This is a genomic window from Kitasatospora dryopteridis, assembly GCF_050749075.1.
Classification (GTDB): domain Bacteria; phylum Actinomycetota; class Actinomycetes; order Streptomycetales; family Streptomycetaceae; genus Kitasatospora.
This window is the reverse complement of the sequence record NZ_CP192749.1, coordinates 7,628,891-7,736,380: the sequence shown is the minus strand read 5'-3', so window position 1 is coordinate 7,736,380 and position 107,490 is coordinate 7,628,891. Positions and strand designations below refer to the sequence as shown.

Below are 107,490 nucleotides of genomic sequence, written 5' to 3'. Positions count from 1 at the left end.
GGTGAAAACGAGAGATCCGGCGGGGGCGAGGACGGCCAGTACCAGTGCGAGGTCCTGGTAGGAGGACCGGCTGTAGGCCTGGGGCAGCAGGAGGAAGACCGCGCCCGTCACCGTCGACAGCAGACACGCCCCGGCGAGGCGGCGCACCGTCGTACCGCGCGAGACCACCCATCCGCAGGCGGGCACGGCCGCGACCAGCAGGACCAGGGCGGCCGCCGTCCACGCGTTCACCGGCGCTCCCCCGGGTCGGCCGGCGGGCATTCCACCAGCAGGCGTTCCATCGGCCCCGGGCGGTCGCCGAGGGTGTGCACCAGGGCGTCGTCGCCGTGCGGCATGTCGATCACGCAGGTGTCCGGCGAGGCGGCCAGCGCCGCACCGGCCCAGCCCGGATCGCTGCCCTCGCGGATGACGACGTGGTGCAGCCGTGCCCCGCCCTCGTTGCGGCGTGCCAGGGCCGACAGCAGGGCCGCACAGCCGCGCAGGACGGACCAGGGCAGCCGGATCGCGGCCCGCCCCGCCCGGCGGGCACCGTGCCACTCGGTGCCGGCGGCGAGGCGCATGGCCCGCGCGGCGAAGGCCGCGCCGAGTGCGGCCAGGGTGGCGACCAGCAGTTCGACGGGCGAGACGGTGCTGATCAACACCACCGTCAGACCCGTCAGTACGCACCACCACACGGCGATCTCGACCATGCGTCCCTCTCCTCCGACGACGTTCTCGGGCAGCACCACCGGCGGGCGGCGGGTGTCAGTCGGGGGGCTCGGGTGGCTTTTCGGGGTCGGGCGGGCCGGGTTCCGTTTCCTTGTCCGGGGGTTCCGGCAGGGGCGGGTCCGGTGGCGGGGTGGGGGTGCCGGGCGGCGCGGGCGGGTCGGGAGGGACGGGGGGTTCCGTACCCTCGGCGGGCTCGTACCGGCGTTCCGGGGCAGCGGTCTGGTTGCGGTGCACGGTCACACACTCCTCTCCGGTTCCTGCGGTGCCTGCGGGCCGGGCATCCGTGATGCGAACCCGGGCAGGGCCGCCCGCAAACCCGGTATCACCCGTCCGGCCGCACGCCGGACGCCGTCGGCGAGCGCACCCAGGCCGTGGGCGGCCTGCTGCTGGCGGCTGCGGGCGCGGGCGCGGTCGTCGAAGCGGCCGTGCGATCCGTGGTCCTCGGCCGTGTCGACGGGGCGGAACAGGTTGTCGGGCGCGTCGGCCCGCCGGGGCTCGCCGCTCTGCTGCGAGGCGAAGCCCGTCCGGGCCAGGTAGCGGTCCAGCAGGCCCGGCGCGACGGCGTTCGCCAGCAGGGTGGCGACGGTGCTGCCGCCGACCCAGTACTCGCGCCGTTGCGGGTGGTCGGCGGCGTGGAGCACCGCGCGGGCGGCGACCTCGGGCTGGTAGATCGGCGGCACCGGCTGCGCCTGCTCGGGCAGCCGCGAGCGCACCCAGTCGAACTGCGGCGTGTTGACCGCGGGCATCTGCACCATCGTCGTCCGCACCCGGGTGCCGGAGGCCAGGAGTTCGCAGCACAGCGCCTCGTGCCAGCCCTGCAGGGCGTGCTTGGCACCGCTGTAGGCGCTCTGCAGCGGGATGCCGCGGTAGGCGATGGCCGATCCCACCTGTACGACCGTCCCGTGGTTGCGGGGCAGCATCCGGCTCAGGGCCGATCCGGTGCCGTACACGTACCCGAGGTAGGCGACCTCGGTGACCCGGCGGAACTCCTCGGGGTCGATCTCCGTGAAGGGCGCGAAGATCGAGGCGAACGCGTCGTTGACCCACACGTCGATCGGGCCGAGCTCGTCCTCGGCCCGCTGGGCGGCGGCTTCGACGGCGTCCGGGTCGGCGACGTCCGCCTCGATCGCGATCGCCTTCGCGGCCCCGGCCTGTTCGGCCTCGCGGACGGCGCCGTCCAGCCCGGCACGGCCACGGGCGATCAGGGCGAGCCGGTCCCCGCGTTCGGCGAAGGCGACGGCACAGGCGCGGCCGATGCCCCCGCTCGCGCCGGTGATCACGACAGTGCGGGCGTCGGAGGGACGGTCTCTCATACCGTGCGGCTTTCCGGTCCGCCGGACGGCAAACGGGGGCAGTCGGGGTGCGGGCGTCGGGACGGCCTTCGTCAAGCCGTGATCTGGACGGCGGCCCGCATCCGGATTGCGCAGTTCCCGCGCCCCTGATGGGGCACCCGCGTGGGCAGTGGAGACACGTCCATGGGTACACCGGCTCAGTCCCGGGAGAGCAGGGGGCCGAGGGGCCCGAGGTCGATGTTGAGGTCTTCGGGGGTCAGGCCGAAGTGGTCGCGCAGTTCGGCCATCCGTTCCTCCAGGGCCATCAGCGTGCGGCCGAGGGCCTCGATCCGGTCGTCGGAGAGGTCGCCCTGGTCGATCCGGCGCAGGGCCTGGCGTTCCATCAACTGACGGATCAGCTCGACCAGGGTGAGTACGAGCGCGGCCAGGTCGCGGCCGACGGACTCCGGGTCCAGTTCGATCCGGCGGCCGGGCTGTCGGCCGTCGTGCGGGGCGGTCACGGGAGCTCCCGGTGCGGCCGGCCGCCGTCGGGCGGGCCGGGGTCCCAGAGGTCCGGGTCGGTCTCGGCGGCGAGGGTGCTGACCGAGGCGACCAGCGCCCGGAGGCTGATCCGGACCAGGTCGACGTCCGCGATGCCGAGGGTGATCTCACCGACGACGACCACTCCCCCGGCGAGCAGCCGGTCCAGCAGGTCGACCAGCGCGATGCGGCGGTCGTCCACGGGGTACGGGACGGTCCGGGCCACCTCTCCGGCGCCGGTCACGGCGGATCACCCGCCCTCGGCCGGCGCGGAACCGGTCACCGGTTCGGCCGGTTCGGCCGGTTCGGCGGGTTCGGTGTCGATCTCGACGAAGGAGTACGGCGGCCAGGGCCCGGTGAGCTCCATGCGGACACCGGTGAACCGGCGGCCGAGCTCGGTGACGGCGGCGCCGAACCCGGCGGCCCGCGCGTGCTCCACCAGGTAGGCGCCGTTGAGGAGCATCGGGGCGGCCCGTCCGCTCGCCTCGGCGGACTGCAGCGGGTGCTCCGTAGCCTCGTCCGCAAGGGCGGCCAGGGCCGCGTGGATCTGCCGGGCACGCTCGTGGGCCTGCTCGAACCGGTGGGCCCGGTCGTCGCGCTGGGCGCGACGGCGCAGCAGGTACGCGGTGCCGGGGCGGTCGTCGGCCACGGCGGCGCCGTCCGGCGGGTCGGCGGTGGGGGCGTCCGGGGCGGGTGCGTCCAGGTAGGCCTTGACGCCCCATTCGTCGCGGTCGGCGACCCGGTCCAGGGCAGCCTGCAGGCGTTCTCCGGCGCCGCGGAGGAAGGAGACGGCACCGCGGTCGTCCCGGTAGAGGGTGGCGAAGCGCAGGGGCAGGGTGCGCCGGGTACGGGCGAGTTCGGCGATCACCCGGTGGTGGGACCGGACGGCGGCCTCCAGCCAGCGCAGGTCCGCCAGGTGCTGCTGCAGGGCCCGCTCGTCGAAGTCCTCCCGCGGCACGGAGCCGACCACCAGGGCGAGGCCCGGTGCGGTGAGGGGGCGCAGCGGCTCGCCGGCCACACCGGTCAGGCCGTCGAGGATTCCGTCCGCGACGTCGGGGACCACGGCGTAGACCCAGGTGAGGCCGGAGACGGTCATGGCTCGCTCCTGGTGCTGCGGCGGCGCCGGACGGGCGGCGCCTCGTCGGCCTGATCGCCGTCGGCGGCCGCGCGGTCCGTGCGGTCGCGGTCGGCGGTGCGGGCGGCCTCGAGTTCGCCGATGCGCTCGCGCAGGCGGCGGTTCTCGAGGGAGAGGTCGTGTTTGCCGGAGGAGAGCGAGGGGTCGTGCTCCCACCAGTCGATGCCCATCTCCCGGGCGCGGTCCACGGAGGCGATCAGCAGCCGGATCTTGACGGTGAGCAGTTCGATGTCGAGCAGGTTCACCCGGATGTCGCCCGCGATGACGATGCCCTTGTCGAGGACGCGTTCCAACAGGTCCGCCAGGTTGGCGGAGGGGGCTGGCGCCATGGCGCCGCGGGACTGCGGCGCGTAGCTCCGGTCGGGCGTCCAGGGGGTCGGCTGGGTCATGAGTCCTCCTCGGTCCGACCGCGGAGGTAGCGGCGTTCGCGGCGGAAGGAAACAAGGTCGCCGTCGTCGTCGAGGACGATCCGGTAGACGGCCAGGATGTCGTTCGAGTCGGGGACGCGGCGGGCCTCCAGTACTTCGACGCCGACCTCCCAGCCCTCCTCTCCGCGGTCCAGTGAAGTGATGCCCTCCGGTGTGCGGCCGGTGAGGTCGCCGACCTGGGCCGCGGCCCGGGCCGCGGCCCGACGGGCCGTCAACCCGGTCGTCCCGCTGCGCGGAGCCGGCCGCCGGGCAGGCCGGGCGTCGACACGATCAGGCGCCTCGGCGGTGCGGCGGCGCCGCGGAGGGCCGTCCGGCGGCTCGGCCGGGGGTGCCCGCCGCGGACGGCGGTCGGCCGGCCGGTCCGGGCGGTCGTCGGCCGCAGGACGGGGGTCGCGTACGGACACGGCTCACACCTCCGGGTACCTGCCGGGCATCGCGGGCGGCGGGGTGGGCAGTCCGGTGACGAGGCCCATGGCTACCGGTTCCCTTCCGCCGTCCCGGCGATCTCGGCTGCGAAGTCGTACGGTGCGATCGGCCCGAGCAGGCGGACGCGCAGGCGTCCGGCCCAGCGGCGGGCCAGGTCCTCCGCGGCCTGCTCGAAGTCGGTGCGCGCGCCGTCGCGGACGAGGAAGGCCGCGCTGAAGCCCTGCTCGGCCACGTCGGGCTCGGCGGGGGCGAAGGCTGCGGCGTGCGGGGCGAGGCTGTCGGCCAGGACGGCGGCGTCCTCGTCCCGGTGGGCCGCGACCTCCCCGGCGACGAGCTCGCCGAGGCGTATCCGGTGGTAGTGGCCGGCCTCCTCGGACAGTGCGGCGACGTCCTGGCGGAGCCGGGCGATGTCCGCGCGGTCCGCCAGGATCTCGCGGAGGAGCTCGTCCTGCCGGTAGTCGCAGCGCACGGTGAACTGTGCGTGCCCCTCGATCTCCTGGAGTGCGTCGTGGAACTCCTCCTCGTACGGGTCGAGGAGGTCCGCCGCGACGGTCTCGGTGTCCCGGACGACGGCGCCGAAGCGCATCGGCAGGACGGCGTTGCGGGCGGCCGCCAGGGTGTCCAGCACGTCGGCGTGGGCGCGCAGGTCCGCGGCTGTGCCGAGCGGCCGGTCCACGGGGACGGTGCTGACCACGGCGGCCACCCGACCGCGGCCGACCAGTTCGACCGGCGCCGACGGGTCGGTGACGCCCTGCAGCCGGTCCGGCAGCGGGGTGCCCGCGGGCACGATGCCGTAGACGTAGCAGGCCTGCGGGTCCGCGCCGCCATTGCCGGTGGCAGTGGGGGCGGCCCGGGTCCGGTGCTGTGCGGCCATCACTCCTGCTCCCGTCGCCGTGCGGCCGGACGGGCGCGGTTGCGCGGCCGCTCCTCCGGCTGCTCCCCGTCCTCGTCCTCGTCGCCGCCGCGCCGACCGCCGGCCGCATCGACGGTGTTCTCCTCGGCGCCCTCCAGTGCACCCTTGGTCCTGTGCTCGGCGCCCTGCTGCCCGTCGTGCACCGGCTCGGGCAGTCCGCGGCTGTCGTCGGCGGCGAGGCCGAGCCGGTTGACTGCCTCGGCGAAGCGGAGGTACGTGTCGATACTGGCCACCACCACGCGGGCGTCGACCGTGAGCAGTTCGACGCCGATCAGGGAGACCCGGACATAGGCGTCGATGACCAGGCCCTTGTCCAGGATCACATCGACGACGTCGGCGAAACTGCTCGACGTGGGGCGGTCGAGGTAGGGGTCGGCCCGGGTGGCTGTCGCCATGGTCCGTCACCTGCTTCCGGCAGGCACCCTGGGGCGGGAGCGGGGAGCGGGCTCCTCGTCCTCGGCACGGCCGGAGGAGGAGCGCAGGGACTCGGTCCGGCGCTGGAGCGAGTCGGTCAGCACGTCGACACGGTTGCCGGCCGCCGCGACGGCGGCCTTGCGGCCGGCGCCGGCCAGTTCGCCGCGCACGTTGCCGGCCGGCTGCCGGAGCTGCGGCGAGGACTCGAGCAGGCCACCGAGGAGCGCTGCCGGATCGGCGGTCAGGCGTTTGCCCGCAGCCATCCCGGCGAGGGCCATCGCCCATCGGGCCTTGTGCCGGCGCCCGAGAAGGTAGCCCGCACCGACGGCTGCGACAGGCTTCGCATTCTTCATTGTCCGTCCTACGGGATGGTCTGTCCTACGGGATGGAAGTCAACGTCGTCGATCCGTCGGGCATCGAGGATCCGTCCAACGAAGACTCTGCCCCGCCTACCCGGCTACCTTCATCACAAACGGTGAGGAATTCAGCGCCAAGGAAGCGGCGTACCGGACATATCGCCCTCGCGCGTCACTCTCGGTTGCGATCTGGCGCTGTCCGGCCGGGCGCGGCGCGGCACCGTGTACCGTGCGTGCCCGATCGCCGCCGGCGCAGGCCCGGTCAGCCCTGCAGGACCGGCAGGACGAGTTCGCGGTAGGCGTCGAAGAACATCGCCTGGTCGGGCCCGATCTGACCGACGTACACCTCGTCGAACCCGGCCCGGGCATAGGCACGCACCGTGTCGATGTGCTCCTGCACGTCGTCACCGCAGGTCACCGACTCCTCCACCATTTCCGGGGTGACCAGTTCCGCGGCCTGCTCGAAATGCGCGGGCGTGGGCAGGATCTGGGCGAGTTCACCGGGCAGCAGCTCGCTCGGCCACAGGCGGTGGACGGTGTCGACGGCCTTGTCGCGGTTGCTGCTCCAGCAGACCTTCACCCCGCCGACCACCGGCTTGCCCGCGCCGCCGCCCTCCCGGAACGTGCCGACCAGGTCGGCGTCCGGGGTCATGGTGACGAACCCGTCGCCGATCCGGCCCGCCAGCTCTGCCGCGTTCGGCCCGAACCCCGAGACGTGGACGGGCAGCGGCCCGTCCGGCGCGGTGTACAGACGCGCGTTGTCGACCGTGTAGTGGCGGCCGCGGTGGCTGACCTGGCGGCCGGTGAACAGCTCCCGCATCACCGCCACCGCCTCCTCCAGCATGGCGGCCCGGTCGTCGAACGACGGCCACAGGTCGCCGTGGATGTGCTCGTTCAGCGCCTCGCCGGTGCCGACGCCGAGCGTGAACCGCCCGCCGAGCAGCACGCTGGAGGTCGCCGCGGCCTGCGCGGTGACCGCCGGGTGCAGCCGCACGGTGGGGCAGGTCACCAGCGTGGTCACCGGCAGGTCCACCGTCTGCGACAGGGCTCCGATCACCGACCACACGAACGGGCTGTTGCCCTGCGCGTCGTTCCACGGGTGGAAGTGGTCGGAGATCGCCAGCCGCGTGAAGCCCGCCTGCTGCGCCCGCTTCGCCTGGTCGATCAGTTCGGCGGGGGTGAACTCCTCGCACGACAGGAAGTAGCCGTACTCGGTCATGGCGTACCGGTCCTCTCTGCGTCTCCCCCTCTGCCTGCGCCTGTGCCTCCCCTGTGCGGCGGCTACCCCGGCCGGCACGGCGGACACCACACCCAGAGCCGCAGCCGCACGGCCCGCGCCGCCCCGCCCGCCGCCGCGTCAGACCACCCCGGCGAGGCGGACGGAGGTCTCGAGCAGCAGCGCGTGGACGAACGCCTGCGGCAGGTTCCCGCGCAGCTGGCGCTGGGCGACGTCGAACTCCTCGGCGTAGAGCCCGGCGGGCCCGCAGGCGGCCCGGTTGCGTTCGAACCAGCGGACGGCCTCGACGGTGTTGCCCTGCTGGTGCTCGGCCAGCGCCATGGCGAAGCCGCACAGCAGGAAGGCGCCCTCGGCGTCCTCCAGCGGGCGCTCGTCGTGGCGGAAGCGGTACACGTAGTGGTCCTGGACGAGGTCGGCCCGTACGGCGCGCAGGGTGGCCGCGGTCCGCGGGTCGCCGGCCGGCAGGGCGCCGCGCACGGCGGGCAGCAGCAGTGCGGCGTCCACCCCGGGGTCGGTCGGGGCGCGCTGCCAGCGGCCGGAGGGGTGCAGGCTGTCGGCCGCGGTGTCGGCGACGATCCGGTCCGCGAGCGCCTCCCGGTGCCCGGCGCGGCCGCTGTCGGCGGCGGGCGCCTCTGCCGCCACGGCGCGCAGCCCGGCGGCACAGATCAGCCGGCTGTGGGCCCACCGGTCGTCGTGGAGTTCCCAGATGCCCGCGTCGGGATCGTGGCGGCGGACGGCAATGGCGTCCGCCGCCACGAGGGCGGCCTGCCGTCCGTCGGGCCGAGCCGGTCGCGGCGGGCCGCGGCCGCGAACAGCAGCAGGCACTCCCCCAGGGCGTCCAGCTGGAACTGCCGGTTGACGTGGTTGCCGACGACGTCGAAGCCGCCCGGGTAGCCGGGCAGGTCGAGGGTGCGCAGGTCGGGCACGGCCGCCCCGGCCGCCGTGTAGGCGGGGGCGAGGGCCGGGCCGTCGGCCAGCAGGCGGGCGGTGACGAACCGCACCGAGTCGTCGAGGAGCGGGTGTACGCCTGCGAGGGCCGCGGCCTGGCCGATGAAGCACTGGTCGCGGATCCACACGTAGCGGTAGTCGTAGTTGCGGCCCTGCTCGGCCCGCTCCGGGAGGCTGGTGGTGGCGGCCGCGACCGCGCCGCCACCGGACGTCGTCAGGCCGCGCAGCACGGCGACGGCGTGCCGGGCGTCCCGGCTGCCGAGGACGTGCGGCAGGCCGGGCACGCAGGCGGCCCAGGAGTCCTCGGTGGCGCGCCACAGCCGGCCGGCGGGCTCGGGTGCGGGCAGCGGCCGGTCGGAGACCTCGAGGACGAGGTCGTGGTGCGCGCCGGGCTCCAGCCGTACGGCCGTGCGGAGCGCAGCCTGCCCCGGCCCGTCCGCCCGCGCATCGGGCGCCCCCGTCCAGCGCAGGTGCAGGTTTCCGGTCCGTCCCGTCCAGCGGCCCGACCCGTCCCGATGGGCGTCGCGCAGCGGCTGTGCGCCGAAGCCCGCTGCCGGGTGCAGCCGCACGTCCACCTGCGCCTCGCCGTCGACGGCCATGATCCGGCGCAGCAGCACGGCGCGGTGCGGGTCGCCCGGGCGGGCGAGGGCCTCGCGGCATTCGGCGATGCCGGAGGTGGTGGTCCAGCGGCTGCGCCAGATCAGGCTGCCGCTCTCGTAAACGGCCGGTCGGCGGCGAGTGCCTGACGCCACACCGGTTCCACGTCCTCCGGCTGCTCGACCCGTACGCCGTACAGGCCCATCAGGACGGCGATGTCGGCGTACCGCAGGTCGGGCAGGCTCTGCGAGGTCTCGAACGGCGGGACGCCCTCCATCGCGCGCATCTCCCAGGTGACCTGGTTGAGGTCGTGGTTGTTGAGGACGGCGACGACCAGCCGCGGGTCGGACCACTCCTGGTAGTACTTGGCCGCGGTGATCAGCTCGGCGAGGCCGTTCATCTGCATGGCGCCGTCGCCGACGATCGCGATGGCCGGCCGGTCGGGGTGGGCGAACTTCGCGCCGATCGCGTACGGCACGCCCGCTCCCATGGTGGCCAGGGTGCCCGAGAGGGAGCCGCGCATGGTGCCGCGCATCCGCAGGTGCCGGGCGTACCAGTTCGCGGCGGAACCGGAGTCGGCGGCGATGATCGCGTCCTCGGGCAGCAGGGCGTCCAGGGCGTGCACCACGTGTTCGGGGTTGAGCGGGTCCGCGGCCACCTCGGCGCGGCGCTCCATGACCTCCCACCAGCGGGCCGTGTTCTCCTCGACCGTCCTGCGCCAGGTGCGGTCGTCCTTGCGTTCCAGCAGCGGGATCAGGCGGCGCAGCGTCTCGGCGGCGTCGCCGACGAGGTTGGCCTCGAACGGGTATCGCAGCCCCACCATGGACGGGTCCAGGTCGATCTGGACGGCGCGGGCCCGGTCGAACTCGGGCAGGAACTGCGTGTACGGGAAGCTGAAGCCCGCCACCAGGAGGGTGTCGCAGTCCCGCATCAGCTCGTAGGACGGGCGGGTGCCCAGCAGGCCGATCGACCCCGTCACGTACGCGAGGGTGTCCGGCAGGACGTCCTTGCCCAGCAGTGCCTTCGCCACTCCGGCGCCGAGCAGGTCGGCGACCTCCTCGACCTGGGGCCGGGCGTGCCGGGCGCCCTGCCCGACCAGCATCGCGACCTTCTCGCCGGAGTCGAGGATCTCCGCCGCGCGGGCGAGGCCTCCTCGGCGGGAATCGGGGCGTAGCGGCCGACCCCGAGGCTGGAGGGGACCTGTTTGAAGGCGTGGGCCGGGGGCTCGTACTCCAGTTCCTGCACGTCGGCGGGGACGATCACCGCGGTGACGGTGCGTCGGGTCGCGGCCACCCGCATGGCCCGGTCCAGGACGTTCGGCAGCTGCTGGGGGACGGTGACCATCTCGCAGAACTCCGAGGCCACGTCCTTGTAGAGGGTGAGCAGGTCGACCTCCTGCTGGTAGCAGCCGCCCATGGCGCTGCGGTCGGTCTGGCCGACGATCGCGACCACCGGGACGTGGTCGAGCTTGGCGTCGTACAGGCCGTTCAGCAGATGGATGGCGCCGGGGCCGGACGTCGCCGCGCAGACCCCGGTCCGTCCGGAGAACTTGGCGTAGCCGACGGCCTGGAAGGCGGCCATCTCCTCGTGGCGGGCCTGGACGAACCGCGGCCTGTCCTCCGCCCTCCCCCATGCGGCGAGCAGCCCGTTGATGCCGTCGCCCGGGTAGGCGAAGACGTGTTCGACGTCCCATTCCCTGAGGCGCTGCAGTATCCGGTCGGAGACCTTCATCGGCCGACTCTTCCTCTTCCCACCGTTGCGTCGGGGGCGGCGCAGCCCGTGTCCGGGCGGGCGGCCCTGGAGGGCGCGTAACCGCTGGGACGGTGGGAAAATCCCCGGATCGGAGGAGTCACAGGGCGGGCGCCGTCGGCTCAGCGGCCTCGTGACGCCCAGTACCGGTGGATCTCGTCGAGCCGGTCCAACAACTCCTCCTCGTGCTGCTCGAAGGTCTCTTCGTCGATGCGTCCGGCGATGAGGTCCTGCTCCAGGGCCTTGAGTGCTTCCTCCACCGGCGCCGGGTCGTAGAACTTCTGCTCGGCGGCCTCCGCGACCCGTTCCACCACCCACACCACCCCGCGGACGGGGGCCAGCGGAAGGGTCACCAGTCCGGTGATGAGACCCATGGCGCACCCCCCTCAGACGAAGCTGTAGGGCGGGAGCGGTCCGTGCACCCGGAAGGTGTAGTCCTCGCCCCAGAGCCGGGCCAGCTCCGACGCCGCACTGCGGAAGTCGTCCTGGCGGGTCTTCTCGACCAGGAACGAGCCGCTGACGAAGTCGTTCCCGGCCGGCTCGTTCTCGTAGACCTCACGCGCCAGGGGGCGCAGCGCCTCGATGGCCGCGGCCGCGGCGGACCGGTTGCGGGCCTGGATCTCGCCGGCCAGCAGCTCGCCCAGCCGCATCTTCGGCGCGGGGTCGCTGCTCTGTCTCGATTCCTCGTTGAGGCGTCGGGCCTCGGCGGAGTCGCGGAGGATCTGCCGCAGCAGGGCCTCCTCCTCGCACGCGGCCTTGACGAGGTACTCGGCGCAGCCGTCGAGCGCGGCCAGCCGCTCCCGGTAGGAGTCGACCTGTTCCCGGAGGACACCGAGGACCTCCTGCTCGTCGGAGGCGACGGCGCCGAAACGCAGCGGGAGGACGGCTCCCTCGTCCATCAACTGTTCCAGCACGGCCTGATGAGCCATCAGGTCGCGCCGGCGTGCCCGGAGCCCTTCCGGTGCTTCGCTGACGACGGCCTTGAGGCCCGATTCGGCGAGAACGCGCAGTTCCTCGGGAGGGGAGCCGACCCCGGTCATCTCCTGCAGCTGTGCGGGATGGGTGTCGGCGGTGATGGCGTAGACGTAGACGGCCACGGCTCTCACTCGTCCTTCGACCGGGTGGACCGCCGGGCGGGGCGCCGCCTCTCCCGCGGCTCGGGCTCGGGCTCGTCGCGCTCCTCGAAGCGTTCGCGGATGCTGTCCGTCACCGCTTCGACCGCTCCGGTGATCGCCCCTTTGCTCTTGCCACGGGCTCCGCCTTCGGTCATCTCGCCGACCAGCTCGGGGAGTTTGGTGGGGGCCTTGCGCCCGGACTCCAGATCCAGCCGGTTGCAGGCCTCGGCGAATCGCAGGTAGGTGTCGACGCTGGCCACCACCACACGGGCGTCGACCTTCAGGATCTCGATCCCGACCAGCGACACCCGGACGAACACGTCGATGACCAGTCCGCGGTCGAGGATCAGTTCGATGACGTCGTACAGCGTGCCGGTGCTCCCACCTCCTGCCACGGCACTGGTTCCACCGCTCTGCGGCACCACGGTCATGGGGACTCCTTTCCACAGGCGCGCCCCGCATCGCGGCGGCTCCGCCCGGCCTGCGCCGGCCCCACCGGTGCATCTGCTGCACCCGGTGTCAGCTACGGCGCCGGTCGACCTCGGCCCGCGTGTAGCGACGCGTCCTCTCGTACCCGATCAACTCCCCCTCGGCGTCGAGCAGCACCCGGTAGCTCGCCATCACGCTGCTCGTCTCCGGAATGCGTTCGAGTTCCACCACCTCCACTTCGGCCTGCCAGCCCTCGTCGGTGCGCCGGATTCCGGAGACCGACTCCGGTGCCCGGCCGAGGAGCTCCGCCAACTGTGCTGCCGCGGTCCGCATCGCGCGGGCGGCCGACACCGGCCGACGGTCCGAGGATGTTGCACGGGCAGCCCGGTCGCTGTCTGCCTCGCGCGCAGAACCGCCGCGCGCAGAATCACCGCTACGGGTCGGCCGTTGCGGCCGACGTCCGGTATCCCGGGCTTCGTGGGGCATACGCGTGTCCCTCCTCTGCAAGCAATAGGCCGCTCCTACCCGGATCGACCACTTCAAACAGGAGTCCGGTGGCTGCCGACCGGTCGGCGGAACGGGGTTTGCCGGGCGGATGTGCGGTCACCCGCCAGGAGGGGATGCCCGAACGCGGACGGAGGGAACGGCAACGTGAACACGAGCGTGAACACCGGACGGCCCGCACCGGCGCAGCGGCCGCACGGCACGGTCGACGGCAGCAGCCCGCACATCGGTCGCGGCCCGAAGGCCGGAAGCACCAGGACGGTGAACGAACTGGTGCACGAAGTGACCGGCCTGGCGTCGCAGCTGGTGCGGCAGGAGGTCCAGCTCGCCAAGGCGGAGTTCACCGAGAAGGGCCGGCGGACCGGCAAGGGCGGCGGGCTCCTCGGCGGCGCCGGGCTGCTCGCGGTCATCGGTCTGCAGGCCTTCGTCGCGGCCTCGATCGCCGCGCTGGCCATGGTGATACCGCTGTGGGCCGCGGCCCTGGTCGCGGGCGGCGCCCTGATGCTGATCGCGGCCGTGCTCGCGCTGGCCGGCCGCCGGCAGCTGGGGAAGGCGGGATCGCCCGTACCCGAGCAGGCCGTCGCGACCACCAGGACCGACATCGACATGATCAAGGAGCGTGTGCACCGATGACCGGGAAGAACCGCACCGACGGGGCCGGCCCCACCACGGCGGACCTCGCCTCGCAGATCGCCGACACCCGCGACCGGCTCGCCGACACCGTCGAGGAACTCGCGGCGAAGGCCGACGTCGGCGCACGGGTGCGCGACGCCGCCGAGCAGGTCAGGGAGCGCGCCGGCCGCGCCGCCGGGCATGCCAGGGAACGGGCGGGCCGAACGGCCGACCATACCCGGCACGCCCTCGAGGAACGGATCGACAGTGCCGGCCACACCCTGCGCGCGAGCGGATCGCGGATGAAGGAGCAGGCCTCGGCCCTCACCGGGACGGCCGGAGCAGCGGTCGGCCGGCACTCGGAGAGCTCCGCCCGCGAACTCGCCCTCCAGACCGCCCGGTACGGCGGTCCGGTGCTCGCCGCGGTCGGCGGTGCCATGCTCGGCACGGCCGCAGTCCTGGCCCTGGCCCGCCGCCGCTGCTGACCCGGGGCGGGGGCCGCTCCCGGCGGTCGGCGGTGCGGTCAGCTGTGGTTGACGATGACGGAGATGCCCCAGCCGATCGCGGCGAGTACCACCGCGAAGCAGACGCCCGCGACGGTGCGGCCGAGCGGGCCTGCGGAGGAGCGCCCGGCGGTGGCACTGCCGGCGCGGGCCGCGGGTTGAGGGCCCGCACGCCGATCGCGAACAGGGCGGGCAGGCCGGCTCCGGCGAGCAGCCCCACCACGATGATCCTCCAGAGCGCCTCCAGGTTGATCCAGGAGTTCACGGCGTCACCTTCTCCATGCGCGACGCGGGACGACCGAGCCCGTCCACGCGGCGTTGACGTTCTCCGGGGTGACGGCCGGGCGGCGGGACGCCACGAAGAAGGCGATGGAGGCCAGCACCAGCACGACGGCGATCACCACCACTCCGGTGGTGCCCCCGATCCCGTTCGCGACCCAGTAGGCCAGCGCGCCGACGATCGCCGAGGCCGGGAGCGTGAGCAGCCAGGCCGCCACCATCCGGTGGGCGATGTGCCAGCGCACCACCGCGCCCTTCTTGCCCACCCCCGCACCGAGGATCGACCCGGTGGCCACATGGGTGGTGGAGAGCGAGTAGCCGAAGTCCGTGGAGGAGAGGATGACCGCGGCGGAGGCCGATTCGGCGGCCATCCCCTGCGGTGCCTCGATCTCCACGAGGCCCTTGCCCAGTGCCCGGATGACCCGCCAGCCGCCGATGTAGGTCCCCAGGGCGATCGCCACGGCGCAGGAGGCGATCACCCAGGTCGGAGCGCTCGCTCCGCTGTGCAGGGTGCCGTTGGCGATCAGCGCCAGGGTGATGACGCCCATGGTCTTCTGCGCGTCGTTGGTGCCGTGGGCGAGCGACACCATGCAGGCCGAACCGACCTGGCCCAGTCTGAAGCCGTGCCGGCGCGGTCTCTCGGCCACGTCGCGGGTGAGGCGGTAGACGAGATAGGTGCCGAGTGCGGCGACCGACCCGGCGATGAACGGCGACAGCGCGGCGGGCACGATCACCTTGGCGACCAGGCCCTGCCACTTGACGGCGTCGGCTCCGGCCGCCGCGATGGTGGCCCCGACCACGCCGCCGATCAGGGCGTGCGAGGAACTGGACGGGATCCCGAAGAACCAGGTGGTCAGATTCCACAGGATGCTGCCGGCCAGGCCCGCCATGACCACGGCCAGCGTCACATCGGCATTGTCGACCAGGCCGCTGGCGATGGTCGCGGCGACCGCGGTCGACAGGAACGCGCCGACCAGGTTCAGCAACGCCGACACCGCGACCGCGACACGCGGCCGGAGAGCCCCGGTGACGATCGAGGTCGCCATGGCATTGCCGGTGTCGTGGAACCCGTTGGTGAAGTCGAAGCCCAGGGCGGTGGCAACCACCAGTGCCAGGACGACGTCGTTGCCGGTCACGAGAACGAACCTAGCCGCCGCCGCACCGACGCCGGTCCGCGACACTCGGGCGGCCCGGGTGCCGTCGGGCACCGGCCGAGCGGGTTGTTCTCCAGGCGACGGTGGCGGCTGGTGTCGACGTCCGGTGCGTGCATGGCGGATCCTGTGGAGGCCGGGGCGGAAGTCCGGCCGTGACGCCTACCCGGCCGCTCCCCGCCCACACCGGGCTGTGGAGACAGCCGTCCCTGCGGGCGCGAAATCGGTTGTGTCCCGTTCCACGATCGACTTGGCTGCGTACCGTGACCGCCATGGATGATCTTGTACGTCCGGACCGCTACCCGCGCTCGTCCCGCTACGACCCCGCCTGGTTGCTCGACCTGGACATGGGGCCGAACCCGCTGTGGCTGCTGGAGGACCTGGCCCGGGACCTCGACCTGCGCCCCGGGATGCGAATCCTCGACCTCGGCTCCGGCAAGGGCGCCACATCCGTCTTCCTCGCCCGGGAGTACGGGGCTCAGGTCGTCGCGGCAGACTGGTGGATCGCCCCGGAGGAGGCGCAGGCCGTGTTCGACGAGGCGGGTGTCGGCGACCGGGTGACGGCCGTTCGCGCGGAGGCGCACGCCCTGCCCTTCGAGGACGAGGGCTTCGACGCAGTGGTGAGCGTGGACGCGTTCGAGTACTTCGGCACGGCGGACGGCTACCTGCCCTACCTGCTGCGCTTCCTCCGCCCCGACGGACAACTGGGCGTGGCGACCCCGGCCCTGACCCGGGAGGTCCGAGAGCTGGGCGCGATCCCGCCCCACATCAAGGCCGTGGTCGGTTGGGAGGCGATCGCCTGGCACACGGCGGAGTGGTGGCGCTTCCAGTGGGAGATCACCGAACTGGTCGAGGTCACGTCCGCACGGCTGCAGGACGACACCTGGCAGGACTGGCTGCTGTGGGCCCGCGCCGGGGCCGAGCACCGACCCGGAAGCGGGGAAGCGAACCAAGCGGTCGTCGACATGCTCACCACGGATGCCGGGAAGCATCTCTCCTTCGCCCTGGTGACCGCACGGAAGACCTGACCGGACTCCACCGAGCCGACGGGCCGGCGGCCCGACGTCACGCCGGAGTCGACCAGGGGGCGGAGCGCAGGTCGGCGACGCTGCGGCGGACGCGGTGGTCACCCGGCTCTGCGGCGGCCCTTCCGAGCGCGATCATGGAGACGATCGCCCATCCGGGGCTCGGGCGCAGTTCCCGGGTGAGGCCGTCCAGGTCGAAGGCCCGGAACTGCCGGGCGGCCAGCCCCATCGCCTGGGCCTGCAGGGTGAGGTGGGCGACGGCCTGGCCCAGGTCGTAGTCCGCGAACTCGGAGTAGGGCAGCCGGGTGTCGTCGACATGGCGGCGCGTCAGCGTGACGACGAGCAGGCCCGCGTCCGGCGCCCATCGGGCGGAGCTGGGTGCGAGATGGCGCACGATGCGCCCGTGCTCCGGTTCGCCGGGCCGGCCTGTGAAGAACCCCCACGGCTGGGAGTTGCCGGCCGAGGGCGCCCATCGGGCGGCTTCCAGCAGCAGGCCGAGGGCGTGGTCGTCGACGGCGGCGGTCGGGTCGAACGCCAAGGGGCTGAAGCGCCCCGCCAGCAGGGGGTGGATGCCGCCGGAGCGTGCCGGATCACGGTGCATGATCCGCTCAACGGGGCACCCCGCACGGGTATTCCGCCGGGCAGACCTCGGCGGTCAGCCGGTCGTGGGGCGGCTGAGGGCGGCGAGGAGGGGGCCGACGAAGTCGCGTTCGAGCTGTCCGGGCGGGAGCTGGTCGGGTTCGACGTAGCTCTGGGCCAGGCCGCCCTCCCGGAGGGCGATCAGCAGGCGGCTCACCTGCTCGGCGTCGACGGTCAGTTCGCGTCCGGCGGCGGCGAGGAAGGCGGTGACGGCGCCGGTGAGTTCGGCGCGCAGCCGGGCGTCGTGGCGGGCGAGGAGCCAGGCGGCCTGGGGGTCGCGGATGGCGTGCAGGGTGAACTCGGTGGTGACCAGGTACCAGTCGCGTTCGGAGGGGTCGATCCGGGAGACCAGTTCGGCGAGGTCGTCGAGGGTGAGCCCGTCCTTGCCCAGGCCGTCGATCCGCTCGCGGAGCCGGGTGAGGACGGCGTCGCTGTGGGCGTCGAAGAGGGCGAGGAAGAGCTCTTCCTTGCTGCTGAAGTTCGAGTAGAAGGCGCCGCGGGTGTAGCCGGCGCGGTCGCAGATCTGCTCGATGGTGGCGGACTGGAAGCCCAGCTCCGCGAAGACCTCCAGTGCGGCCGAGAGCAGCGCCGCCCGGGTCTGCGGGCGCCGCTTGGTGGGGCCCTTCGGCATGGTCTACCTCCGCTCGTGGGCCGCTCGACCCTGCGGTGAAGGGTACCGATCCAAAACGATGCATTGGCGCATCGGATACACGGATGTATCTTCTGGGTGCGCAAGGACGCGCCACCACCGTGGAGGTACGCACGCATGGACACCGCCCCTTCCCTGGCGGCACCGGCAGAGCTCGCCTCGGCCGTCGGCCCGATGCCCGAGGGCGTCACGTTCCCGATGCCGCCCGTGTTCGACTCCGTCGAGGAGGAGCGCCGGTACCGCAAGGAGCAGCTGGCCGCCGGGTTCCGGCTGTTCGGCAGGTTCGGTTTCTCCGAGGGCGTCGCCGGCCACATCACCGTCCGCGACCCGGAGAACCCGCAGTGGTTCTGGGTCAACCCGTTCGGCATGAGCTTCAACCAGATCAGGGCCTCGGACCTCGTCCTGGTCGACCACGAGGGCAACCTGCTGCGGGGCTCCCGGCCGGTCAACCGCGCTGCCTTCGTGATCCACTCGCAGGTGCACGCCGCCCGTCCGGACGCCGTCGCCGCCGCGCACGCGCACTCCCTGCACGGCAAGGCGTTCTCCAGCCTGGGCATCCTGCTGGACCCGATCACCCAGGACGCCTGTGCCTTCTTCGAGGACCACGGCCTGTACAGCGACTACCGGGGTGTGGTCAACGACGTGGAGGAGGGCCGCCGGATCGGCGCGGCCCTCGGGCCCCACAAGGCCGTCATCCTGCAGAACCACGGCCTGCTGACGGTGGGCCACTCCGTCGCCGAGGCGGTCTGGTGGTTCGTCACGATGGAGCGGTCCTGCCAGACCCAGCTGCTCGCGATGGCCGCGGGCACGCCCAGGCTGATCGACCGGGAGACCGCGCTGATCACCCGCGAGCAGGTGGGCAGCCACCTGGCGGGCTGGTTCCAGGCCCGCCCGTTGTGGGACCAGATCACCGCGTCCGACCCCGACCTGTTCGACTGACCCGCCGCAGGGAAAGGCCCGGCCCCGCCGTGGACACGGAAGGGGCCGGGCCGCCGGAGCGGGGTCAGGAGCGGGTGTTCGGCCGCGTCCAGGCCTCCAGTTCGCCGAACGCGGCGACGAAGGACGGCAGCATCGGCCGGTACGCCTCCTTGTCGATCGCGACCAGCCCGTCGGTGTGGGTGCCGCCGGGGACGTGGATGTAGCGGTGCAGGGCGGCGCGCCCTGCGTCGGTGACCATCCGGTCGTACACGTCGCCGAAGGCGGCCGGCGGGGTCAGCGCGTCGAGGGTGCCCTGGATGCTGATCAGCGGGCGCCGGATCTCCCCGGTCAGCGAGATCCGCTCGACCGTCCGGTGCACCGCCTCGGGGCGCGAGGCGAAGTCGTAGTCCGTGTCGCAGCCGGGACCGGCTCCCGCCGGGCAGAACGGGGTGCCTGCCTGCCGGGCGCCGTCGTAGCCGGGGTCGACCTCCTCGCGGACCGTGCGCTGCAGGAGGTCCCACTGGTTGCGGTAGTGGAAGGCCCACTGCTTCTCGGAGTCCTTCGGATAGCCTGCCGCGACGATCTCGTCGCGCGCGGCCGGGTCGCCCTGGGCGAGGCGGGGGAAGGCGCGCAGCGCCGGCGGGAGGGTGGTGAGCAGGCTGCCCTCCTTGGTGAAGGTGAGGGCGTTCCAGTCGATGCCGCCCGTGTAGAGCCCGGGGTGGTGCTCGAGCTGCCAGCGGACGAGGTATCCGCCCGCGGAGAGCCCGGCGGCGTACGTGACGCGCGGTGTGCGTCCGTAGTGCCGGTGGGTGACCTTCTTCGCCGCCACGGTGAGCTCCGCCACCCGGCGGTGCCATTCCATGATCGCGTCGCCGGGGCGGTCGCCGTCCCTGTAGAGCTCGTCGCCGGTGTTGCCCTTGTCGGTCGCGGCGTAGGCGTAGCCCCTGGCGAGCACCTGGTCGCTGATGATCGGGTCGTTGGCATACTGCTCGCGGGTCCCGGGCGGGCCGGCCACGACGAGCCCGCCGTTCCAGTTCTCGGGCAGCCGGATGACGAACTGGCTGTCGTGGTTCCAGCCGTGGTTGGTGTTGGTGGTGGAGGTGTCGGGGAAGTAGCCGTCGATCTGGACGCCGGGGACCCCGGACGGTGTGACGGTGTTCTCCGCCACCAGCCCCTTCCAGTCCTGCTGGTCGGTGTGCCCGGTCCGGGTGGTTCCGGTGGTCGTCAGGTCGGTCAGGCAGCTGGAGACCGAGTGCTCGGCTCCCGGGACCCGGACGCCGGAGCAGCGGTCCCCCTGGGTGGCGGACGCCGGAACGGTCAGGACGGACGCGAGCAGCAGGGGTGCGATGGCGAGACGGCGAAGCACGACGCCCTCTTCTCGATCGGGAATGTGACGCCTCGAAATCTAGGAACCGCAGGTCATCGTGGATAAGTGAGACGGCCCGATCCGTTGCGGCCGGAGGTCACATGACCTTCGGCCAGACCCTGCGCCCGTTCCCCGAGCGGATGCCGGATCGCGGCACCGGCCGCGTACGCTGCAGCGGGAGAGCTTTCGAGCCCTCATGAGCCCTTGAGGAGGCCCGATGTCGCGGCCCGTGCCCTGGATACCCGCCGTTCTGTACGGTGCCGTACTGCTCGGGGGTGTCTACTACGCCGCGATCGGCCCGGGCCTCGGGGCCCGGACCGCCGGATACGCGGCCCTGCTCTGCGCCCTGATCGCGCTGGACGGGCGTGAACGGCACGAGTGGCGCGGGCGGCGGATCGCGCCGGGCGCGGTGTTCGCCCTCAGGGTGCTGCTGCTCTGCGCGGTCGCGGCCGTCGACGAGTCCGGGCTGTCGCGTGTGCTGTTCGTCCTCGTGCCCTTCCTGGCGTTCTTCGCGTACGGATCCGCCGTCGCCGTCGGCCTCGGCGTCGGCTGCGTGGCGGCGCTGGCGGGCGCGTTCACCCTGTGGGTCCCGCACTGGCAGGTGCGGGCCGAGTACATCTCGGACCTGCTGATGTTCGCGCTGGGGGTCGTCCTGGCCCTCGCGACGGCCGCCGTGGCCGCCCGCGAGCAGCAGGCCCGCGCCCGGCTGGAGGGCACCCTCGCCCAGGTCGCCGAGCTGTCCGCGGCCCGCGAACGCAACCGGCTGGCCCGTGAGATCCACGACAGCCTCGGCCACCATCTGACCGCGATCGGGATCCAGTTGGAGAAGGCCGAGGCGTTCACCTCGCTCGATCCGCAGGGTTCTGCGCAGGCGGTGTCGCACGCCCGCTGGTCGGCGAACCGCGCCCTGGACGAGGTGCGGGCATCCGTGCGCACCCTGGGACCCGGGTCGGAGTCCGAGCCGGTCGGCCTCTCCCGGGCGCTGACCGACCTCGTCCACCACCTGGACGGCGGGAGCCGCCGCATCACCCTCGAGATGTCGGGCTGCGAACGCAGGCCGCTGCTGGTGCTCTACCGGGCCGCGCAGGAGGGGCTGACCAACGCCTGCCGGCATTCGGGCGCCACCGAGATCGGGGTGAACATCGCCTACGACGAGCGCGGAGCCCGCCTCCGGGTGGTCGACAACGGCACCGGCTTCGATCCGGCCGACGAGGGGTTCGGACTGGCGGGACTGCGCGAAAGGGTCCGCCTCGCCGAGGGAACCATGGCCGTCGACAGTTCGGCCGGCGGCACGGTCCTCACGATCGGAGTCCCCTGGTGACCGAGCACGTGAGCGGGAACACGGACCGGGACGTACGGGTCTTCGTCGTCGACGACCAGGGCCTGGTGAGGGAGGGCATCACCGCGCTCCTCGGCATCCAGCCGGGCATCGTGGTGGCGGGCAGTGCACGCGACGGCGCCGAGGCGGCCGAAACGGCGCCGGCCTGCCGCCCCGACGTGGTGCTGATGGACGTCCGGATGCCCGGGACCGACGGCGTGGCAGCCACGGCCCTGCTCCGCCGCAGCCTGCCCGCCTGCAGGATCGTGATGCTGACGACGTTCGACGACGACGAGTACGTCACCCGGGCGCTGAAGGCCGGCGCGGTGGGTTACCTCCTCAAGAACCTCCCCGCCGCCGAGCTGGCGCGGGCCGTACGGCTCGCCCACGCGGGGGTCGCCCAGTTCGACCAGACGGTCATCGCCAACCTGGCGGCCGGGCTCCCGGCCCCCGAGCTGCTCACGCCCCGGGAGACGGAAGTCCTCCGCCTCGTCTCGGCCGGTGCCACCAACAAGGAGATCGCCTCCCGCCTCTACCTCAGCGAAGGCACCGTCAAGAACCACATCTCCCGCGTCCTGAGCCGGCTCGGTCTGCGCGACCGCACCCAGGCCGCCCTCTACGCCAGGGACAACGGCCTCGTCTGACTGCCCGCCTTTCAGGGTCCCGGTCGGCTCGGCCGGGAGGCGGCAGCCGTCCGAGTCGCCCCGTCGCGCGGATTCGGGTGCGACGGGGCCTCGGGGCGGGCGGAGCGTCAGGACGTCGGCGCCGGCTTCTCCGGGGCCAGCGAGTTGCCCGCGGGGATGCGGCCGCAGTCGGACGGGGCGGTCCGGCCCGCGAACCGGTCGGCGAGCCAGCTCATCGCGGACGGTGCCCAGGCCACGGCCGCGCCCACGTGGCTGAGCAGGTCGTACTGCTGGTACGCGATCGAGCCGTTGCCGGTGGCGCAGTACTGCCGGGCGAGCGCCCGCACGTCCCCGGCGACCATGACCCCGTCGCCGGTGCCGACGCCCGGCGGGTTGCCGAAGGTGCCCTCCAGGACGCCGCCGTTGCCCTGGGCGATGTACCCCGGGACGGTCGGGGTGGGCGCCGAGCCGAGGTTGATCCTGTTGACCGCCTCGAGGAAGGCCGGCACCGAGTTCGGGTCGGCGTACTGCGGCTTCGCCATCTTCTTCCAGGTCAGCCCGGGGTAGTGGCCCAGTGCATCGACGATCGACCCCTGCTGCAGCTCCCGGTACACCTTCAGGCCGTAGTCGCTCAGGTAGGGCTCGAGGTCGATGCCGTAGGAGCGGGAGACCCCGATGAGCGCCATGGGGATGACACCGCTCCACACCAGGGAGCCGTCGGCGTACTTGAGGTTGTGGGCCGGGTCCACGAGCAGCCCGCCCTCGGCGAAGCCGACCAGCTTCCGGTTGACCTCGGGCGCGTAGCCCGGCGCGAGTGCGGCCGCCCAGTTGGTGGCGATGGAGCCGCCGGAGTAGCCCATCAGGCCGAACCTCGTGTCGGCGTTCATCCCGGTGGCCGCCGAGGCGGTCGCTGCCCGGATCGAGTCCAGCGTGTTGGCCGCGTACTCCGGGCCGGCCGCGAAGTCGGCGTTCTGCCCCTCGGTGTCCGGGATGACGACGTTGTAGCCCTGCAGCAGCAGCGGCGCCAGGAAGACGGCCTCGACGTTCGCGATGACGCCGCCCAGGCTGAGGTTGCCCGCGATTGCCCGGGACGGGCCGTCCTGCGGGTCGAGGGAGTCGTAGAACGACTGGTAGGACACCGCCTTGCTGCCGTCGCCCGTCAGGCTGCGCACCACCGTGGTCACGTTGGCGGCCGGGCGGCCCTGGGCGTCGACGGTGCGGTAGAGCAGCTGGATCGCCTTCACCGGCGTGGGCAGGCCGACGACGTGGTACTGCAGCGTCCGCGTCTTCAGCACGGCACCCGGCGCGAACGAGGACAGCGGCTCGCTGCCTCCGTAGGTGTAGAACGGGTCGCTCGCCGTGGCGGCCGCCGGCGTGGCCGCGGCGGCCGTGGCCGCCGGAGCGACGGTGAGGGCCATCGCGGTGACGACAGCGGCGACCAGTGTCCGGGCGGTGTTTCTGTGCATGACTCCCCCAGTTCGTGGAACGGCATGGCTGGGCCTGCCGGGGACGGAGGTCGCCGACAGGCTGCAGTGGTACGTGTTCTGACGCGTGGTCGGCTGTCCGACCGGTGGAAGGCGAGCGGTGGCGGTCCGGCGGCAGGAAGGCTCCGGCCGGGACGCGTGACCGCGGCGGAGGTTCAGCCGGTGGCGGTCCCGGCAGGGAGGCGGCGCGGTCGGGTGGGGGCCACGGCGGCCTTTCGCGTGGGCAAGGCGGTCCTCCGGTCTGTGGGGTGTGGGGGTCCGGTGGACGGTGCGGTCGGGGTCCGCACATGTCTGGTGATCCACCGTCAGGCGTGTTACCAACTGGTAGGTAACATCCCGGAAACCATGATGGAGGCGGTACGGCGCCGTGCACCTGGGCCGCACAACAGAGATTCGCGAGGTGGATTGTGACCGCATCCAACACGGCGGAGGACGACTCGACACCTCGGTTCGGCGGCACCCCGGTCCACCGGCTGCTCCGGGCCGCTGCGGCGGCCCTGGCACCTGCGGTGACGGCCCGGCTCGTCGAACAGCTGCCCGCCTACGGGGCGCTCCCGTCGGAACAGCTCCGCGGCGAGGTCACCAAGGAGGTGGACCGCGGCATCCGGGCCTTCATCGAGGTCCTGCGCGTCGGCGAACTGCCGGGCGAGGCCGAGCTGGCCAGGATCAGCGAGTCCTCCGCCCGGCGGGCGGACGAGGGCGTGCCGCTGGAGGCCGTGGTCGGCGCCTACCACTTCGGTGCGGAGGAGTGCGCGGCCCAGGTCCTGGCGGCCGCCGAACCGGGTGACCTGCCGGACGTGCTGCTGGTGCAGCGCCGACTGCTCGGCTACCTGCGGCTGGTGAGCTGCGCCGTCGCGGCCGGATACGTCCAGGAGCGACAGGCGGCACTCGGCGACGAGCAGGTCGCCCGGCAGGCGCTGATGTCGCGGCTGCTGGAGGGCGGCGACCCGCAGGCCGCGGCCGACCGCGCCGGCATCCGGCTGCCGCCCTGCTACCTGGTCCTCGGCATCACCCTGGGACCGCACCCGGACGAACTGCGGCCCGGCGTGAACCACTCCGTCGCTGCTCGCCGCAAACTCCGACGGCTCCGCAACGAGTTGCAGCGCCAGACGCCGGGTGTCCCCCTCTCCGTGCTGTCCGGCGACGGCGGGCTGGTGCTGATCCCGTACGAGACGCCGGCCGCAGACTTCTCCCGTGCGGACCGGGACCGGCTCTCCAGGCTGGTCGAACAGCTGGCGCTGATGTGCGGCGCCGAACTGCTGGTGGCTGCGGCCGCCGCCGCACCGGACGGCGTCGCGGACGCCGCCCGGCTGGTCGGCGAGGTCCGGGAGGTGGCGGAGGCATCCGGCCGAGGGCCCGGACTCTACCTGCTGGGCGATGTGCTGCTGGAGTACCAGCTGAGCCGCCCGAGCCCGGCCAGGGACGGGCTCGCCGCACTGCTCGACCCGCTGGCCGGACGCCCGGAACTGCTCGACACGCTGCGCACCTTCCTCGCCGGCGGCCTCGACCGGCGCCGCGCGGCCGCCCGGCTCCAGGTCCACCCCAACACGGTGGACTACCGCCTGCGCAAGGCCACCGAGTTCACCGGCCTGGACGTGGCCCGCGGCGCCGACCAGCTCACCCTGCGCGCCGCGCTGGCCGCCCACGACGCCGTCCGGCGGTGCGAGCCCGCCGCCGGGTGAGCAGGCAGCCCACCGGGCCGGCGGGCGGGCGCTGATGGTGCTCAGGAAGCGGCGTCGACTGGCCGCCCGTCCGGTCCGGCGGCGGCGGTGGCGGTGGCGGCACGGGCGGACTGCTCCGGTGCAGGTGCCGTGAACCCCCTGACCAGCAGCCGGAGGGCCAGCGCCATCTCGTTCAGTGCCAGCGGGACGACCAGGGCCGCGCGGACCGCCGGCGGCAGCGCGGAGGGGCCGAGTGCGGCGAGGAGTGCGTCGGCCAGATACGGCAGCACCGCGGCGAGGGCCCAGACGGCGATCCAGCGCGGGACGAGCCGTGACCGGTAGAGCCGGTGGTTGAGCAGGACGACGCTCAGGCAGAAGAAGACCGAGCTGCAGGTCGGCCCCCACAGGTCGTACGTCCGGGTCAGTGCCAGGACGGGGCCGACGGCGCCCGGCTCCCTGCTGCTCGCCGCGACGAGCGCCAGGGGGCCGACGGCGGCCGGGAGGACGAGGACGACCTCGATCGTCCTGGCGACGAGGTAGCCCAGCGCCTGCGCCTCGCCGCGCTCCTTGAGGACCGGGTGGAGCGTCGGCGGGATCATCGCGATCGCCACTGCCATGAGCAGGATCAGGAGGGCGCCCGCGGCGAGGGCGGGCGACCGGTCGGCAACGGCCCGGGCCGAGTCCAGGGTGTCGAGGCTTCCGAGGAGGCCCGCTCCGAGCGCGCCCGCCGCCGTTGCGGTGAGGAAGAGAATGCCCGTGACCCGCGCGGTTGTCCGCCTGTGCATGCGTTCGCCCCGTCCTTGTCGTTCCTGTCGTCGCGGCCGTGGTGGCCGTGGTGGCCGCTGCGCCGATCGTCGGCGACGCCGGTGTGCGGCCGGTGGGGTACGGGTGTGCGGGCAGTCGGGGGAAGGCTTGTCCCTGGTCGGGGCCTGTGGCACGCTCGGCGATGGTCGAAGCCTGGGAGGCGGCACCGTGGTGCGGATCGGTCTGCTCGGGGGTGTCCGCGCCGCCACCGACGACGGCAGGCCGCTCGTCGTCGGTCCGGCGAAGTCGCAGACGGTGCTCGCGGCGCTGGCGCTGGCGCCCGGCACACCGCTCCCGGTCTCCCGCCTGATCGAACTCGTCTGGGGCGATGCACCGCCGCGGACGGCGGACAAGACCCTGCAGTGGCACGTCGCACAGCTGCGCAGGGCCCTCGGCGCCGGCACGATCGCCCGGGTCGGCGCCGCGTACCGCCTGGACGTCCCGCCGGACGCGGTCGATGTGACGCGCTTCCAACGCCGCCTTCGGGACGGCGATCCCGCCGGGGCCCTCGCAGAGTGGGGCGGTACGCCGCTGGCCGGCCTGGACGCACCCGGCCTGGCGGCGGCCGCGGCCGGACTGACCGAGCAGTGGCTGGGAGCCGTCGAGGCCGACCTCGAACGCCGGGTCGAGGCCGACCCGCGCGGGGCCGTCGGTCCGCTGGCGGAGCTGGCGGAACGCCATCCGCTCCGCGAGGGCCTCTGCGCCCTGCTGATGACCGCCCTGTACCGGACGGGACGGCAGGCCGACGCCCTCGCCGCCTTCCGGCGGGCCCGCGCGCGTCTCGTCACCGAACTCGGCGTCGAACCCGGGTCGGCACTGCGCGAGCTCGAAGCACGCATCCTGGCCCAGGACGAGCGGCTGCACCGCCCGAGCGCGACCGTCGCCACGGCAGGGGCGGCGCACACGGGAGACACCGGCGCAGTGGATGACCTCGGCCGACCTCTTGTCTCCCCACTCGTCGGTGGCCTGCCCGTTCCCCCCGGCAACCTCGTCGGCCGTGCGGACGAGCTGCGCGAGGTGACCGGGGCGCTCGGGCACTCCCCCGTGGTGACCCTGGTCGGGCCTGGCGGGATCGGCAAGACCCGCCTCGCCCTGGCCGCCGCACACACGACCGCATCCGAGCACGGCCGGGACGGGTGGCTGGTCGAGCTGGCGGAGATCACATCGCCTGCCGACGTACCCCGTGCGGTCGCCGACGTGCTGGCCGACGGACTGCGGGTGGCGCAGCGCCCGGGGCAGACCCTCACGCAGTCATTGGTCGCGGGCCTTCGCACACGCCGGGCCCTGCTGGTTCTCGACAACTGCGAGCATGTCCTGGACGGCGCCGCCGCGTTGGCGCAGGCCGTCGCGGAGGGCTGCCCGGAGGTGCGCGTCCTGGCCACCGCACGCGAGCGGCTGGCCGTCCCCGGCGAACAGGTACTGCCGGTAGGGCCGTTGGCCCCGGCCGCCGCAGTCGAGCTGTTCCACACCCGTGCACTCGCCGCGGACCCTGACTACGACCCGCGTGAGCATGGCTGTCACGTCGAAGAGATCTGCCGGCGGCTCGACGGCATCCCGCTGGCCGTCGAACTGGCCGCCGCACGGATGGCGAGCCACCGGCCGGTCGACCTCGCGGCCCGGCTCGACGACGCCCTGCGGACGGCCGGCGCACGCAGGACGGGCGCCGCCCGGCACCGCACGCTGCGGGCGGCCGTCCGGTGGTCGTACGACCTGCTCACGCCGGCCGAGCAGACGTTGTTCGCCCAACTGTCGGTTTTCGCAGCACCGTTCGAGCTGGGTGCGGCCGGGGCCGTCGCGGCGGGACGCTCCGCCGACGGGGAGGAGGTCGACGACCTGCTGGGTTCCCTGGTCGAACGCTCGATGGTCGCCGTCGCCTTCGGCCCCACGGGTCGGCGTTTCCGGCTGCTGGAGCCCGTACGCCAGTTCGCCGCGGAGCAGTTGCGCGAGCGCGGGCAGACGGATGCGATCGCCGAACGGCAGGCACGCTGGTGCCTGGTCGAGGTCGCCCGTGTCCGCCGTCTGCTCACCGGGCCGGACGAGAGCGAGGGGGTCGCCCGTCTCGGCGAGCTCTGGGCGCATCTGCGGTCGGCCGTGGCCTGGGCGTGCGCGGCCGCCGACCCGCACCTGGCCGACGCGCTCGCCCGGCCGGTCGTCACCGAACTCCCCCTGCGGGGCCGCCAGGAGATCGGTGCCTGGGCCGAACGCATCCTGGCCGCAACCGCACCCGACGACCGGGACCTGCGCGCCTTCTGGCTCGTCTGGGCCGCCGAGCGCCACACCCAGAACGCCAACCCGGCGGCGTACCACCGGGTTGCGGAGCGGTACGCCGCTTCGGAACATCCCCTGGCCCGCTACGCGCTCGCGTACGCGTCCGGCGACGGCGAGGCACTGCGGCGGGTCCTGCCCGACGCGGTCGCCGGCCTGCGCCGCCGGGACGACGACCACCTCGCGTCGTTCCTGGAACTGACCTCGGCGGGGCCCCTGTTGGGCATCGGACGGTTCGAGCAGGTCGACGCCTCGGTCGCAGCCCTGGCCGACCGGTACCGCACCGTCGGCCCGCCGACCCTCCTGCACTGGGCACTGCAGACCCTCGGCTACAGCGCCTCGTTCCAGGGCCGACGTGACGACGCCGACCGGTACTTCGACGAAGCGGCCCTCGTCGACGTCCCCGCGGGCACGCTCTCGGCCGACGAACTCACCCGGGCACGCTCCGCGTTCCGGCGGGGCGACCGGGGCCGGGCCTTCCGGCTGCTCCACTCCTACGTCGACCGGCTGATCGAGACCGACAACGTGGTCGCCGCGAGCGTCGCCGGCATCGAGTTCGTCACCATGATGGCGGCCACCGGCCGGACCGCCGAAGCCGCCCACATCCGCGCGTACCTCGCCGCAGCCAACGAGTTCGGCGCTCTGGCCGCCCGCACCCTCGTCCCCGGCACGGCGGACGCAGCCCCCGCCGCCGTCCGGATCGACGACCGCACCGCCCTCGCCTACATGCGCGACGTCCTCTCGGCAGCGTCCCGGCACAGCCCCGCAGGGTGAGGCCGAACAAGTGCCGTCTCCCGCATTCTCACAGCCGCGTGGGACCAGGGATGCCAGTGCCGTTGGCGCCTGCGACTTCGAGGACCAGCTGCCCGAACCCGGCGGCTGACCTCGCTCCCGGGCCTGCCTGGAGTCCGTTCAGGCGGGTGCGCGTTCCGCGAGTACGTTCCTCAGTTCCGCGATCGAGGCCCGGAGGATGCCCGGCAGGTCCGGTCGGTCCGGCTCGCTGATCCAGCGCGCGAAAGCGACCTTGAACACGGCGATCCCCGTCTCGGCGGCCAGGGTCGCGGCCGGCTCGGGAGTACCGCGGTCGCGCAGCGCGTCGGCCATCGTCTCGGCAAGCCCCGCGAGCTTGATCAGTTCGCGTTCCCGGAGTTCCCCGTGTGCCGACACGACGGCGTCCCGCAGTCTGACGCGTTCGGCGTTCTCCTGGAACTCGGCGCCCAGGGCCTCGAGAGCGGCACTCACCGCGTCCATCGCCGATGCGTCGGCCGGTACGCCGGCGACGGTTCGCGCCAGCAGGTCCTGCACCATCTCCGTACCGAAGAACAGCACTTCACGCTTGTCGGCGAAGTGCCGGTAGAAGGTGCGCTCGGTCAGCCCGGCCCGTGCGGTGATCTCCACAACGGTGGTCCGCTCGTACCCCTGCTCGGCATAGAGCTCCAGTGCCGCCTGTGCCAGCCGGCCGCGTGCGTTCGGCTCCCATCGACCCATGCCGCGATCCTACGCGATGACAGGGCCTGTCATCACCTGTACTGTGATGACAGAACCTGTCATCACTTTTCGGAAGGCACCGCCATGCGGATATTTGTCACGGGCGCGTCCGGCTGGGTCGGCTCGGCCGTCGTCCCCGAGCTCATCGGAGCAGGTCACCAGGTCCTCGGGCTCGCCAGGTCCGACTCCTCGGCCACCGCCGTCGCTGCCGCCGGAGCCGAGGTGCTCCGAGGCGACCTGGACGACCTCGACGCCCTGAGGGCCGGGGCTGCCGAATGCGACGGGGTCATCCACCTCGCGTTCATCCACGACTTCACCCGGTTCGAGGCCTCCGTGCAGGCCGACGCCCACGCCATCGAGACGCTGGGCGCCACGCTGGAAGACACCGGCAAACCCCTGGTCGTCACCGCCGGCACCGCCGCGGTGCCCGGACGCGTCGCGACCGAGCACGACACCTCCGCCCCGGGCTCACCCGCGGCCGGCCGGGACGCGAACGCCAAGGCGGCGCTCGACTCGGCGGCACGCGGCGTCCGCCCGTCCGTCGTGCGGCTGCCCCGGACCGTGCACGGCGACGGTGACCACGGCTTCATCGCCCAACTGGTCACCACCGCCCGGGAGAGGGGAATCTCCGGCTACGTCGGCGACGGAACCGGCCGCTGGCCCGCCGTGCACGTACGGGACGCCGCACGTCTGTACCGCCTCGCACTCGAGCAGGCCCCGGCCGCCTCCGTGCTGCACGCCGTCGCCGACGAGGGCGTACCGGTCCGCGAGATCGCCGAGGTGATCGGCCGCCACCTCGACCTGCCGACCGCCTCCGTCCCCGCCGAGAACTTCGGCTTCCTCGGCCGGATCCTGGCCGTCGACCAGCCGGCCTCCAGCGCTCTGACCCGCGAACTGCTCGGCTGGCGCCCCTCCGAGCCGGGCCTCGTCGAGGACCTGGACAAGGGCCACTACTTCGCCTGAACACACCCGCCGCCCCCGCGCAATCGGCGCGCATCGCCGGACAGGGGTGAACCGCGGCTGGACGAACCGGAACGACCGCTGGAAATGATCGCCGGGCGAAAGGCCCGGGCCCGTCGCGTGCACCGCACCGGGCCCGGGCACCCGCCGGCTCCTGCTCGGCCGACCGGCAGCAGCGGCTGCGTCAGGTCGCCCAAGCGAAGCAGGACGACAACCGGACAGCGGCGATCAAGACGTGCGACGTCGCGTGGGGTGACTACGCGGGGTCCGGCCTCGAGTGTGACGAGTACCCCTTCCCATCCGCCCACGAGGGTGCTGCGGCGGGTGGCGATTCGCCGACCAGGCGGCACTCGTCCCGGCTGATCGATGCCGCCGACAACGGCGCGGGTGGCAACATGATCCTCGCCGTGTACACGCAGAACCGGATTCTGGACGGCGACCCGTTCTATGTGACGATCACCCCGTGACGCGGGGACAGGAGAACCCATGGCTGCGGCGCTTGAGTTCCGAACCGAGGCGAAGCCGGACCACGGTCTGATCTTCGTGCATGACGCGGACGCCTACCTTCCGGACGGGGCCGCTGTGCGTCAGAGCAGCCGGACGATCGTGGCAGGCACAGGAACCCAGCTCTACCTCTGCAGCCTGCAGGGCACCTCGCCCGCCGAGATCGTCCTGCGGGTGTGGGACGGGCCGGTGGCCGGCGGCAGCCTGGGGGAGTGCGACGCCTTCTGCCCCGCCGTACTGGACTGCCCCACCGGGACAGTGGTCATTCGGGCGTTCTCCCCGGAGATCGCCGGAGACATCGAACTGCCCCGGCCCGGCGTGTACGCCGCCCTGGTTTCGTGGCGCGGCAGGGAGGCCGCTGCCGCCCAGGAGGCGTCCCTGCATCGCAGCCTCAGAGATCCGGAAGGTCCCGCCGATTCCGACGAGGTCTTCGCCGCCCACGCCGAAGTGCTCGAGTCCTACCGGATCGACCTGTGGTGGCAGTACGAGTCGGACATCGAAGTCGACTGAACCCGGGGAGTCCGCGACGCGCCGACTCCGGGTCAACCCGGCCGGCCACGAGTGTCGGACTACTCAGGGAAGGTGAGTACGTGGACTCTGCCCCGGGCCGGCGCCAACAGGGAGGCTGGGGACCATGCGCCGGATGATGCCGAGACTCGTTCCCTTCCTCCTGCTGGTTCTCGTACCGATTGGAGCATGGGCCGCCTGGCTGGGCTGGGACCAGCACCAGGACGTGCACCCCGACGGCTCGGTGTCCGGCCCGTACGAGGCCTGGCAGGTGATCGGGCTGGTGCTGACCCTGCTGGCGCCGGTGTACTGGGCCGCGTCCCGGAACCGCGTCGCGGCTGCCGTGCTGGGCACCACGGCCGGTCTGGCCGCTGCTGCCTGGTACGACTGGTCGGACGATGCCAGCGGCCTCTTCGTGATCGGCGTGGGCACGGTGATGGTGGGGAGCCTCGTGGCGACCTCCCTCGCCGCCGCCCTGGTCGCCTCCCTGGCCCGTCGGGGAGGGCGCGCCACTCCGCGGCCGACCGGGGTGTGACCACGGCACCCACCGCGACCAACCCGGAGACGGAGTTCGGAGCAAGCACGGTCGAGCCACCCGGCCTGTCCGCCCCGGCCTGCACGGGGCGGGGCGGACAGGCCGGCGCTGTCACATCAGGAAGACCACGTCGATCTGGCCGTCGGTACGGGTGGTGAGAGTCGCCTCACCCGGCCCCTGGGCGGGATTGGTGTTGAGGAAGGCCGCCGCGGCCTCCGCGTCCGGCTTCACGGTGTGGCGCCACGTCTTGGTGCCGTCCGCCGCGTTCCTCGTCATCGACCTCTTGAGCTCGACATCGGACTCGTTGAGCTGAGTCATGGACAACTCCTTTCGAACAATCGGCTGATGGAAAACGCCTCTCTGACGAAGCGTCAGAAATCGGATTCCACCAGCACCGGCCCGATACTCAGAGTGACGACATGCTTCGTCGATACGGCGGCACACCACTCCGCCAGATGGGCGTACGCCTCCGCCTCACGAAGCCTGCTCGGCCCCGGCTCACGCCGCCCGCCCGTATGACGATCTTTCCGGGATTCTCCCGGTGCTCCAGTGGGACTACTGCCGACCTGAGGCCGGCTCCGCGAGGGCGAGTTCGGTCCACCGCGCCAATTGCCCGGCGTGGCTGCCGGCCTCCGTCGCCCGGGCGACCGCCGCGATCTCCTCGGGTGCGGGCTCGCCTCCGCGGGAGAGCAGATCCAGTGGCCAGGCCGGGGTGCCGGGCTGCTCACCGTCGAGGGGGTGCCACTCCCAGGCCGCGTCGAACCGCCAGGCACGGCCGGTCCGGTCGGCGACCTCGTCGCCCGGTTCGAGGAAGGCGTAGGGACGGAAGAGCAGGCCGATGCGGATCGGTTCACCACCTGAGGGTTCGAGAGCGTAGGCCTGGTCCTCGAGCTCGGGGTCATAGGTCTCGCCCTGCGGCAGGACGTCCAGGCAGGAGTCGGTCCGCGGCAGCATGCCGGTCACCAGAGGCGGATCGAAGTCCTCGACCGACTGGACGTGCACCACGGTCGAAGGGATTCCCACCAGGCACGTGTCGCCCGGCTTCAGTGCGGTCTCGACCGGTTCCGTTCGGAAGGTCTCCCACTCGTCGGCCTCGGGCAGTGGGAGCGCCCGCTGGCCGTTCCACCTGTACTTCTCGGCCTTCGGGTCCACCTCCAGCCACGGCCACTCCACGGAGACGTGGTAGCGGGAGACCTCGGTGACCGTGGTCTCGGTGAACGGGCACTCCACCGTCAGCACGTCACCCGGCCGGAACCGGATGCGACCGCCGTCCGCACCCCGCCGGTCCGCCTCGGGCCCGTCTGTCGGTCTGTCCATCGCGTCCTCCGCGAAGTTCGGAGCGATCATCACAGACACGACAGACACGGCTCGCCCCCAGGGTCCGGACGGCCGAAGCCGCTCGGCAATCGACCGGGGTCGCTCGACAGAGCACGCCGAGGCCGCCGACCGGGCCCTACCCGGTCGGCGGCTTACGAGGGACCGCGCGTCAGTCCGCGGTGCGGTGGCGGCCCGGGCGCTCGTCGGGCGGGCAGTCGTAGGAGGTGAGGTAGTCGGCGGTCGGAGTGCCGACGCCGGTGACGGGGTCGTAGCCGCGGTCGGCGACGAGCGAGGTGTCGTGGCCCATGGTGCGCAGGGAGGTGGTGGTGCCGTCGCTCGCGTCCACGCTGTTGTTGAAGTCCACGCGGACCTGGGCGAGTTCGGTGCCGGGCCCGAAGGGGTGGTCCACCACGTCGTGGTAGGCGGAGGTGCCGTAGCGGGCGTAGATCGCGGGGTTGGCGAAGCCGATCGGGGAGCCCTGGGCCTGCTGGGCGAGTGCCTGCAGGGCGGCGACGACGGGGCAGGCGAGGCTGGTGCCGCCGATCCGGTACTCGCTGTACCGGACGCTCCCGTCGGGGAAGGTCTGGGACTGGCCGACGAGGAAGCCGGTGTTGGGGTCGGCGACGGCGCCGATGTCGGGGACGACCCGGTTGCGGCCGCCGTTCGCATCGGACAGCGACGGCGGGACGACGCCGCGCTGGTAGTGGGGCTGGGCGAAGCGGGCGCTGGTGCCGCCGCCCGCGCCGCCGTTGAACGTGCCGGGGAGGCCGGTCCAGCCGGTGCCGTCCGCGGAGAGGACGGACTTCAGCGTGCCCCAGCCCGTTTCGAAGCGGTACGCGTCGGAGGCGTCCAGCGCCAGGGAGGTGCCGCCGACGGCGGTCGCCCAGGGCAGTGAGGCCGGCATGTCGGTCTGCTTGGTGCCGGTGTTCTCGAGTTCGTCTCCGGAGTCGCCGCTGGAGAAGTAGAACCCGATGCCGGTGACCGCGCCGCGCTTGAACAGGTGCTGGTAGACCCGGTCGAAGGCGGGGTCGCCGGCGTTCTCCGGCTCGCCCCACGAGTTGGAGACGATGTCGCCCAGGTGCTGGTCGACGACGCGGTCGAGGGCGTCGACGAGGTCCTGGTCGTAGCAGGAGGACGCGCCGACGTAGGAGATGTCCGCGTCGGGGGCCACCGCGTGCACGGCCTCGATGTCGAGAGTCTGCTCGCCGTACCAGCCGGCCGCGTCGCAGCCTTCCGGGTCCACCTCCGGCGGGGCCGTGTGCGTCCACACCGCCGGGTCGTAGCGCAGCAGTTGGTTCTTGCCGTAGGGGGCGTCGCCGTGCTCGGCGGCGTAGCGGGTGACGTCGTCGCCGATGGTCGGGGAGTCGTAGGCGTCGACGACGGCCACCGTGACGCCGCGGCCGGTGAGGCCGGTCGCGCTCGCGCCGTACGCGGTGCGCAGCCGGCTGCCGTTGAGGCCCTGGATCACGTAGGGCCGGACGGCACCGTACGCCGCGGGGGTGCCGGTGGCCGGGTCGGAGCCGAAGTAGGCCGAGAACGGGGGCGAGTTGACGAAGGCGCCGCCCGGGCCCGGCAGGGTGTCCCGGTGCTGCTGCCGGCCGGGCCGGACCTTGCTGGGGGCGGTGTTGAGTCCGGTGACGCTCAGCACGTCGTCGGTCAGGTCGGCGGGCACGGTGACCTCGCCGGCCGGTGCCCGGTAGGTGCGGGTGCCCTTGCGGTAGGTGTGCAGTTCGGTGCCGAAGGCCCGCTCGGCGTCGGCGGCATCGCCCTCGGCGGTGAGGTAGTGGTTGTTGGAGGAGGTGACGTGCATGCCGGAGGAGTGCAGCCAGCGGCCGACCTTGGCGCTCTGTGCCTCGCTGCTGCCGAACCGCTCGGCCAGCTGCTGCGGTGTCAGGAAGCGGCCGTACCGGTCGGAGGCGGGGTCGGAGACCTCGCGGGCGAGGGCGTCCAGTCCCTTCTGGTCGCGTCCGGCGAGGTAGACCCGTACGGCGACGGGCGCGTCGGCGCGTTCCCTGCCCTGGTCGGCGGCGGTACGGGTCCAGTTCGGCGCTGTTCCGGGGACGACCGCGCGTCCCCGCGGTGCCGGGGTGTCCGCGAGCGCCGGGGTACCGGCCGCGGTGGCGGCCAGGAGCGGCAGCAGGGCTGCGGCGACCAGTCCGGTTCTGGTGCACGACGGGCGGATGCGCATGCAGGGACAGCCTTCCGGTCGGGGCGGGGCCGCGGGTCCGGGTGCTCGGCCGCACCGGCCACGCCGGCCGCCCTCGACGCTAGGCCGCTGCGCTGTCCGACCCGGACAGCCCGGATGCGACGCACCGTCGGCTTCACCCGCCCGGTGGCCGGGGCGCCTTCCGCAGGCACGCGTGAACGCCTGGGCCGGCTTCGATGCACGGGAATCGGAAGTAGAGGTGAAGGGATTGTTCGAGGCTGTGTTTACAACGTTATACAGGCGTCGCGCTCGGGCAGGCAAGAGCATTCCCACGCTTCATTCCGGGCGGACGCCCCTTCGTCGCGCCACTTCTGACGCCGCCTCGGCAGCCGCCGCACACGATGGCCGGCGGCGTACACTCCCCCGCCGCTTCCGCCGGGCAGTCCGGACATCCGCCCAGGCCGACGGCATGCCCGGAGTGACCGGCGGGCCGGCGGTCCGCCTGGGGCACAGCAGCCGGGGAAGCCGACTTGGCGATACATCGACACATCGTCATGTCCTGCTGCCGCAGGTCGACATCGCGCGAAGTGGGCACGCGGAGGACTTTCCCGCAACGCATCGCTCCGAAGGGGTGGACACGGCCTCGGGGTCGTGCTGTCATGCTGGCTGCCCCGATTTTCCAACGTTGGAACGGAACTCCACCCACCCCTCGCGACACCGGTCCGCCGCCGGTGCCGGGCGCTGCGGCATGCCGTCGCATCATGGCGCACCGCCGCGGTCGAGCAGCCCGGCCGACATAGTCGGCGGTCGCCCGGCCCCTGCCCCGTTCCGAGCCGCCCCCGTCCGTTCTCCGCCACAACTCCCACCCGCCCCTCCGCCAGGAAGGCACCCGGCCGGGAAGGGCGGTCCACCCCCCGTGAGGAGCATCCGCATGAGACGACAGCCAGCCCGCCGACCGTGGCGCGGGATGTGGTCGCTGCTGCTGGCAGCGACGCTCTCGCTGCCCGTGGCCGGCCTGGTCCCCGCCGCTTCGGCGGCCGAACCGGCCGACCGGGCGACCGCCTTCGCCGCAGCCGACCCGGACGCCCAGGTGCACGGCCTGAAGGGCGAGTACTACCGGATGTCGGCCCCCGGTGCCCGCGACTTCGCCGAGCTCGGCGGCACCGCACTCGACCCCAGCATCGATCTTCCCGGGCTGGCCGGCACGTTCCAGGAGATGACGGGACGCCAGGAGAACACCACGGCCCGGTGGACCGGGCGGATCGAGGCCCCGGCGACCGGCGACTACACGTTCTACGCCATCGGCGACAACGGCTTCCGCCTCTTCGTCGACGGTGCGCCGGTCATCGACCACTGGGTGCCGGACTGGGACCGCGAACAGACCAGCGCCGCCGTGCACCTCAACGCCGGCGAGCGGCACGACTTCCGGCTGGAGATGTTCCAGGACGTCGGCGGCGCCAACATGTTCCTGCGCTGGTCCGGCCCGGGGCTGGCGAAGCAGCTCGTGCCGGAGTCCGCCTTCACCCCGCCGGACGGCTTCAGCGTCTACCCGGTCGCACTGAACGTCGCCCGGGACGGGCTTCGCCTGCAGGCCACGTTCAAGGGCAAGGTCGCCGGCACCGCAGGCCTCGCGGACCACCTGAGGATCGAGGCGGACACCACGCCGATGCCGGTGAAGTCCGTCTCGGCCGCCTCCGACGACAGGCGGTCGCTGATCGTCAGGCTCGCCGAACCGGTGCAGAAGGGCCAGCAGGTCCGCTTCCGGTACGACGGCGCCGGCACGCTCACCTCCGGCGGCGAGGCCGTTCCGCAGATCCTCCGGACCTCGGCCAACGCCTCCACCCACCGCCTCACCACCCCGTTCGGCGACAAGGTCGACCCGAACCACCCGCTGCCCGAGTACCCGCGCCCGCAGCTTGTCCGCGACAACTGGGTGAACCTCAACGGACCATGGCAGTTCGCCGCCGCCCGCGCCGGTGAGCAGCCGGTGTTCGGCAAGGACCTCGGCGAGAAGATCATCGTGCCGTACCCGGTCGAGTCCCTGCTGTCCGGCCTGGAGCGCCACGAGGACCACATGTTCTACCGGCGCACGGTCACCGTGCCGAAGGGCTGGAGGATCGGCAAGGACAACCGGCTGAAGCTGAACTTCGGTGCGGTGGACTACCGGGCGACGGTGTGGGTCAACGGCGTGAAGGTGGCCGAGCACACCGGTGGGTACACCGGCTTCAGTGCCGACATCACGGACGCGCTTCTGGGCACCGGCCCGCAGGAGATCGTGGTCGCGGTCACCGACACCGCCGGGGCGAACCAGCCGATCGGCAAGCAGTCCAACTCCCCCGGCGGCATCGTCTACACGCAGTCCTCGGGCATCTGGCAGACCGTGTGGATGGAGCCGGTCACCGCCGCCTCGGTGGAGAGCCTGACCGCCACCCCCGACATCGACACCGGCACCCTCGCGCTGACCGTCAACTCCCCCGGCGCGCCCGCCGGAACGCTGGTGAAGGCGGTCGCCAAGGACGCCAATGGCAACACCGTCGGCTCGATCAGCGGCCCCGCCAACACCCTCCTCCACCTTCCGGTGGGCAACCAGCACCTGTGGACGCCCGACGACCCCTACCTCTACGACCTCAAGGTCATCCTGAACAGCGGCAGTTCGAACGACACCGTCAAGAGCTACTTCGGCATGCGGAAGATCGCCCTCGCCGACGTCGGCGGGTACCAAAAGATCGTCCTCAACGGGAAGCCGGTCTTCTCGCTCGCCCAGCTCGACCAGGGCTTCTGGCCGGACGGCCTCTACACGGCGCCGAGCGACGCCGCCATCGCCTTCGACCTCAAGACGCAGAAGGACCTCGGCTTCAACGCCGTCCGCAAGCACATCAAGGTCGAATCACCGCGCTGGTACTACCAGGCGGACAAGCTGGGACTGATGGTCTGGCAGGACTTCGTCTCCGGCGACTACAGCACCGCCGCAGGACGCCAGGCGTTCACCGACGAGGGCGCGGCCGGGATGAAGCTGCTGCACAACTCCCCCTCGGTGATCGGCTGGATCGTCTTCAACGAGGGCTGGGGCGAGTGGGACAGGACGGAGACCGGCAAGCTGACCGAGGCGGTCAAGGCGGCCGACCCGTCCCGCCTGGTCAATGCGCATAGCGGCGTCAACTGCTGCGCCTCCAAGGGTGATTCCGGCAAGGGCGACATCATCGACCATCACGACTACGGCAACACAGACCCGGCCTTCCCCGACGCCACCCGGGCCGCGATGGACGGTGAGCACGGCGGCTTCACCCTCCGCTCCCCCGGCCACATGTGGCCCGGCGCCCCGACCGTGATCTACAGCGGCGTGGCCGACAAGGCGGCACTCACCCAGAAGTACGTGCAGAACACCGAGACGTTCTACCTGGCGGCGGCCGGCGCCGAGCTCTCCGGCTCGGTCTACACGCAGGTCACCGACCTGGAGAACGAGCTCAACGGCCTCTGGACGTACGACCGGAGGCAGATCAAGGTCGACGCCGCCCAGGTTCGCGCGGTCAACCTCAAGGTCATCGCGGCCGGTGGTGCCGCGGGCGCCCGCTCCGAGCTGCACGGCGGCGGTTCCTGGACGCTCGACGAGGGCACCGGCAGCACCGCCGCCGACCAGGGCCCCAACCACGCCGCCCTCACGCTGACCGGCGGCGCCTCCTGGGCGCCGGGCGTCAGCGGCAGCGCCCTGAAGGTCAACGGCCAGGGCCAGTACGCGCAGACCGCCGGCCCGGTGCTCGACACCACCAGGAGCTACTCGGTGGCGGCCTGGGTGACCCTGGACGCCCTGCCCGGCAACTACGCCTCCGCCCTCAGCCAGGACGGCCGGCGCATCGAGAACCCGTTCTATCTGCAGTACGGCCAGGGGGCGTTCGCCTTCAGCCTGCCCGGCGGCAACCGGGCCCGGCTGCCGATCACCCCGCAACTCGGCCGGTGGTACCACCTGGTCGGCGTGCACGACGCGGCGAGCTCCACGATCCGGCTGTACGTCGACGGCGTCCTCGCCGCATCCGTGCCCGCCGGCCCGGCCGACGTCAGCACCGGCCCGCTCGCGGTCGGCCGCGCCAAGTACAACGGCCAGAACACCGACTTCTGGAACGGTTCGGTCGACCAGGTCCACGCCTACGACCGGGCCCTGACCGCAGCGGAGGCGAGTGCGCTGCACAGCGCGGAGGCCCCCGCGTAGCGGCGGCACGGCGCTCGGCCCCGGCAGCGGACGTCCGTTGCCGGGGCCGAGCGCCGTGCACATGGCGCAGCAGTCACGGCGACTCGGGTTCGAGGGCGCTGCGGGCGGCGGCGAAGAGGCGTTCGCAGCGCTGCGCCATCGCGTCCGCAGACTCCTCGGGGTGCTTGATCCACCAGCGGACCAGGGCGGTGGCCAGGCCGCGCCAGGCGTGGGCGAGCGCGTCCGCGTCGAGCGGGTCCGCCTCGGGTGCATCGGCTTCGGGCGCATCGGCTTCGGGCGCGTCCGCGGAGCCCGTCCGGTGGAGGACGTCGAGGGTGCCGATCGCCGCAAGGTCGTCGACGGCGGCCCGGTAGCGGGCGGCGAGCCGGGCGGGTTCGCTGTCGGGCGGCAGCGAGGTGTCGTAGAGGACGAACCAGGCCTCGCGCTGCCCCTCGAGGGCGGTGAAGAGGTTGTGCAGCACGCGCACGGGCGTCGGCGGGCGGGCGTCGCCGCCGGCGTCCATGGCGGTGCGGATGGCCTCCAGCAGCCGGTCGCCGACGGGGGTGAGGCAGGCGAGGTAGAGGTCCTGCTTGGGGCCGAAGTACTGGTGCAGCAGGGTCTTGGTGACGCCGACGCGCGCGGCGACGGCCGCGAGGGAGGTCGCCTCGTAGCCGCGGCGGCCGAACTCCTCGGTGGCGGCCGCGAGGATCTGCCGTTCGCGGTCGGCCCTCGGGACGCCCTTGGTACCGGCCCGGGAAAGGGGGATTGCCATGCCCTTGATCTTACCCTGCGGTAATTTACCTCTTGGTAAGTTTCTCTTCCCGCCGCCCGAGGGAGCCCCATGGCCGAGGCCGCCGCACCCCGTACGCACCGCACCCGCTCCTGGTGGGGCTGGGGCTGGGCCGACGCCCACCCCGACGACGCCGAATGCATCGCCATGGGCGCCCTCGTCCCCGGCACCCTGGCCCGCCCGCTGCCCCTGCCGGAGATCGCCGACCTGCGGATCGGCCCGCCGACCGTCACCCCGCCGATCACGCTGGCCCCCCTGGTCACCGCCGACCCGGCGGCACGCGCCTCGCACGCCATGGGCAAGGCCTTCCGCGACGTGGCCCGCGCCCTGCGCGGCCGCCCGGGGCGCATCCCCGACCTCGTCGCCCACCCGCGCTGCGACCAGGACGTCGCGGACCTGCTGGAGTGGGCCGGCGAGCACCGCGTGGCCGTCGTCCCCTATGGCGGCGGGTCCTCGGTCGTCGGCGGCGTGGAGTACCGGGGCGAGGAGCACCGCGGCGTGCTCTCCCTCGACCTCACCGCCATGGACCGCGTCCTGGAGATCGACACCGCCGGACGCTCCGCCCTCGTCCAGGCCGGCATCCTCGGCCCGGCCCTGGAGGACCGGCTGCGGCCGCACGGCCTGACCCTGCGCCACTTCCCGCAGAGCTTCGAGTTCTCCACCCTCGGCGGCTGGCTCGCCACCCGGGCCGGCGGCCACTATGCCACCGGCCGCACCCGCATCGACGACTTCGCCCAGTCCCTCCGGGTGGTCACCCCCGCCGGCACCGGCACCTCCTGGCGGCTCCCCTCCTCCGGTGCAGGCCCCTCCCCCGACCGGTTCTTCCTCGGCTCGGAGGGCGCCCTCGGCGTCATCACCCAGGCCTGGATGCGGCTGCAGGACCGCCCCACCCACAGGGCCTCGGCAGCCGTGGCCTTCGCCGACCTCCAGGCCGCGCTGCAGGCCGTACGCACCATCGCGCAGTCCGACCTCATGCCGGCGAACTGCCGCCTGCTCGACGCCGGCGAGGCCGCCCTCTCCGGCGCGTCCCAGGACGGGTCCGCCGTCCTGGTGCTCGGCTTCGAATCCTCCACCGCCCCCGTCGAGGACCGCCTCGCCCTGGCCGTCGGACTGGCCCGCGCCCACGGCGGCACCACCGGGAGGACCGGGGCCGACGCACCGCCGGACGCCGCGGTCGGGGCCTGGCGCAGCGCCTTCCTGCGCATGCCCTACCTGCGCGACGGCCTCGCCCGGATGGGCGCCGTCGTCGAGACCTTCGAGACGGCCGCCACCTGGGACCGCATCCCGGCCCTGATCGACGACATCCGCAACGGGGTCGGCGCCGCCGCCCGCAAGGCCACCGGCTTCCCCGCCCTCGTCAACTGCCGCCTCACCCACGTCTACCCCGACGGCGCCGCCCCCTACTTCACCGTCATCGCCGGCGGCCGGCCCGGCGACGAGGCCGCCGTCTGGGGCGAGCTCAAGGCCGTCGCGGAGGACGTCCTGCACCGCCACCGCGCCACCATCACCCACCACCACGCCGTCGGCCGCGACCACCGCCGGGCCTACGACCGCCAGCGCCCCGAACCCTTCGCCCTCGCCCTCCACGCCGCCAAGCACGCCCTCGACCCGCACGGCATCCTCAACCCGGGTGTCCTCGTGGGCAGTTGACGGCTCACTGCTCCGGTGCCACCGCGCGCACCGGAGCAGCCCGGCGGGGCCGACCAGACCGGACGGCGGCCGGGTACGTCTCCCGGCACGTCCGACGGCAGCGGACAGGATTCCTCGCTGCCGGCCCGGCGCGGCTCGCTCCCGCCGGTTGGGCATCACGGGGACTTTCTCCCCTGGTTCGCCGGGAACATCACAGACCCCTGTCGCGGCGGGGCTCCACCGGCGGCTCATCGACGACGTGGTCGCGGATCACGTAGCGGTCCCGGTACCGCAGGCCGAGGAAGAGCAGAATTCCCAGCGCTCCGACCGCCATGAGGATGATTCCCACCGTATCGAGGTCGACTTCCGAGACATCCCAGTTCACGGCAAAGGCGAGAATGGCGCCGGCCGCGAGCAGGAATATGGAGACTCCCAGTCCCATTGCTTGTTCCTCCTGATCTACCGTCGGGCGCGCGAGCGTTGCCACAGTGGTGCCGCGAGTGCGACGACCACTACGGCGAAGCCCACCTGGAGCAGGTGCCGGATCCAGTCCACGCCGCCCGTGTGCTCGACGCCGAGCCAGCCGGCGGTCGCGTTGCCGAGCCAGGCGCCGGCCGCTCCGAGGAGCATCGTCAGCCACCACGGGATCGCCTGCCGCCCCGGCAGGATCAGTCTGGCGAGCAGCCCGATCACGAGTCCGATGAGAAGAATCCACAGAATCTGGAACATCCGTCCCACCTCGCGATCATGGGCCCGCCGATCGAACTGAACAAGGTCCTGCAGAATCCGTCTTTCCGGACGCGCGGTTCTCATACCTCTTGTCGATCAGCGACGGGAAGAATCTTCACAGGTGGAATCCGCCCGAGTCCCGGGGAGGACGCTGCGCGGGAGCCGGAGATCACTCGCCCGCCGTCCGCGACACCGTCGGAGAGGCAGAGCCGCCGCGCTGGTGTACGGACCGGCTCTCCTCGCCCAGCCGGCTTTGGCGTGCCCCACCCTGCCCCTGCCCTTCGGTCCGTCCGGGCCGGGAACCGTGTCGCGCCGCGCACCTGACGTGCCGTAGGGTCGCCGCGCCGACGCGGGGTGGAGCAGCTCGGCAGCTCGCTGGGCTCATAACCCAGAGGTCGCAGGTTCAAATCCTGTCCCCGCTACCACCAGGCCGGGCCCGGTACGCCTCGACGTACCGGGCCCGGCCCATTTCGCGTTCACACACGGACATCCCGCTGGGGCGTTCCCTAGCGGGTGACCACGGTGTGCACGGGGTAGATCTTCGGTTCTACGTGCGGGGCGCCGAGCTCGTGCAGGATCGGGACGATGATCTCGCCGAACCGCTGGAAGGCCTCCTCGGACTCCCAGACGTCGACGACGAGCCAGCCGCCCGGAGTGGGCATGGAGGTGTGGGAGATGAGGCCGGGCACGGGCCAGTCTGAGGCCTTCGTGACGGCCCCTTTCCCACCGGTCACCCTGTCCGCACTCTGCTCGTACTGGGCCTGGGTCATGCCCGGGACATCGAAGACTGCAGCGATCGCCATCATGGACTCCGTCTCGGATGGGCATGGTCCACCCCAGTCGATCACCGCAGCGGGCGACACACGCGCCGGCCTGCGCCGAACGGACGCCCCGGGGCACGTACAGCCGTCGCCCTGCGCCGCGCGACCGCCTTCATCGGGGACAGCGCCCATCGGCCCCCCGGCTCCAGGACTTCCAGCCGTAGCACCCCCACCGCCGAGCCTTCCCCGTCGGGGCGCTGGTCACGTCCGGTGGACGGCGTGCACCGGAAGCCCGACCCGCTTCCCCTCGACCTCGTTGTGCTGCGCCGACAGTCCTGGACGACAGATCGGCGGACGTGGCGGAGGATGTCGAGAACGGCCCGGCGGCTCCGTCCCAGGGGCGGATGCGGCCACCGTGGCCGTACCTCACCGAGGAGACCCGGCATGACGATCCAGCGGATGGACAACGTCCTCATCGTTGTCGAAGACCTTGACGCTGTCGTTTCGTTCTTCGTCGAACTCGGCATGGAGCTGGAGGGCAGGGCGCCGATCGAGGGGCGCTGGGTGGAGCGTGTCATCGGGCTGGACGACGTCCGGCAGGAGATCGCGATGCTGCGGACCCCGGACGGCCACGGCCGGATCGAGCTGGCGATGTTCCACTCGCCGAAGGCGGTCGGCGCCGGGCCGAGGGACGCACCGACGAACACGCTGGGCATCCGCCGCATCATGTTCGCCGTCGACGACATCGAGGACGTCGTTGCCCGCCTGCGCACCCACGGCGCCGAACTCGTCGGCGAGCTGGCGCAGTACGAGGACGTCTATCGGCTCTGCTACGTCCGCGGTCCCGAGGGCATCATCGTCGGACTGGCCGAGCAGCTCAGCTGAAGACGGCCGGCTCCGCGAGTCGGGCACCCGCCACGGCCTCGGCCCCGAAGGACTCGGCCGGAGCGCGGCCGAACGGCGTCCCCGCCGCCACCCGCCGGGCGTTCGGTGACGGCTGAGAAGCCGCTGCCCATGACATCCCGGCCGGCGCGGCCCTCGCCCACGTGGTGGTGGCCGCCGGGGGCGGGCCGGTCGAGGTGGCGCCCGGTCCGGTCGCCGGACTCCTCGGCCGGGCCCTCGCCGCACTGCTGCCCTCCGGGGAGGGCGCGAAGCGCCTGGACCTGGCGGGGCCGGGCGTCGGCGAGCCGGCCGCCGACCTGGTGCTCGTGCCGGTCCATCCGCAGACCGGGAAGGTGTGGCAGCCGAGCGGCGGCGCAGTGGCCGTTCCCGTCGAGGCCGCACTCTGGGCCGAGTTGGCCTTCCCGCCCCACCGGACCCGGCTGCCGGTGATCGGCGGGCTGCCGGCGGGCGTCGAGCGGGACGATCCGCTGCCGCCGCACCCGCGGGTGCCGTTACGGCCGTCCGACGCTGCGTTCCGGTACACGCCGGCGCGGATGCCCGCCGTCCGGGAACCCTGGCTGCGGGAGATCCGCGGTCGCAGGTACTGACCCGCCAGGGATCCCGGCACACCCGTACGGTCGGCCCGGACGGCACGGACGGCGTGGTCGTGGACCGGGCCACCGCGTCTTGTCACCGGGCCCAGTCGGGCCTGGGCAGGAAGGCGGGGTAGCCCGGGTGCTCGGCCCACGTCTGGGCGGTCTTGGTCAGCGCCTCCCAGCAGACCGCGACAGTACGGGCGTTGGGCTCGGAGGCCTGGGTCAGCTCGTACAGCGCGGTGCCGCCGAGGTGCACGGTGGCGATGTGGAGGCCGGCCTCGGTCCGGCGGATGCCCTCGGCGGCCTCGCCGCCGACCTCCTCGACGGCGAAGACCCGGTCGCGGGCCTCGCGGGCGCAGCGGTCGATGAAGGCGACCACGGTGTTGATCTGTTCGGGTGTGGGGGTGGTGGGCATCGAGCTCCTCGGCTCTCTCATCGGCGCGCTTCCCTGCGCGGCGGTGTCCGGTCCTGCGGGAGTTCCCCGACCTGATCACCAGCCGCACGGCAGAGATCAGCATGCCCCGCGTACCCGAGGGGGATGCCGCCCGACGTCCCCGAGTGAACCGGGCCGTCGGGCCGCCCGGGGTCAGTTGCAGGAGTGCCGGGGAGCGATGTGGTCGACGACCGCCGGTGCCACCGCTGAGGGTCGGGACGGTCTTGGTGTGGACCAGGTTCGCCGCCACCCCTTCCCGGGTGCAGCCGTACGCGTCGGCCTCCGCGGCGGGTGCGGTGGCGAGCATGGTGGCACCGACGGCTGCCGCGAGGGCCGGCGCGGTGACGGTGTTGCGCATGCGCGTAAGAGTGTTGCCGCTCCTTCGAACTGATGGGCCGTCGCAGCCCAGCAAGTGGTCCACCGATCTGCAGAGCCGCCCCGAGCCGGCGGGGAGCCTGCGGCGACTTGCCCGGTCCGCTACGGCGTGCTGGTGAAGGCGCGCCGGTAGGAGCGGGGAGGCACTCCGCGGCGCCGCACGAACTGCTCGCGCAGCACCGCCGCGCTCTGGTAGCCGACCCGGCGGGCGATCTCCTCGATGGGGAGGTCCGTGGTCTCCAGGAGTTCCTCGGCTCTGCTCAGGCGGAGGCTGCGCAGCCAGGCATGCGGGGTGGTGCCGGTCGCGGCGGTGAAGCGGCGGGCGAAGGAACGTTTGCTCATCATGGCGCGGCGGGCCAGTTCCGTGACCGGCAGCGGCTCGTGGAGGTGCTCGCGGGCCCAGCCCAGGACCTCGGCGAGCCGCTCGTCCCGGCCGTCCTCGGGCACGGGCGCGGCGAGGTACTGGGCCTGCCCGCCGTCGCGGTGGGAGGGCAGCACCACGTCCCGGGCGACGGCGTTGGCCAGCGCGGCGCCGTGCTCCCGCCTCAACAGGTGGAGGCACAGGTCGAAGCCTGCGGCCGCTCCCGCGCCCGTGACGATGCTCCCTTCGTCGATGTAGAGCGCGTCGGCGTCCACGGTGACCTCCGGGTGGCGGTCGGCGAGCAGTGCGGCGAACCGCCAGTGGGTGGTCGCCCGTCGGCCGTCGAGCAGTCCTGCGGCGGCGAGCGCGAAGGTGCCCACGCAGTGGGCGGCGACCACGGCGCCGCGTTGGTGCGCGGACCGCAGTGCGTCGAGCACGGCGGGGGCCGGCGGTGTCCGGAATCCGGCCCCGGGCAGGGCGATGAGCAGGTCGGCGTCGGCGAGCCGGTCCAGTCCGTGCGCGACGGACAGCGGCACGCCGTGGTCGGTGGGCACAGGCCCGGGCCGATCGGCGCACAGGGCGAGGTCGAAGCCGGGCAGTGCCGCGCCGTGGGGGCCGAACACCTCGGTGACGATGCCGAGGGCGAGCATGCCGACACCGGGAGGGGCGTACGCGGCGACGGTCCTGAAAGGCATGGTCGGAGTGTGGCACACGGTTGGCACAAATCCTGCGATCAGAGGCAGCACTGCCACTCGCATGCCACCCCCGTGCCCGGAACGATGGAGGCCATGACAGACGCACCGCTCGGCCGCAGCGCCACCTTCAAGGTCCTGACCACCGGCTACGTGGGTTCCACCGGCCCCGGGGTCGCCGCCACCGTCTCGTACGTCTTCGACGCGGGCCGGCACGTGATCTTCGACCCGGGCATGGTGGCGAGTCCCGACCACATCCTCGCCCCGCTCGCGGAGCTGGGCCTCGGCCCCGAGGACATCACCGACGTGGTGCTCAGCCACCACCACCCCGACAACACCATGAACGCGGGTCTCTTCACCCGGGCCCGGGTGCACGACCACAAGGTGGAGTACCGCGGTGACCAGTGGACGAACCGGGACGCGGAGGGCCACGAACTCACCCCGTCGCTGCGGCTGATCCGCACCCCGGGCCACAGCCCCGAGGACATCACGCTGCTGGCGGGCACGGACTCGGGCGTGGTCGCCTTCGCCGGCGACCTGTGGTGGCACGCGAACGGGCCGGCGGACGATCCGGTGGCCCCGGACCGCGAGGTGCTGCGCGCCTCCCGGCTGCGGGTGCTGGCCGCGGCGGACCTGATCGTGCCCGGCCACGGCGGCCCGTTCAGGGCCGACGAGACCACCCCGCGCTAGTCTCCTGACCGCGAGGGTGCGTGACGGGGTTCGGTCAGGAACGACAGCACCGTTCGTCCCCGTCACCGCCGCGGCCCTCCGGCACCGCGGCCACCGGCCGGGCGGGAGGCGAGGTCCGGGCCTGCTGTCGGGTTCCTAGGGTCCGTCTTCAAAGATGATCAAGCGATGAGAGATCATGTCGGGCGTGATGCGCCGTCATGGGCTTTCGGATGCCGGGTGGGCCGTGCTCTCGCGGTTCCTGCCCAGCTCTGGAACCGCGGGCCGGCCACGCGGTGATGACCGGGTGGTACTGAACGGGATCGTGTGGAAGCTGCGTACGGGTTCGGCCTGGCGCGATGTGCCGGAGCGGTACGGCTCCTGGCAGACCCTGTACACGCGTTTCCGCAGGTGGGCGCTGGACGGCACGTTCTCGCGCATGTTGCGGCAGGTTCAGGCGGAGAAGGACGCGGCCGGGGACATCGACTGGCTCGTGTCGGTGGACTCGACGATCGTGCGGGCCCACCGGCACGCCGCCGGCGGGAAAAGGGGGCCCTCGACCGGGACGAAGCGGGTGATCGCGCCCTCGGCCGATCCCGTGGCGGACTGAGCACCGAGGTCCACCTGGCCTGCGACGGACGCGGACGCCCGCTCGGCTTCGTCCTGACCGGCGGCAACCGCAACGACTGCACCCGCTTCGAGGCCGTCATGGCCGACATCCGTGTCCCCCGGGTCGGACCGGGGCGAGCACGCACACGGCCCGACCACGTCGTCGCCGACAAGGGCTACGGCTCCCGCAGGATCCGCGCGTACCCACGCGGACGCGGCATCCGGCACACCGTCCCCGAGCGCGCCGACCAGGCGCTGAACCGCCTGAACCGGGGCACACCCGGCGGGCGGCCACCCGGCTTCGACCGGCGGATCTACCGGCTCCGCAACGTCGTGGAGCGGTGGTTCAACCGGCTCGAGCAGTGGCGCGGCCCGGCCACCCGCTACGACAAGACCCGCGAGTCCTACCGGGCCGCCGTCACCATCGCCTCGATCCTGCTCTGGATCTGATCCTTGAAGACGATCTCTATGCGAGCGTCGCCGAACTCGCCGCGCAGCAGAGTCGCGAGTCCGGGGTCCCCGGGTGCGGCGCGGCCCGGCCGAATGTCTGGTAGCCCAGCGTCTCGCGGAAGTCGGTCATGGTGTCCGGTCTCCCCCGGACGGTGGGCCCGGCCTTTCGGCCGGCGAGTGTGTTCGCCGCCTGTCGGGCTCCACGGCGCATCGTCGGAGAGGCGGAGGGGAGAAGCTTCACAAGGAATCCACAAAATCGGTCCGTACGGTGCGGGAAGGAAGTGGGGACCGTTCACGCGCCGACGCGTGTCCCGGTCGCGGGGCACGAGGCGCCCGGGTGGGTCCACACGTTCGATCCCGAGGGGGGATCTTGACCGCACCGTACCGCGGACGCCTGAGGGTCCTGGCCGCCGGGGGCGTCCTCGCCCTGGCTGCCGGCGCTCTCGCCACCGCCCCGAGCTCGGCCGCCCCGCAGCACCGCGCGGCCGACCCCGTCGTCGCGCAGCCGGTGACCGACGCCGCACCGGTGTCGGACCCCGATGCCGCGCCGCCCGGCGCCGGCGGGTATCCGACCGTCGTCATGCCCGCCCTGTCCGCGCCGTCCGAGCAGGCGACCGTCGTTGCCAAGCCGCGGCACGACGTCGACGGCGACGGCCGCAGTGACCTGATCTCCATGGAGTACGACCAGTCCACGGCCGTCTACCTGACGTCGCTCCGGGAGTGGAGCGACTACGCGATCTCCAAGACCGACCCCGACGCCTCGTTCAAGGACCTGCTGCCGGTGGGTGACGTGGGCGGCACGAGCAAGCCCGAACTGCTCTCCCTCTCCTTCGACGGCGTCCTCACGCTCTACGAGGCCGGCCCGACCTCCACCTCGGCGCCCCTGTGGTCGGGCACCGGCTGGCAGAAGTACAACCGCCTCATCGCCACCGGGGACATCACGGGAGACCGTCACCCCGACCTGCTGGCCCGTGACTTCGCCGGTGACCTGTGGCTCTACACGGGGACCGGTACGGTCACCAAGCCCTTCGACGCGCGGGTCAAGGTCGGCTCCGGCTGGGGGATCTACGACCAGATCGTCGGGGCCAGCGACGTCGACGGCGACGGCCTCGGCGACGTCCTCACCCGCACCCTGACCGGCGACCTGTGGTTCCACAAGGGGGCCGGCAGCGCCACCGCCCCGCTCAAGGCCCCGGTCAAGGTCGGCACCGGCTGGAACGCCTACAACGTGATCACCGGCCCGGACGACTGGGACGGCGACGGCCTGAGCGACCTGCTCGCCCGCGACCGTGACGGCGTGCAGTACTGGTTCAAGTCGACCGGCGGCGGGCACTTCGCCGCGCCGGAGTACTTCGGCGACGGCTACGAGTTCAACAGGTTCATCGTCGGTGCCGGCACCACGCAGCTCTACGGCAAGTCCCAGAACGTCATGACCCAGACCGACGGCACCCTGGTCAAGTACGAGGCGCTGGCCGACGGTACCTACCGGACGCCGCCGACCGGGGTCGGCACGGAGCCGCGCGGTTCCCGCAACACGTACGCCACCGGGCTCAACAGCCACAACCACGCCATCTATGTGCAGAACATCGGCAGCGACCTGTACATCCGGGGCAAGAAGGTCAGCTCGACCTGGAACTACAACCTGATGGTCGGCCCCGGCGACCTCACCGGCGACGGCAAGGGCGACCTGCTCAGCCGCGACGCGGCCGGAGTCCTGTGGCTGCACCCCGGCGACGGGGCGGTGTACCCCAGGCTCGGCACGCCGATCAAGGTCAGCAGCGGCTGGAACGCGTACAACGCGCTGGTCGGCGCCGGCGACTACTCCGGCGACGGACGGCCCGACCTGCTCGCCCGGGACACCTCCGGCCGGCTGTTCCTCTTCAAGGGCACGGGGACGTCCACCGCGCCGTTCGCCGCCCGGGAACAGATCGCCACCGGCTGGGACGTCTACGACATGCTGCTCGCGCCGGGTGACATCGACGGGGACAGCAAGGGCGACGTGCTCGCCCGGGTCAAGAACGGCGACATGTACCGGTACTCCTCGACCGGCAAGGCCGGCACCGCGACCTTCGCCGCCCGGGTGAAGTTCGGCGCCGGCTGGAACATCTACACGAACATGCTCTGATCCCGTCCTTCGGACCCCAGCGGCGGGCCCCAGCCGCGACCAATGAGCCGTACACGGTCACCCAGCCGGGCGTCCGTGTACGGCTCATGACGGCGCATCACGCCCGACATGATCTCTCATCGCTTGATCATCTTTGAAGACGGACCCTAGGCCGTTGCCCGCCGGACCCGGTAGGCCCAGTGTGTGAGCGACCTGACGACGGTTTCGGCGCCGATGGGGTTGGCGCTGTGAACGTAGACCGTTCCGATCCGGAAGGGCCGTCCGCTGAAGGCGGCTTCTTCCATGAGGGTCACCACGGGCATGATGCTGTCGTCGCCGCCGAGATCGTGGTCGAGCCACAGCTCGTCGATGAAGCTGTCCCGGTGCTCCTCCAGGAGCTGGATGCCTTCGCGGCTGGTGCGCGCGATCCGCGTGGCTCCGGGGAGTGCCCGAAGGTCGTCTATGCCGAGGATGACGGGTGCCGGTGCGGCCTGACCCTCTTTCATCTGATCATCATCGCAGACGGGGCGGCCCCGATTCATTTGGAATTCAGGACGAGAACTGACCTGAACGATCCCTAACGTGGTACCTGACCGACGGAGCAAAAAACCCGGAAGGCAGACACCTTGAACGAGACCCGGACGATCGACGAGCCCACCACTGCACCCGCACCCACCGGCGAGCGCGCCGACCTGCTGGTGGCGCTGGCCAAGCAGCGCAGGTTCCTGCGCTTCACCACCCGCGACCTCACCGACGAGCAGGCCGGCCGGCGGACCACGGACAGCGAACTGTGTCTGGGCGGCCTGATCAAGCACGTCGCCTCGGTCGAGCGGACCTGGGCGGCCTTCATCCAGGAGGGGCCGTCGGCGATGCCCGACTTCACCTCCTGGACCGAGGCCGACTTCGCCCGCCGGGCCGACGAGTTCCGGATGCTGCCCGGCGAGACGCTCGCCGGCGTGCTGGCCGACTACGAGGAGGTCGCCCGCCGCACCGACGACCTGGTCGCCGTGCTCCCGGACCTGGACGCCGGCTGGCCTCTGCCGAAGGCCCCGTGGTTCGCGGCCGACGAGGAGTGGTCGGCCCGCCGCGTCCTGCTGCACATCGTCGCCGAGACCGCCCAGCACGCCGGCCACGCCGACATCATCCGCGAGTCCCTGGACGGCGCGAAGAGCATGGGCTGACCGCGGCCGCCACCGTGCGCGGCCCCGACCGCAAGAAGCGGGACGGGGTCGTGCACGGTGGCGGCACGGCCGCGGCTCGCGCGGAGCCACAGCCGAATCAGGTAGGACGAACTGAGCGGGGCTCAGAGGTGTCCCCTCCCATGACGGACTTCGGGCAGAGGGGATGCGGACGTGACGACGACCGATGGACACGCGAGTCGCCGGGCGGTCCTGGGCATGGGCGCCGGGACGGTTCTGGCCGCCGTGACGTCGATGGGTGGGCCGGCCCGTGCGGCGAGCAGGACGCCCCGGCGCGGGGACGACGTCACCCGGGCGCTGGCCGACCTCGAGCGTGAGCACGGTGCCCGGCTGGGCGTTTTCGCGCGGAACACGGTCACGGGCGCGCAGGTCCTGCACCGTGCGCACGAGCTGTTCCCGATCTGTTCCGTGCACAAGATCGTGACGGTCGCCGCCGTGCTGCGGGACCTCGACCGGGACGGGGAGTTCCTCGCCCGGCGCATCCGCTACACCGGCAAGGACGTCGCCGATGCGGGCTACGCGCCGGTCACGGGCACTCCCGAGCACCTGGCGGCCGGCATGACGATCGCCGAACTGTGCGCCGCGGCGCTCGACCACAGCGACAACGCCGCCGACAACCTCCTGATGCGCGAGTTGGGCGGCCCCTCGGCGATCACCCGCTTCTGCAGGTCACTCGGTGACAGGGTGACCCGCCTGGACCGCTGGGAGCCCGCGCTGAACTCCGCCGAACCGGGGCGTCCGACCGACACGACCACTCCGGTCGCCATCGCGCGGACACTCGCGCACCTCGCCCTCGGCACGGCACTCGCCCCGAGGGACCGGCGACAGCTGACCGAGTGGCTGCTCGCCAACACCACCGGCGCTGCCCGCCTGCGCGCCGGCCTGCCCGGGCACTGGGCCCTCGCGGACAAGACCGGCACCGGGAACTACGGAACCACCAACGACGTGGGCATCGCCTGGACCGCCGACGGCACCCCCTTGGTGCTGTCCGTCCTGTCCACCGGGACGGACCCGGACGCCACCGCCGACGAACCCCTGATCGCCCGCACAGCCGCCCTGCTCGCGCCGGCGCTCCGCTGACATCCCGCGGGCCGCCCGGCCGGCGCGGCCCGCAGGCGGCGGACGTCCGGGTCTCCGGTAGAAGGCTCCCGGGAGCCGACAGCGCCCCGCCGGGTCCGTGACCGGATCGCGGTTCTCACTCACAGCATGACGAGCAGCTTGGTGCCCGGCACCAGCTTCCGGTTGACGGAGGTCGACTGGACGAACACGGTGTACGACGGGTTCTCGCCCGGCTTCACCGAGACCTCCGACGCCGGCAGGCCGAGGAGCCGGCGGGCCGCCGGGCCCGAGAACACCCTGCCCGTCATCCGGCCGGTGGCCGGGTCCTTCTCCGCCACGGCGAGCTGCTTGCTGCCCTGGATCTTCTCGCGCTTGGACAGCTCGTAGAAGGCGCAGCCGGTCTTGTACGGGTGCCCGGCGCTGGTGACGAAGTCGCGGATCGGTGTCTGCTCGTCGACCGGGACCAGGATGTACTTGCCGGTGTCCAGGGCATCGAGATTGGCCTTCACGTCGGCCGTGCTCAGGTCCTGGCCCATGGCGAACAGGTTCCTGGTGCCGCGCACGCCCTGCTCGCGGCCCCGCAGGAAGCTCGTGGCAGCCGACTTGACGGTGCTGATGGCCTCCTCGACGCCCTTGCTGGAGTCCGCGTCCCAGATCGCGATGTTGCCCGCCGGGAAGCCGTACTCCTGAGCGGTGCGCTTGGCCAGGGAGTTCGGGACCAGGATCGCCGAGGTCCAGTGGTCGGGGAGCTCGTCCATGGCGCTCTGGATGCGGCCTATCCAACTCTTCAGGACGGCGGCACCCCGGCCGGCGGCCATGCGGGTGTGCATCTGGCCGGACTCCGAGCAGCCGGAGGCGTTCTCCTCGCCGTCGGTGACGACGACCTGGAGGAAGGAGTGCTCCCCGTACCCCTCCCAGATGTTCTTCAGGTCGTCGACGGACTTCACGGCCGCCTCGATCAGTGCCGTCGCACCGTTGTTGACCTCGTAGAGGCCCCGCAGGGACGGCAGGTGCTTGACGTCCATGTCCCAGACGAGGTTCTGCACCTCGTGGTCGAAGGCGTAGAGGCTGATGCGCGTCTCGTGGCCGAGCCGGTCGGACTCCTCCTGGAGGCCCTTCACGAACTCGTCCACCACCCGGACGAGCTGTGCCTCGTGCTGACGCATCGAGCCGGACTTGTCGACCACGAGCGAGACGTGGTTGACCTTGTGCTTGATCCTCTTCGCGGACATGGCTCTACCCCTTTTCCAACGCTCTTTTCGACGCCTTTTCCGGCGCCCCCTCCGACGTTGTTCCCACACTACGGGTGAGCACTGACAAGCCTTCTGACCTGGGGTTATGAGGGCATCGATTTCCTGCTCCCCAAGAGAACGGGTACTGACCGACAGGCGGAACATGCCGTCGGACGGGATCCCGCTCCTCGAATTCCTTGAAAAGGGGTGCACGCGGCCGGGACGTCAGTGGAGTTGGCCGGTGGGGCGGACGACCACGGTGTTGACGTCCACGCCCTTCGGCCGGCCGAGGGCCCCGACGACGGCATCGGCGATGTGCTCCACGGTGAGGACCGGGCCGGGTGCGACGGTGTGGTCGGGGTGGGTGCTCCAGAAGGGGGTGTCCACGCGGCCGGGAGCGACCGGGGTGACGCCGGCCCCGGTGACCAGCACCCTGGTGTTCTCGGCGAGCGCCGTCAGCGCGGTCCTGGAGATCGAGTACGTGTTGCCTGGGGTGTTCTTGATGCCCGCGGTGCTGCCGATCAGGACGATCCGGCCGCCGCTCTCCTTGAGTGCGGGCAGCGCGGCCTTGACGAGCAGTGCCGGGCCGAGGACGTTGACCAGCAGCATCTCGCGCCACTTGTCCGGGTCGCCGTCGGCCAGGTTGTCGTGGGTGGAGAAGCCGGCGTTGGCGATGACGTGGTCGAGCCGGCCGAAGTGCTCGGCCGTCGCCTTGACCGCGACCGAGACGGCCTCGTAGTCGGTGATGTCCGCAGCGACGGGCAGAACGGCGTCGCCGGCGCCGAGTTCGGCGGCGAAGCGGGCGAGGCGGGCCCGGTCGCGGCCGTTCACGGCGACCCGGTGCCCGGCGGCCAGCAGGCGCCGGGTGGTCGCGGCGCCGATTCCGGTGGCTCCGCCGGTGATCAGCGTGACGGGCGCTGCGGCGTCTCGTCCGGTGCTCACGAGTCCCCCGATGACGGTGTGAGTTGTCGTCATGACGGCCCGGGCGGCGCTCCGACCGGCAGGGATGCCGATCGGAGCGCGGCGGTGTGCGGACCGGGGGTTGTCAGCCGAGGTGGCGGGTGAAGAACCGGATGTTGCCGTCGAGTTCGAAGGCCGGGACCTCGGCGTGCTTGCCGGGGTTGGCGTGCAGGGTCTTCTCGGTGGAGGCGATGGCGTCGAACAGGGCCAGGCCGGCGGCACGCGGCACGCGCTCGTCGTCCCACTGCAGGAGGAACTCCACCGGGACGGTGATCCTCGCGGCGTCCTCGGCCGAGGCCGTCGCCCCGCCCAGGCCCAGCACGGCGGCACGGATGCGGGGTTCGGCGGCGACGAACGGGACGCCGAGCCCGCAGCCCAGCGAGATCCCCCAGTATCCGACCGGGCCGGCGCCCACGTGTTCGAGCTGCTGGACCGCGTCCAGGACCGACTGCCACTCCGGGACGGTCCGGCCTGCCACGAGGGCCTGGAACTCGGCAATCAGCAGGGCCAGGTCCTCGCCGGCCTCGACGCGGGCCCGGTTCTCGGTCGCGATCCGGTCGAACTCCTCGTCCACCGGCCGGTCGCCGTGGCCGGGCACGTCGACCGCGACCACGGCGAAGCCGCACTCGGCGGCGAAGCGGCGCGCACGGGCCTCGATGTCGGGGTCCTTCTTGTGCCGACCGCCGCCGTGCCCCATCACGATCAGGGGGCGGGTGCCGGTGGCGTCTTCCGGGGTCCACAGCACACCGGGTACGTCACCCAGGTCGAAGAGCTGTTCGCGGACACCGCGGGACGACGATTCGGAGGTGAAGCGCATGGCGTTCCAAGCCTTTCGGGATGCCTTGTGCGGGCACTCCCCAGGCCATGCGAGGGAGGGAGGCCCGACCTGTGACAGCGTTGATCGGTCTCACCTCCTCGGGTTCGCAGTGGCGCACGGCGGCACAGAAAGTATCACGAAGCACTTCGGCCGCGTACCACCGAATGCCGGTGATCCCCGTCGATCTGATGATGCATCCGGCCGGTGGCGGGGCGGCGCCGACGGTGCGTCAGCGTGCGGGGCTCGCCGCGGAGGTGTCGACGGTCTCCAGAACGGTCTTGAGGTTGGTGAGCCCCGACTTCAGCGTCGCGGCACTCGCCGTGACCGCAGCGGGAACGTTTCCGCTGGTGGACGTCGCGTCCTTGCACGCCGCTGCGCCCTGACCCAGCTGGCCGACGGCGGCCGCCCACGAGTACTGGATCTTCTCGTCCGGCACGGGGGCGTAGGCCTCCGCCTTCTGGACATCACCGACCAGCGCACCGCACCAGGTGTTCAGGCGGGTGAGGCCGACCTGCGTGTAGCCGCCCGAGTTCATCGTCTCGATGCCGTCGAGGACGTGGCCCGTGCTGGTCACCAGGGTGGTGATCCTGTCCTTCCCACCCGATGCGTACCACTTCGCCGTGCTCTGCCCGGCATTGTCGGCAGAGGGCGACTGGCTACCGCTACAGGCCGTGAGCAGCGCAGCGGCGGAGACGACGGCCAGTGCGACGGCGCGAACACGCATGGGACCCCCAAGGTCGAAGGAGGACCACACTGCCAGGTGCCGACCCGTCTGGGAAATCCCGTAGTTCCGTCGCCCCTCGCGACGCCCTGTCGGGGACGCCCGCGCTGCAAATGCTTTGAAAGCGTTCACGAAACTTTCTGAAAGGCGTTGCCCTCCCGGGGTGGCGTTGCTAGCTTCTGCGCACCCGGCTGCTCCCGCCGGCCACCCACCCCCACGAACCTGGAGCAAACGCGTGCGCAGACATCTCGCACTCCTCGCCGCCACGATCTGCCTGTCCCTCGGCCTGACCGCCTGCGGCTCGGGCTCGTCCTTCGGTTCGGCGTCCGAGGACGCCCCGAACGGGACGCTGGTGATCTGGGCCGACGAGAAGCGCGCCGAGGCGCTCAGGCCGTTCGCGGACGCCTTCGCCGCCAAGCACGGCGCCAAGGCGGAGATCGTCGCCGTAACGGAGAACCAGCAGGAGACGTTCATCAGGGCCTCCCGGGCGGGCACGGGCCCGGACGTCATGATCGGCGCCCACGACTGGATCGGCAACCTCGTACTGAACGGCTTCATAGACCCCATCCTGGTGCTCGACAACAAGATGGAGGACTACGTGGACGTCGCCCGCAGGGCGGTGATGTACAACGGCCAGTTCTACGGCATTCCGTACGCGGTGGAGAGCCTGGTGCTGTTCCGCAACACCGAACTCGCTCCCGGCACCCCCGGGACCTTCGACGAGCTGGTGGCGACCGGGGAGGCGCTCCGGAAGGCCGGCAAGGTGTCCCAGGCGCTCGGGTACACCGTCAGCCAGTCGGACGGGAAGTCCGGTGACACGTACCACATGTACCCGCTGTTCAGCTCCGGCGGCGGCTACCTGTTCGGCGACGACGGGCGGGGCAACGCCAATCCGTCCGACCTCGGCGTCGGGAGCCCCGCGTCGGTCGCCGCGATCGAGAAGATCGCGGCGCTGGGAGAGAAGGGGAAGGGGGTCCTGCGCCGCTCCTACACCTCCGAGAACACGGCGGCCGCCTTCACCTCGGGGAAGACCCCCTTCCTGGTGTCCGGCCCGTGGCGCCTGGCGGACGTGCGGGCCGCAGGGACCAAGTACGCCGTCTCCCCCGTGCCCGGATTCGCGGGCGAGGACCCGGCCCGGTCGTTCGTCGGCGTCCAGTCGTTCTTCGTCGCCAGCAAGGGTGCGCACAAGGCGCTCGCCCACAAGTTCGTCCTCTCGACGCTCGGCTCCGTCGAGCTCGCCGACGCCCTGTACAAGACCGAACCCAGGATGCCGGCCCTGAAGGAGGCCCTCGCCCACGCGCGTGCCACCGACCCCGACCTCGCGGCTTTCGAGCAGGCCGCGCAGGCCGGCGTGCCGCTGCCGTCGCTCCCTCAGATGGGCGCCGTCTGGGGACCGTTCAACGCGCTGATCTACTCGGCGGTCAAGGGCGATCCGGTGGCGCCGGCAGTCGCCGCCGCGGACCAGGCCATCAAGGCCCAGCTTCCCAAGTGACCCGGAAGGCCTGAACCGGGAACCTCCGGGGATCACACGTCACGCGATCCACCACCCGTGACGATTCTCCCGCACAGGCGGGAGCCGGCGTTCTGCGTGTTCTTCCCGCCGTACGGTCCACGGTGCGGGACGATATGGGTGAAAGGGTACAAATAGACCGATCGAGGAAGAAGGGGCGGACGTGTCCGGCAGCGAGAGCGAGAACCCAGCAATTCCCTCCCCCACCCCCACGTCGACCCGCCCCAGGACGAACCGGGACTGGTGGCCCGCCCAGCTGGACCTCCAGGTGCTGCGCCAGAGCTCACCCGGTTCCGATCCGATGGGCGAGGACTTCGACTACGCGGCGGAGTTCGCCACCCTGGACGTGGACGCGCTGAAGCGGGACGTCATCGAGCTGATGACGGAATCGCAGGACTGGTGGCCCGCCGACTACGGCCACTACGGACCGCTGTTCATCCGGATGAGCTGGCACGCCGCCGGCACGTACCGCATCGCGGACGGCCGGGGCGGCGGCGGCAGCGGCGCCCAGCGCTTCGCGCCGCTCAACAGCTGGCCGGACAACGCCAGCCTGGACAAGGCGCGGCGGCTCCTGTGGCCGGTCAAGCAGAAGTACGGCCGGAAGATCTCCTGGGCCGACCTTCTCGTGTTCGCCGGCAACTGCGCCATGGAATCCATGGGATTCAGGACGTTCGGCTTCGGCTTCGGGCGCGAGGACATCTGGGAGCCCGAGGAGATCTTCTGGGGCTCCGAGGACACCTGGCTCGGCGACGAGCGCTACAGCGGCGACCGCGAACTCGCCAATCCGTTCGGCGCCGTGCAGATGGGGCTGATCTACGTCAATCCGGAGGGCCCCAACAGCAACCCGGACCCGCTGGCCGCCGCCCGCGACATCCGGGAGACCTTCGGGCGCATGGCCATGAACGACGAGGAGACCGTCGCACTCATCGTCGGCGGCCACACCTTCGGCAAGTGCCACGGCGCCGTCGACCCGTCGTACCTCGGCCCGGAACCCGAGGCCGCTCCCCTCGAGCAGCAGGGCCTGGGCTGGCACAACACGTACGGCAGCGGCAAGGGCGCCGACACGCTCACCAGCGGGCTCGAGGGCGCGTGGACCAACGAGCCGACGACGTGGGACAACGGCTACCTGGACAACCTGTTCCGGTACGACTGGGAGCTGACGACCAGCCCCGCCGGGGCCCACCAGTGGAAGCCCACCGACCCGGCGGCGCAGGGCACCGTGCCGGACGCGCACGACCCGTCGAAGCGGCACGCCCCCATGATGCTGACGACCGACCTCGCGCTGCGGGAGGACCCGGTCTACGCGCCGATCTGCAGGCGCTTCCACGAGAACCCCGACCAGCTCGCCGAGGCGTTCGCCAAGGCCTGGTACAAGCTGCTGCACCGCGACATGGGCCCGGTGTCCCGTTACCTCGGGCCGTGGGTTCCCGAACCGCAGCTGTGGCAGGACCCGGTCCCCGAAGTCGACCACGAACTGGTCGCGGACGAGGACATCGCCGCCCTCAAGGACCGGATCGTCGACTCCGGCATGGGCATTCCGCAGCTGGTCACCACGGCGTGGGCGGCGGCGGCGAGCTTCCGCGGCACCGACAAGCGCGGCGGGGCCAACGGGGCGCGGATCCGGCTGGCGCCGCAGAAGGACTGGGAGAGCAACGACCTGCCCGAGGTGGTCGAGACGGTAAGGCGGCTGGAGGAGATCCAGCGGGACTTCAACGGCGCCCAGACCGGCGGCAAGAGGATCTCGCTCGCCGACCTGATCGTCCTGGGCGGCTGCGCCGCGGTCGAGCGGGCCGCGCGGAACGCCGGGCACGCCGTCACGGTCCCGTTCGCGCCGGGGCGCACGGACGCCTCGCAGGAGCAGACCGACGTGGAGCCGTTCGCCGTGCTCGAACCCCGGGCGGACGGGTTCCGCAACTACCTGCGGGACGACGAGAAACTGTCGCCGGAGACCCTGCTGCTCGACCGGGCCAGCCTGCTGACGCTGACCGCGCCCGAGATGACCGTCCTGGTCGGCGGCATGCGGGCGCTGAACGCGGGCTTCCGGGGTTCCCCGCACGGCGTCCTCACGCAGCGTCCGGAGACGCTGACCACGGACTTCTTCGTCAACGTGCTCGGCATGGGCACGGAGTGGAAGGCGTCGGAGTCGGACGCGAACGTCTTCGAGGGGCGGGACCGTGCGACGGGCGAGCTGAAGTGGACGGCCACCGCCGTCGACCTCGTCTTCGGCTCGCACTCCCAGCTGCGCGCCGTCGCCGAGGTCTACGCCTCCGCGGACGCGGACGAGAAGTTCGTGCGCGACTTCGTGGCGGCGTGGAACAAGGTGATGAACCTCGACCGGTTCGACCTGCGCTGAGCAGCTGAGCCGCGGTGTCCGGCCGGCCCCGGTGGGCCGGCCGGACACCGTCGTGCACGAGCCCCGGGGCGGGCGTGGCGCTGACGGGGGTGGACCGTGTTCCGGCTCCCGTCCACGTCCCCCGGCCGGCCTCTGTGGGACCGGGGGACGATGGCCGGCCGGACGGATACTCCTGCGGGCGGAGGGCGGCCCGTCCTGCGGTTCGATGGCGCGCGGGCGGGCGCGCCGTATCGTCGGCGCCATGAGCCGAGGACTGCATCTGGCCGCCTACCTGCTGGCCTTCGACACCCGCGCCCAGACCCTGCAGGACCGCACCCGCGCCGGCTACCTGCTGCGCGCCGCCGCCCTGGCCGAGCTCGCCCACCGGGGTTCCGCAGCCGAGAACAGGGCGGGCCGGGTCCAGGTCGTCTCCGCCGACCCCACCGGGGACCGCGTCCTGGACACGCTGCTCGCCGAACTCGGCGACCGTCCCCGCACCTGGAAGTCGTGGATCAGGCGCAGCCGCGACGACACCCTGGAGGCCGTCGAGGAGCAGCTCGCGACGCTCGGCGTCATGGCCATGGCGGACCGCAACCCCTACGGCCCCGTCGCGCCGCACCGGACGGTGGCGATGGACGACCCGCGCGAGGCCCTGGACCTCCAGGCGCGGGTGGCCGAGCTCGTCCGCGGCAGCTCCCCCGTCGCCGAGGCGCCGTTCGCCGACGCGGTCCTCGCGGCACTGGCCGCCCACGGCCATCTGCGGCTGGTGCTCTCACGCCACGACCGGAAGGCCCACGCCGGGCGGATCACCGCACTCACCGACCGCCTCGCCGACCGGACCCCGGGCCTGGCCGGGGCGGTGAGCGGGTTGAACCTGACCATGGTCGCCGGCCGGGGAGGGATGGGCGGCACCTGACCGGGGCGCAGCACGTAGGCTGCCGCCATGACCGGTGATCGAATGACTGTCCACGTTGCCCTGGAGACACTGCTGGCCGGCAACCGGCGTTTCACCACGGGTACCCCCGAGCACCCGAACCAGGACGCCGCGCGCCGTGCCGCCACCGCCCCGGCCCAGAGCCCCTTCGCGGTCCTGTTCGGCTGCTCCGACTCCCGCCTCGCAGCGGAGATCATCTTCGACCGGGGCCTGGGCGACCTGTTCGTGGTCCGCACCGCCGGCCACGTCATGGGCCCGGAGGTGCTCGGCAGCATCGAGTACGGCGTGAGCGTGCTGGGCAGCCCGCTGGTCGTGGTCCTCGGCCACGACTCCTGCGGGGCGGTGGCCGCCACGCGGGCCGCCGTCCAGGACGGCACCACCGTCAATGGCTACGTGCGCGACGTGATCGAGCGCGTCACGCCGAGCGTCCTGGCCGCCCGGGCCGCCGGCCACACCGACGATGCCGACTTCATCGACACCCACATACGGCACACCGTCGACCTGTTGCTGGAGCGCTCGCGCACCCTCGCCGACGCCGTCGACGCCGGCACCACCGCCGTGGTCGGCCTGTCCTACCGCCTCGCCGACGGCACCGCCCACCTCGTCACCGCCCGCGGCCTGGAAGTGCCCGCCGGCTCCCCCGGCCGCTGAGCCGCGCGCCGGTGCCGTCGCCGCCGCGCCGTCCGGACCGAAGAGCGGCCGGCGGCTCGGCGCCGGTCCGGGGAATGGTTCGGCGCCGGTCGGCGTCAGTTCGCGGCCTGCTCGGGGCGGGTCAGGTTGGCGCCGGTCGCGGGGTCGAAGACGTGAATGCTGGCGGTGTCGATCCACAGCTCCAGCGGGCTGCCCTCGGCGGCCCGGGTGGCGGTGTTCAGCCTGGCGACCACCCGCTGCTCCTGCATGCCCGTGTCCGCCCGTCCCGAGTCGGCGGCGAGTTCGGCGAGCTCCTCGGTACGGGCGGGCCCGCCCTCCTCCGCGAAGTGCACGTACACGTCGGATCCCACGGACTCCCGGACCTCCACGGTGACGGTGCAGGTGATGCCGCCCGCGTGCTCGTCGATCAGCGAGGCGTCCTCGAACGCCTCGGGACGGATGCCCACGATGAGGTCGCGCGGCGCGTCCGCACGCTCCAGGGCGCGTCGGATCCGGTCGTCCAGCGGGATGTCGCCCAGCGAGGTGCGCAGCGTGCTCTGTTCGAGCGTTGCGCCGAGGAAGTTCATGCCGGGCGAGCCGATGAAGCCCGCCACGAACAGGTTCACCGGTGCGTCGTACAGGTGCTGGGGTGAGCCGACCTGCTGCACGACGCCGGCGCGCATGACGACCACCCGGTCGCCGAGGGTCATGGCCTCGACCTGGTCGTGCGTGACGTAGACGGTGGTGGTGCCCAGGCGCCGTTGGAGGGCGGCGATCTGGGTGCGCATCTGGACCCGGAGCTTGGCGTCGAGGTTCGACAGCGGCTCGTCCATGAGGAACACCTTCGGGTCCCGGACGATGGCGCGGCCCATCGCGACGCGCTGGCGCTGTCCGCCGGAGAGGTTGGCGGGTCTGCGGTCGAGGTGCTGGGTCAGGTCGAGGATGCGGGCGGCCTCCTCGACCTTGGCGGCGATGGCGGCCTTGTCGACCTTGGCCAGGCGCAGGGCGAAGCCCATGTTGTCGCGGACGGTCATGTGCGGGTAGAGGGCGTAGCTCTGGAAGACCATGGCGATGTCGCGGTCCTTGGGGGCGCGGTCGTTGACGATCTGCCCGCCGATGCTCAGTGTGCCCTCGGTGATGTCCTCCAGCCCGGCGATCATGTTGAGGGTGGTGGACTTGCCGCAGCCGGACGGGCCGACGAGGATCACGAACTCTCCGTCGGCGATGGTGAGGTTGAAGTCTCGGACGGCGAGTGCGCCGTCGGGGTAGCGCTTGGTGATGCCGTCGAGGACGATCTCGGCCACGGTTCGCCTTCCTGGTCCGCCCGGTGGGCGGTCTCATCCCTTGACTGCGCCGGCGGTCAGGCCGGCGACGATGCGGCGCTGGAACAGCAGAACGAAGATCACGATCGGAATGGTGATGACCACCGCGGCGGCCGCGATGGATCCGGTCGGCTGCTGGAACTGGGAGCTGCCGGTGAAGAAGGCGATCGCCGCCGGGACCGTCCTGGCCCGGGTGGTGGAGGTCAGCGAGATGGCGAACAGGAAGTCGTTCCAGCAGAAGATGAAGACGAGGATGCCGGTGGTGAACACCCCTGGCGCGGCCAGCGGGGCGATGACCAGGCGGAAGGCCTGCCACGGTGTTGCGCCGTCCACCTTGGCCGCCTTCTCCAGGTCCCAGGGGATCTCGCGGAAGAACGCCGACAGGGTGTAGATCGCCAGCGGCAGCGAGAACGTCATGTACGGGATGATCAGCCCCAGCCAGGTGTCGAAGATCCCGAGCGCGCGCTCGATGTTGAACAGCGGTGACACCAGCGAGATCGGCGGGAACATCGCGATCAGCAGGGAGACCCCGATCAGCAGCCGCTTGCCGGGAAAGCGCAGCCGGGCCACCGCGTAGGCCGCCATGGTGCCGAGGACGACGGCGACGGTGGTGGCGATCACCGAGATGCCGATCGAGTTGACCAGGGCGCGGGTGAACTCCGAGGTCTCGAAGATCCCCTGGTAGTTCTCCCAGGTCCACTCGCGGGGGATGAAGTCGCCGTCGGTGAGGGTGCTCGGGTCCTTGAAGGACAGCGCGACGATCCACCAGACCGGGAAGAGCGCGTAGAGGACGACGATCAGGTTGGCGACGCCCCAACCGGTCAGAGTGCGGGTGCGGTTGTTCATCGGCGCTCCGGTTCGCCACCCGGCGCCGCGGCGCCGAAGATCTTGATGAAGACGAAGGCGATGATCGCCACGCAGAGGAAGATCAGCACCGAGATCGCCGACCCGATGCCGAGGTTGAGGGCGGTGAAGAGGTTGTCGTAGCCGAGGATCGAGACGGAGCCGGTGTCGTTGGAGCCGCCGGTCAGGACGTAGATGTTGTCGAAGATGCGGAAGGCGTCCAGGGTGCGGAAGAGCAGGGCGACCAGGATTGCCGGCTTCATCAGCGGAATGATCACCAGTCGCAGGCGCTGTCCGAAGGTCGCGCCGTCCACCATCGCCGCCCGGACGGTCTCGTCGGGGACGAGAGCCAGGCCGGCCAGCAGCAGCAGGGCCATGAACGGCGTGGTCTTCCACACCTCGGCGAGGATGATCAGGCCGATCGCCTGCCAGTGGTCGGTGAGCGGGGCACTGCCCTCCGGCAGCAGCGCCGCGAGGTACCCGATGCCGGGTGTCCAGGCGTACTGCCACGAGTACGCGGCGACCACGGTCACGATGCCGTAGGGGACCAGCACCGCGGTGCGGACGGTGCCGCGCCCGAACACCGCCCGGTGCATGACCAGCGCGAGCACCATGCCGAGCACCAGCTCGATCGCCACCGAGACCACGGTGATCAGCACGGTGACCCACAGCGCCTGCCACCAGAACGGGGAGCTCAGCACCGCGCCGTAGTTGGACAGGCCCACCCAGTGGGCCTGGCTCGGGAACCGGAGGTCGTAGCGCTGCAGTGACAGGTAGACCGCGTACACGATCGGGTAGGCGGTGACCGCCAGCATCACGATCGCGGCGGGCGCGCACAGCAGCAGGCCCAGCCGGCGCTCCTGACGGGCGCCCTCGGACTCCGCGGTCCTCTTGCCGGCCCGGTCGCCGGATACGGTGGCAGGTGTCACGGGATCAGCCCCTTGGAACCGAGGGCATCCTCGATCTGCCCGCGGAGATCGGCGACGGTGCTCTCCGGATGGATGTCGGCGGGCGGCGACAGGGTGTGCGAGATGGCGATCGACACGTTCTGGTAGGCCGGTGTCTGCGGCCGCACACTCGCAGTCTCCAGTGCTGCCAGCACGTCCGCCGCGAACGGGTAGCTCTGGGTGAGCTCGGCTGCCTGGTACAGGCTGCGCAGCGACGGTGGCAGGCCGCCCTTCAGCGCGTTGGTGAGCTGGTTCTCGCGGTCCCGCAGGCACAGGGTGGCCTCGTACGCGAGATCCGGGTGCCGGCCGTACGCGCCGACGGCCAGGTCGATCCCGCCGATCGTCACACTGGCCGGCCGGTCGGGCAGCACGGCCGGGTACGGCGCCCAGCGGAAGTGCTCGAACAGCTCGGGCTGGTTGGCCTTCATCGACGGGTAGACGAAGGGGTAGTTGAGCTCGAAGGCCGCCGTTCCGGACTCCATCGCCAGCCGGTTCTGGTCCTCCATCTGGTTGGGCAGTGAGGGGTCGGCGGCCGCCGACGTGGCGGTGTCGTGCATCACCCCGGCGGCGACGACCGCGGGAGGACCGAGCGAGGGCGCCTGCGCGTCCGGGGTGAGGATCGAGCCGCCGGCGCTGGTGATCAGGGTGTTGAACCACACCGTCAGGCCCTCGTACTGCGCGCCCTGGATCTCCACGTAGTGCGGCTTGCCCTGCTTCGCCAGCGCGTCCGCCTGGGCCAGCATCTCCGCCCAGGTCTTCGGCGGGTTCGGCACCAGATCGTCCCGGTACCACAGCAGCTGCGTGTTGGAGTTGTACGGCACCGCGAACAGGCGGCCCTTCCAGGTCGCGGTCTGCACGGCCGCCTCAAGGGTGTCCGCGGTGGCCTGCTCCTTCATCGCACCGGTCCACTCCCGGATCCACCCCGCCTCCGCGAACTCGGCCGGCCAGGTGACGTCCAGGCCGAGGATGTCCACGCCCGTGTCGTGCGCGGCCATCCGGCGCACCAGCTGCTGGCGCTGACCGTCGGCGCCACGCGGCAGCTTGTTGTACTTGATGGTGTACCGACCGCCCGACTGCTGACCGCAGCGGTCCGCCGCCTGCTGGAGAGCGCCCGAGTCGTCGGGGAAGTTGTACCAGTTCAACGTCACCGGCCCGCCCTGCCCGCTGCTCCCGCAGCCGGCCAGGACCGACGCGGCGACGCAGAGCCCCGCAGCCGCGTTCAGCCACCGTGAGCGGAAGGTGCGCATTCCCGGCCTCTCTCCCGATACGGGGTGTCTGATCATCAGACGCTAGCTCGGAGCGGCACTCCCCTCAGGACGCGCCGCGCGGGCGGAGCACCCGAACGGAGCATCACGACACGCCTCGGGCCGGGCGGCGGTACGTGCCGGGGTCACCGGCCGGGGACGGCGGCAGTCCCGTTCGGCCGTCCCGGCGACACACCGAGGCCGGCCTCCGTGGCGATCGCCGCGGATTCGCGACGGTGCCAGTACGGTGACCCGATGAACCCGCCGATCATCGACTCGAAGCCGGTTCTCCGGCAGGCCGATCTGCTCGCGGCCGGCCTCCGGGCCGCGGCGGCCGCCCGTATCGCCGAACTCCGCCGAGCCCTCGGCCCGGTACCCGCCGCGGCGGCCGACCGGTGCCGGTGGCAGCTGCTCCTCTCCGACGATCGCCGGCGCGCCCTTGCCGAGCACGACGACCTGGTCCGGCTCCGGAAGGCTGCCGGGCACGCCTGGTCGGAGGACCGGTTGGTCGACCTGGTCCGGCTGGCCGTCCCCTACCGCGAGCACCTGCGGCTCGGTGACGACCTCGTCGCCGCGATCCGGCAGATCGATGCCTTCGCGGACACCCACCCCGGGCTGTCCGTGAACTCGTCGAGGTGCTCGGGCGGTTACCGATGAGTGCGCCCGGCTCGGTCCGGCGCCGGCCCCGGTAGGACGGGGCGACGGCTGCGATCACCGCCCGCACGGCCTGCGACGCGTGCGGGAGTGATCTGTCCGGTGCCCCGATCCGGTGCCGAGCCCGTGGTCTCCGTCGAAGCCGACGGCCTGCACTGTCTGCCGGTCTGTTGCGGCCGGTGTTGATGCGTACCGACAGCCCGGGCATGGCCGGCATCCGCGGCCGGTGCTACGGGATCCGGACGACGCTCTTCCCGCGGGTGGCACCGCTCGCCAGATGGTCGATCGCCGTCTCCACGTCCGCGAGTTCGTACTCGGCGGTGATGTCGATGCGTACCGAGCCGTCGGCCACCAGCGCCAGGGCGCGGGCGGCGCCGGCGGCCAGCCGGACGGGGTCGGTGCGGCTCAGCAGGTGGCTGTTGTAGGTGATCAGCGACTGCCCGTTCATCAGCAGGTCGTTCACCGGGACGTCGACGGGCTCGAAGGTGGCGAGGTTGCCGTAGACGGCGAGCCGGCCGTGCGGCGCCAGGTGTGCCAGGTTCGCGATGCGGGTCGCACCGCCGACGGGGTCGAGGATCGCGTCGAAGGCCTCCCCGGCAAGGGCGTCCGGGAACTCCGCCCGGGTCAGCACCCGGTGGTAGCCGAAGCGGCGGGCGTAGTCGGCCCGGTCGGCGTTGCCGGCCACGCCGACGATGCGCCCTGCGCCCGCCGCGGCGGCGAACTGTGCAGCCAGGGTGCCGACTGCGCCGGATGCCGCGTGGATCAGAACACTGTCCCCGGGCCCGATCCCCGCGACGGTGTTGATCAGGTCGTAGGCGGTCGGGGCGGTCCAGCCGAACCCCGCCGCGGTGCGCACGTCGACGCTCTCCGCGGGAACGGCCAGTGCGGCGGGTGCGAGTGCGACCTGTGCGTAGCCGCCTCCGCCGATCAGCGCGAGGACCTGTTCCCCGAGGCGGCCCTCGTCCACTCCGTCGCCGACCGCGACGATGTGGCCTGCGGCCTCGAAGCCGGGCACGAACGGCCGCGGGATCGGGAAGTGCCCCCGGCGCGCCAGCACATCACCCCACTGGACCCCCGCACAGGCGACCCGTACCGCCACTTCGCCCGGCCCGGGGACCGGTTCTGCGGTCTCGGTCAGACGGAACCGGTCGTCTGCGCTTAAGACAACAGCCTTCATCGAGTTTCACAACCTTCTGTGTCGACTCAGTAACCTGACACTGGCAACGCTAATGAGTCTCAGATAGTTGAGTCAAGTAAGGAAGTTGAGAGAGATGGCCGAGGCGCCCGTCGAGGAACACCTCTGCACCCGCATCCGCCGCGCCGAGCAGGCACTGATGGCCCACCACGAAGCAGTGCTGCGCACCTACGGGCTGACCATGACCCAGTACACGGTGCTGCTCGCCCTCTCCCGGGACGACGGCCGGTCCGGCGCCCAACTCGCCCGCGCCTGCGGCGTCTCCCAGCAGAGCATGGCGACCGTCCTGAACGGCATGCAGACCAAGGACCTCATCGACCGCACAGCCTCCCCCGCCCACGCCAAGGTCATGATCGCCACCCTCACCGACGCAGGACGGGACCTGCTCGACCGTGCCTATCAGGAGGTCATCGTGCTCGAACGCGCCCTGACCGACCGCTTCAGCACCGACGAACACCGCCGCTTCTGCGAGTTCCTCGACCGCGCCACCGCCACCCTCGTCGAACAGACACCCACGACCCCGGCACGCTGACGGCAGAACGGCAGACCGGGGACAGCACCCTGCCGCTGTATTGGTTCCGGTCGGGTAGCTTGACCGGCATGGATCAGGGGCGGGTGGTCGAGGCGTTCGGTGTCGAGGCCGGGCGACTTGTGCAGGAGATGACCGGGGTGTCGCAGGCCGAGTGGCGGCTGCCGACACGGTGCGCACCGTGGACGGTGGCCGAGCTGCTGGGGCACGTCCAGGTGGTGATTGCCTGGCTGCCCGGCATGCTGGCCGCGCCGGCACCGGCCTGCGCCGAGGTGTCGGCATCGGAGTACTACCGGGCCGACGGCCGTTTCGCCCCGGACACCAACGCGGCTCGGATCGCGCTGGCCCGGGACCGTGCGGCACGGCAGGCCGGCGGAGCCGGCCTGGTCGAGGGTTTCGACGCCACCTGGCGGGAGGCGGACCGCCTGTGCCGTGCCGAGGCGGACGGGCGTGTCGTCCGTACCCGGCACGGCGATCCGATGCTGCTGTCGGAGTTCCTGGTGACGCGGGTGGTCGAGGTCGCCGTACACGGTCTGGATCTGGCCGACGCCCTGGGACGCAAGCCGTGGCTGACTCCGCAGGCCGCGGACGTGCTGCAGGATCTACTGCTCGGCCCGGACGGTGGAGCAGCGCTGGAGGAGCTGGACTGGGGCCGGCTTCGCTTCCTGCGCAAGGCGACGGGACGCGATCCCCTCACCGGGGAGGAAGAGGCCGAGGTCGACCGCCTGGGCATCCGGTGGCTCACGCTGGGTTGAGCCCGTCCCTGCAGTGCTCCGGCCGATGCGGCACAACGCCCGGCTCACTGCAGGTCGAGATCCACGATGCCCTGCAGCACCGTCCCGGTGGCCCGGGCCTCCTCCAGGCGGTCCTCGAAGGCCTCGGCGCGGCGGTCGGGCGGGAGGCCGGCGAGGCCGGGCGGCCAGGTGCCGGGACGCACCACGGTCACCAGGACGCCACCGGCCTCGGCCGCGGCCGACAGCCACGTCGCCGGCGCCTCCATCACGGGTTTCGGCTCCCACCCCTCGCGGCCGCCGACCAGCAGCAGCCCCACGAACCGGTCGCCGCGGACCCGCACCGACCCGGTGGTCACCGGCGCCTCGCCGACCGCCACGAAGCCGCTCTCCCAGGCATCCGTCGCCAACGCGCCGTAGTGGCCCTCGTCGACCTCGACGACGATCTCCGCCACCATGCCGTCAGCCGTCTCCCGCACCACCAGCGCCCACAGCACCGGCCCGTCGCCCGCAGCACCCGTCACGCCGGGTCCAACGAGCCGGGGCCGCAGAGCGCACGCCCCTCCGTGCTCGGCCTGCGCCCGGCTCGGGCGTACCGGCCCGGGGTGGTGCCCAGGACGCGCTTGAAGTGCCGGGTGAGATGGGACTGGTCGTAGAAGCCGGCGGCGGTCGCGACCTCGCCTGGTGGCCGGCCGCCGAGCAGCAGTCGGCGGGCGAGGTCGACGCGCCGGGACATCACGTACTGATGGGGTGCAATGCCGAAGGCGGCGCTGAACGCGCGCACCAGGTGCGCGGGGTGGGCGTGCAGCAGGCGGGCGGCCCGGTCCAGCGTGGTGGCTTCGAGCAGGCGCGCGTCCAGGAGGTCGCGCAGGTCGTGGGCGATGCCCCGGCCCGGCGGGCTCGCGGGGACGGTCAGCCGGGGGCGCAGGTGCTCGCGCAGGCGCTCGCCGATGAGGGCCAGCCGGCTCTCCGCCTCGAGTTCGTCCCCCGGACGGGCGAGGGCGGTGTGCAGCCGGCCGACCCGCCTGCGCAGGACGGGGTCGGTGAGGTCCGGGCCGTCGACCGCGGGGCCGATGAAGTCCGTGTCCAGCTGCGTCGTGTCGAGGTAGAGCACCCGCTTGCGGAAGCCGTGGGCGGTGGCGGGCGAGCCGTTGTGCGGGACGTGCGGCGGGAGCAGGCTGACGGTGCCGTTCGGGGTGCCGCGCTCGTGGCGGTCCAGGTCGTAGCGGACGGCGCCGTCGTCGACGATCAGCACCGTCCAGGCGTCGTGGACGTGCATGGGGTACGCGTGCTCGGTGAAGTGGGCGTGGAGGACCTCCACGACGCCCGGGACGGCCGGGCGCCAGGCAGAGACCTGCTGCTGCGACGCCATGCAAAGAACGTACAAGACGGAGCCCACGATCGGCCTGCAGTCTCATGGCATGAGAACGGATCAGACCGACACCCGCACCGCCGCCGGGGCCACTCCGACGGCCGACGCACCTGTCCGCTTCGACACGAAGATCGCCGTCCTGCTGCGCGACGACCTCGAGCCCTGGCAGCGGCTGAACGTGACCGCCTTCCTGGTCAGCGGGCTCGGCACGGCATCGCCCGAGGTGATCGGCGAGCCGTACGCGGACGCCGACGACACCGTGTACCTGCCGATGTTCCGCCAGCCCGTACTGGTCTTCGAGGGGACGAAGGAAGTCCTGACCGCCGCGCACCGGCGCGCGCTGTCCCGCTCCCTCCGCAGCGCCGTGTTCACCTCGGACCTGTTCGCCACCGGCAACGACCGGGACAACCGGGCAGCCGTACGCGCCGTGGGCACCGACCACCTCGATCTGGTGGGAATGGCCGTCCACGGGCCGAGGAACGCGGTGGACAAGGTCCTCAAGGGTGCGCGTATGCATCCCTGAAACGCATCGGCACCGGCGACGACCGGTCAGCTCTGCCCGTTCTCGGTCCAGGGGCGGAGTTTCTCGGGGTTGCGGACGGCCCAGATGCGGGTGATGCGGCCTCCGGCGAGGCCGAATGCCGCCACGGTGGCGGTGGCGCCCGCCTGCTGGGCGACCAGGCCGGGGCACCCGTTGACCGTCCGTTCCAGGAGGGTCAGCCCGGGGGCCTTGTCGGCGATGGCGATCAGGTACTGGGCGATCCGGTCGCTGCCCTCGACCGGGCGGAGGACGGTGCCGACCAGTCCGCCGCCGTCGGCAATCATCGTGGCGTCGGGGTCGAGGAGGTCGACGAGGGCCTTGATGTCCTTGGCCTCCCAGGCCTCCTTGAAGTGCCGCACCACATCGGCCTGCCGGGCCGCCGGCGCGGTCGGTGCCTGCGCTGCGCGGACCCGCCGACGGGCCGAGGAGGCCAGCTGCCGGCAGGCCGCCGGTGACCGGCCGACGATCTCGGCGATCTCGGCGAAGGGGTACCGGAAGACGTCGTGCAGGATGAACGCGACGCGTTCGGCCGGCGTCATCGACTCCAGTACGACCAGGAAGGCCATGCCGACCGACTCGTCCAGGGTGATCCGGTCGGCGGGGTCGGCCGGTTCGGCGGTGCCGGCGCCCGTCGGGCCGCCGATCCACTCCGTGCGGTCGGGCAGCGGCTCGGGTATCCATTCGCCGACGTAGCGCTCGCGCCGGGCTCTTGCCGAGCCGAGCAGGTCCAGGCAGATGCGGGTGGCCACCGTGGTCAGCCAGGCGCCGGGCGACTCGACGGCCTCCTGCTGGTGCCGGGGCATCGTGTACCAGCGGGTGTAGGTCTCCTGCACCGCGTCCTCGGCCTCGGCCAGCGAACCGAGCAGCCGGTAGGCGAGGTTGATCAACTGTCGCCGCTCACCGACGATCGCGCTCAGCCCCGGCTCGAACCGGTCCTGCCCCGGCTCGGACGTGGTGCTCATGTCGTGACCCCTCCCCTGGTTCTTCCCTCGCCACTCCGACGAAGTACCGCACCGGAATGTGAGGCCGTGATTCGGCTCACACTCCGCCGCCTCACATTCTGCGGGCCTGCGTCGTCGGACCGACGAGACGTTATCGATCACCGCCGCACGGCAGAAGAGGGGACCGCACCATGGCCACACCGACGACGGCAGAGCACCGCGGACTGACTTTCATTCAGATCGCGGTCGGTCTGCAGACCTTGGCCATCTTCTTCCAGGCGGCCACCGCCGGACTGCTGCTGTCCTCGTCCTACGGCGAGACGCTGCACAGCGTCGGAGCACGCGTGATGTACGGGGCATCGATGCTGTACGTGATCGCGGCGATCCTGGCGTGGCGGCCGGGCGGCGGGTCGCCCCGGCCCATCCTGTACTCGTCCGGCTTCCTCGTCCTGGCCTCGGTGCAGGTCGTGCTGGGCGTCGCGCACAAGCCGGCGCTCCATGTCCCCCTGGGCGTGGCCATGTTCGGCCTGAGCATGCTGGCGCTGGGCCAGGTGCTGTCCGCCCGCCTGCCGGGGCGCGCCGGCGCCCGGTCGTAGCCGGCGAGGCCGGCCTCACGGAGGGGTGTGCGCCCAGCGGTCGCTGCCGCCGAACCGCTGGGCGCCCTCCGGGGACCGCACCCTCCGCGGGGCCGGGCTCAGGCCGTGCCCGCGCACTCCATGGCCGACGCGATCTCGGTCATGCAGCCCGAGCAGAGTTCGCCGATTCCCGGCTCGTCCGGAAGGTCCGGATCGAAGGTCCCGACGGGACAGCCGCACACGGCCGTCCGGGCGCCGCCCGGCCGCACCGCGTGCCAGCGCAGGCATCCTTCAGGGCCGGGCAGCACCTCGGCGTGCATCTCGTACATGATCGGCCTCCCTCGCTCCGGGTCCGCCGCTCGCAGACCTGCGTCGCGGGGATGATGGAAAGTCGGCTGACGTGCCACGACGCTAGCCGCCCCACGGCCGCGCAGCGGGCGGTGCTGGACCGGACGAGTGAACGGGACCACCGACGCCGCAGTGGCCCACCCCGCCGACTTGCGATCAGGTCGTCCCCGGACACGGCCTCGTCGGGGCAGCCGGCGTCGGGCAGGCCGGGCCGTTTGACGGCTGCTCCGAGCGGGCCGCGGCTCAGTTCGGCCGGGTCGTGGCGTAGACCTCGATGGCGTCGCGCTGGTACGCCGCCAGCCCGGGCGCGATCGCCTCGTACGCGGCGCGCCAGGTTTCGTTGTCCACGCAGGAGCGTCCGATGGCCCGGTACTCCTCGGCGGAGACGGCACGCAGCCCGGTCAGCGCCCGGTACTGGGCCGCGACCTCGGCCTGGACCGGCTCGGCGTCGGCCGGGTGGCCGGCTGCCATGAGTTCGGCCAGCCGGATCATCTGCGCGGTGCGCTCACGCTGCCCGGCGTCGGCGTCGGCCTGGCTCATCGCGGCAGCGCGCCGTCCGACCTCCTCGGCGAGCTCGGGGAAGTCGCGCATGTTCTCCTCGTACTGGGAGGGCTGCACGCCCTCGAAGAGGTTCTCCGGTCGGTTGATGGTCACGGGGTGGCCGTCCTTCCTGGACTGTTCCAGTTCGGCGATCGTGCGGGAGACGGTGCCGGCCAGGGCGTCGAGCCGGTCCCGCTCGGCGAGCAGCCGCCGATGGTGACTGCGCAGGGCATGCACCCCGTCGACCTGCTCTGACAGGATCCGGCCGATCTCCGGCAGCCCGACGCCCAGCGCCCGCAGCACGAGGATCTGCTGCAACTGCAGGAGCTGCTTCTCCCCGTAGTGGCGGCGGCCGCCGGTGCCGATCCGGGCCGGCGGCAGCAGACCGATCTCGTCGTAGTGGCGCAGGGTCCGGGCGGTCACGCCCGACATCCGGGCCACCTCCGTGATCGGCCAGTCCATGCCCACTCCCGCACGTGTGTTTCGCCGGGCCGGTTTCTCCGGCCCCGGACACGACCGTAGGAGCTGCCGCAACGGCAACTTCAACCCCGTGAAGTCCTTCGTTCGGCGGCCTGTCGCCCCCGGAGGCTTCGCTGTCGGGGCTGCCGTCGAACGGCGGTGCGACAAGAGTCTGAGGCACCAAGTGCTTCGGCGCGCCGCACCCGGAGGAGACAACGTGGACCCTCGCACCGCCTTCGACCCCCACAACGCCCAGCCGTCGCCGCCCCGGGCGTCTGTCGGCACAGGCGTGTGCGGGGAGGTGGAGGGTCTGGCCGCGGAGGCCGAGCGCCTGATGCGGGACGGCCTGTGGGAGCTGGCCCCGGGAGACGCAGTCCTCGCCCTGAAGACCGCGGCCGGACTGGCGAGGGCGGTCGGGCCGGCCGACCGGCAGGCATTCCTGCCGAGCATCGACCGGCTGGAGCAGCTGCGCGAGGCCATGGCCGTCCTCGCGATCGGCATCGCCCGCACCCACGGCCAACTCGCCTGGTTCCTGGCCCGGGCCAGCACCGCACTCGCACCCGTCCTCCACTGGCGGACCCTGCCCGCCGACCCGCGGCAGGCCTTCGGCACCGTCGTCCCCACGCCCGGCGAACTCACCGACGCCGAGGACGCCGTCCGCCGCCTGCAGACCGTGCTGGACCGCACCGCCGCCGACATGCCGATCGCCGAGGAAGGGTCCGCCGCCTGACGCGGGGGGCTTCGGTGGTCCGAACGCCCGGCCGGGCCGTGGGCGCGGCGTCAGCCACCGCCGTCGGCCGTCTGCATGAGCAGTCCCTCGGCGGCGGTGACCTTCAGCAGCCGCGCCACCTGCGGCGAGGGGCTCGCCACGCGTACCACCACGCTGCGCTCGGTCGCCCTGGCCCGGGCCTTCAGCAGGGCGTTGAGACCGGACGAGTCGCAGAAGCCGACACGCGCCATGTCCACCGTGACCGGCCGCCCGGGCGGGCACAGGTCCACGGCGTCCTCGAGGGCATCCGCCAGGAGGGGGACGGTGTACAGATCGACCTCCCCGTCCAGGAACAGGACGGGCCCGTGCGCGACCGAGCCCCTCGTCACCGAAAGTCCGGTCATGACCCGATCAGCTCCTCCCTGCCGCAGCGGCCCCTTGGCAGGCGGAGCGCCTACCCGCACAGGTCGGACCAAACATCCGCGGCCGGCTTCGCCGCGCCACTCGAAAGGAAGAACGCGATCCGCTACTTGCGGACGGGTTCCGGCCCCGTCCAGCCTGCCGCGCCGACGCAGGCCTCGTTGCCCTCGGGGTCGGACAGGACCCAGTGCGACGGGGCGTTCGAGTCGTCGACCAGGCGGCCGCCGGCGGCCACGGCCGCGGCGATCCGTGCCTCGGCCAGGTCGTAGGGCACCCAGACGTCGACGTGGACGCGATTGCGCTGCGGGCGCGGCTCGTCCATCTGCTGGAAGTAGAACGGCGCCCCGCGGCGGTTCGGGTCGATCAGGTCCTCGGCGCTGCCCGCACGGTCCCGGTAGCCGAGCAGTGCGCGCCAGAACGCCACCACGTCGGGGCCGGCGAGGGCGTCGACGGTGACCTGGACGGTCTGCACGGCGGACGGATCGGCCGCGATGCCGAGCTTTCGGGCCGCGGCCGAGATCTGCCGGGCCACCTCCATGTGCCGCGCGGTCAGCCCGTAGTAGTCGTCCGTGACCGTGATCAGACGTACCGTCACACCCTCACCGCGCAGGTCGACATCGGGGTGGTCGCCCCCGAGGCCGGCCAGCTCGCCGATCTCCCGGACGAGTCGGGCACCGGCCGTGAACGACCCGGTACGGAAGTACGCGCACGCGCCCTCACCCAGCACACGCCAGTCCTCGAGACCGGCGGACTCGTGGAACTCCTTGGGCCTGATCCGCCGCTCGGCATCGATCTGAACATCGCTCATCCGGTCAACCTACCGGGTGCCCCGGCTGTGGTGTCCCGGTGCCGGCCGGCAAGGCGTTCGGTCAGGAACTCGCGCTCGGCACCGTTGCCGGTCAACTCCAGCGCTCGGCGGTAGGCGATCGAGGCCTCTTCCCAACGGCCCAGGCGATCCAGCAGGTCCGCCTTGACGGCCGGCAGGTACCGGTATCCCGTGAGGCGGCTGTCCTGCTCCAACTCCGTGACCTCTTCCAGCGCCTTCGCCGGCCCGGAGACCATCGACACCGCCACCGTGCGGTTCAACGCCACCACCGGTGAGGGCCACACGGACAGCAACTCGTCGTACAGGGTGACGATCTGCGGCCAGTCCGTCCGGTCGTAGGACGGTGCCTCGGCGTGGAGCGAGGCGATCGCCGCCTGCAGGAGGTAGCGGCCCGGCCGCCCACCGCGCAGCCCGTCCACGATCAGGTCGTGCCCCTCGGCCATCGCCGAGCGGTCCCAGAGCGATCGGTCCTGGTCCTCCAGGCGCAGCAGGCGGCCGTCGGCGTCGACGCGGGTCGCGCGCCGGGCGTCGGTGACCAGCAGCAGGGCGAGCAGCCCCCGCACCTCCCGCTCGTCCGGCATCAGTTCCCGCAGCATCCTGGCCAGCCGCAGCGACTGCTCCACCAGGTCCTGACGCACCGGCGATGCGCCGGACGGCGCGGTGTGTCCGGTGGTGAACAGCAGATGGATCACGCCGAGCACCGCCCGGAGCCGGTCCGGCAGTTCGGCGGCTCCCGGCAGCCGGAAGGGGATCCGCGCAGCCGAGATCTTCTTCTTCGCCCTGGTCATCCGCGCGGCCAGGGTCGGCTCCGACACCAGAAGCGCCCGCGCGATGTCCGCGGTGGTCACTCCGCACACCAGCCGCAGCGTGAGTGCCAGCTGCGCCTCCTGTGCCAACGCCGGATGGCAGCACATGAAGACGAGCCGCAGCCGCTCGTCGGGCACCACGTCCTCCGGCACCACGTCCTCCGGCGGGACGGCAGCCGCTCCGTCGACGGCGGTCTCGTCGCCCGACCCCTCGGGCTCCACCAGCAGCGGGAGTTTGGAGCGGAGCGTCTGCTCGCGCCGCAACGCGTCCAGTGCACGGCGCTTGGCCGCGGTGGTGAGCCAGGCCGCCGGCTTGTCCGGAATTCCGTCGCGGTCCCAGCTCACCAGGGCCGCGGCGTACGCCTCCTGCACACACTCCTCGGCCAGGTCCAGGTCGCGTGCGACCCGGGCCGTCGCAGCGAGCACCCGGGCCCACCCGCGACGGTGCGCCTCCGCGACCGCCGCCTCGACGTCTTCCGGCGGCGTCATGCCGCAGCGGGCCGATCCGCGACGAAGCCGCCTTCGACGGGTCGCACCTCGACGCCGCCGCCCTGCTGGGCGGCGGGATTGGCCCGGGCGATCTCCAGAGCGGCGTCCAGGTCGGGCGCCTCGATGACCGCGAAGCCGGCGACGACCTCCTTCGCATCGACGAAGGGGCCGTCGGTCACCACGTCACCGCAGATCGAGGTCGCCGTGTACGCAGCGGGCTGCAGCGCGAATGCCGCGACCAGGGAGCCTGACTCCACCATGTCCTCGAAGTGGCGGTCATGGGCCTCCCGTGCCCCGGGAACGAGATCGGCCTCGTCGGCCTGGGCCTTCGCGTAGATGAGGATGGCGTACTGGGCCATTGCGCTGTCCCTCCAGCTGGTCGTTCCTGCCTGACACCTTTACGTCGAACGGCCGGCCCCGAATCGACAGCCCTCCTCGAAATTTCTTCGGCCGATACCCCGCGACGTGACGACCACCCAAGCAGACACCGCGAAACCGACTGAAGACCGGCCCCTCGCCGGTTCGCCGCAGGACGCACAGTCGGCCCCGACCACAGTCACACCGGGTTGACTGAACATCAGCCCGTTGACGGGAACGGTCGGCAGCTCCGAACACCGGCGGTTGCGCCCGCACCGGCAGACGTCGAGGGGCGGCAGCGACCGGTCGCCCCTCGACGCGGATGGCGCGTGGGCCGGTGCGGATCAGGCGAAGCTGGCGACGGCCTCGGGCTCGTCGTCGTAGATCTCGAAGACGGTGATCAGCTGGGTGATGTGCAGCAGGTCGTGGAGTTTCGGCGACGGCTTGAGCAGCTTGAGCCTGCCGCCCTGGTGGCTGGTGGTGGTGTAGGAGGAGACGAGCTCGCCGATCCCGCTGCTGTCGACGGTGGTGACGTTCTCCAGGTTGAGCACGATGTTCTTGGAGCCGTCCGAGAGCGCGCGGCGCACGTTCTCGCGCAGGACGTAGTCGCCCTCGCCGATGGTGAGCCGGCCAGTGATGTCGAGGATGGTCACTTCCCCGTTCTGGCGGGTGGTGATCTGGGTCATGCGGTATCAGTCCTCACGCGATCAGGTTGAGCACCAGGACCAGGTCGGTCCCCGGCGGGTCGTCGCGGCGCACCGTCTCGTAGCCGTCGGCGAGACGGCCGATCATGATCAGACCGCGGCCGGAGGGCTTCAGGCTGGGTCCGTCGGACGGCTCCGGGGGCGTGAAACCCTCGCCCTCGTCGCCGACCGTCACGTACAGCCGGCCGTCCCGTCGTTCCCAGCTCAGCCGGACGCGCTTGGCCGGGTCCTGCCGGTTGCCGTGGAGGACCGCGTTGGCGGCGGCCTCGTGCACGGCGAGCCCGAGCCGGTACTGCTCGTCCTCGCCCAGCCCGCAGGCCTCGCACACCTCCGCCACCCACGCCTCGGCGGCCGCCACGCTCGCCACCTCGGACGGTAACTCCAGTACCTCCGGCACGGCTTGACCCCCGGCTCGCCCGTGCACCGTCAACGACCACGGTGAGCCTATGGCGATGGCGCGGGGATGCCGTGGACGGCGCGGCCCCCTTCACTCGATCGTGTGCGACCAGGCCGTCACCCGACCGGTGCTCGCCCTGAAAAGGCTCGCTGGTCCCCGCTCTCCTCACTCGGGCTCCGTCACTGCGGCCGGCCGCCGGCGCGCAGCCCACCACTGGGCGATCCGTGCCCGCGGTCGGTTCTCGACACATCGCGCACGGGCACCACCGGCGAGCCGCGGTCAACCGCGCCGTGCGTGCCGCGCGACCCGGCCCCGGCGGTGCCGTACCCCGGCCCCGGCGCCACGGTGCCGGGCGGCTTCGCCGCGGTCAGTGGCCGCGAGCACCGCAGCCAGGACGAGCGGAACCAGCAGCAGAACCATGGCCGTGCTCACGGGAGCCTCCATCCCGAACCGGTTTCGTCCGACGGCCGACCGCCTGCCCCGCCGGCCCTCGATCATGCGCCCTCCACCGGTCCGGGCCCACCACCGGTGGGACCGGCCTTCGCCCGGCAAGCCGTCCCGCTCAGGCGTCCGGATGGGCTTCCGTCTTGAGCGACCAGGAGCCGCCCGTACAGCCGGCCGGCAGCGGCGGGAAACGGTGCCCCTTCACATCGGTGCTCCAGTGGTGCCCGGCGCCGCAGTCGCACTCGTAGATCCCGCTGGCGGGCACGATCTCACCGGGGTGCCACGATGTCTTCTCCTCGTCCATAACCCCGGTTTACGACAGTGCCGCCGACACCGCGAACGCGGGCACGGCGAGACCTGGTGATCACGGTGCCACGGGCCCGATCAGTCAGCGGTCACTTCGCCGGTACGGAAGCCGACGCCGCCTTTCGACCTGAGCCGAGCACCCGGCTGCATCCAGCTGCATCCGGCGGGCAGGGGCCCTGCCGCGCGCGGTCCATGGCGCCCTCGAGGTTCGCGGCGAGGAAGCGCTCGGCGAGGCGCCGGAGCCGAGTGCGGCTGTCGCTCGGCAGGTGCGGCCGGTTCACTGTCATGGTGTCCTTCCCTGGCGCCGCCTCCGGGTGGGGTGGGGTGGGATCGGCAGCGGTTCCCGAGGCCGCTCGGACCTCGCCCCACCGGCCCGTCTGCTCCGGCGTGCCGGACGCATGCGCGCGATGCCCTGCGCTCCACCCGTTCGGCGCAGTCTCCGGCATCCCCGGCCCGGAGCGCTGCGGCGCCGGGCATCCCGGCCCCGGCACGGTGGTTTCCGGCCGGAGGCGGCCGATCCCGGCGGAGTGGAGCGCGCTCTTCCCCGGGCCCGCGACGGACGGGCATCCGGGGCGGCGTGTTCTGCCGCCGGAACCCGTTCCACGGGCTTCACTGGCCTGGTTCGTGTTGCTGATCGAGCCGGAGGTGCGTGTGGAAGGGTTGCGGCAACCGTGGGCAGCGGCGGGCTCGGGCGGGGCGGCGGTCGTCGGCGCGAGCGGCTCCCTCGACGTCGTCCAGGCCCGGCAGATCGGCGCCGCCGCACGTGACCGCGCGGCCGACGGAGCCGTCGGAGTCGTGCTGGACCTCACCGGGACCACGTTCGCGGACGAGATCGGCGTACTGACCCTGGCCGAGGAGGTGCTCGTGCTGACCGGAGCCGGCCTGCCGATGGCGCTGTGCGGGATGCAGCCCCACCTCGAGGAACGCCTCCACCGCGCGGGGGTCAGCCGACAGGCCGCCGTCTGCGACACCCTGGCGGACGCCCACCGGCTCATCGCCGCTGCCGTGGAGGCCTGACGGCCCCGACCGCGGTCAGTCGGGCGACCTGCCCAGTCCGAGGACGTCCAGCAGCATCCGAAGGTCCTCACCGTCATGCGCGTGCGCCGCGACCACCGTACGGGCCCGCGTCGCGGCCTCGTCGTCGACACCGGCGTCGGCCCGCTCGACGATGTCGGCGAGCGTGGCGAGGTCTCGGTTCTCTCCCGTCATCCCCGCCACCTCCTTCCCGATCGGATCGTTGACGAACGGTCCAGCGTACTGCCGACCGGTCGGCTGCGGCCGATGCGCCCGTCCGCCGGACCCGCTCCCCCGCACCCGGCTACAGGGCGGGAAGCGTGACGACGGCGCGGGACGGCGTGAGCTGGGCGGTCACACGGGCGAGGTGGTCGACGACGGCGGGCAGCGACCGGCGGCGGACGAAGGTGGCGCGCTGCCCGGCGGCGCCGGTGCCGCGGGCCAGCAGTTTCCCCGCCAGCGCCCGCGCAAGGTGCAGGTCCCCGGCCCGGTCCAGACCGGGCGCAGCCCGCTCGAGCAACGCGTCCAGGGCCGCAGGGGCCGACACGGCCCGGCCCGTGACCGGATGGCGCCCGCTCCCGGTCAGGCCGACGGCGGCTGCCCGGGCGTGCGCCGTACGGAGCACACCCGTGGACACGGCGGGCGGCGGAAGCCCCACACGGTGCTCCTCGAGCAGGACCAGCGCGAGCCCGCGCAGGACGACGGCCAGGAACACCGAGGCGTCGACGTCGGCGTTCGCGTCCGCGACCCGCACCTCCAGCGCGGGCACCTCTTCGGACGGCCGGGTCAGCCACTGGATCATCCTGCGGTCGAGGACCACCCGGTCGGCGACCAGTCTCCCGGCCGTCCGTTCGTAGCCCTCCGCGTCCAGCAGCGGCGCCGGCCCGCTCGCCGGCCAGGCCAGGCGGCGGGCCCACCCCGTACTGGCCGCACCGGTGTCCTCCCCCTCGCAGAACGGGGAGTTGACGCAGGCGGCCTGAAGGGCGGGCAGCCACGGCCGCAGGTGCGCCGAGAGCGCCAGGGCGTCGCTCCGCGCCAGGTCACCGAGGTGGACGTGGCAACCGCACAGCTCGCCGCCCGCCTGGTCCCACACGTCGTGGCCGACATGCGCCGCCGCCCGCCCGAAGCGTTCCGTCGCGGTGACCGACAGCGGATGGCGGCTCGGCAGCACCGGGGTACCGGAAGCCACCAGCAGACAACCCGCTCGGGCTGCGGCGTGCACCAGCGCACGGCGCATCGCCACCAGTTCCGCCCTCAGCTCGCCGGCCGTCGCAACCGGCCGCGTGCACGCCCCCACCTGCGTCTGCAGGAACGCAGACCGTACGCGTTCCCCGAGCACCCTGGCGGCATCCCGGACCACCGTCCCCGCCCTCGGCACCGTCGCACGCGTGGCCCGGTCGGCAAGCAGGAACTCCTCCTCCACCTCCACCCGCAGCACCCCCGCAGCCGGCGCATTCATCGCACACCCCCGCAACCCGCGGCGGCACACGGGGACATCGCCGGCTCCCGGATTCCAGTCATCCCTGCCTCACCCCGAAGTCTCACCCCGAACCCCTCGGTCAGGACGGAGTCCCCACAAGCGCCTACCCGTCCACCACCGCTCAATCGGCCGACAGGAACTGCACGGCGGTGGGCCGGGGGCGCGCCCGGCGACGAATGGACGGCGACCTCCGTCGGGCCGGTAGAACTGTGGGGTCGCGGCCGCGACGTGTGGACGATGCCGGAGGTGGAGCATGCCGAGGCGTGACTACGAGAACGACCCGAGCGCCCCGAAGGCGAACAGCCTGGTACCGGCCGCGTCCGTGGTCGTGGCGGACGACAGCGGGCGGATCCTCCTGCAGCGCCGCACCGACAACGGGATGTGGGCACTCCCCGGCGGCACCATGGAGATCGGCGAATCGATCGCCGGGTGCGGAATCCGGGAGACCCTCGAGGAGACCGGGATCGACATCGAGATCACGGGCATCGTGGGCACCTACACCGACCCCGGCCACGTGATGGCGTACGACGACGGCGAGGTCCGGCAGGAGTTCTCCGTCTGCCTGCTCGGCCGGCCCCTCGGCGGGCAGCTCCGCACCAGCGACGAGTCCACCCGGGTCGCCTGGTTCACCCCCGCGGAGATCGACGGGCTCCCGATGGTGCCGAGCATCCGCAAGCGCGTGGACGACTGGCTCGCCGGCCGGTTTCCCGTCGTCCGCTGACCGCTGCCGCCGGGGGCGGGTCAGGCTGCGGGGCCGGGCGGCAGGTGGACGGTCATGATCAGGTGGCAGCTTCCGGTACCCGCTCCGCGGTAGGTGTGCGGGGTGTCGCCGTCGAAGGTGGCGGTCTGGCCGGCCTCGACGGGGTGCTCGGTGCCGTCGACGACCAGGGTCATCCGGCCGGACGTGACGCTGACGGTCTCCACCACCCCGGCCTGGTGGGGGTGGCTGGGGTACTCCTCGCCCGGCTCCAGGCGCCAGCGCCACACCTCGACCGGGGCCGGGCCCGAGGTCGTCAGCATCAGCCGGGCCTCACTGCCGCGCTCGCCGGTCCACAGCGGTTCCACGGCGTCGGCTGCCACGATGCGGACCCTGCCCTCGGGCCGTCCCTGCATCAGGGCGGACACCGAGATGCCGAGGGTGTCGGCGAGGCGGACCAGGGTGGCCAGGTTGGGGTTGCCCTGGGCCTTCTCCAGTGCGACGAGCGCGCCCTTGCTGACCTGGGCGCGCCGGCCGAGCTCGTCCAGGGTCAGCCCGGCGCGGAGACGGGCCGCCCGGACGTTGTGCGCGACCGCGCGCAGGGCGTCGGCTGCCTCGGCCACCTGGTCACCTCTCCTTTCCCGCGGTTCACTGAAATGACCACCCGGTCGGTCCATTGGCCTGAGCCGGTCGATCCGTTGTACGTTGTGGTCGTTCCACTGAATGGTAAGGGATGCACCGTGATCGCTCTGCTGCTCGCCCTCGGCAGCTCACTCGCCTACGGATGCGCCGACTTCCTCGGCGGCCTCGGCGCCCGCAAGGCCCACGTGCTGCGCACCGTCCTGATCGCCGCCCCGGCCTCGCTCGCCGTCGAACTGCTCCTGTGGCCGGTGCTCGGCGCCTCGTTCGACGCGGGGGCGGTCGGCTGGGGCGCCGCCTCCGGTGTCGCCTCGGCCGCCGCGTTCGCGCTGCTCTACCGCACCCTGGCCATCGGCCCCATGAACGTGCTGTCGCCCGTGACCGCGCTGGTGTCCGCCGCACTGCCCGTCGCAGTGGGCCTGCTCCAGGGCGAGCAGCCGACCGCCGCCGGACTCGTCGGCCTGCCGCTCGCCCTGACGGCGGTCGTACTGGTCAGCGCCGGACCCGGCAGCGGCCCGGCGCGCCCCTCCCGCACCGCACTGCTGCTGGCCTTCGGCGCGGGCGCTGCCATCGCCCTCCAGCTGGTCTTCCTCCACCAGGCGCCGACCGACAGCGGCGTCGCCCCGCTGATCGTGGGACGGGCGGTCTCCTCGGCGGTCACCCTGGCCGCGGCGGGCCTGCTGCGCCGCAGACTGGGCGACGAGCGGCCCGCGTACGCGATCTCGGCGGCCGCGGGCGTGCTGGACGCCCTGGCGAACCTGCTGTTCCTGCTCGCCGTCCGCAGCGGAGACCTCACCGTCGTCGCCGTGGTCACCGCCCTCTACCCCGCCGGCACCGTCCTGCTCGCCCGTGCGGTGCTCGGCGAACGCATCCACCGCGGCCAACTCGCCGGACTGGGCGTCGCCGCGGCCGCCGTCAGCCTCCTCGCCCTGGCCTGATTCGACCGCCTGAGCGACCGAGCACCGTCCCGCACCGGCCGCACACCCCGGACACACGAAAGGGAGCCGCTCATGCCCGCCTTCAGCCTCGATCCCGCCGTCGCGGACGCCTTCCCCGACACCCTCGTCGCGCTCGTCACCGCCACGGGCCTGCGCGGACGCGAAGCCTGGCCCGCCACCACCGCCGCCCTCGAGGACCTGGAGCAGCAGCTCGCCGACGGGGCCTGGCACCCCGCGGACGAATCCCACCCCCGCATCGAGGCCTGGCACACCGCCTACCGCTCCTTCGGCACCAACCCCCGGCGCACACGTCCGAGCGTGGACGCGCTCGGCCGACGCCTCGCCAAGCGGGGCGCCCTGCCGCGCATCAACCCGGCCGTCGACTCCTACAACGCCGTCTCCGTCCGGCACGGCCTGCCCGCCGGCGCCTTCGACCTGGACCACGTCACGGGCGATGTCGCCGTCCGCCACGCGGACGGCACCGAGTCCTTCACTCCGCTCGGCGAGCCCGACACCGTAGAGCACCCCAGGCCCGGCGAGATCGTCTACGCGGACACCGCCGGCGTCCTGACCCGGCACTGGAACCACCGCGACGCCCACCGCACCCGCGTCACCGAGGGTTCCGAGCACGTCGTCTTCATCCTCGAGACCCTCCACGCCACCCGTGACGGCGCCCTTCTCGAGGCCGCCGCCGACGAGCTCCGGGGGCTGCTCTCCCCGCATGCCGACCGGACCGCCGTCCACCACCTCGGCCGAGGACAGCTGCGGGCCGCCGTCGTGTGACGGCCCGCGGCCGGCCGGGCAGGGCCGGCCACCGCCCGGATGGCGCCACATGGCGCCGGGTGGCACCACGTGGTGCCACCCGGCGCCGTTCTGCACCCACAGGGGCACGGGAACACCGATGGCGCCACCATGAATCAGGGCAACGCCTCCGCATTTCCCCAGGTCGGGGCGGCCACGACCGACCACATCCCCTGGATGGCACCACCAGGGCTTGCGCATGGCGCCATGATGGTGCCACTATGGCGTCATGGACCTCACTCCGTATGTCGACACCCTGCGTCGCGAACTCGCGGTGGCCGCCGAAGCCGGCGGGGAAGATGCCCGCGCGCTGGCCGAGCGGCTCACCGCCCCGCTGGAGTCGGCAACCCGGCTGACCATGCTCAATGTGCTCTCCGCCGCGATGGACGAGGTCACCCGCGAGCTCGCCCCCGGCTCGGTCGACGTACGGCTGCGCGGGCTGGACCCGGACTTCGTGGTGACGCTGCCGCCCGTCGGCAGCGGCCCCGCGGAGGCGGCCGACCGGCCCGTCGAACCGCTCGTCGCCCAGACGCCCGCCGACAGCGACGAGGGCGGCACCGCCCGCGTGAACCTGCGCCTGCCGGCCCACCTCAAGGCCCGCGCCGAGGAGGCCGCGAACCGCGAGGGCCTGTCGGTCAATGCGTGGCTGGTGCGGGCCGTGTCGGCCGCGGTCGAGGGCGGCACGCAGCCGCGAGCGACACAGAAGACCCGGACTGTCGGGCAGAGCTTCACGGGCTGGGTGCGCTAGCGCCCGCCCGCCGGTACCACTTCACTCACCCACCACGTCCCACAGGCGAAAACGCCACCGGGACCCAGGAGGACGGTACAGCCATGCCTTCTTTCGACACCCCCGAACCGATTTCCGCCAACACCCTCGTGGCCGCCGGCTCCGTGCGCTTCACCGCGGGCGACCGCCCCGACACGGTCGTCGAGGTGCGACCCCGCGACCCCGGGAAGGACAGGGATGTGCGGGCGGCCGAGCAGACCGAGGTCACGTGCGCGGGCGGCATCCTGACCGTCAAGACGAAGCAGCGCACCCTGGTCGGGCCCAGCGGGGCCGTCGACGTGACGGTCGAACTCCCCACCGGCTCACGCGTCGACGTGACCGGCTCCTGGACCCAGGTGGTCGGCGAGGGCCGGCTCGGCGAGGTCCGGGTGAAGACCTCGTCCGGCGACGTCCGCCTCGACACGACCGGGCCGCTCCACCTGACCGCCTCGCACGGCTCGATCACCGTCGACCGGATCGAGGGCACGGCCGACATCACCACCAGCTCCGGCAGCGTGCGCGTCGGCACCGTCGACGGCCCCGCCGTCCTGAAGAACTCGCACGGCACCACGACCGTCGGCACCGCCTTCGGTGACCTGCGGGTGAGCGGCGCCAACGGCGACATCGACATCGCGCGCGCCGAGAGTTCGGTCACCGCCACCACCGCCCACGGCACCCTGCGGGTCGCCGAGGTCGCCGGCGGCACCGTCCAGCTGGAGACCGCCTACGGCGCCATCGAGGTCGGCATCCGCGCGGGCACCGCCGCCTGGCTTGACGTCAGCTCCGAACGCGGGCAGGTGCGCAACACCCTCACCGACTCCGCCCCGCCGGAGCAGGCCGAGGACACCGTCGAGGTCCGCGCCCGGACCCGCTGGGGCAACATCGACGTGCGCCGCGCCAAGTCCTGACCCGGGCAGGGACGTCCTCGCCCCGCCCGCTCCCCAGTATCTCCAGCCTTCGAACGGGAGGGCACATGCCTTCATCTGTCATGCCCACGCCCAGGGTGGACGGCGCTCCGCAGCCGCCCGCCGCCGTCTCCGCCGTCGGCCTGCGCAAGTCCTACGGCGACAAGGCCGTGCTCGACGGCATCGATCTGTACATCCCGGCCAGGTCCGTGTTCGCGCTGCTCGGGCCCAACGGCGCCGGCAAGACCACCACCGTGCAGATCCTCTCCACGCTCATCGCCGCCGACGCCGGACAGGCCCAGGTCGCGGGCCACGACCTCACCGCCGACCCGCAGGCCGTACGTGCTTCGATCGGCGTCACCGGGCAGTTCTCCGCCGTCGACGGCCTGATCACCGGCGAGGAGAACATGCTCCTCATGGCGGACCTGCACCACCTGCCCAAGCGCGAGGGCCGTCGCGTCACCGCCGAACTGCTGGAGCGCTTCGACCTGGTCGATGCCGCGAAGAAGCCCGCCTCCACCTACTCCGGCGGCATGAAGCGCCGCCTCGACATCGCCATGACCCTGGTCGGCAGCCCGCGGATCATCTTCCTCGACGAACCGACCACCGGCCTCGACCCGCGCAGCCGCCACACCATGTGGCAGATCGTCCGCGAACTCGTCACGGACGGTGCCACCGTCCTCCTCACCACCCAGTACCTCGAGGAGGCCGACGAACTCGCCGACCGGATCGCCGTGCTCAACGACGGCAGGATCGTGGCCGAGGGCACCGCCGAGGAACTGAAGCGGCTCGTCCCCGGCGGACACGTCCGGCTCCGGTTCACCGATCCGGCCGCCTACCGGAACGCCGCCACCGCTCTGCACGAGGCCGCCCGGGACGACTCGTCCCTCGCGCTGCAGATCCCCAGCGGCGGCAGCCAGCGCGAACTGCGCACCGTCCTCGACCGGCTGGACTCGGCCGGCATCGAGGCCGACGAACTCACCGTGCACACCCCCGACCTCGACGACGTCTTCTTCGCCCTGACCGGCGGCGCCGTCATCCCCAACCAGTCCACGGAGGCTGCCCGATGAGCTCCCTCGCCCTCGCCGTCCGCGACTCGTCCACCATGCTGCGCCGCAACCTGCTGCACGCCAGGCGGTACCCGTCGCTCACGCTGAACCTGCTGCTCACCCCGATCATGCTGCTGCTGCTCTTCGTCTACATCTTCGGCGACACCATGAGCGCGGGCATCGGCGGCGGCGGTGCCGATCGCTCCGAGTACATCGCCTACCTCGTCCCGGGCATCCTGCTGCTGACCATCGGCGGCACCACGATCGGCACCGCCGTGTCCGTTGCCAACGACATGACCGAGGGCATCATCGCCCGCTTCCGCACCATGGCGATCCACCGCGGCTCCGTGCTCGTCGGACACGTCGTCGGCAGCGTGCTGCAGGCGGTCGCCAGCGTGGTCCTGGTCGGCGCCGTCGCCGTCGCCATCGGCTTCCGCTCCGAGGACGCCACCGCCCTGGAGTGGCTGGCGGCGCTCGGACTGCTGACGCTGGTCGCCCTGTCGCTCACCTGGATCGCCGTCGGCATGGGCCTGGTCAGCCCGAACGCCGAGGCCGCAAGCAACAACGCCATGCCACTGATGATCCTGCCGCTCCTCTCCAGCGCCTTCGTCCCGGTCGACACGATGCCGGGCTGGTTCCAGCCGGTCGCCGAGTACCAGCCCTTCACACCCGCCATCGAGACCCTGCGCGGCCTGCTCCTCGGCACCGAGATCGGCCACAACTGGTGGATCGCGATCGCCTGGTGCCTGGGCCTCACCGTCCTCGGATACCGCTGGTCGAAGGCAGTGTTCACCCGCGACCCGAAGTAATCCCACGGACCGCGACCCCACCCCGTCCCGCCCGAGGGCGGCGTACCCCGACACCGCGTCGGCGTACGCCGCTCGTCGGCGTTCTCCGAGTGGCGTCGGCTTCAAGGCTGCGAGATCATGACAGTTGGGTGACAAACCCCTCGAGCACAGCGGCCCGACCCCCTTCGGTGAACCTCGGTCGCGTGCGGACGTCACGATTCACCTCATTCCTCGGCGCCTTCGAACACGGCACGCCGATCCTTCGCGTCGAGATGACCCGATATGCGGCATGGCATTTTTGGAGTGAAGCATGGAGCTCCGGACCGATTACACGGACGATCAGAGGAAAGCGATCGACGAAGTCAAGGCCGAGCTGGAGGAGCTGATCACGGCACAGATCCAACAGGCCCACGCGGACGCACGGAACAAGCTGTCGGCTCGGGGTGTGCATCTCGACCCCGACGGCACCTACTGCTTGAACTGCCTGGATTCGCCGACTCCTTGCAACCAGTACCGCCACGGCCCCATGGGACTGTGCAAGAAGCACACCTGTCGTCACTTCCTGCTTGATCACAACATGCCGATGTAGAGGGATCCGGTCACCGTTGCCGGGGCACGGTCAGCCCGTGGTGTTCCGGTGGCTCCGGCGCCACCACCAGGCGCCGGCGGCGGCGATGGCCACGACCGCTGCGGCGACGGCGATGGCGGCGCCGGTGGAGTTGCCGCTGTCGGTGGTGGACGCCGGGGCGGAGGACGTGGGGGTGGCCTGCGGGGTGGTCGCGGTTGCCGAGGCGGTCGGGGTGGCGGGCGCGGGGCTGGCAGCGGTCGGCGAGGCGGGGATCGGGGTGGCTCCGGGCGCGGCGGGGGCGAGTTCGAGGACGGGCGCGGGGTGCTCCGGCGTCGCGCCGTTCTGCGGCAGCTCGATCCAGCGGTCGATCCGGCCGTCGCTGTAGGTCTCCAGGGTCTTGAAGACCAGTTCCTTGCTGTTCGGGAGCTGCCGGACGGTGATCTTGTGGACGGCGTCCTGGCCCGGGGCGAGCGCCGGGCCGCCGACGGTGTAGCCGTCGGCGGTGGCGGTGAAGGTCCATCCCTGCGGTGCCTGTGCCAGGGTGACGTCCGAAGGGGTGATTCCCTCGGGCAGGACGACCTGGACCTTGGCGATGCCCGCGGACTGCGACTCCGCCTCGCCGGTGAAGGTGACCACGGCGTCGGTGGCCAGCGCCTGGGCCGGCTGTGCCCGGACCTCGACGTGGGCGAAGGCGGGCGCCGCAAGGGTGAGCGATCCCGCTGCGAAGGCCGTGATCGCGGCGGCACGGCCGAGGATGCGAGAGGCGTTCATGAGGCGCGTGCTCCCCTGTCGGGCGGCCTCCGGCCCGGGCGGGCGGCGGCGGTCGGCGCCCGGCCGACCGCGTCCATCATGCACGATCCGACGGGCCCGTCGGCACACCTCCGATCTGAGGAAATGTCACGGGAACCGGCGGGGTCGCGGCAACGACTACCTGAGTCGGGCCCGCGTTCCGTGCCTGCGCAGACGCTCCCGGCGGACTTTGATCGGACGTGTCAATGACGATCCGTCAGTGCTTCCGGCACGTGGGGTCGAGTGCAACGATGGGCCGGCCGGGACAACGGGGGGCATGATGCGCACGGGACGGGCGACGCTGTTCGCAGCCGTCTGCGTGCTGCTCGCGGCCCTCGGCCATGTGCTGATGTCCGGCACGTCGGTGCCGTGGTGGGCGCTGGGCGCGGCGTTCGCCGGAACGGCGGGCGGCGCCTGGTGGCTCGCGGACCGCGAACGCGGGCCGGCCTTGGTGACCGGGCTGACGGTGGGCGTCCAGACGGTGCTGCACCTCCTGTTCTCGCTGGGTCAGGCCGCCGGCTCCGACCCCGGCGGGGCGGTCCACTTTGTCGGGTCCACGGGCCCCGGTGCCGCGCCGTCCGGCGACGGCCTGACCGTCGAACCGGTCGACATGGTGGACATGGCCGGCATGCACATGGGCATGGCGGGCATGGGTTCCCATCTGCACGCCCACGCGCACCAGGCGGTCACGGCCGCGGACGTGACCCCGCACCAGGGCGGGGGCACGGTCGGCATGCTGGTGGCGCACCTGCTCGCGGCGCTGCTGACGGGCCTGTGGCTCGCGGCCGGCGAGCGCACCGTGTTCCGGCTGCTCCGCACGGCCGCACTCCGTCTGCTCGCGCCGCTGCTGCTCCTGCTGCGGGTGGCCTGCCCGCCGTACCGGCCCGCCCTGCGCCCCCGGCGCTTCGGCTCGCCGCGGCGCCCGCGGCAGTTGCTGCTCGTCCACGCCCTCACTTCTCGGGGTCCGCCCGTGGGAGCCGCCGCCGGCTGAACCGGCGGATCTCCCCGGGTCGCGTCCGCCGACACCGTGCCCAGCGGGTGCGGTGGCACCGGCGCGCGCCCGGACGAAGCCTCGCGGCCCGGTGGCCGCCCCCAACTTCCCGAGAAGGACCTCTGGCGATGACTGCTGCCCCGACACGCCCGCGTTCCGCCCGATGTCGGACGCTCCGCGACGACGCGACCGTCACCGCGTGGGCGCTCGCCGCCCGCGACGGCGATCCTGCCGCGGTGGAACGGTTCGTCCGCGCCACCCGGCAGGACGTGTGCCGGTACGTGGCCTACCTGAGCGGTGAGCCGCAGGCCGCGGACGACCTGACACAGGACACCTATGTGCGGGCGCTGCGCAGCCTGCCGCGGTTCGAGGGCCGCTCGTCGGCGCGCACCTGGCTGCTGTCGATCGCGCGCCGCACGGTGGCCGACCGGTTCCGCTTCGCGGCCGCCCGCCCCCGGCTGCTGGACACCGACGACTGGCAGGCGGCCGCCGAGAGCGCGCAGGAGTGCGCGGTGCCCGGTTTCGAGGAGGGTGTGGCGCTGGCCGACCTGCTGACCGCGCTGCCGGCGGAGCGCAGGGACGCCTTCGTGCTGACCACCGTGGTCGGCCTGCCGTACGAGGAGGCCGCCGAGATGACGGGGTGTCCGATCGGCACCGTCCGCTCACGGGTGTCGCGGGCCCGCACCGCCCTGGTCGCCCTGCTGGCGGCCGCCGAACACCAGGGGGCGGCGGGGCCTGTCGGCCGTGTGCCCCGTCGGCCCGTCCCGGTCCCGGTCGGCTGCGCGGCCTGATCGGTTCCCCGGTCCACTCGAAAGCGGCACGGGACGGCGTGTCCCTGTGGCGTTGCGGGTGGTCTGCGCTGTCCTGGTCGGCAGCCGGGCGGACGTGCCCCTGCGGGCGGCCTGCCGCCGACCCTGTCCTGTCGATCCATCCACGAGGAGGAATCCGTATGTCCGTCACCATCGGCTTCGCTGTCGAGGGCATGAGCTGCGGCCACTGCGAGAAGACGGTGAGCGCCGAGCTGTCGGGAGTTCCCGGGGTCACCGGTGTGACCGCCGATGCCAGGGCCGGCCGGGTCGCCGTCTCCGCGGAGCACGCGCTCGACGAGGAGCTGGTCCGCAAGGCCGTCGACGAGGCCGGCTTCACGCTCGTCGGCCGGGTCTGAGACCGCCGGATCCGAAGGGTCCGGGAACTCGCTGCGGCCCGGCTCCGACTGCTGAGGTGTGGAAGCAACGGAGCCGGGCACCCGGCCGTATCTCGTCCTGGCGGGCTTCGCCCTGCTGCTCACCGTCGTGTTCGGCGGGTCCTTCGCCCTCGGGAAGGCCGTCGGCCCGGTCGCGCCGGGGCTGAGGCCCGCCACGGGCGGCGTGCCCGCCGACGGGCATTCGGACGGTCCGTCCCCGGGCTCTCCGAGTGATGACATGCCCGGCCATGTGATGGGAGCGGCCCGGTGAGCACGGCGACGGACCACGCGGTCACGGACCTGGCCGTGGGCGGGATGACCTGCGCCGCCTGCGTCGGCCGGGTCGAGAAGCGGCTGGCCCGGATCGACGGCGTGACCGCCACGGTGAACCTGGCGACCGGCCGCGCGCGGGTGGTGCATCCGGCCGCCGTCGCACCGGCGGAGCTGGTGGCCGCCGTGGAACGCGCCGGCTACACCGCCGAGCCCGTCCCCGACGGGCCGGCCGCCGCCGGACCGGCCGGGGACGGCGGCGACCGGCTCCGACTCGCCGTCACGGCCGCCCTGGCCGTACCCGTGCTGGTGGTGTCGATGGTGCCCGGGCTTCAGTTCCGGGCCTGGCAGTGGGTGTGCTTCCTGCTGGCCGTCCCGGTGGTCACCTGGGGCGCGTACGGGTTCCACCGGCGGGCCTGGCAGAACCTGCGGCATGCGGCGGCCACCATGGACACGCTGGTGAGCCTGGGAGTCCTGGCGTCGTTCGGCTGGTCGGCGTACGCGCTGTTCCTCGGCGGCGCCGGCGCGATGGACATGCGGATGCCGTTCTCGCTCACCGCGGCCGCCGACGGGACGGCCCATGTGTATCTGGAGGCGGCGGTCGGGGTGCCGCTGTTCGTGCTGTGCGGCCGGTTCCTGGAGGGCAGGGCCCGGCGCCGCGGCGGTTCGGCGCTGCGGGCGCTCGCCGAACTCGGCGCCAAGGACGTCTGCGTACGCGAGGACGGCGTCGAACGCCGCATCCCGGTACGGCAGTTGCTGCCCGGCCGGGAGTTCGTGGTGCGGCCCGGCGAGAAGGTCGCCACGGACGGTATGGTCGTCGAGGGCGGCTCTGCGCTGGACGCGAGCCTGCTCACCGGCGAGAGCGTGCCCGTGGAGGTCGGCCCGGGCGACCGGGTCACCGGCGCCACGGTCAACGTCGGCGGGACGCTGGTGGTGCGTGCGACCGCGGTCGGTGGCGACACCCAACTCGCCAGGATCACCGCGCTGGTGACCGAGGCCCAGGCCGGCAAGGCCCGGGCGCAGCGGGTCGCCGACGCGGTCGCCGGCGGGTTCGTGCCGTGCGTTCTGGCGGTGGCCGCCTGTGTGCTGGGCTTCTGGCTGGGGGCCGGCGGCGATCCGCAGGCCGCGGTCACGGCCGCGGTGGCGGTGCTGGTGGTGGCCTGCCCGTGCGCGCTCGGTCTGGCGACGCCGACGGCGCTGCTGGCCGCGACCGGCCGGGGCGCCGAGCTGGGGGTGCTGGTCCGCGGGCCCGAGGTGCTGGAGGGTCTGCGCCGGATCGACACGGTGGTGCTCGACAAGACCGGCACCCTGACCACCGGCCGGATGGAACTGGCCGGGATCACCACGGCATCGGACGTCCACGAGGCGGACGTCCTGCGGCTGGCCGGGGCGGTGGAGCACCGGTCGGAGCATCCGATCGGGCAGGCGGTCGCCGCGGCGGCCCGGCGGCGCGGCGGGGCCGGGCTGCCCCCGGTCGACGGGTTCGCGGCGACGGCGGGTCTCGGTGTCCGGGGGACGGTCGAGGGCCGGCGGGTGCGGGTCGTCCGGCCCGACCGGGCATCGGGCCTCTCCGGCCGCCTGCGCAAGGCGCTCGCCCGCGCCGAGTCGGACGGGCGGACGGCCGTGGTGGTGGAGCTCGACGACCGGGCGGCGGCCGTCCTGACGGTGGGCGACACGGTGCGGCCGGGCAGCTGGCGGACGGTGCGGCGGTTGCGCGACATGGGGCTGGAGCCGGTACTGCTCACCGGTGACCGGCCGGGTGCGGCCCGGGCGGTGGCAGCGGAGCTGGGCATCACCGCGGTGCATGCCGCGGCCTCGCCGGAACGCAAGGCGGAGGTGATTGCGGAGCTGCGGGCCGCCGGGCGGTGCGTGGCGATGGTCGGGGACGGCGTCAACGACGCGGTGGCCCTCGCCTCCGCCGACCTGGGTGTCGCGCTCGCGGGCGGCACGGACGCGGCGATCGGCGCGGCCGGGCTGACGCTGGTGCGCGGCGACATCGAGTGCCTGGTCGTCGCGGTGCGCCTGGCCCGGCGGACGATGGCCGCGATCCGCACCAACCTGGTCTGGGCGTTCGGCTACAACGCGGTGCTGCTGCCGCTGGCGGCGCTGGGCCTGCTCAATCCGATGCTCGCCGCGGTCGCCATGTCGGCGAGTTCGCTGCTGGTGGTCGTCAACAGCCTGCGCCTGCGCACCTGGCGGCCCTCGCGGGGTCTGCGGTGAGCCGGGCCGCGGCGATCCCGCCGACGGCCGCCGCGGTGACGGCGCTGGTGCTGCTGTGCGGCTGGACGTCCTTCGGCGGGGCCGGGCGGGCCGCGCCGGTCGTGGCGGCCGAGGGCCGCATCCTGGTGCCCACGAACGGCGCGGCGACGGCCGCCTTCTTCGTCCTGCGCAACCCCGGCGACATACCCGACGAGCTGACCGGGGCGAGCTGGGGGCGGACGGGACGGGCGGTGCTGAAGCGGCACGTGCACCGCGGCGCGACCGGCAGTTGGGAGCCGGTGGCGTCGGTGGCGGTGCCCGCCCGGGCCGAGGTGCGGCTGTCCCCCGAGGGCGCCGATCTGCTGATCGCCCGCCCGCCGGCCCTGCGTGCCGGGGAGTGGGTGGAGTTCACCCTGCACTTCCGGCACAGTCCGGATCTCCGGGTCCGGGCCCTCGCCGTCGCGCCGGGCGGCGCCGGGGCCTGATCCGGATCTGCGGGACGCGGGCCGCACCCGGCCCCGGCGGGTCAGGCGTCCAGTGGCCGCCAGGCCGGCCCGTCGCCGTCCTGCCGGACGTGGCCGAACACCACGTCGGCGAAGTGGACGCCGAAACCGAGGGTGCCGGGCTCCGCCAGCTCGGCGACGAGTCGGCGGCGGTGGTCGGCGGTCCTGGCCAGGTCGTGGTCGAAGGCCGAGGACCAGTCGGGGTGGTCGATCTGGATCGGCGAGTGCACCGCGTCGCCGAAGGCGATCAGGCGCCGCCCGCCCCCGGTGATGACGTACTCGGCATGCCCGACGGTGTGGCCGGGGGTGATCCGCACGTGCACGCCGGGGAAGACCTCCTGCCCGTCCGTGACCGTCCGGACGCGCGGCGCGAGGGCGGCGACCTGCTCGCCCATGCCCTGGGCCTCGAGGAGGTCGCGCGCGTCCCACTCCGGCTCGGGGATCAGGTGATCGGCGTGGGCGAACAGGGGCCGGCCGCTGCCGGGGGCGGGGACGCAGGCCCAGCCGATGTGGTCGGAGTGGAGGTGGGTGAAGGCGACCGCCTCGATGTCCTCGGGGCGGCGGCCGAGTTCGGCCAGGCTCTGCGGGAGCGCACCTCCGTGGATCACACCGATCGGGCCGTCGGGGGTCTCGAACGTCTGCGGGCCGAAGCCCGTGTCGATCAGCAGCGCGCGGTCGCCGTGCTCCACCAGCAGGCCGCCGACGCTCCCCACGAGGTGACCCGTGGCGTCCAGGTACTCCGGGTGCGCGGCCCACACCTCTCCGGTGGTGTCCGGGAGCAGTTGCAGCGGCCGCAGCCGCACGTCGCCGTCCGGCACGTACGACACCTTCGTGTCGCCCAGCCGGATCGAGCGGATGCCGGCCGGCCGGCTCAGTCGGTTGTCCTGGGTTGCCGTCAAGTCGGGCATGGGTCCTCCCCTGTGAGTTGCCGTCAGAGCGCGCCGCGGCTCCCCGCGGCGACGAGGATCACCATAAGCATCAAGTTCGAATCATTCAAGCTGCAAATATTTGGTCTTGACGGATTTGCTAGGGTGGCGGCATGACGACGTCCCCGGAGTCGCAGGTCATTGCCGAGCGACAGCTGTGCGGTCTGGTGAACGGGCTGGCCCAGCGGATCGCCGAGCACGTACGGGAGCGCGCCGCCACCCTCGGCCTCACCGCGTCCCAGGCGACCGCGCTGCGGGAGATGAGCGGGCCGATGACCATGCGGGAACTCGCCGAACGCATGAGCTGCGAGCCCTCCAACACCACCTTCGTCGTCGACAAGCTCGAGAAGCAGCGCCTGGTCGAGCGCCACCCGCACCCCACCGACCGCCGGGCAAAGCACCTCGTCCTCACCGCCGAGGGCACCGCACTGCGCGAGCGCCTCCTCGGACTCCTCGCGGTGGACTCCCCGCTGTCCGGTCTCACCCCGGAGGACCAGCGCGTGCTGCACAACCTGCTGGAGCAGGCCGTCACCCGCCGGTAGGACGGCACCGGCGCAACAGCCGGAGGCGGTCGGGAACCCGGCGGGCGGGCGGGCCGACCACCTGGTCGTGGAACACAGAGCGGATCACGGCGCCGTCGTCGCGCCCCGACGGGCCGCCGAACCGGCCGGGCTGGCCGTACGGCTGCGCGGCGCGGTCTGCCGGCACGGGCGGCTGGAGGCGGTGTCCGGCGTCGACCTCGATGTGGCGCCGGGTGAGCGGATCGCGCTGACCGGCACCAACGGGTCCGGCAAGACGACGCTGCTGCGTGCCCTGCTCGGGCTTCACCGGCAGGTCGCCGGGGAGCTGCTGGTCGGCGGGCGCGGCACCCGGACGGCAGCCGAGTGGGCCTGGCGCAGGCGGGCCTGTGCGTGGATCCCCCAGCGCCCGGCCGCAGGAAGATTCCCCTTGCTGGCCAGGGAGTTGCTGGCCGGCAGCGGGGCACTCACGGAGGCGGCCGGGGCCGCGGAGAAGCTGGGTGTCGGCGCTCTGGTGGACCGCCCGCTCACGGCGCTGTCGGGCGGCCAGCTGCAGCGGATGCACCTGGCCCGGGCGGTCGGCTGCGTGGCGGCCGGCGCTGGGGTGCTGCTCGCCGACGAGCCCACCGCCGCACTGGACTTCGCCGGTCAGGAGGAGGCCGCCGGGCTGCTCACCGGGCTGCCGGTGACGCTGCTGGTGGTCACCCACGACCGGGCGCTCGCCGCCCGGTGCGACCGGGTGCTGGAGATGGCGGCCGGACGACTGCGGGAGGTCTCGTGAACCCGCTCGAACAGGTCTCGGCACTGCTCCAGTTGGCGCCCGTCCAGCGGGCCGGCCTGGGCCTGGCACTGGCGAGCCTGGGGCTGCCGCTGGTCGGCGTCGTCATCGTCGGACTGGACATCATGCCGGTGCGGTTCGCCATGATGCACGTCGCGCTGCTGGGCATCGCGGTCGGGCTCGTCACCGGCCTGGACCCTGCGCTGTGCGCGATCGTGGCGTGCGCCCTCGCCGGGGCGGGGGTGGCGCCGCTGGCCCGGACGCCCGACGGCCTGTCCGGAGCGATGGGCCTGCTGATGAGCCTGGCGATCGCCGGGGCACTGCTGGTGCTGTCGGTGTCCGGGGTCAACGCCAACGGCGCGTTCGCGCTGCTCTGGGGCTCGATCCTCGCGGTGCGGCCGGGCGACCTGGCCGTCCTCTGCGCCCTGGCGGCAGCCGTTCCGGCGCTGCTGTTGTGGCGGCGGCGCGATGTCGCCCTGCTGCTGCACGACCGGGAGTTGGCGCTCTGCTCGGGAGTCCGGGTGCAGCGGCTGACGGTGGTGCTGCTCGTCCTGGTGGCGGTGGCGGTCGGCGCGGCGATCCGGCTGACCGGGGCGCTGCTGGTCGATGCCCTCACCCTGCTCCCGGCGCTGGCCGCCCGCCGACTGGGCCGCTCGCTCGGGTCGATCGCCCTGTGGGCGGTCGGCATCGGCCTGGTGGTGAACCTGGCCGGCTTCCTCGTCGCACTCGCCTGGGACCTGCCTCCCGGCCCCGTGCTCGTCCTTGCCGCCGGGGCGGTCGCCCTGGCAGCACATCTCGTCCCCGAACGGAGAGCCACCGCATGGCGCACAACCGCGTCCCCGTCCGTCACCTCGTCGCACTGAGCGCGGGCCTGCTCCTGCTCACCGCCTGCGGCAGCACGTCGAGCAGTGCCGACAACGGCAGGCCCGCCGGCCCGGTGGTGGTGGCGACCACCACCTGGGAGGCCGCGCTGGCCAAGGCCGCCGGTGCGACGAACGTCAAGGTGCTCGTCCCCGCCCAGGTGAAGCACGCACCGGACTACGAGCTGAAGCCCTCCGACCTGACGGCGGTCGCCGGCGCGGACTTCGTCCTCTACGCGTCCTTCGAACCGTTCGCCGGCAGGATCAAGGAGGCCGCCGGGTCCAAGGCCAAGCCGGTGGAGGTCACCCTGGACAACCACCGCGACGCCACCGCGACCGAAGTCACCAGGCTGGGCGCGGCCTTCGGCACCGAACAGGCCGCCGCACGGTGGAACACCGCCTTCGCCGCCGAGTACGAGAAGCTCGCCCGGCAGGTCAAGGCGGAGTGGCCGGCCGGCAAGGCCCCGGTCGTGGTCACCCAGACGTTCACCTCCTGGGCGGCCGACCTCGCCGGCGTCCAGCCGGCCGGCAGCTACGGACCGGAGGCGGTCACCCCGGCGCAGCTCGCCGAACTGTCGGCGAAGAAACCGCAGTTCGTCCTGGAGAACGCCGGCATGTCGACCGGCACCGTGCTGCCGGGCTCGGGTGCGAAGCAGATCGACATCGTCAACTACCCGGGCGAGGGCCTGGACATGCTCGCGGTGTACCGCAGCGCCGCGGAGCAGCTCCGGAAGGCCCTCTCCGGGTCCTGATGCACGCAGAAGGGGGCCACCCGGTCGGGTGGCCCCCTCTCGGCGCTCCGTCACCCGGCCTCGGCCGCCAGCCTCCGGAGTGCGGCCCGGTCCGGCTTGCCGGCCGGGGTCAGCGGCAGGGCGTCCAGCAGGACGAGCCGTTCGGGGTGCTTGCGCCGTTCCAGGCCGCACGCGTCCAGGTGCGTGCACAGTTGCTCCAGGGTGAGGCTGCGGCCCGCCCTCGGCACCACGCAGGCCGCCAGCCGCTCCCCCATCAGCGGGCACGGGACGCCGGTGCACAGCACGTCCCGGACGTCCGGGTGGGCCGCCAGTTCGCCCTCGACCTCGGCGGGGCTGATGTTCGCGCCGCCTCGGATCACGATGTCCTTCAGCCGCCCGACGACCCGCAGCACGCCGTCGGCGTCGAAGACGCCGAGGTCCCCGGTGCGCACCCAACCGTCGGTTGTCCGGTAGCGCTCGTTCAACTCGGGTGCGCCGACGTAGCACAGGGGTGTCATCGGGCCGCGGGCGACGATCTCGCCGACCTCCCCCGGGGCGGTGGCGAGACCGCCGTCGGCGGCAACCACCCGGATCTCGGCAACGGCCGGGTCGGGGCGGCCGACCGCAGCTCCCGGACCTTGGGACGTCCCGGACTTGCCGTCGAGGCCGGTGTGGCAGTTGACGCCGTCCGCCGAGCCGTAGAGGTTCACCACCGCGCAGCCGAAGGCGGCCTCGGCTTCGGCGCGGGTCACCTCGTCGAGGGGCGAGCCGCCGAGCACCAGGGCGGTCAGCTCCGGAAGCGGCTCCTGGGCGGCCGTCCGGTCCAGCATCATCCGGACCATGGTCGGCACCCCGAGCACATGGGTCGGCCGGTGCCGGACGACGGCCTCCCGGGCGTCGGCCGGGGTGAAGCGGTCCAGCAGCACGAGGGTGCCGCCGTGGCGGGCGAGGGTGACGGCGGTGCCACTGCTGCCGAAGGCCGAGGCCAGCGGCACCAGGAACAGGCAGCGCGGCGGTGTGCCGTCCGGCAGCAGCGCGGCGAGGAAGTTGCCGCGCCCGCCGGCCAGGGCGTTGTGCGAGTAGGCCACCATCTTGGGCTCGGCCTCCGTCCCGGAGGAGACGAGGATGCGGGCGGCGGAGTCCGGGTCGGGGCGGGCCGGGGTGAATCCGGAGGAGTCGGTGCGCAGCAGCTCGGTGAGGGCGTGGCAGCCTTCGGGGGCGGGCCCGCGGCCGGCTGCGACGACCAGTCGCAGCTGGGGCAACTCGTCGCGCAAACAGGCCAGTTCGCGGACGTGGTGGACGCCCCGGCACTCGGCGGCGGCGATCACGGCGCGGGCCCCGGAGCGGCCGAGCAGGGAGAGCGCCTCGCGGCTGCCGCGCCCGACCGGAAAAGGCAGGGCGACCGCGCCGAGCGCGGCCAGGGCGAGGTCTGCGATCACCGCCTCGCGGGTGTTGGGGAGTTGGACGCCGACCACGTCTCCGGCCGCCACTCCGCACCCGCGCAGCCCGGCGGCGAGGGAGCGCACCTTGCGGTCGAGGGCGGTGTAGCAGAGCGGTCCGCGGGAGTCGACGACCGCGGTGCGGTGCGGGTCCACCGTTCTGCGGGCCCGGAAGAGCGCGTACAGGTCGAGGTCGGGGCAGTGGCCTCGGTCGGCCCAGGCGCGGCGCAGGTCTGCCGGGACGAGGTCGTGGATGGCGGATGTCACGAGAACCTCCAGGGCGTGGGGACGGCGAGGGCGCCGTGGCTGTCGCGGGTGACGGCGCCGGTGAGGCGTGGGTCGGCGGGCAGGGTGCTCAGGTCGGTGGTGACGGCACTGGCGGCAAGGCCGCGGTCGCGCAGGAAGGCCTGGGCCTCGGGTGTGGTGAGGCCGGCCAGCCGGGCGGCGTGGCGGCGGGCCTCGGCGGCCGAGGCGTCGGCCGGGGCGGTCCAGCCGTCGGCCGTGGCGAGCGGGCGGCGGAAGCCCGCAGGTCGGCGGGCGGCGACCGGGGCGAGCAGCGTCTCCGCGGCACCGAGCAGGGAGGACTCGGCCCGGACGCCGTAGCCGGTGCGCTCGCGGAGCAGCAGGGCGGCCAGCACGGCCTCGGCGCCGTGCAGGCCGCCGAACACGTCGATCAGGGTCATCAGGGAGGGGGCGGGCGGTTCGTCGGCGGGGCGGACGGCCTCGGCGACTCCGGTGCGGGCCTGCACCATGAAGTCGGTTCCGGTCGGTGCACCGGGCAGCCGCCCGGCCCAGCCGCCGGTGTAGGCGTACACCAGGCCGGGGTTGGCGCGCGCGAGGGCGTCGGCGTCGAGCCCGAGCTGCTCGGCCTTGCCGGGCGCCCAGTTGTGCAGGAACACGTCGGCGCCGGCGGCGAGTTCACGCAGCTCGGCCTGCCCGGACGGCGGCTTGATGTCGATCTCGACGGCGCGCTTGCCGCGGTTGAGGGCGAGCCAGCGGGCCGAGACGCCGTCGCAGCACGGGGGCATGCCGCGCAGCGGGTCGCCGCCGGGCGGTTCGATGCGCAGGACGTCCGCGCCGAGCAGGCCGAGCAGGTGGGCGGCCAGCGGTGCCTGGATGCGGCGTCCGGCTTCGAGCACCGTCAACCCGGCGAGCGGGCGGGCGGGTTCGGCTCTGCCGGTGCGGGCGGATGCGGAGGGGTGGCCGAGTCGGAAGGTCCACGGGTCGCCGGGGGCCGGGTCCTCGGCGCGGTCGGCGCGCAGGTGCACGCGGCAGACGTCGGCGCCGGCGAGGGCTGCGGCACGCGCGATCTCGGCCCAGGACGCGGAGCGGGTGGCGGTGTGGAGCGCCTCGGGCAGCGGGGCGCAGGCCGTGGCATACCGGAACTGGAAGGGACGCCAGCCGGCCCGGACCGCCTCGGCGGGCGCGCCGAGGGCGCGCCAGAAGCCGGCCCAGGCGCCCGGTCCCAGGGCCTCGAGTTCGAAGCGGGTGCCGTCCGCGGCGGTGAACGGCGGCCCGCCCGGGCCCAGTTGCACCGCTTCCTCCTCGTCGGCGCCGGCGGCGGCCAGGTACTGGGAGACGGTGAGCAGGGCCGCCCGGTCGGTGCCCGTGGCGACGTGGGCCGCTCCCCCGTGCCGGGCCCGGCCGAGGAGGGCGGCGAGCAGGCCCTGCACGGCGAGGACGGAGGCGCAGGCGGCGGCGTAGTCGACGGCGAGGCCGCGAGGTGCGCCGTCGCGTCTGCCGTGGACGTGCATGATGCCGGTCAGGGCCTGGACGGTCGCTTCGTCCACGGCTTCCTGCGCCGGGTACAGGTCGGCACGGGAGAGTTCGGCGCTCACGTCGTCGGCGGCCTCGATCCGGGCCGGGCCGTGGGCGGCCTCCTCGAACTGGAGGGTCGCGCCGAGGGCGCGCAGGTGGGCCGCGGCCGGGGCGGTGAGATCGGCGGGCCCGGCGAGGCGCAGGTGCATCGCGGCGAGCGGCAGGGCTGCCAGGGTGGGGGCCGGGTGGGCCATGGCTCTCCTCTCCGGCGGCCGGAGTGCGGCTGCACGGGTCGTACGGGACGGATGCGGGAACCGGGCGGGCTCCGCGGCCGACCAACTCCACGACCAGGCAGTCGGATTGTCGTTTCATCGGGTTCCCGATGAATCCGGAGGAATCGCCATGAAGCCCCAGGAACCACCCGCCGCCCCGTACGGCCTGCCCGCCTGCCCGGACGGGCGGGCCGCGCTGCGCGAGCAGGTCGCGGCGTTCGTCCGGGAGCGCGTCGTCCCCTCCGAGGCCGTCCTCGACGCCGGCGGACCGCCGGCCCGCGACACGCTCGTCCGCCTGCAGGACGAGGCCAGGCAGGCCGGGCTCTGGGCACTTCCTCTGCCCGTCGAACTCGGCGGCCGGGGAATGCCGTTGGGCGACTACGCCCACCTCGCCGAGGCCGAGGGCGCCAGCGACCACGGCCCCGCGGCCCTCGGCTCGGCCCCACTGCTCGACGTGCTGATGCTGCAGCGCCACGGCTCGGCGGCCGTACGCGACACCTGGCTCAAGCGGATCACGGCGGGCGAGGCGCGAGCCTGCTACGCCATGACCGACGCCGACTCCCCCGGCACCGATCCTGCTGCCACCACCGCCCGGGCGGTCCCGGACGGCGACGGGTGGCGGCTGCACGGCCGCAAGTGGTTCACCAGCGGCGCCGGGGACGCCGACCTGGTCACCGTCATGGCCCGCACCGACGGCGCACCGGGCGACCGGGACGGCCTGTCGCTGCTGCTCGTCCCCACGTCCACGCCCGGTTTCCGTGTCGTCCGGGAACTGCCGGTCCTCGGCGCCGGCGGGCAGTGGGAGATCGAGTTCGACGACGTGCACGTACCCGCCGACCACCTCGTCGGGGACCGGGGCACGGCACTGCGGATCGCCGGTGAACGGCTGCGCCTCGGCCGTGTCCTGCGCTGCCTGCGATGGCTCGGCCAGGCCGAGCGCGCCTACGAGTTGATGTGCGAGCGGGCTCGCATCCGCGTCCAGGGCGGCGGCCCGCTCGCCGACCGCCAACTCGTCCAGCAGCTCGTCTTCGACTCCCTGCTCGCCATCCGCACCACTCGGCCGCTGGTGTACGAGGCCGCGGGCCGGCTCGCCGCCGGTCTGGACACCCGTACCGAGACCGGACTGGCCAAGGTCGCGGCAGCCCGGATGCTCCAGCAGGTCGCCGACGCCGCGATCCAGGTCCACGGCGCCGCCGGCCTCGGCCCCGACACCCCGCTGCCCGCACTCTTCCGCGCCGGTCGCGCCGCCCGGCTCCTCGACGGCCCTGACGAGTTGCACATCTCCGCCGTCGCCCGCCGGGTGCTCCGCGCCCCGTCCTGACGGATCGCCAAGCCAGGGGCACGGGGAACTGCGCCCGACGGAGTGACCCCCGAGCTCAAGCGGCGAACGGGGTTACCAGGCCGGTGAGCACCGCCAGGCCCAGGGCGAGGAAGAAGTCGCCCCACACCAGTTCGTGGCGGACGGCCAACCCGCGCCCGGCGTCGTAGCAGCCGTCCAACAGGCCGCCGGCGGGCGACAGACGGCGCGTGCACAGCAGGTGCAGGACCAGCTCGGCGCGGGCAGTCAACTGCCGGGCGGCCCGACCGTCGCCGTCCGTGCGGGCCAGCTCGGCGAGTTTCAGGGCCGCCACCGCCTCGATCGCCGCCGCCGAGGTGTCCGGCGGTCCCTTCCGGCCCTCCGCCCGTGGCACCGGCGGCGCGCCGTCGGCCAGCCGCAGGGCCGCCAAGGTCCGCGCCGCCGACCGCAGTTCCGCCGGTTCGACCGCTCCTGGCAGGGACAGCCCGTCCGCCACGGCCAGGAGCAGCCAGGCCGCCGTCCGGCTCCAGCCCGGCGGTGGCTCGTCCAGGGGCCGCCACCCGCCACCGGGCACGGCCTCCCAGGCCGGGCGCGGCGGACTCTCGGCCAGGCACAGCACCAGATGCCGGCCCAGGTGCGCGTACGCAGCCGCGCGACCCGCTTCCCCCACGTGCGCCAGCAGCGGCACCAGCCCGGGTGCACCGTCCGCGCGGGCGACCAGCCGCGGCCCGCCGAAGGCCCCGCCCCACGGCACCACGCCGAGTCCTGCGTCGAACGCGTCCAGGCATGCCCGTGCGGCCCGGTCGCGCAGCTCGTCCGCGGTGCTGTCGGCGAGCGCGGTGCCGTACCAGAGGATCATGCCCCTGGTCGCGGTGTCCGCCCCGACCCGGTCGGCCAGGCGCCCGGTGCACGCGCGGGCGGCGGCCAGGTCGGCGGGGCTACCGGAGTGCCGCACGGCGAGCCACTGCAGGCCCGCCCAGTGGCCGCCGGTCCAGGAGCCGCGGGCGGTGGTGGTCCACCGCCCGGTCTCCGGATCCGCGTACAGGGGGAAGCGCTGCCCGACCTCCTCGGCGGTCGCCCGGGCCCTTGCCAGGACGAGGCCGAGGGCATGCTGCGCCCAGTCGGGCCCGGCGCCGCTCATGCCGCGACCGCCTTCGCCCGGCGAAGGGCCGGTGCCGCGGTGACGGCGGACGCGGCGGCGAACTCGGCCGCCACCAGCAGCCAGCCCGGCCCGTACCCGGCGGCGGCCACCGCCTGGGCGAAGAGCGGTGGGCCGACCGCGAAGCCGGCGAAGAAGCCCGCCGAGACGAGTGCCGAGGCCCGCCCGGCCCGACCCGGCGGCGAACTCCGGATCACCAGAACCATCGACACGGCGTTGGCCGCCACCGCGAACACACCGACCGCCACCGCCCCCGGCCACACCAGCGGGTACAGCCGGACGGCCGCGGCCAGCAGCAGCGCCGCCCCGACCGCGCCCAGGGCGAGCAGGGCGGGCAGCGCCTCGGCCCTGCCGTCGCGGTCCGCCGTCCGCGACCAGCCCACCCGGCCGGCGATGCCCGCCAGACCCAGCACGGCCACCGGCACCGCGGCGAGCGTCGCCGACAGGCCGAGCCGCTGGGTGCCGAACAGCGCCAGGTAGGTGTTGACCGAGGCCACCCCGCAGCCCAGGAAGAGCGAGAACAGTGCCAGCCGGCCCACCGTGCGCGGTACGGCTGCCACAGGTGCGCCCGCCCCGGCCGGGGGCCCGTCCGCGGGCAGCACCCGGGCCGCCCACACCGCGCCGCGCCAGCCGACGCCCGCCGCCAGCAGCGACAGCGGGAGCCCGGCGGCAAAGGCGCCGAGCTGGACGCCCGACTGCTTCCAGCCGGTCACCGCGCCGCGCCGCTGCGGCGGGAACACCGCCAGGATCAGTTTGTTGGTCGCCGGGTTGGCCAGGGCCTGCGGCAACCCGCCGAGCGTCACTGCCGCCAGCAGCACGGCGGGCCCCGGCGCGGCCCCGATCAGGGCCAGTGCGGCGGCGGCGAGCACCAGCAGTGCCACCGTGCAGCGGCGCGGCCCGACCCGGTCGACCAGCCGTCCGGCCACCGGCGAGAGCAGCGCCGCGGCGCCGAATCCCGCGGTGGTGGTCAGGCCCAGTTCCGTCCGCGAGAGGCCCGACTCCCCCACCAGCCGCGGCCCGAGTGCACCCAGGAGGAACAGCTGCATCATCGAGAACGCCATGGCGCAGGTCAGCAGCGCCGCCACCGCCGTGCCCCCGCGGGGTGCCCCGACCTCGTCCGCCATCTGCACGACTGCCCCTCCGGATGCCGCATCCGCCGACCGTTCACCAGACAGTCGGACCGGCGGTCCGCCGAGTTCCCACCGGGTCCGGGTCGTCGTCGCGCAGGACCGGGTACGGCACGAAGGTGCTGCTGTGCTCGTCGACCGCGAGCGGGCGGCCGATCGGCGGGGCGGCGCGCTGGGGGCAGGCGGGGCGCTCGCAGACCTTGCAGCCGAGGCCGATCGGGGTGGCCGTCGCGCTGTCGGCGAGGTCGAGCCCGGCGGAATACACCAGCCGCCCGGCGTGGCGGAGTTCGCAGCCGAGGCCGATCGCGAAGGTCTTGCCCGGACGGCCCCAGCCGCCGGGCGCCCGGGTGACGGCGCGGGCCGTCCACAGGTACCGCTGCCCGTCGGGCATGGCGGCGACCTGGACGTGGACGCGCCCCGGCGAGGCGAAGGCCTCGTAGACGTTCCACAGCGGGCAGGTGCCGCCGGTGCGGGAGAAGTGGAAGCCGGTGGCGGACTGCCGCTTGGAGACGTTGCCCGCCCGGTCGACCCGGACGAAGGAGAACGGCACGCCGCGCAGCCGCGGGCGCTGGAGGGTGCTCAGGCGGTGGCAGACCGTCTCGTAGCCGACGCCGAAGTGGTCGGCGAGGCGCTCGATGTCGTAGCGGGTGCGCTCGGCCTCCGCGTGGAATGCCGTGTAGGGCAGCACCAGGGCGGCGGCGAAGTAGTTGGCGAGGCCGATCCGGGTCAGCGAGCGGGCGGCGGAGCCCTCCGGGCTGTCCTGGGCGGCGAGTTCGGAGAGCAGTGCGTCGTGCTCCAGGTAGGCCAGCTGGGTGGCCATCCGGAAGGCCTGCTGGCCGGGGCGCAGCCGGTCGGACAGGCGCAGCACCCGGGCGTGCTCGTCGTACTGGTGCAGGCGCTCTCCCCCGGTGGCGAGGTGGACGCCGTGCCGGTCGGCGAGCCGCTCGGCGAGCGCGGTCCGCACCCCGCCCCGCCTCAGCCCGATTCCGGAGGCCAACTCCTCCGCTGTGGTGTCGAGTTCGTGGAGGTAGTTCTGCCGGCGGTAGAAGAACTCGCGGACCTGCTCGTGCGGGGTGAGCGCGTCGGCCGCCGGTCCGCGGTCACCGGCCAGTACGGCGAGCTGCTCGGCGGCGGCCCGGCGGCTGCGGCCAAGGTCCGTCAACAGCCT

At 72.9% G+C, this 107,490-nt stretch carries 116 protein-coding genes, 1 tRNA gene and 1 pseudogene (2 of these 118 only partly in view); 51 read left to right on the top strand and 67 right to left on the bottom strand.

What is annotated here, in order from left to right; translation table 11 throughout:
- The 19 genes and pseudogenes from ACQ614_RS35195 to ACQ614_RS35105 form a co-directional block, all read right to left on the bottom strand.
- Positions 1–231 carry the 5' portion of a monovalent cation/H+ antiporter complex subunit F gene (locus ACQ614_RS35195; RefSeq protein WP_431683176.1) on the bottom strand. The gene continues 51 nt to the left of window position 1, outside the view, so the window shows 231 of its 282 coding nt (coding positions 1–231); its start codon is at positions 229–231; its stop codon lies beyond the left edge, outside the window.
- On the bottom strand, positions 228–689 hold the full coding sequence (locus ACQ614_RS35190) for a hypothetical protein (RefSeq protein ID WP_431683175.1): 462 nt from the start codon (positions 687–689) through the stop codon (positions 228–230). The genes ACQ614_RS35195 and ACQ614_RS35190 overlap by 4 nt, the downstream gene beginning before the upstream one ends.
- Before the next feature lie 255 nt (positions 690–944).
- Positions 945–2,021 (bottom strand): SDR family oxidoreductase, encoded by a 1,077-nt coding sequence (locus ACQ614_RS35185; RefSeq protein ID WP_431683174.1) that lies wholly within the window; start codon positions 2,019–2,021, stop codon positions 945–947.
- Between the two features lie 176 nt (positions 2,022–2,197).
- On the bottom strand, positions 2,198–2,500 hold the full coding sequence (locus ACQ614_RS35180) for a gas vesicle protein K (RefSeq protein WP_431683173.1): 303 nt from the start codon (positions 2,498–2,500) through the stop codon (positions 2,198–2,200).
- Entirely contained in the window at positions 2,497–2,763 is a 267-nt protein-coding gene (locus ACQ614_RS35175) for a gas vesicle protein (protein WP_431683172.1), read from the bottom strand. The genes ACQ614_RS35180 and ACQ614_RS35175 overlap by 4 nt, the downstream gene beginning before the upstream one ends.
- A 6-nt stretch (positions 2,764–2,769) precedes the next feature.
- On the bottom strand, positions 2,770–3,615 hold the full coding sequence (locus ACQ614_RS35170) for a GvpL/GvpF family gas vesicle protein (RefSeq protein WP_431683171.1): 846 nt from the start codon (positions 3,613–3,615) through the stop codon (positions 2,770–2,772).
- Positions 3,612–4,043, bottom strand: coding sequence for a gas vesicle protein (locus tag ACQ614_RS35165; RefSeq protein ID WP_431683170.1), 432 nt, complete (start codon positions 4,041–4,043; stop codon positions 3,612–3,614). The genes ACQ614_RS35170 and ACQ614_RS35165 overlap by 4 nt, the downstream gene beginning before the upstream one ends.
- Positions 4,040–4,297 (bottom strand): gas vesicle protein GvpO, encoded by a 258-nt coding sequence (gvpO, locus tag ACQ614_RS35160; protein ID WP_431683169.1) that lies wholly within the window; start codon positions 4,295–4,297, stop codon positions 4,040–4,042. The genes ACQ614_RS35165 and gvpO overlap by 4 nt, the downstream gene beginning before the upstream one ends.
- A gap of 260 nt (positions 4,298–4,557) precedes the next feature.
- Entirely contained in the window at positions 4,558–5,382 is an 825-nt protein-coding gene (locus ACQ614_RS35155; protein WP_431683168.1) for a GvpL/GvpF family gas vesicle protein, read from the bottom strand.
- The gene (gvpJ, locus tag ACQ614_RS35150) at positions 5,382–5,816 is read right to left on the bottom strand and encodes a gas vesicle protein GvpJ (RefSeq protein ID WP_431683167.1); all 435 of its coding nucleotides are present in this window, start codon (positions 5,814–5,816) and stop codon (positions 5,382–5,384) included. The genes ACQ614_RS35155 and gvpJ overlap by 1 nt, the downstream gene beginning before the upstream one ends.
- A gap of 6 nt (positions 5,817–5,822) precedes the next feature.
- On the bottom strand, positions 5,823–6,188 hold the full coding sequence (locus ACQ614_RS35145) for a hypothetical protein (protein ID WP_431683166.1): 366 nt from the start codon (positions 6,186–6,188) through the stop codon (positions 5,823–5,825).
- 265 nt (positions 6,189–6,453) lie between these two features.
- Positions 6,454–7,410 (bottom strand): TIGR03557 family F420-dependent LLM class oxidoreductase, encoded by a 957-nt coding sequence (locus ACQ614_RS35140; RefSeq protein WP_431683165.1) that lies wholly within the window; start codon positions 7,408–7,410, stop codon positions 6,454–6,456.
- A gap of 138 nt (positions 7,411–7,548) precedes the next feature.
- Positions 7,549–8,184: a glycoside hydrolase family 15 protein gene (locus ACQ614_RS35135; protein WP_431683164.1), complete on the bottom strand. Its 636-nt coding sequence runs from the start codon at positions 8,182–8,184 to the stop codon at positions 7,549–7,551.
- A complete protein-coding gene (locus tag ACQ614_RS35130) occupies positions 8,094–8,975 on the bottom strand; it encodes a glycoside hydrolase family 15 protein (protein WP_431684109.1) in 882 nt (293 codons plus the stop codon). The genes ACQ614_RS35135 and ACQ614_RS35130 overlap by 91 nt, the downstream gene beginning before the upstream one ends.
- Before the next feature lie 119 nt (positions 8,976–9,094).
- Positions 9,095–10,704, bottom strand: a pseudogene (locus ACQ614_RS35125) (thiamine pyrophosphate-requiring protein); the annotation flags it as partial.
- Between the two features lie 140 nt (positions 10,705–10,844).
- A complete protein-coding gene (locus ACQ614_RS35120; protein ID WP_431683163.1) occupies positions 10,845–11,096 on the bottom strand; it encodes a gas vesicle protein GvpG in 252 nt (83 codons plus the stop codon).
- Positions 11,097–11,108: 12 nt separating this feature from the next.
- Positions 11,109–11,819 carry a GvpL/GvpF family gas vesicle protein gene (locus ACQ614_RS35115; protein ID WP_431683162.1) on the bottom strand — a complete coding sequence of 237 codons (711 nt, stop codon included), beginning with the start codon at positions 11,817–11,819 and terminating at the stop codon, positions 11,109–11,111.
- Between the two features lie 5 nt (positions 11,820–11,824).
- Complete coding sequence (locus ACQ614_RS35110) at positions 11,825–12,268, bottom strand: gas vesicle structural protein GvpA (RefSeq protein WP_431683161.1); 444 nt, start codon at positions 12,266–12,268, stop codon at positions 11,825–11,827.
- Between the two features lie 88 nt (positions 12,269–12,356).
- Positions 12,357–12,752, bottom strand: a complete 396-nt coding sequence (locus ACQ614_RS35105) for a gas vesicle protein (RefSeq protein WP_431683160.1) — start codon at positions 12,750–12,752, stop codon at positions 12,357–12,359.
- A 165-nt stretch (positions 12,753–12,917) separates the two neighbouring features.
- On the opposite strand from ACQ614_RS35105, the gene ACQ614_RS35100 reads away from it, so the two are divergent.
- Together ACQ614_RS35100 and ACQ614_RS35095 are read left to right on the top strand one after the other, a co-directional pair.
- Positions 12,918–13,403, top strand: coding sequence for a phage holin family protein (locus ACQ614_RS35100; RefSeq protein WP_431683159.1), 486 nt, complete (start codon positions 12,918–12,920; stop codon positions 13,401–13,403).
- Entirely contained in the window at positions 13,400–13,867 is a 468-nt protein-coding gene (locus tag ACQ614_RS35095) for a DUF3618 domain-containing protein (protein ID WP_431683158.1), read from the top strand. The genes ACQ614_RS35100 and ACQ614_RS35095 overlap by 4 nt, the downstream gene beginning before the upstream one ends.
- 287 nt (positions 13,868–14,154) lie before the next feature.
- On the opposite strand, the gene ACQ614_RS35090 is transcribed toward ACQ614_RS35095, so the two are convergent.
- Positions 14,155–15,300 carry an inorganic phosphate transporter gene (locus ACQ614_RS35090; RefSeq protein ID WP_431683157.1) on the bottom strand — a complete coding sequence of 382 codons (1,146 nt, stop codon included), beginning with the start codon at positions 15,298–15,300 and terminating at the stop codon, positions 14,155–14,157.
- A gap of 287 nt (positions 15,301–15,587) precedes the next feature.
- On the opposite strand from ACQ614_RS35090, the gene ACQ614_RS35085 reads away from it, so the two are divergent.
- Entirely contained in the window at positions 15,588–16,343 is a 756-nt protein-coding gene (locus tag ACQ614_RS35085) for an SAM-dependent methyltransferase (protein WP_431683156.1), read from the top strand.
- A 37-nt stretch (positions 16,344–16,380) separates the two neighbouring features.
- Here ACQ614_RS35085 and ACQ614_RS35080 read toward each other — a convergent pair whose 3' ends face one another.
- The gene (locus tag ACQ614_RS35080) at positions 16,381–16,941 is read right to left on the bottom strand and encodes a nitroreductase family protein (protein WP_431683155.1); all 561 of its coding nucleotides are present in this window, start codon (positions 16,939–16,941) and stop codon (positions 16,381–16,383) included.
- A gap of 54 nt (positions 16,942–16,995) precedes the next feature.
- On the bottom strand, positions 16,996–17,610 hold the full coding sequence (locus tag ACQ614_RS35075; protein WP_431683154.1) for a TetR/AcrR family transcriptional regulator: 615 nt from the start codon (positions 17,608–17,610) through the stop codon (positions 16,996–16,998).
- A 135-nt stretch (positions 17,611–17,745) separates the two neighbouring features.
- Here ACQ614_RS35075 and ACQ614_RS35070 point away from each other — a divergent pair, with 135 nt between their 5' ends.
- Positions 17,746–18,567 (top strand): class II aldolase/adducin family protein, encoded by an 822-nt coding sequence (locus ACQ614_RS35070; protein WP_431683153.1) that lies wholly within the window; start codon positions 17,746–17,748, stop codon positions 18,565–18,567.
- Between the two features lie 64 nt (positions 18,568–18,631).
- Here ACQ614_RS35070 and ACQ614_RS35065 read toward each other — a convergent pair whose 3' ends face one another.
- Positions 18,632–19,912 carry a tannase/feruloyl esterase family alpha/beta hydrolase gene (locus tag ACQ614_RS35065; protein ID WP_431683152.1) on the bottom strand — a complete coding sequence of 427 codons (1,281 nt, stop codon included), beginning with the start codon at positions 19,910–19,912 and terminating at the stop codon, positions 18,632–18,634.
- A 217-nt stretch (positions 19,913–20,129) separates the two neighbouring features.
- On the opposite strand from ACQ614_RS35065, the gene ACQ614_RS35060 reads away from it, so the two are divergent.
- Positions 20,130–21,233 carry a sensor histidine kinase gene (locus tag ACQ614_RS35060; RefSeq protein WP_431683151.1) on the top strand — a complete coding sequence of 368 codons (1,104 nt, stop codon included), beginning with the start codon at positions 20,130–20,132 and terminating at the stop codon, positions 21,231–21,233.
- Positions 21,230–21,874 carry a response regulator gene (locus ACQ614_RS35055; protein WP_431683150.1) on the top strand — a complete coding sequence of 215 codons (645 nt, stop codon included), beginning with the start codon at positions 21,230–21,232 and terminating at the stop codon, positions 21,872–21,874. The genes ACQ614_RS35060 and ACQ614_RS35055 overlap by 4 nt, the downstream gene beginning before the upstream one ends.
- A 107-nt stretch (positions 21,875–21,981) precedes the next feature.
- Here the strand turns inward: ACQ614_RS35055 and ACQ614_RS35050 are convergent, their stop codons facing one another.
- A complete protein-coding gene (locus tag ACQ614_RS35050) occupies positions 21,982–23,319 on the bottom strand; it encodes a lipase family protein (protein WP_431683149.1) in 1,338 nt (445 codons plus the stop codon).
- A 425-nt stretch (positions 23,320–23,744) separates the two neighbouring features.
- Here ACQ614_RS35050 and ACQ614_RS35045 point away from each other — a divergent pair, with 425 nt between their 5' ends.
- Entirely contained in the window at positions 23,745–25,019 is a 1,275-nt protein-coding gene (locus tag ACQ614_RS35045; protein WP_431683148.1) for a PucR family transcriptional regulator, read from the top strand.
- A 41-nt stretch (positions 25,020–25,060) separates the two neighbouring features.
- Here the strand turns inward: ACQ614_RS35045 and ACQ614_RS35040 are convergent, their stop codons facing one another.
- Positions 25,061–25,783 carry a DUF4386 domain-containing protein gene (locus ACQ614_RS35040; protein ID WP_431683147.1) on the bottom strand — a complete coding sequence of 241 codons (723 nt, stop codon included), beginning with the start codon at positions 25,781–25,783 and terminating at the stop codon, positions 25,061–25,063.
- A 187-nt stretch (positions 25,784–25,970) separates the two neighbouring features.
- On the opposite strand from ACQ614_RS35040, the gene ACQ614_RS35035 reads away from it, so the two are divergent.
- Positions 25,971–28,841, top strand: coding sequence for a BTAD domain-containing putative transcriptional regulator (locus ACQ614_RS35035; protein ID WP_431683146.1), 2,871 nt, complete (start codon positions 25,971–25,973; stop codon positions 28,839–28,841).
- Between the two features lie 138 nt (positions 28,842–28,979).
- On the opposite strand, the gene ACQ614_RS35030 is transcribed toward ACQ614_RS35035, so the two are convergent.
- A complete protein-coding gene (locus tag ACQ614_RS35030; RefSeq protein ID WP_431683145.1) occupies positions 28,980–29,555 on the bottom strand; it encodes a TetR/AcrR family transcriptional regulator in 576 nt (191 codons plus the stop codon).
- A gap of 84 nt (positions 29,556–29,639) precedes the next feature.
- On the opposite strand from ACQ614_RS35030, the gene ACQ614_RS35025 reads away from it, so the two are divergent.
- The 4 genes from ACQ614_RS35025 to ACQ614_RS35010 all read left to right on the top strand — a co-directional run bounded on the left by ACQ614_RS35025 (position 29,640) and on the right by ACQ614_RS35010 (position 32,061).
- A complete protein-coding gene (locus tag ACQ614_RS35025; protein ID WP_431683144.1) occupies positions 29,640–30,518 on the top strand; it encodes an SDR family oxidoreductase in 879 nt (292 codons plus the stop codon).
- A 176-nt stretch (positions 30,519–30,694) separates the two neighbouring features.
- Positions 30,695–30,982, top strand: coding sequence for a NucA/NucB deoxyribonuclease domain-containing protein (locus ACQ614_RS35020; RefSeq protein WP_431684108.1), 288 nt, complete (start codon positions 30,695–30,697; stop codon positions 30,980–30,982).
- Positions 30,983–31,001: 19 nt separating this feature from the next.
- Positions 31,002–31,529, top strand: coding sequence for a hypothetical protein (locus ACQ614_RS35015; RefSeq protein WP_431683143.1), 528 nt, complete (start codon positions 31,002–31,004; stop codon positions 31,527–31,529).
- 133 nt (positions 31,530–31,662) lie between these two features.
- Complete coding sequence (locus tag ACQ614_RS35010; RefSeq protein WP_431683142.1) at positions 31,663–32,061, top strand: hypothetical protein; 399 nt, start codon at positions 31,663–31,665, stop codon at positions 32,059–32,061.
- 111 nt (positions 32,062–32,172) lie between these two features.
- Here ACQ614_RS35010 and ACQ614_RS35005 read toward each other — a convergent pair whose 3' ends face one another.
- The 3 genes from ACQ614_RS35005 to ACQ614_RS34995 all read right to left on the bottom strand — a co-directional run bounded on the left by ACQ614_RS35005 (position 32,173) and on the right by ACQ614_RS34995 (position 35,566).
- The gene (locus ACQ614_RS35005; RefSeq protein ID WP_431683141.1) at positions 32,173–32,379 is read right to left on the bottom strand and encodes a hypothetical protein; all 207 of its coding nucleotides are present in this window, start codon (positions 32,377–32,379) and stop codon (positions 32,173–32,175) included.
- 237 nt (positions 32,380–32,616) lie between these two features.
- Entirely contained in the window at positions 32,617–33,378 is a 762-nt protein-coding gene (locus tag ACQ614_RS35000) for a hypothetical protein (protein WP_431683140.1), read from the bottom strand.
- 169 nt (positions 33,379–33,547) lie between these two features.
- Complete coding sequence (locus tag ACQ614_RS34995; protein ID WP_431683139.1) at positions 33,548–35,566, bottom strand: S53 family peptidase; 2,019 nt, start codon at positions 35,564–35,566, stop codon at positions 33,548–33,550.
- Positions 35,567–36,455: 889 nt separating this feature from the next.
- On the opposite strand from ACQ614_RS34995, the gene ACQ614_RS34990 reads away from it, so the two are divergent.
- Positions 36,456–39,728 (top strand): LamG-like jellyroll fold domain-containing protein, encoded by a 3,273-nt coding sequence (locus ACQ614_RS34990; protein WP_431683138.1) that lies wholly within the window; start codon positions 36,456–36,458, stop codon positions 39,726–39,728.
- A 73-nt stretch (positions 39,729–39,801) separates the two neighbouring features.
- On the opposite strand, the gene ACQ614_RS34985 is transcribed toward ACQ614_RS34990, so the two are convergent.
- Positions 39,802–40,479 (bottom strand): TetR/AcrR family transcriptional regulator, encoded by a 678-nt coding sequence (locus ACQ614_RS34985; RefSeq protein WP_431683137.1) that lies wholly within the window; start codon positions 40,477–40,479, stop codon positions 39,802–39,804.
- 69 nt (positions 40,480–40,548) lie between these two features.
- On the opposite strand from ACQ614_RS34985, the gene ACQ614_RS34980 reads away from it, so the two are divergent.
- Positions 40,549–42,147 carry an FAD-binding oxidoreductase gene (locus ACQ614_RS34980; RefSeq protein WP_431683136.1) on the top strand — a complete coding sequence of 533 codons (1,599 nt, stop codon included), beginning with the start codon at positions 40,549–40,551 and terminating at the stop codon, positions 42,145–42,147.
- Between the two features lie 190 nt (positions 42,148–42,337).
- On the opposite strand, the gene ACQ614_RS34975 is transcribed toward ACQ614_RS34980, so the two are convergent.
- Both ACQ614_RS34975 and ACQ614_RS34970 read right to left on the bottom strand, forming a co-directional pair.
- Positions 42,338–42,568, bottom strand: coding sequence for a DUF6458 family protein (locus ACQ614_RS34975; RefSeq protein WP_431683135.1), 231 nt, complete (start codon positions 42,566–42,568; stop codon positions 42,338–42,340).
- 17 nt (positions 42,569–42,585) lie between these two features.
- The gene (locus ACQ614_RS34970; RefSeq protein WP_431683134.1) at positions 42,586–42,855 is read right to left on the bottom strand and encodes a GlsB/YeaQ/YmgE family stress response membrane protein; all 270 of its coding nucleotides are present in this window, start codon (positions 42,853–42,855) and stop codon (positions 42,586–42,588) included.
- 348 nt (positions 42,856–43,203) lie between these two features.
- On the opposite strand from ACQ614_RS34970, the gene ACQ614_RS34965 reads away from it, so the two are divergent.
- A tRNA-Met gene (locus ACQ614_RS34965) sits at positions 43,204–43,280 on the top strand.
- A gap of 81 nt (positions 43,281–43,361) precedes the next feature.
- Here the strand turns inward: ACQ614_RS34965 and ACQ614_RS34960 are convergent.
- Positions 43,362–43,658: a hypothetical protein gene (locus tag ACQ614_RS34960; protein WP_431683133.1), complete on the bottom strand. Its 297-nt coding sequence runs from the start codon at positions 43,656–43,658 to the stop codon at positions 43,362–43,364.
- 402 nt (positions 43,659–44,060) lie between these two features.
- On the opposite strand from ACQ614_RS34960, the gene ACQ614_RS34955 reads away from it, so the two are divergent.
- Together ACQ614_RS34955 and ACQ614_RS34950 are read left to right on the top strand one after the other, a co-directional pair.
- Positions 44,061–44,501, top strand: coding sequence for a VOC family protein (locus ACQ614_RS34955; RefSeq protein WP_431683132.1), 441 nt, complete (start codon positions 44,061–44,063; stop codon positions 44,499–44,501).
- Between the two features lie 161 nt (positions 44,502–44,662).
- The gene (locus tag ACQ614_RS34950; protein ID WP_431683131.1) at positions 44,663–45,106 is read left to right on the top strand and encodes a hypothetical protein; all 444 of its coding nucleotides are present in this window, start codon (positions 44,663–44,665) and stop codon (positions 45,104–45,106) included.
- An 82-nt stretch (positions 45,107–45,188) separates the two neighbouring features.
- Here the strand turns inward: ACQ614_RS34950 and ACQ614_RS34945 are convergent, their stop codons facing one another.
- Together ACQ614_RS34945 and ACQ614_RS34940 are read right to left on the bottom strand one after the other, a co-directional pair.
- Positions 45,189–45,509, bottom strand: coding sequence for a hypothetical protein (locus tag ACQ614_RS34945; protein ID WP_431683130.1), 321 nt, complete (start codon positions 45,507–45,509; stop codon positions 45,189–45,191).
- A gap of 495 nt (positions 45,510–46,004) precedes the next feature.
- The gene (locus ACQ614_RS34940) at positions 46,005–46,958 is read right to left on the bottom strand and encodes a GlxA family transcriptional regulator (RefSeq protein WP_431683129.1); all 954 of its coding nucleotides are present in this window, start codon (positions 46,956–46,958) and stop codon (positions 46,005–46,007) included.
- Positions 46,959–47,051: 93 nt separating this feature from the next.
- Between ACQ614_RS34940 and ACQ614_RS34935 the strand changes: the two genes are divergently transcribed.
- The 3 genes from ACQ614_RS34935 to ACQ614_RS34925 all read left to right on the top strand — a co-directional run bounded on the left by ACQ614_RS34935 (position 47,052) and on the right by ACQ614_RS34925 (position 50,805).
- Positions 47,052–47,645 carry an MBL fold metallo-hydrolase gene (locus ACQ614_RS34935; protein WP_431683128.1) on the top strand — a complete coding sequence of 198 codons (594 nt, stop codon included), beginning with the start codon at positions 47,052–47,054 and terminating at the stop codon, positions 47,643–47,645.
- 187 nt (positions 47,646–47,832) lie between these two features.
- A protein-coding gene (locus ACQ614_RS34930; RefSeq protein WP_431684107.1) for an IS5 family transposase occupies positions 47,833–48,680 on the top strand; the annotation gives its coding sequence in 2 pieces (ribosomal slippage) (positions 47,833–48,196 and positions 48,196–48,680; 849 coding nt in all).
- A 370-nt stretch (positions 48,681–49,050) separates the two neighbouring features.
- Positions 49,051–50,805: an FG-GAP repeat domain-containing protein gene (locus ACQ614_RS34925; RefSeq protein ID WP_431683127.1), complete on the top strand. Its 1,755-nt coding sequence runs from the start codon at positions 49,051–49,053 to the stop codon at positions 50,803–50,805.
- 146 nt (positions 50,806–50,951) lie between these two features.
- Here the strand turns inward: ACQ614_RS34925 and ACQ614_RS34920 are convergent, their stop codons facing one another.
- Positions 50,952–51,290, bottom strand: coding sequence for a cyclic-phosphate processing receiver domain-containing protein (locus ACQ614_RS34920; RefSeq protein ID WP_431683126.1), 339 nt, complete (start codon positions 51,288–51,290; stop codon positions 50,952–50,954).
- Between the two features lie 120 nt (positions 51,291–51,410).
- Here ACQ614_RS34920 and ACQ614_RS34915 point away from each other — a divergent pair, with 120 nt between their 5' ends.
- Both ACQ614_RS34915 and bla read left to right on the top strand, forming a co-directional pair.
- On the top strand, positions 51,411–51,965 hold the full coding sequence (locus ACQ614_RS34915) for a DinB family protein (RefSeq protein ID WP_431683125.1): 555 nt from the start codon (positions 51,411–51,413) through the stop codon (positions 51,963–51,965).
- A gap of 171 nt (positions 51,966–52,136) precedes the next feature.
- Positions 52,137–53,063, top strand: a complete 927-nt coding sequence (gene bla / locus ACQ614_RS34910; RefSeq protein WP_431683124.1) for a class A beta-lactamase — start codon at positions 52,137–52,139, stop codon at positions 53,061–53,063.
- Positions 53,064–53,182: 119 nt separating this feature from the next.
- Here the strand turns inward: bla and ACQ614_RS34905 are convergent, their stop codons facing one another.
- The 4 genes from ACQ614_RS34905 to ACQ614_RS34890 all read right to left on the bottom strand — a co-directional run bounded on the left by ACQ614_RS34905 (position 53,183) and on the right by ACQ614_RS34890 (position 56,625).
- The gene (locus tag ACQ614_RS34905; protein WP_431683123.1) at positions 53,183–54,274 is read right to left on the bottom strand and encodes a VWA domain-containing protein; all 1,092 of its coding nucleotides are present in this window, start codon (positions 54,272–54,274) and stop codon (positions 53,183–53,185) included.
- A 225-nt stretch (positions 54,275–54,499) separates the two neighbouring features.
- On the bottom strand, positions 54,500–55,249 hold the full coding sequence (locus tag ACQ614_RS34900; protein WP_431683122.1) for an SDR family oxidoreductase: 750 nt from the start codon (positions 55,247–55,249) through the stop codon (positions 54,500–54,502).
- 70 nt (positions 55,250–55,319) lie between these two features.
- Positions 55,320–56,051: a dienelactone hydrolase family protein gene (locus ACQ614_RS34895; protein WP_431683121.1), complete on the bottom strand. Its 732-nt coding sequence runs from the start codon at positions 56,049–56,051 to the stop codon at positions 55,320–55,322.
- Positions 56,052–56,280: 229 nt separating this feature from the next.
- Positions 56,281–56,625, bottom strand: coding sequence for a hypothetical protein (locus ACQ614_RS34890; RefSeq protein ID WP_431683120.1), 345 nt, complete (start codon positions 56,623–56,625; stop codon positions 56,281–56,283).
- A 382-nt stretch (positions 56,626–57,007) separates the two neighbouring features.
- On the opposite strand from ACQ614_RS34890, the gene ACQ614_RS34885 reads away from it, so the two are divergent.
- From ACQ614_RS34885 to ACQ614_RS34870, 4 genes are all read left to right on the top strand, one after another.
- A complete protein-coding gene (locus ACQ614_RS34885; protein ID WP_431683119.1) occupies positions 57,008–58,264 on the top strand; it encodes a sugar ABC transporter substrate-binding protein in 1,257 nt (418 codons plus the stop codon).
- 181 nt (positions 58,265–58,445) lie between these two features.
- Positions 58,446–60,635, top strand: coding sequence for a catalase/peroxidase HPI (katG, locus tag ACQ614_RS34880; RefSeq protein ID WP_431683118.1), 2,190 nt, complete (start codon positions 58,446–58,448; stop codon positions 60,633–60,635).
- A 241-nt stretch (positions 60,636–60,876) separates the two neighbouring features.
- Entirely contained in the window at positions 60,877–61,530 is a 654-nt protein-coding gene (locus ACQ614_RS34875) for a GPP34 family phosphoprotein (protein WP_431683117.1), read from the top strand.
- 42 nt (positions 61,531–61,572) lie between these two features.
- On the top strand, positions 61,573–62,199 hold the full coding sequence (locus tag ACQ614_RS34870) for a carbonic anhydrase (protein WP_431683116.1): 627 nt from the start codon (positions 61,573–61,575) through the stop codon (positions 62,197–62,199).
- A gap of 95 nt (positions 62,200–62,294) precedes the next feature.
- On the opposite strand, the gene ACQ614_RS34865 is transcribed toward ACQ614_RS34870, so the two are convergent.
- Genes ACQ614_RS34865 through ACQ614_RS34850 form a run of 4 tightly spaced genes read right to left on the bottom strand, consistent with a single transcriptional unit; the run spans position 62,295 to position 66,537 of the window.
- On the bottom strand, positions 62,295–63,482 hold the full coding sequence (locus ACQ614_RS34865) for an ABC transporter ATP-binding protein (RefSeq protein ID WP_431683115.1): 1,188 nt from the start codon (positions 63,480–63,482) through the stop codon (positions 62,295–62,297).
- A gap of 33 nt (positions 63,483–63,515) precedes the next feature.
- A complete protein-coding gene (locus ACQ614_RS34860) occupies positions 63,516–64,346 on the bottom strand; it encodes a carbohydrate ABC transporter permease (RefSeq protein ID WP_431683114.1) in 831 nt (276 codons plus the stop codon).
- Positions 64,343–65,272: a carbohydrate ABC transporter permease gene (locus ACQ614_RS34855; protein ID WP_431683113.1), complete on the bottom strand. Its 930-nt coding sequence runs from the start codon at positions 65,270–65,272 to the stop codon at positions 64,343–64,345. Before ACQ614_RS34855 ends, ACQ614_RS34860 begins: the two co-directional genes overlap by 4 nt.
- The gene (locus tag ACQ614_RS34850; protein WP_431683112.1) at positions 65,269–66,537 is read right to left on the bottom strand and encodes an ABC transporter substrate-binding protein; all 1,269 of its coding nucleotides are present in this window, start codon (positions 66,535–66,537) and stop codon (positions 65,269–65,271) included. The genes ACQ614_RS34855 and ACQ614_RS34850 overlap by 4 nt, the downstream gene beginning before the upstream one ends.
- 252 nt (positions 66,538–66,789) lie before the next feature.
- Between ACQ614_RS34850 and ACQ614_RS34845 the strand changes: the two genes are divergently transcribed.
- Positions 66,790–67,191 carry a hypothetical protein gene (locus tag ACQ614_RS34845; protein WP_431683111.1) on the top strand — a complete coding sequence of 134 codons (402 nt, stop codon included), beginning with the start codon at positions 66,790–66,792 and terminating at the stop codon, positions 67,189–67,191.
- Between the two features lie 226 nt (positions 67,192–67,417).
- Here ACQ614_RS34845 and ACQ614_RS34840 read toward each other — a convergent pair whose 3' ends face one another.
- A complete protein-coding gene (locus ACQ614_RS34840; protein WP_431683110.1) occupies positions 67,418–68,365 on the bottom strand; it encodes a quinone oxidoreductase family protein in 948 nt (315 codons plus the stop codon).
- Between the two features lie 94 nt (positions 68,366–68,459).
- Here ACQ614_RS34840 and ACQ614_RS34835 point away from each other — a divergent pair, with 94 nt between their 5' ends.
- Positions 68,460–68,915, top strand: a complete 456-nt coding sequence (locus tag ACQ614_RS34835; RefSeq protein WP_431683109.1) for a MarR family winged helix-turn-helix transcriptional regulator — start codon at positions 68,460–68,462, stop codon at positions 68,913–68,915.
- Between the two features lie 68 nt (positions 68,916–68,983).
- Positions 68,984–69,667, top strand: a complete 684-nt coding sequence (locus ACQ614_RS34830; RefSeq protein WP_431683108.1) for a maleylpyruvate isomerase N-terminal domain-containing protein — start codon at positions 68,984–68,986, stop codon at positions 69,665–69,667.
- Between the two features lie 44 nt (positions 69,668–69,711).
- Here the strand turns inward: ACQ614_RS34830 and ACQ614_RS34825 are convergent, their stop codons facing one another.
- Positions 69,712–70,167: a hypothetical protein gene (locus ACQ614_RS34825; protein WP_431683107.1), complete on the bottom strand. Its 456-nt coding sequence runs from the start codon at positions 70,165–70,167 to the stop codon at positions 69,712–69,714.
- Complete coding sequence (locus ACQ614_RS34820; RefSeq protein ID WP_431683106.1) at positions 70,164–71,015, bottom strand: AraC family transcriptional regulator; 852 nt, start codon at positions 71,013–71,015, stop codon at positions 70,164–70,166. The genes ACQ614_RS34825 and ACQ614_RS34820 overlap by 4 nt, the downstream gene beginning before the upstream one ends.
- A 49-nt stretch (positions 71,016–71,064) precedes the next feature.
- Here ACQ614_RS34820 and ACQ614_RS34815 point away from each other — a divergent pair, with 49 nt between their 5' ends.
- Positions 71,065–71,538: a DUF2000 family protein gene (locus ACQ614_RS34815; protein WP_431683105.1), complete on the top strand. Its 474-nt coding sequence runs from the start codon at positions 71,065–71,067 to the stop codon at positions 71,536–71,538.
- Between the two features lie 26 nt (positions 71,539–71,564).
- Here ACQ614_RS34815 and sigJ read toward each other — a convergent pair whose 3' ends face one another.
- Positions 71,565–72,518, bottom strand: a complete 954-nt coding sequence (sigJ, locus tag ACQ614_RS34810) for an RNA polymerase sigma factor SigJ (protein WP_431683104.1) — start codon at positions 72,516–72,518, stop codon at positions 71,565–71,567.
- Between the two features lie 170 nt (positions 72,519–72,688).
- Between sigJ and ACQ614_RS34805 the strand changes: the two genes are divergently transcribed.
- Positions 72,689–73,093: a hypothetical protein gene (locus tag ACQ614_RS34805; RefSeq protein ID WP_431683103.1), complete on the top strand. Its 405-nt coding sequence runs from the start codon at positions 72,689–72,691 to the stop codon at positions 73,091–73,093.
- 98 nt (positions 73,094–73,191) lie between these two features.
- On the opposite strand, the gene ACQ614_RS34800 is transcribed toward ACQ614_RS34805, so the two are convergent.
- Both ACQ614_RS34800 and ACQ614_RS34795 read right to left on the bottom strand, forming a co-directional pair.
- On the bottom strand, positions 73,192–73,401 hold the full coding sequence (locus ACQ614_RS34800; protein ID WP_431683102.1) for a hypothetical protein: 210 nt from the start codon (positions 73,399–73,401) through the stop codon (positions 73,192–73,194).
- Between the two features lie 262 nt (positions 73,402–73,663).
- Positions 73,664–74,422, bottom strand: a complete 759-nt coding sequence (locus tag ACQ614_RS34795; protein ID WP_431683101.1) for a MerR family transcriptional regulator — start codon at positions 74,420–74,422, stop codon at positions 73,664–73,666.
- Between the two features lie 214 nt (positions 74,423–74,636).
- Between ACQ614_RS34795 and ACQ614_RS34790 the strand changes: the two genes are divergently transcribed.
- Positions 74,637–75,149, top strand: a complete 513-nt coding sequence (locus tag ACQ614_RS34790) for a hypothetical protein (RefSeq protein WP_431683100.1) — start codon at positions 74,637–74,639, stop codon at positions 75,147–75,149.
- Between the two features lie 50 nt (positions 75,150–75,199).
- Here ACQ614_RS34790 and ACQ614_RS34785 read toward each other — a convergent pair whose 3' ends face one another.
- The 7 genes from ACQ614_RS34785 to ACQ614_RS34755 form a co-directional block, all read right to left on the bottom strand.
- A complete protein-coding gene (locus ACQ614_RS34785; protein WP_431683099.1) occupies positions 75,200–75,532 on the bottom strand; it encodes an STAS domain-containing protein in 333 nt (110 codons plus the stop codon).
- A 122-nt stretch (positions 75,533–75,654) separates the two neighbouring features.
- The gene (locus tag ACQ614_RS34780; protein ID WP_431683098.1) at positions 75,655–76,356 is read right to left on the bottom strand and encodes a VOC family protein; all 702 of its coding nucleotides are present in this window, start codon (positions 76,354–76,356) and stop codon (positions 75,655–75,657) included.
- Positions 76,353–77,669 (bottom strand): RNA polymerase sigma factor, encoded by a 1,317-nt coding sequence (locus ACQ614_RS34775; RefSeq protein ID WP_431683097.1) that lies wholly within the window; start codon positions 77,667–77,669, stop codon positions 76,353–76,355. Before ACQ614_RS34775 ends, ACQ614_RS34780 begins: the two co-directional genes overlap by 4 nt.
- Positions 77,666–78,028, bottom strand: coding sequence for a YciI family protein (locus ACQ614_RS34770; protein ID WP_431683096.1), 363 nt, complete (start codon positions 78,026–78,028; stop codon positions 77,666–77,668). Before ACQ614_RS34770 ends, ACQ614_RS34775 begins: the two co-directional genes overlap by 4 nt.
- Before the next feature lie 342 nt (positions 78,029–78,370).
- The gene (locus ACQ614_RS34765) at positions 78,371–78,712 is read right to left on the bottom strand and encodes an STAS domain-containing protein (RefSeq protein WP_431683095.1); all 342 of its coding nucleotides are present in this window, start codon (positions 78,710–78,712) and stop codon (positions 78,371–78,373) included.
- A gap of 13 nt (positions 78,713–78,725) precedes the next feature.
- Entirely contained in the window at positions 78,726–79,127 is a 402-nt protein-coding gene (locus ACQ614_RS34760) for an ATP-binding protein (RefSeq protein ID WP_431683094.1), read from the bottom strand.
- A gap of 562 nt (positions 79,128–79,689) precedes the next feature.
- Positions 79,690–79,875, bottom strand: a complete 186-nt coding sequence (locus tag ACQ614_RS34755; protein WP_431683093.1) for a hypothetical protein — start codon at positions 79,873–79,875, stop codon at positions 79,690–79,692.
- A 662-nt stretch (positions 79,876–80,537) separates the two neighbouring features.
- Between ACQ614_RS34755 and ACQ614_RS34750 the strand changes: the two genes are divergently transcribed.
- Positions 80,538–80,894 carry an STAS domain-containing protein gene (locus ACQ614_RS34750; RefSeq protein ID WP_431683092.1) on the top strand — a complete coding sequence of 119 codons (357 nt, stop codon included), beginning with the start codon at positions 80,538–80,540 and terminating at the stop codon, positions 80,892–80,894.
- A 15-nt stretch (positions 80,895–80,909) separates the two neighbouring features.
- Here ACQ614_RS34750 and ACQ614_RS34745 read toward each other — a convergent pair whose 3' ends face one another.
- Positions 80,910–81,086, bottom strand: a complete 177-nt coding sequence (locus tag ACQ614_RS34745; protein WP_431683091.1) for a hypothetical protein — start codon at positions 81,084–81,086, stop codon at positions 80,910–80,912.
- Between the two features lie 109 nt (positions 81,087–81,195).
- Positions 81,196–82,350: a carboxylate-amine ligase gene (locus tag ACQ614_RS34740; RefSeq protein ID WP_431683090.1), complete on the bottom strand. Its 1,155-nt coding sequence runs from the start codon at positions 82,348–82,350 to the stop codon at positions 81,196–81,198.
- A gap of 274 nt (positions 82,351–82,624) precedes the next feature.
- On the opposite strand from ACQ614_RS34740, the gene ACQ614_RS34735 reads away from it, so the two are divergent.
- A complete protein-coding gene (locus ACQ614_RS34735; protein WP_431683089.1) occupies positions 82,625–83,092 on the top strand; it encodes an NUDIX hydrolase in 468 nt (155 codons plus the stop codon).
- A 20-nt stretch (positions 83,093–83,112) separates the two neighbouring features.
- Here the strand turns inward: ACQ614_RS34735 and ACQ614_RS34730 are convergent, their stop codons facing one another.
- The gene (locus tag ACQ614_RS34730; RefSeq protein WP_431683088.1) at positions 83,113–83,691 is read right to left on the bottom strand and encodes a helix-turn-helix domain-containing protein; all 579 of its coding nucleotides are present in this window, start codon (positions 83,689–83,691) and stop codon (positions 83,113–83,115) included.
- Between the two features lie 117 nt (positions 83,692–83,808).
- Between ACQ614_RS34730 and ACQ614_RS34725 the strand changes: the two genes are divergently transcribed.
- The 7 genes from ACQ614_RS34725 to ACQ614_RS34695 all read left to right on the top strand — a co-directional run bounded on the left by ACQ614_RS34725 (position 83,809) and on the right by ACQ614_RS34695 (position 89,543).
- Positions 83,809–84,645 (top strand): EamA family transporter, encoded by an 837-nt coding sequence (locus tag ACQ614_RS34725; RefSeq protein WP_431683087.1) that lies wholly within the window; start codon positions 83,809–83,811, stop codon positions 84,643–84,645.
- A gap of 72 nt (positions 84,646–84,717) precedes the next feature.
- A complete protein-coding gene (locus tag ACQ614_RS34720; protein WP_431683086.1) occupies positions 84,718–85,428 on the top strand; it encodes a B3/B4 domain-containing protein in 711 nt (236 codons plus the stop codon).
- Between the two features lie 247 nt (positions 85,429–85,675).
- Positions 85,676–86,194 (top strand): toxin-antitoxin system HicB family antitoxin, encoded by a 519-nt coding sequence (locus ACQ614_RS34715; protein WP_431683085.1) that lies wholly within the window; start codon positions 85,676–85,678, stop codon positions 86,192–86,194.
- Positions 86,195–86,277: 83 nt separating this feature from the next.
- Entirely contained in the window at positions 86,278–87,120 is an 843-nt protein-coding gene (locus ACQ614_RS34710) for a DUF4097 family beta strand repeat-containing protein (protein WP_431683084.1), read from the top strand.
- 65 nt (positions 87,121–87,185) lie between these two features.
- Positions 87,186–88,187: an ATP-binding cassette domain-containing protein gene (locus ACQ614_RS34705; RefSeq protein WP_431683083.1), complete on the top strand. Its 1,002-nt coding sequence runs from the start codon at positions 87,186–87,188 to the stop codon at positions 88,185–88,187.
- Positions 88,184–88,975 (top strand): ABC transporter permease, encoded by a 792-nt coding sequence (locus ACQ614_RS34700; protein WP_431683082.1) that lies wholly within the window; start codon positions 88,184–88,186, stop codon positions 88,973–88,975. The genes ACQ614_RS34705 and ACQ614_RS34700 overlap by 4 nt, the downstream gene beginning before the upstream one ends.
- A 289-nt stretch (positions 88,976–89,264) precedes the next feature.
- The gene (locus ACQ614_RS34695) at positions 89,265–89,543 is read left to right on the top strand and encodes a hypothetical protein (protein ID WP_431683081.1); all 279 of its coding nucleotides are present in this window, start codon (positions 89,265–89,267) and stop codon (positions 89,541–89,543) included.
- 30 nt (positions 89,544–89,573) lie between these two features.
- Here ACQ614_RS34695 and ACQ614_RS34690 read toward each other — a convergent pair whose 3' ends face one another.
- Positions 89,574–90,293, bottom strand: a complete 720-nt coding sequence (locus ACQ614_RS34690) for a DUF1775 domain-containing protein (protein WP_431683080.1) — start codon at positions 90,291–90,293, stop codon at positions 89,574–89,576.
- A 295-nt stretch (positions 90,294–90,588) separates the two neighbouring features.
- Between ACQ614_RS34690 and ACQ614_RS34685 the strand changes: the two genes are divergently transcribed.
- From ACQ614_RS34685 to ACQ614_RS34665, 5 genes are all read left to right on the top strand, one after another.
- Complete coding sequence (locus ACQ614_RS34685; protein WP_431683079.1) at positions 90,589–91,302, top strand: hypothetical protein; 714 nt, start codon at positions 90,589–90,591, stop codon at positions 91,300–91,302.
- Between the two features lie 128 nt (positions 91,303–91,430).
- Positions 91,431–92,093, top strand: coding sequence for a sigma-70 family RNA polymerase sigma factor (locus tag ACQ614_RS34680; protein WP_431683078.1), 663 nt, complete (start codon positions 91,431–91,433; stop codon positions 92,091–92,093).
- A gap of 158 nt (positions 92,094–92,251) precedes the next feature.
- Positions 92,252–92,467 (top strand): heavy-metal-associated domain-containing protein, encoded by a 216-nt coding sequence (locus ACQ614_RS34675; protein ID WP_431683077.1) that lies wholly within the window; start codon positions 92,252–92,254, stop codon positions 92,465–92,467.
- A 285-nt stretch (positions 92,468–92,752) separates the two neighbouring features.
- Positions 92,753–94,975 carry a heavy metal translocating P-type ATPase gene (locus tag ACQ614_RS34670; protein ID WP_431683076.1) on the top strand — a complete coding sequence of 741 codons (2,223 nt, stop codon included), beginning with the start codon at positions 92,753–92,755 and terminating at the stop codon, positions 94,973–94,975.
- Entirely contained in the window at positions 94,972–95,439 is a 468-nt protein-coding gene (locus tag ACQ614_RS34665) for a copper chaperone PCu(A)C (RefSeq protein WP_431683075.1), read from the top strand. Before ACQ614_RS34670 ends, ACQ614_RS34665 begins: the two co-directional genes overlap by 4 nt.
- A gap of 41 nt (positions 95,440–95,480) precedes the next feature.
- On the opposite strand, the gene ACQ614_RS34660 is transcribed toward ACQ614_RS34665, so the two are convergent.
- The gene (locus ACQ614_RS34660) at positions 95,481–96,365 is read right to left on the bottom strand and encodes an MBL fold metallo-hydrolase (protein WP_431683074.1); all 885 of its coding nucleotides are present in this window, start codon (positions 96,363–96,365) and stop codon (positions 95,481–95,483) included.
- 131 nt (positions 96,366–96,496) lie between these two features.
- Here ACQ614_RS34660 and ACQ614_RS34655 point away from each other — a divergent pair, with 131 nt between their 5' ends.
- From ACQ614_RS34655 to ACQ614_RS34640, 4 genes are all read left to right on the top strand, one after another.
- Positions 96,497–96,925, top strand: a complete 429-nt coding sequence (locus ACQ614_RS34655) for a MarR family winged helix-turn-helix transcriptional regulator (RefSeq protein WP_431683073.1) — start codon at positions 96,497–96,499, stop codon at positions 96,923–96,925.
- 172 nt (positions 96,926–97,097) lie between these two features.
- Positions 97,098–97,682: an ATP-binding cassette domain-containing protein gene (locus tag ACQ614_RS34650; protein WP_431684106.1), complete on the top strand. Its 585-nt coding sequence runs from the start codon at positions 97,098–97,100 to the stop codon at positions 97,680–97,682.
- Positions 97,679–98,542, top strand: coding sequence for a metal ABC transporter permease (locus ACQ614_RS34645; protein WP_431683072.1), 864 nt, complete (start codon positions 97,679–97,681; stop codon positions 98,540–98,542). The genes ACQ614_RS34650 and ACQ614_RS34645 overlap by 4 nt, the downstream gene beginning before the upstream one ends.
- Positions 98,500–99,291 carry a metal ABC transporter solute-binding protein, Zn/Mn family gene (locus ACQ614_RS34640; protein ID WP_431683071.1) on the top strand — a complete coding sequence of 264 codons (792 nt, stop codon included), beginning with the start codon at positions 98,500–98,502 and terminating at the stop codon, positions 99,289–99,291. The genes ACQ614_RS34645 and ACQ614_RS34640 overlap by 43 nt, the downstream gene beginning before the upstream one ends.
- 50 nt (positions 99,292–99,341) lie before the next feature.
- On the opposite strand, the gene ACQ614_RS34635 is transcribed toward ACQ614_RS34640, so the two are convergent.
- Both ACQ614_RS34635 and ACQ614_RS34630 read right to left on the bottom strand, forming a co-directional pair.
- Complete coding sequence (locus ACQ614_RS34635; protein ID WP_431683070.1) at positions 99,342–100,976, bottom strand: class I adenylate-forming enzyme family protein; 1,635 nt, start codon at positions 100,974–100,976, stop codon at positions 99,342–99,344.
- Positions 100,973–102,721: a CoA transferase gene (locus tag ACQ614_RS34630; RefSeq protein ID WP_431683069.1), complete on the bottom strand. Its 1,749-nt coding sequence runs from the start codon at positions 102,719–102,721 to the stop codon at positions 100,973–100,975. The genes ACQ614_RS34635 and ACQ614_RS34630 overlap by 4 nt, the downstream gene beginning before the upstream one ends.
- Before the next feature lie 148 nt (positions 102,722–102,869).
- Here ACQ614_RS34630 and ACQ614_RS34625 point away from each other — a divergent pair, with 148 nt between their 5' ends.
- A complete protein-coding gene (locus tag ACQ614_RS34625) occupies positions 102,870–104,060 on the top strand; it encodes an acyl-CoA dehydrogenase family protein (RefSeq protein ID WP_431683068.1) in 1,191 nt (396 codons plus the stop codon).
- 55 nt (positions 104,061–104,115) lie between these two features.
- Here ACQ614_RS34625 and ACQ614_RS34620 read toward each other — a convergent pair whose 3' ends face one another.
- The 3 genes in view from ACQ614_RS34620 to ACQ614_RS34610 are tightly spaced (at most 40 nt apart) and all read right to left on the bottom strand, a layout consistent with a single transcriptional unit that may run on beyond the window.
- Positions 104,116–105,177: a sugar ABC transporter permease gene (locus ACQ614_RS34620; RefSeq protein WP_431683067.1), complete on the bottom strand. Its 1,062-nt coding sequence runs from the start codon at positions 105,175–105,177 to the stop codon at positions 104,116–104,118.
- Positions 105,174–106,319, bottom strand: coding sequence for an MFS transporter (locus ACQ614_RS34615; protein WP_431683066.1), 1,146 nt, complete (start codon positions 106,317–106,319; stop codon positions 105,174–105,176). Before ACQ614_RS34615 ends, ACQ614_RS34620 begins: the two co-directional genes overlap by 4 nt.
- A 40-nt stretch (positions 106,320–106,359) precedes the next feature.
- Positions 106,360–107,490, bottom strand: partial view of a short-chain fatty acyl-CoA regulator family protein gene (locus ACQ614_RS34610; protein WP_431683065.1) — the 3' portion only. 315 nt of this gene lie beyond the right edge of the window; the window shows 1,131 of its 1,446 coding nt (coding positions 316–1,446); the start codon falls outside the window, past its right edge; its stop codon occupies positions 106,360–106,362.

What these genes read in the sequence shown, in the direction of transcription:
- ACQ614_RS34720 (WP_431683086.1), top strand. Translation starts at nt 84,718, where the DNA reads ATGCCCGCCTTCAGCCTCGATCCCGCCGTCGCGGACGCCTTCCCCGAC.
- ACQ614_RS34870 (WP_431683116.1), top strand. Translation starts at nt 61,573, where the DNA reads ATGACTGTCCACGTTGCCCTGGAGACACTGCTGGCCGGCAACCGGCGT.
- ACQ614_RS35170 (WP_431683171.1), bottom strand. Translation starts at nt 3,615, where the DNA reads ATGACCGTCTCCGGCCTCACCTGGGTCTACGCCGTGGTCCCCGACGTC.
- ACQ614_RS34990 (WP_431683138.1), top strand. Translation starts at nt 36,456, where the DNA reads ATGAGACGACAGCCAGCCCGCCGACCGTGGCGCGGGATGTGGTCGCTG.
- ACQ614_RS34795 (WP_431683101.1), bottom strand. Translation starts at nt 74,422, where the DNA reads ATGGACTGGCCGATCACGGAGGTGGCCCGGATGTCGGGCGTGACCGCC.
- ACQ614_RS34740 (WP_431683090.1), bottom strand. Translation starts at nt 82,350, where the DNA reads ATGAATGCGCCGGCTGCGGGGGTGCTGCGGGTGGAGGTGGAGGAGGAG.
- ACQ614_RS34875 (WP_431683117.1), top strand. Translation starts at nt 60,877, where the DNA reads ATGAGCCGAGGACTGCATCTGGCCGCCTACCTGCTGGCCTTCGACACC.
- ACQ614_RS35145 (WP_431683166.1), bottom strand. Translation starts at nt 6,188, where the DNA reads ATGAAGAATGCGAAGCCTGTCGCAGCCGTCGGTGCGGGCTACCTTCTC.
- gvpJ (WP_431683167.1), bottom strand. Translation starts at nt 5,816, where the DNA reads ATGGCGACAGCCACCCGGGCCGACCCCTACCTCGACCGCCCCACGTCG.
- ACQ614_RS35005 (WP_431683141.1), bottom strand. Translation starts at nt 32,379, where the DNA reads ATGACTCAGCTCAACGAGTCCGATGTCGAGCTCAAGAGGTCGATGACG.
- ACQ614_RS34785 (WP_431683099.1), bottom strand. Translation starts at nt 75,532, where the DNA reads ATGACCGGACTTTCGGTGACGAGGGGCTCGGTCGCGCACGGGCCCGTC.
- ACQ614_RS34690 (WP_431683080.1), bottom strand. Translation starts at nt 90,293, where the DNA reads ATGAACGCCTCTCGCATCCTCGGCCGTGCCGCCGCGATCACGGCCTTC.
- ACQ614_RS35030 (WP_431683145.1), bottom strand. Translation starts at nt 29,555, where the DNA reads ATGGGTCGATGGGAGCCGAACGCACGCGGCCGGCTGGCACAGGCGGCA.
- ACQ614_RS35050 (WP_431683149.1), bottom strand. Translation starts at nt 23,319, where the DNA reads ATGCACAGAAACACCGCCCGGACACTGGTCGCCGCTGTCGTCACCGCG.
- ACQ614_RS34830 (WP_431683108.1), top strand. Translation starts at nt 68,984, where the DNA reads ATGGATCAGGGGCGGGTGGTCGAGGCGTTCGGTGTCGAGGCCGGGCGA.
- ACQ614_RS34770 (WP_431683096.1), bottom strand. Translation starts at nt 78,028, where the DNA reads ATGGCCCAGTACGCCATCCTCATCTACGCGAAGGCCCAGGCCGACGAG.
- ACQ614_RS34780 (WP_431683098.1), bottom strand. Translation starts at nt 76,356, where the DNA reads ATGAGCGATGTTCAGATCGATGCCGAGCGGCGGATCAGGCCCAAGGAG.
- ACQ614_RS34955 (WP_431683132.1), top strand. Translation starts at nt 44,061, where the DNA reads ATGACGATCCAGCGGATGGACAACGTCCTCATCGTTGTCGAAGACCTT.
- ACQ614_RS34805 (WP_431683103.1), top strand. Translation starts at nt 72,689, where the DNA reads ATGGCCACACCGACGACGGCAGAGCACCGCGGACTGACTTTCATTCAG.
- ACQ614_RS34820 (WP_431683106.1), bottom strand. Translation starts at nt 71,015, where the DNA reads ATGGCGTCGCAGCAGCAGGTCTCTGCCTGGCGCCCGGCCGTCCCGGGC.
- ACQ614_RS35095 (WP_431683158.1), top strand. Translation starts at nt 13,400, where the DNA reads ATGACCGGGAAGAACCGCACCGACGGGGCCGGCCCCACCACGGCGGAC.
- ACQ614_RS35130 (WP_431684109.1), bottom strand. Translation starts at nt 8,975, where the DNA reads ATGGCCGTCGACGGCGAGGCGCAGGTGGACGTGCGGCTGCACCCGGCA.
- ACQ614_RS34985 (WP_431683137.1), bottom strand. Translation starts at nt 40,479, where the DNA reads ATGGCAATCCCCCTTTCCCGGGCCGGTACCAAGGGCGTCCCGAGGGCC.
- ACQ614_RS34765 (WP_431683095.1), bottom strand. Translation starts at nt 78,712, where the DNA reads ATGACCCAGATCACCACCCGCCAGAACGGGGAAGTGACCATCCTCGAC.
- ACQ614_RS34630 (WP_431683069.1), bottom strand. Translation starts at nt 102,721, where the DNA reads ATGGCCCACCCGGCCCCCACCCTGGCAGCCCTGCCGCTCGCCGCGATG.
- ACQ614_RS34755 (WP_431683093.1), bottom strand. Translation starts at nt 79,875, where the DNA reads ATGGACGAGGAGAAGACATCGTGGCACCCCGGTGAGATCGTGCCCGCC.
- ACQ614_RS34745 (WP_431683091.1), bottom strand. Translation starts at nt 81,086, where the DNA reads ATGACGGGAGAGAACCGAGACCTCGCCACGCTCGCCGACATCGTCGAG.
- ACQ614_RS34995 (WP_431683139.1), bottom strand. Translation starts at nt 35,566, where the DNA reads ATGCGCATCCGCCCGTCGTGCACCAGAACCGGACTGGTCGCCGCAGCC.
- ACQ614_RS34620 (WP_431683067.1), bottom strand. Translation starts at nt 105,177, where the DNA reads ATGAGCGGCGCCGGGCCCGACTGGGCGCAGCATGCCCTCGGCCTCGTC.
- ACQ614_RS34815 (WP_431683105.1), top strand. Translation starts at nt 71,065, where the DNA reads ATGAGAACGGATCAGACCGACACCCGCACCGCCGCCGGGGCCACTCCG.
- ACQ614_RS34660 (WP_431683074.1), bottom strand. Translation starts at nt 96,365, where the DNA reads ATGCCCGACTTGACGGCAACCCAGGACAACCGACTGAGCCGGCCGGCC.
- ACQ614_RS34615 (WP_431683066.1), bottom strand. Translation starts at nt 106,319, where the DNA reads ATGGCGGACGAGGTCGGGGCACCCCGCGGGGGCACGGCGGTGGCGGCG.
- ACQ614_RS35105 (WP_431683160.1), bottom strand. Translation starts at nt 12,752, where the DNA reads ATGCCCCACGAAGCCCGGGATACCGGACGTCGGCCGCAACGGCCGACC.
- ACQ614_RS35070 (WP_431683153.1), top strand. Translation starts at nt 17,746, where the DNA reads ATGGACACCGCCCCTTCCCTGGCGGCACCGGCAGAGCTCGCCTCGGCC.
- ACQ614_RS34640 (WP_431683071.1), top strand. Translation starts at nt 98,500, where the DNA reads ATGGCGCACAACCGCGTCCCCGTCCGTCACCTCGTCGCACTGAGCGCG.
- ACQ614_RS34860 (WP_431683114.1), bottom strand. Translation starts at nt 64,346, where the DNA reads ATGAACAACCGCACCCGCACTCTGACCGGTTGGGGCGTCGCCAACCTG.
- ACQ614_RS35060 (WP_431683151.1), top strand. Translation starts at nt 20,130, where the DNA reads ATGTCGCGGCCCGTGCCCTGGATACCCGCCGTTCTGTACGGTGCCGTA.
- ACQ614_RS34710 (WP_431683084.1), top strand. Translation starts at nt 86,278, where the DNA reads ATGCCTTCTTTCGACACCCCCGAACCGATTTCCGCCAACACCCTCGTG.
- ACQ614_RS35155 (WP_431683168.1), bottom strand. Translation starts at nt 5,382, where the DNA reads ATGGCCGCACAGCACCGGACCCGGGCCGCCCCCACTGCCACCGGCAAT.
- ACQ614_RS35185 (WP_431683174.1), bottom strand. Translation starts at nt 2,021, where the DNA reads ATGAGAGACCGTCCCTCCGACGCCCGCACTGTCGTGATCACCGGCGCG.
- ACQ614_RS34850 (WP_431683112.1), bottom strand. Translation starts at nt 66,537, where the DNA reads ATGCGCACCTTCCGCTCACGGTGGCTGAACGCGGCTGCGGGGCTCTGC.
- ACQ614_RS35040 (WP_431683147.1), bottom strand. Translation starts at nt 25,783, where the DNA reads ATGCACAGGCGGACAACCGCGCGGGTCACGGGCATTCTCTTCCTCACC.
- ACQ614_RS34975 (WP_431683135.1), bottom strand. Translation starts at nt 42,568, where the DNA reads ATGGGACTGGGAGTCTCCATATTCCTGCTCGCGGCCGGCGCCATTCTC.
- ACQ614_RS35085 (WP_431683156.1), top strand. Translation starts at nt 15,588, where the DNA reads ATGGATGATCTTGTACGTCCGGACCGCTACCCGCGCTCGTCCCGCTAC.
- ACQ614_RS35190 (WP_431683175.1), bottom strand. Translation starts at nt 689, where the DNA reads ATGGTCGAGATCGCCGTGTGGTGGTGCGTACTGACGGGTCTGACGGTG.
- ACQ614_RS34675 (WP_431683077.1), top strand. Translation starts at nt 92,252, where the DNA reads ATGTCCGTCACCATCGGCTTCGCTGTCGAGGGCATGAGCTGCGGCCAC.
- ACQ614_RS34680 (WP_431683078.1), top strand. Translation starts at nt 91,431, where the DNA reads ATGACTGCTGCCCCGACACGCCCGCGTTCCGCCCGATGTCGGACGCTC.
- ACQ614_RS34905 (WP_431683123.1), bottom strand. Translation starts at nt 54,274, where the DNA reads ATGTCCGCGAAGAGGATCAAGCACAAGGTCAACCACGTCTCGCTCGTG.
- ACQ614_RS34960 (WP_431683133.1), bottom strand. Translation starts at nt 43,658, where the DNA reads ATGGCGATCGCTGCAGTCTTCGATGTCCCGGGCATGACCCAGGCCCAG.
- sigJ (WP_431683104.1), bottom strand. Translation starts at nt 72,518, where the DNA reads ATGAGCACCACGTCCGAGCCGGGGCAGGACCGGTTCGAGCCGGGGCTG.
- ACQ614_RS34800 (WP_431683102.1), bottom strand. Translation starts at nt 73,401, where the DNA reads ATGTACGAGATGCACGCCGAGGTGCTGCCCGGCCCTGAAGGATGCCTG.
- ACQ614_RS35110 (WP_431683161.1), bottom strand. Translation starts at nt 12,268, where the DNA reads ATGACCGTGGTGCCGCAGAGCGGTGGAACCAGTGCCGTGGCAGGAGGT.
- ACQ614_RS34655 (WP_431683073.1), top strand. Translation starts at nt 96,497, where the DNA reads ATGACGACGTCCCCGGAGTCGCAGGTCATTGCCGAGCGACAGCTGTGC.
- ACQ614_RS35140 (WP_431683165.1), bottom strand. Translation starts at nt 7,410, where the DNA reads ATGACCGAGTACGGCTACTTCCTGTCGTGCGAGGAGTTCACCCCCGCC.
- ACQ614_RS35080 (WP_431683155.1), bottom strand. Translation starts at nt 16,941, where the DNA reads ATGCACCGTGATCCGGCACGCTCCGGCGGCATCCACCCCCTGCTGGCG.
- ACQ614_RS34935 (WP_431683128.1), top strand. Translation starts at nt 47,052, where the DNA reads ATGACAGACGCACCGCTCGGCCGCAGCGCCACCTTCAAGGTCCTGACC.
- ACQ614_RS34845 (WP_431683111.1), top strand. Translation starts at nt 66,790, where the DNA reads ATGAACCCGCCGATCATCGACTCGAAGCCGGTTCTCCGGCAGGCCGAT.
- ACQ614_RS34685 (WP_431683079.1), top strand. Translation starts at nt 90,589, where the DNA reads ATGATGCGCACGGGACGGGCGACGCTGTTCGCAGCCGTCTGCGTGCTG.
- ACQ614_RS34715 (WP_431683085.1), top strand. Translation starts at nt 85,676, where the DNA reads ATGGACCTCACTCCGTATGTCGACACCCTGCGTCGCGAACTCGCGGTG.
- ACQ614_RS34705 (WP_431683083.1), top strand. Translation starts at nt 87,186, where the DNA reads ATGCCTTCATCTGTCATGCCCACGCCCAGGGTGGACGGCGCTCCGCAG.
- ACQ614_RS35000 (WP_431683140.1), bottom strand. Translation starts at nt 33,378, where the DNA reads ATGGACAGACCGACAGACGGGCCCGAGGCGGACCGGCGGGGTGCGGAC.
- ACQ614_RS34970 (WP_431683134.1), bottom strand. Translation starts at nt 42,855, where the DNA reads ATGTTCCAGATTCTGTGGATTCTTCTCATCGGACTCGTGATCGGGCTG.
- ACQ614_RS35025 (WP_431683144.1), top strand. Translation starts at nt 29,640, where the DNA reads ATGCGGATATTTGTCACGGGCGCGTCCGGCTGGGTCGGCTCGGCCGTC.
- ACQ614_RS35165 (WP_431683170.1), bottom strand. Translation starts at nt 4,043, where the DNA reads ATGACCCAGCCGACCCCCTGGACGCCCGACCGGAGCTACGCGCCGCAG.
- ACQ614_RS34835 (WP_431683109.1), top strand. Translation starts at nt 68,460, where the DNA reads ATGGCCGAGGCGCCCGTCGAGGAACACCTCTGCACCCGCATCCGCCGC.
- ACQ614_RS35010 (WP_431683142.1), top strand. Translation starts at nt 31,663, where the DNA reads ATGATGCCGAGACTCGTTCCCTTCCTCCTGCTGGTTCTCGTACCGATT.
- ACQ614_RS35120 (WP_431683163.1), bottom strand. Translation starts at nt 11,096, where the DNA reads ATGGGTCTCATCACCGGACTGGTGACCCTTCCGCTGGCCCCCGTCCGC.
- ACQ614_RS34940 (WP_431683129.1), bottom strand. Translation starts at nt 46,958, where the DNA reads ATGCCTTTCAGGACCGTCGCCGCGTACGCCCCTCCCGGTGTCGGCATG.
- ACQ614_RS34945 (WP_431683130.1), bottom strand. Translation starts at nt 45,509, where the DNA reads ATGCCCACCACCCCCACACCCGAACAGATCAACACCGTGGTCGCCTTC.
- ACQ614_RS34700 (WP_431683082.1), top strand. Translation starts at nt 88,184, where the DNA reads ATGAGCTCCCTCGCCCTCGCCGTCCGCGACTCGTCCACCATGCTGCGC.
- ACQ614_RS34840 (WP_431683110.1), bottom strand. Translation starts at nt 68,365, where the DNA reads ATGAAGGCTGTTGTCTTAAGCGCAGACGACCGGTTCCGTCTGACCGAG.
- ACQ614_RS34920 (WP_431683126.1), bottom strand. Translation starts at nt 51,290, where the DNA reads ATGAAAGAGGGTCAGGCCGCACCGGCACCCGTCATCCTCGGCATAGAC.
- ACQ614_RS34895 (WP_431683121.1), bottom strand. Translation starts at nt 56,051, where the DNA reads ATGCGCTTCACCTCCGAATCGTCGTCCCGCGGTGTCCGCGAACAGCTC.
- ACQ614_RS34625 (WP_431683068.1), top strand. Translation starts at nt 102,870, where the DNA reads ATGAAGCCCCAGGAACCACCCGCCGCCCCGTACGGCCTGCCCGCCTGC.
- ACQ614_RS34900 (WP_431683122.1), bottom strand. Translation starts at nt 55,249, where the DNA reads ATGACGACAACTCACACCGTCATCGGGGGACTCGTGAGCACCGGACGA.
- ACQ614_RS34980 (WP_431683136.1), top strand. Translation starts at nt 40,549, where the DNA reads ATGGCCGAGGCCGCCGCACCCCGTACGCACCGCACCCGCTCCTGGTGG.
- ACQ614_RS35015 (WP_431683143.1), top strand. Translation starts at nt 31,002, where the DNA reads ATGGCTGCGGCGCTTGAGTTCCGAACCGAGGCGAAGCCGGACCACGGT.
- ACQ614_RS35075 (WP_431683154.1), bottom strand. Translation starts at nt 17,610, where the DNA reads ATGCCGAAGGGCCCCACCAAGCGGCGCCCGCAGACCCGGGCGGCGCTG.
- ACQ614_RS34735 (WP_431683089.1), top strand. Translation starts at nt 82,625, where the DNA reads ATGCCGAGGCGTGACTACGAGAACGACCCGAGCGCCCCGAAGGCGAAC.
- ACQ614_RS34695 (WP_431683081.1), top strand. Translation starts at nt 89,265, where the DNA reads ATGGAGCTCCGGACCGATTACACGGACGATCAGAGGAAAGCGATCGAC.
- ACQ614_RS34775 (WP_431683097.1), bottom strand. Translation starts at nt 77,669, where the DNA reads ATGACGCCGCCGGAAGACGTCGAGGCGGCGGTCGCGGAGGCGCACCGT.